Source organism: Paraburkholderia ultramafica, assembly GCF_902859915.1.
Classification (GTDB): Bacteria; Pseudomonadota; Gammaproteobacteria; order Burkholderiales; family Burkholderiaceae; genus Paraburkholderia; species Paraburkholderia ultramafica.
In genome coordinates this window covers 57,672-173,014 of the sequence record NZ_CADIKK010000014.1, presented here as the reverse complement: position 1 = coordinate 173,014, position 115,343 = coordinate 57,672, and the positions used below count along the sequence as shown (strand labels likewise).

The window sequence follows — 115,343 nt, the reverse complement described above, 5'->3', positions numbered from 1 at the left end:
TTTGCGACATCCGCCACGTCTGCCTTGATGACATATCCACCGCGCTCGGTCAGCCAATCAAGAATGTCCGCCAGATGCCACACCGATGCACTGCCCTCGTGGACCGGCGGCGGGAAGTCGATTGAGTGGCTCAGCATCAGCTTGCGCATGTTCTGCCGCGACACGCCGGCAACCTCGGCAACGTCGGTGAGGCCGACGAAATCGGGACCCGCTTCGACAAGGCGCGCGGACGGCACCGCTTGTTTGACGTCTTTGAGTGCGCTGACCAGTGCCTCGAACGCGGACGCAGCTTCGCGAGAAAAAAGCAGCGCGATGCGGCCGGGTTGCCCCACGCCCACGGTGGCGTCGTCGCACCCTGCTTCGCCCAGGCGCTCGACGATCTCGTCGGAATCGCAATCCCCCACAGCGAGCCGGTACTTCAAGGTGAACACATATTCCATACGTTTCTCCTGCCTTCATTCAGCCCTAAACTTTCGCCATTAAACAAACGTACTACTACCGACGAGCCGTACAGTTGTCGACGATGCGGCGCAAGTGCTTTGCGTGGTTGCCGGGGTTCTTCGGCGTACTCCAGATGCTCGATATGCAGAACTCTCCGCAACGACACTCCGCGTCGTTGTAAGGACAGTAAATTTTTCCCCACGCGTGACCTTTGCCACCGCTCTGAACGCGCCAGCCGTTTTTCTCGGCATAGGCCAATGCGGCCTCGATCTCTTTCTTAGAGTGGCTTCCTCGGACCATCGACACCCTCCAATTTAGCGGGTGAAAGTTTGGTTGTCAAGTGACAACCAAACTTTCACCGAATTCAATCCCATCCAGATCCATCCATATCGTTCGTTATCCAAGACAAATGGAATGACCAACGCCATAGTCGAAGATCCATACTAGCGTTACGACAGCCGCGCGACGAGACGGCCGGATGGCATAGGAAAAAGGCAGCTTTTTTCAGACGCGGGGAAAGGCACTTGCCCGATATCCCGTCCAACAATGGCAAAGCCCCTGCCGGTCATAGACCGACAGGGGCTTCTCAAAGACTTTAAACTCAATCCGATGCGCGCCACACGCGCATCCCGCCCACCAGCGTTATTCCGGCGCCGCCATCGGCCACGCGCCCGACAACACCTTCTCCAGCCAGAACGTGCCGATGATCGTCTTCACGTCGGTGATCTTGCCGGTGCGCACCCACTCGGACATCTCCGCCACGGTCGCGGTGAAGAGTTCGAGGAACTCGCCGTCGTCGAGATTGCGCTCACCCGCCGTCAGACCGCGCGCGATATAAATATCGATGAACTCGGTGGAGTAGGAAATGATCGGGTGGATCTGCGTCAGGTAAACGTACTCACGCGCCGTATAGCCGGTTTCCTCCCGCAGCTCGCGTACCGCGCAGGACAACGCGTCCTCGTTCGGATCGAGCTTGCCGGCCGGATACTCGACCATGACCTTGCCCATCGGATAGCGATACTGGCTTTCCAGCAGCACGCGGCCGTCATCGAATAAAGGAATCACCATCACGGCGCCCGGATGCTGAACGTATTCGCGGGTCGCGTGCTTGCCGTCCGGCAGGCGGACGGTGTCGCACTTGAGCGTCAGAAACGGGCCTTGATGGACCGTCTTGCTGTCGACACAGGTTTCGGCAAGTGCGGCGGCGTGATCGGGAAGTTCAGCCATATGCGGACCTCGGAACAGCTTGGTGCGCGACGGCGAGACGCCGTCAGCGACGTTTGACGAGATACTGGAAGGTAAAGCCGGGGAATGCGAACACGACGAACAACGCGAACGTGATTGCATAGAACTGCCAGCCCTGGTCGAAGCGGTTCCCTGCTCGCGCTTCAAGCAGAAAACCGAGCGCGCCGACCACGAAGTACAGCACGATCAATTCGGCGATGCGGATCCACGCGCTCTTCTTCGCCGCTTTCAACGGCACGGCGGCGAAGAGGCGCTGATTCAGGAACGGCAGGTTGGCGCCGACCAGCGCCAACAACACGATAAACCAACCCGCAGCCGACATCAGAGCAGCAGCGTGTGCTGGATAGCCTGCAGGCAGGCACGCAACAGCGGATCCGGAACGACACCGAGCACCAGCACGGCAACACCGTTGAACGCGAGCAAAGCACGCGTGCCGGTATCGGCCACGATCTGCGACTTGTCTTGCGGCTCGTCGAAGTACATCAGCTTGACGATACGCAGGTAATAGAACGCGCCGAACAGCGACGTGATCACCGCCAGCACCGTGAGCCAGGTCAAACCGGCGTTCATGGTCGCCTGCAGCACCGCGAGCTTCGCGTAGAAGCCGACTGCGGGTGGAATGCCGGCAAGCGAGAACATCATGATCATCATCACGAACGCGAACACCGGGCTGCGTTGATTCAGGCCCTTGAAGTCTTCGAGCGTGTCCGCTTCGAAATCGCGGCGCGCCAGCAGCATGATGATGCCGAAGGTGCCCAGCGTCGTGATCAGATAGACGATGCTGTAGAACATCGCCGAGCCGTACGCGTTGGCGGCGCCCGTGGTCTTCTGGTCGACCACGCCGGCCAGCAGGCCGAGCAGCACGAAGCCCATGTTCGAGATCGCCGAATACGCGAGCATACGCTTGACGTTGCGCTGCACGATACCGGTGATGTTGCCGACGATCAGCGACAACGCCGCCAGGATCACCAGCATCTGCTGCCATTCGACCGCGAGCGGCAGCAGGCCCATCACCAGGAAGCGCAGGCCCCACGCGAATGCCGCCACCTTCGGACCGCCGCCGACGATCAGCGTCATGGCCGTCGGCGCGCCCTGATACACGTCAGGCACCCACATGTGGAACGGCACCGCACCCATCTTGAACGCCACGCCAGCCACGATGAAGATCACGCCGAACAGCAGCACGCTCGGATCGTAGTGGCTCGAGCCGATCGCCTTGAACACTTCGTTCAGGTCGAGCGAGCCGGTCGCGCCGTACAGCATCGAGATGCCGTACAGCAGGAAGCCGGAAGCCAGCGCGCCGAGCACGTAGTACTTCATCGCGGCTTCGTTCGACTGTGCCTCGTCGCGACGCAAAGCGATCACGGCGTACAGCGACAGCGACATCAATTCCAGACCGAGATACAGCGTCAGGAAGTTGTTGCCGGAGATCATCACGAGCTGACCGAGCAACGAGAACATGCCCAGCAGGAAGAAGTCGCCGCGGAACAAACCGCGGTCTTCGAGGTAACGGCGCGCATAGACGATCGACACGGCGTAGCCGAGCGACACCACCGCCTTCATCAGGTTGGCGAACGGATCCACCACGTACATGTGGCCGAAGAAGTAGTGCACTTGCGGGTCGAACGCGTTCATCGCAAACCAGATGCCGGCAACCAGCGTCGAGAAGAATGCGATGAAATACGTGGTGCGGCGACCGTCCTGGCCGACGAACGTGTCGTTGAGCCACGCGATCACAACGGCGAACATCACCAGTGCGTCGGGCAACAGAGCAGTCATAGGGGCGTTTTGCATGGTCTTTAATTCCTCCGCTCGGCGTTACTGAGGCAACGGCAGCTTCGATTGCGCAACGTGGGAGAGGAGGTTTTCCACGGATACGTGCATCACATCGGTAAAGGGCTTCGGATACAGGCCCATGAAAAGCGTCAGTGCGGCGAGCACTGCCAGCATGAAAAACTCGCGACGGTTGATGTCGAGCAGGCTCTTCACGTGATCGTTGACGACTGCGCCGAAGTACACGCGCTTGTACATCCACAGCGTGTAGGCCGCGCCCAGAATCAGCGTGACTGCCGCACCGCCGGCGATCCAGAAGTTGTACTGGACGGCCGCCAGAATCACCATGAACTCGCCGACGAAACCCGAGGTGCCCGGCAAGCCGCAATTGGCCATCGCGAACAGCATCACGAACGCCGCGAACTTCGGCATTACGTTGACGACACCGCCGTAATCGGCGATCTGACGCGAGTGCATACGGTCGTACAGCACGCCGATGGTCAGGAACATCGCGCCCGACACGAAACCGTGCGAGATCATCTGGACGATCGCACCTTCCGCGCCGAGCTGACTGAAGATGAAGAAGCCAAGCGTGACGAAACCCATGTGCGCGATCGACGAATACGCGACCAGCTTCTTCATGTCGGCCTGCACCATCGCGACCAGACCGATGTAGATCACCGCGATCAGCGACAGCGCGATGACGACCGGCGCCAGAAAGTGGCTCGCGTCCGGCGTGATCGGCAGCGAGAAGCGCAGGAAACCGTACGCGCCCAGCTTCAGCATGATCGCGGCCAGCACGACCGAGCCGCCGGTCGGCGCTTCCACGTGAGCGTCAGGCAACCACGTGTGCACCGGCCACATCGGCACCTTCACGGCGAAGGCCAGGAAGAACGCTATGAATAGCAGCACCTGAGGCGTCATCGCGATCTGCGCGTGCTGCCACGTGGCGAGATCGAACGTGCCGGTCTCGATGTACAGATAGATCAACGCGACCAGCATCAGCAGCGAGCCCGCCAGCGTATAGAGGAAGAACTTGAAAGCCGCGTACACGCGGTTCGCCCCGCCCCACACGCCGATGATGATGTACATCGGGATCAGGGTCGCTTCGAAGAACACGTAGAACAGCATGCCGTCGGCCGCGCTGAACACGCCGACCATGATGCCCGACAGGATCAGGAACGCGGCGAGGTACTGCGCGACGTTCTTCGTAATCACTTCCCACGCGGAGATCACGACGATCACCGTGATCAATGCGGTCAGCACGACGAACCACATCGAGATGCCGTCGACACCGAGGTGGTACGTAATGTGGAAGCGCTCGATCCAGCTCGCCTGTTCGACGAACTGCAGATCGGCCGTGCCCGGATCAAAACTGGTGATCAGCGGAATCGTCACGAGGAAGCTGACGACCGAGCCGATCAACGCAAGCCAGCGCGCGGGAGCCGGGTTCCGGTCGGAACCGATAGCCAGGACCAGGAGACCGACGAGGATCGGTAACCAGATCGCAATACTGAGAATCGGATAAGCGTGCATTAGTGTCCCTCGCCTTATTTGCCGCCGAGCGTTACAAACAGGGTCAGGAGCCCCAACATGCCGATAATCATGGCAAACGCGTAGTGGTAGATGTAGCCGGATTGGAGGAAGCGGATCACGCCGGCAAACCAGCCGATAAAGCGTGCGCTGCCGTTGACGATGCCGTCGATCACGACGACGTCGCCTTCCTTCCAGAGACCACGGCCAATTGCCACGGCGCCCCGCGCAAACACGACTTCGTTGATCTTGTCCATGTAGTACTTGTTATCGAGCAACGTGTAGATCGGGCCGACTGCGCGCCTGATGACAGCCGGCAGATCCGGACGAACCAGGTACAGGAACCACGCGACCACCACGCCCGCGAGCGCAAGCCAGACCGGCAGACCCGACACCGAGTGCAGACCCATCGACGCCCAGCCCTGGAACTCTTCGGCCATCTCGTGCAGCGCCGGATGGTTCTCGCTGATGTAGATCACCTTGTCGAACGCCACGCCGTGCTGGAAGAAGTCGCCGAACAGCATCGGACCGACTCCGATCGCGCCGATCACCACCGACGGGATTGCCAGCAGCACCAGCGGCACCCACACCACCCACGGCGTTTCATGCGGCTCGTGAGCGTGGTCGTCGTGATGGGCATGAGCGTGATGCCCATGCGACGCGGCTTCCGCACCCATCGGCGATTCCGGATGCTTCGGCTCGCGGAAACGCTCCTTGCCATGGAACACCATGAAGTACATACGGAACGAGTACAGCGCGGTAACGAAGACGCTCGCCACCACCGCGAAGTACGCGAAACCCGCACCCGGCAGATGCGACAGCTTCACTGCGTCGATGATCGAGTCTTTCGAGTAGAAGCCCGAGAAGAACGGCGTGCCGATCAGCGCCAGCGAGCCGACCAGCGACGTGATCCACGTGATCGGCATGTACTTGCGCAGGCCGCCCATGTTGCGCATGTCCTGATCGTGGTGCATGCCGATGATCACCGAACCCGCGCCGAGGAACAGCAGCGCCTTGAAGAACGCGTGGGTCATCAAGTGGAACACGGCGACGGAGTAAGCCGACGCGCCGAGCGCGACCGTCATGTAACCGAGCTGCGACAGCGTGGAATAAGCCACCACGCGCTTGATGTCGTTCTGGACGATCCCGAGGAAGCCCATGAACAGCGCGGTAATCGCGCCGATGACCATGACGAACGACAGCGCCTTATCCGACAGTTCGAACAGCGGCGACATGCGCGTGACCATGAAGATACCGGCCGTCACCATGGTTGCCGCGTGAATCAGCGCGGAAATCGGCGTCGGGCCTTCCATCGAATCCGGCAGCCAGACGTGCAGCGGGAACTGCGCCGACTTACCCATCGCGCCGATGAACAGGCAGATGCAGGCCACCGTCAGCAGACCCCAGTCGGTACCCGGGAAGGTCAATGCCGCGAGTTCGGTGCGCTTCGCGAACACGTCGCCGTAGTTCATCGAACCGGCGAACGCGAACAGCAGGCCGATACCCAGCAGGAAGCCGAAGTCGCCGATGCGGTTCAGGATGAACGCCTTCATGTTCGCGTAGATCGCGCTCGGCCGCGTGAAGTAGAAGCCGATCAGCAGATACGACACCAGGCCCACCGCTTCCCAGCCGAAGAACAGCTGCAGGAAGTTGTTGCTCATCACGAGCATCAACATCGAGAACGTGAACAGCGAGATGTACGAGAAGAAGCGCTGGTAGCCATCGTCGTCGGCCATGTAGCCGATCGTGTAGATGTGCACCATCAGCGACACGAAGGTCACCACGCACATCATCATCGCCGTCAGCGAGTCGACCAGGAAACCGACTTCGAACTGCGTCTTGCCGATCGACATCCATTGATAAACGGCCGCATTGAAGCTTGCGCCGTCCATCACCTGGAAGAAGACGATGGCCGAGAGGATGAACGAGATCGCGACGCCGAGGATCGTGACCGAGTGCGCACCGGCTCGCCCTACCGCTTTCCCGAACAGTCCGGCAACCAGGCAACCGGCGAGCGGTGCCAACGGGATGGCCAACAGCAGGTTTTCATTGAGTATCGTGGACATAACCGCTTTTCCTGAAATTAACCTTTGAGCTGATCGAGATCCTCGACATTGATCGTGTCGAGACTACGGAACAGGGTCACCAGAATTGCGAGGCCGATCGCCGCTTCCGCCGCTGCAACCGTCAGCACGAAGAAGACGAAGACCTGGCCATGCACGTCGCCGAGGTAATGCGAGAACGCGACGAAATTGGTGTTCACCGCGAGCAGCATCAGTTCGATCGCCATCAGGATGATGATGACGTTGCGGCGGTTCAGGAAAATGCCGACGACGCTGATCGCAAACAGGATTGCGCCGAGGACAAGGTAATGGGCAAGGGTCAACATGATTTCTATCTCCTGTCCGCTCAGCTGTTTTTAGCAGAGGCCTGCTCGGCCGCTGCCGCCGCTGCGGCGGCTTCTTCTGCCGCGACGGTTGCCGCGGTTTTTTCCGACGCCATCTTCACGACGCGCACACGGTCCTGGGCACGCACCTTGACCTGCTCGCTGACGTTCTGGCGCTTGCTGTCTTTCTTGTGGCTCGTGGTCAGCGCGATCGCCGCGATGATCGCCACCAGCAGCACGAGGCCGGCAATTTCGAACGCGAAGATGTAGTCGGTGTAGATGACCTTGCCGATCAGGCGGGTGTTCGACCAGTCGCCCATGCCGTTCGCGGCCGCCGTGGTGTCGCGCAGCGCCGTGCCGGTCGCGCCGTAACCGTGCCACAGGATCAGCGCGGTTTCGATCACGATGATCGCGCCCACTACCGTGGCCATCGGCACGAAGCGTTTGAAGTCCTTGCGCAGCACGTCGAGATTGATGTCCAGCATCATCACGACGAACAGGAACAGCACCATCACCGCGCCGACATAGACCAGCACCAGCAGGATTGCGAGGAACTCGGCCTCCAGCAGCATCCAGATGGCGGCTGCGTTGAAGAACGCCAGCACCAGAAACAGTGCGCACGCCACCGGGTTGCGCGAGGTGATCACCTTCAGGCCTGAGACAACCAGGAGCAGCGCGAAGATGTAGAACAGTACGGTCGTGAATTCCATGATTACCGGTTCATCGTTAGGCCATCGTCAGGCATTGTTCTTTGGCACGTGCATCTGGCGCATCGCCAGAACAGCCACACAGGTGCGCCGTGCCGCGGCGTTCAGGCCGCGGCGCTCGGCCCGACAACAGGCCGTGTTACTGCTGCACTACTGCTGAATTTACTGCCGCATTTACCGCATTAACCGAAAAGCGCGTCAACGATACGGTGCGTCGGCTGCCTTGTTCGCAGCGATCTCCGCTTCGTAGCGATCGCCGACGGCCAGCAGCATGTCTTTCGTGAAGTACAGGTCGCCGCGCTTCTCGCCGTGATACTCGAGAATGTGCGTCTCGACGATCGAATCGACCGGGCAACTTTCTTCGCAGAAACCGCAGAAGATGCACTTGGTCAGGTCGATGTCGTAGCGCGTCGTGCGACGGGTGTTGTCCGCACGCGTTTCCGATTCGATCGTGATGGCGAGCGCCGGGCACACCGCTTCGCACAGCTTGCAGGCGATGCAGCGCTCTTCGCCGTTCTCATAGCGGCGCAGCGCATGCAGGCCGCGGAACCGCGGCGAGATCGGGGTCTTCTCTTCCGGGAACTGCACCGTCACCTTGCGCTGGAACGCATAACGTCCGGTCAGCGCGAGGCCCTTGAGCAGTTCCGTCAGGAAGAAGGTCTTGAAGAAGTTTTGGATTGCGGTCATGGGTTCATCCGCCCTTTAATTCCAGATATTCAACGGCGACATGATCCAGAAGCCGACCACCACCAGCCACACCACGCAGACCGGAATGAAGATCTTCCAGCCCAGACGCATGATCTGGTCATAGCGGTAGCGCGGGAATGTGGCGCGCGCCCAGATGAACACTGACAACAGGAAGAAAACCTTGGCGACGAGCCATACGATGCCCGGGATGAACGACAGGAAGCCGAACGGTGCGCTCCAGCCGCCAAGGAACAGTGTCGCAGCCAATGCCGAGATCACGATCATGTTGATGTACTCGGCGAGGAAGAACAGCGCGAACGCCATCCCCGAGTAATCGATCATGTGGCCCGCGACGATTTCCGACTCGCCCTCCACCACGTCGAACGGGTGGCGGTTCGTTTCGGCGATGCCCGAGATGAAGTAGACGACGAACATCGGCAGGAGCGGCAGCCAGTTCCACGACAGGAAGTTCAGGCCGTGCGACGCGAAGAAGCCATGCTCCTGCGAATTGACGATGCCCGACAGGTTCAGCGTGCCGGCCGTCATCAGCACGACGACGAGCGCGAAGCCCATCGAGATTTCGTACGAGACCATCTGCGCAGCGGCGCGCATTGCGCCGAGGAACGCGTACTTCGAGTTCGACGCCCAACCGGCCAGAATCACGCCGTACACGCCGATCGACGAAATCGCCATCGCGTACAGCAGACCCGCGTTGATGTCGCCGAGCACCGCGCCCGCCTGGAACGGAATCACCGCCCACACCGCGAAGGCCGGCACCACCACCATGATCGGCGCGATCAGGTAGATCCAGCGGCTCGCCTGGGCCGGCTGAATCACTTCTTTCAGCAACAGCTTCAGCACGTCGGCGATCGGCTGCAAGAGACCTGCCGGGCCGACGCGGTTCGGGCCGAGACGCACGTGCATCCAGCCGATCAGCTTACGCTCCCACAGAATCAGGTAAGCCACGCACAGCAGGATCACGACGGCTACCACCAGGATGCGCACCAGCGCCCACACCGTGGGCCATGCGACACCGAGAAGCTGGGTGCCGCCCGAGTTGATCGTATCGAACAAGCTCATTTACGCCTTCTCCACCAGCAGTTCACCGAACAGGCTGCCCAGCGCCGCACCGGCAGGCGTAGCCGCCGATACGCGGACGACCGTCTCCGCAAGATTTGCGTCGCGCACGGCCGGCAACTGCACCGATTGCTCGCCCTGGCGCACGCGCACCGCGTCGCCTTCCTTCAAACCCAGTTTGTCGAACAGCGCGGCCGGCAGACCGACCGAGTTCGCCGCGCGTGCCGCTGCGGTGAGGTGCAGCGAATCCGCGCGACGCACCAGCGCGTCGGCGTGATAGATCGGCACGTTGGCGATGCGCTCGAACTTGCCCTCCGCCGCCTTCGGCGCGTTGCCGCGTGCGACCGCGACGCCCGTCTGGTTCGACAGACGCGAGTTCAGTTCGCCGTCGCCAAGAGCGGCCGTGCGCACTTCTTCAGCCGTGTCGAATTCGAAGCCCGGCGCGCCCAGCAGGCTGCCCAGCACACGCAACACCTTCCACGCCGGACGCGTGTCGCCCAGCGGACGCACGACGCCGTTGAACGTCTGTACCGTACCTTCAGCATTGACGAACGTACCGGCCGTTTCCGTGAACGGCGCGATCGGCAGCAGCACGTCGGCGTATTCGGCGCCGATCTGGAACGGCGACATCACCACCACCATCTCAGCCTGCTTCAGCGCGGCCAAAGCCTGCGCCGGATTGGCCGTGTCGAATTCCGGCTCGACGTTCAGCAACACGTAACCCTTGCGCGGTTGCTCGAACACTTCGCGGGCATTCAGACCGCCCGCGCCCGGCAACGCGTTCACCAGATGCGCGCCGACCGTGTTGGCCGTTTCCGTGAGGAAGCCCAGCGTCGCGCCGGTCGCGTCCGCAATCCACTGCGCGGCGGCATGAATCACCGCGAAGTCCGGATGACGGACAGCGGCATTGCCAAGCAGCACGAGGCGCCGTTCGCCGGTGGAGAGCGACTTCGCGACCTGTTTGTTGGCGTCCGTAGGCTGCGCGCCGGCGAACGCTTCCGGCAGCGCAACTGCGTTGGCTTCCGCGATCGCGCCGGCGATACCGGCCAGCGCGTCGAGCCATGCCGACGGCGCCGCGACCACGCGTTGCGCTTGCGGAATCAGTGCGTCGTCGCCGGTGGCCTGCACGAGCGTGAGCTTCGCGCCGCCCTTCGCCGCTTGACGCAGACGCGCTGCGAACAGCGGATGATCGCGACGCAGATCCGAACCGATCACCAGTGCGGCGTCGACGTTCGACAGATCGGCGATAGCCGTACCGAGCCACGGCGCACCGTTGACGGGCGCGGAAAAATCCGCCTGACGCAGACGGAAGTCGACGTTAGGCGTGCCGACCGCCTGCGCGAACTGCTTCAGCAGGAACAGCTCTTCGACCGTGCTGTGGGCGCTGCCGAGAGCGGCCAGCGCGTTCGCGCCGTGGTCGCCCTTGATGCCCTTCAGACCCTTGACCACGTAGTCGAGCGCGGTCTGCCAGTCGGTTTCGACCCACTTGCCGCCTTGCTTGAGCATCGGCTGCGTGAGACGCTCGGGGCTGTTCAGGCCTTCGTACGAGAAGCGGTCCTTGTCCGAGATCCAGCATTCGTTGATGGATTCGTTTTCGAACGGCAGAACCCGCATCACGCGATTGTTCTTTACTTGCACCACGAGGTTCGCGCCGACCGAATCGTGCGGGCTCACCGACTTGCGGCGCGACAGTTCCCACGTGCGCGCGCTGTAACGGAACGGCTTGCTGGTCAGCGCGCCCACCGGGCACAGGTCGATCATGTTGCCCGAAAGTTCGGAGTCGACCGTCTTGCCGACGAACGACGTGATTTCCGAATGCTCGCCGCGGCCCAGCATGCCGAGTTCCATCACGCCGGCCACTTCCTGGCCGAAACGCACGCAACGCGTGCAGTGAATGCAGCGCGACATCTCTTCCATCGAGATCAGCGGGCCGACGTTCTTGTGGAACACCACGCGCTTTTCTTCGCTATAGCGCGACGCCGACTTGCCGTAGCCCACGGCCAGATCCTGCAACTGGCATTCGCCGCCCTGGTCGCAGATCGGGCAATCCAGCGGGTGGTTGATCAGCAGGAATTCCATCACGGCTTGCTGGCCCTTCACAGCCTTGTCCGACTTGGTGCGCACGATCATGCCCGCCGACACCGGCGTCGCACATGCGGGCACGGCCTTCGGCATCTTTTCGACATCGACCAGACACATCCGGCAGTTAGCCGCAATCGACAGCTTCTTGTGATAGCAGAAGTGAGGAATGTACGTGTCGACCTTATGCGCAGCCTGGATCACCATGCTGCCTTCAGGCACCTCTACTTTCTTGCCGTCTATTTCAAGTTCAACCATGATGGTCAATCTTCCTTAACCTGTTACCGCTCAATCGTTCGCCTGTTCATCGCCCGTTTCAGGCGATGAATCCCGCGGTTGACGTATTCGTCTGGTGGTTATCCAGTCAGCCAGCTCATCTCAGCCGGCCAACTCAAGCAGCCACTGTTTCCGACGCCGCTGCCGCGCCGGCATAACCGCCGGTGAGGCAATGCTTGTGGGCGACGTGATACTCGAATTCGTCCCAGTAGTGCTTGAGCATGCCGCGAACCGGCATGGCCGCGGCATCGCCGAGCGCGCAAATCGTGCGGCCCATGATGTTTTCCGCGACCGAGTTCAGCAGATCCAGATCTTCCGGACGGCCGAGCCCATGCTCGATACGATGTACGACGCGGTACAGCCAGCCCGTGCCTTCGCGGCAAGGCGTGCATTGACCACACGACTCTTCGTAATAGAAATACGACAGACGCAACAGCGAGCGCACCATGCAGCGCGTCTCGTCCATCACGATGACCGCGCCCGAACCGAGCATCGAGCCAGCCTTGGCGATCGAGTCGTAGTCCAGGTCGGTCTGCATCATCATCTCGCCCGGGATCACCGGCGCCGACGAACCGCCAGGAATCACGGCCTTGATCTTCTTGCCGCCGCGGATGCCGCCGGCGAGTTCCATCAGCGTGGCGAACGGCGTGCCAAGCGGAATTTCATAATTGCCCGGACGCTCGACGTCGCCTGAGACCGAGAAAATCTTCGTGCCGCCGTTGTTCGGCTTGCCGATCTCGAGGTAATTCTGCGGACCGATTGCGAGCAGGAACGGCACCGCCGCGAACGTCTCGGTGTTGTTGATCGTGGTCGGCTTGCCGTACACGCCAAAGCTCGCCGGGAACGGCGGCTTGAAGCGCGGCTGGCCTTTCTTGCCTTCCAGCGATTCGAGCAGCGCGGTTTCTTCACCGCAGATGTAGGCGCCGTAACCGTGGTGCGCATGCAGTTCGAACGAGAAGCCCGAACCCATGATGTTCTCGCCGAGGAACCCGGCGCGGCGAGCTTCGTCCAACGCCTGTTCAAAGCGTTTGTAGACTTCCCAGATTTCGCCGTGAATATAGTTGTAGCCGACCGTGATACCCATCGCGTACGCGCCGATGGCCATGCCTTCGATCAGCGAGTGCGGATTGAAGCGCAGGATGTCGCGGTCTTTGAACGTGCCCGGTTCGCCTTCGTCCGAATTGCAGACGAGGTACTTCTGCCCCGGGAACTGACGCGGCATGAAGCTCCACTTCAGACCGGTCGGGAAGCCTGCGCCGCCACGGCCGCGCAGACCCGACGCCTTGACGTCGGCGATCACCTGCTCGGGCGGGATCTTCTCTTCCAGAATGCGGCGCAGCTGGGCGTAACCGCCGCGCGCCACATAGTCTTCGAGATGCCAGTTGTCGCCGTTCAGGCCGGCGAGAATCAGCGGTTTGATGTGACGATCGTGTAAAGACGTCATTTCGAAAGTTCCTCGAGCAGCTGGTCGATCTTCGCGCGGCTCATGAAGCTACACATGCGATGGTTGTTCACCAGCATCACCGGCGCGTCGCCGCATGAACCCATGCACTCACCTTCTTTCAAGGTGAACTTGCCGTCGGGCGTGGTTTCGCCGAAGTCGACGCCGAGCTTCTGCTTCAGGTATTCAGCGGCGCTGTCGGAACCGCCGTCCGGGCCGAGCTGGCACGGCAGGTTCGTGCAAAGCGTGATCTTGTGCTTGCCGACCGGCGCGGTCTCGTACATCGTGTAGAAGGTAGCCACCTCCTGCACGGCGACTGCCGGCATGCCGAGATAGTCCGCGACGAACTGCATGAGTTCGGGCGACAGCCAGCCATGCTCTTCCTGAGCAGTGGCCAACGCCGACATCACGGCGGACTGTTTCTGATCGGCGGGATACTTCGCGATCGCACGATCGATTTCTTTCAGGCCTTCAGCTGAGATCATTTTCAGACACGACTCTTTCAATTCCTACCGAACGAAAACCCGTCGCTCACATCATGCTGCGACAGACCCGGCGTTCCTTTGCTTGACGCGTGCCCCGATGCAATCTGAAGACACGCGCCGATGAATACGTCCTAGCGATCCACTTCGCCGAACACGATGTCCTGCGTGCCGATGATCGTCACGGCGTCGGCGATCATGTGACCGCGCGCCATTTCGTCGAGCGCGGACAGGTGCGCATAGCCTGGTGCGCGGATCTTCAGGCGATACGGCTTGTTGGCGCCGTCCGAGATCAGGTAGATGCCGAACTCGCCCTTCGGATGTTCGACCGCGGCGTATGCCTCACCTTCGGGAACGTGGAAGCCTTCCGTGAACAGCTTGAAGTGGTGAATCAGATCTTCCATGTTCGACTTCATGCCGACGCGCGACGGCGGCGCAACCTTGTGATTGTCGGTCATCACAGGGCCTGAATTCTTGCGCAGCCACTCAATGCACTGTTTCACGATCCGCGTGGATTGGCGCATTTCTTCGACGCGAACCAGATAGCGGTCGTAGCAGTCGCCGTTCACGCCGACCGGAATATCGAAATCGATCTTGTCGTAGACTTCGTACGGCTGCTTCTTGCGCAGATCCCACTCGATGCCCGAGCCGCGCAGCATCGCACCGGTCATGCCGAGTTGCAGCGCACGTTCGGGGCTGACCACGCCGATCCCGACCAGACGCTGCTTCCAGATCCGGTTGTCGGTGAGCAGCGTTTCGTACTCGTCGACGTGCTTCGGGAAACGCGTGAAGAAGTCGTCGATGAAGTCCAGCAGCGAACCTTGACGGTTCTCGTTCATCTTCGACAATGCCTTGGCATTGCGAATCTTCGAAGCCTTGTATTGCGGCATCGCGTCCGGCAGATCGCGATAGACGCCGCCCGGACGATAGTAGGCCGCGTGCATCCGTGCGCCGGACACCGCTTCGTACACGTCCATCAGGTCTTCGCGTTCGCGGAACGCATACAGAAACACCGCCATTGCGCCGACGTCGAGCGCGTGCGCGCCGATCCACATCAGGTGGTTCAGCACGCGTGTGATTTCGTCGAACATCACGCGGATGTATTGAGCGCGCACCGGCACGTCGATGCCGAGCAGCTTCTCGATTGCCATCACGTAGCCGTGCTCGTTGACCATCATCGACACGTAGTCGAGACGGTCCATGTATGGCACGGACTGGATGAACGTTTTGGTTTCGGCGAGCTTTTCAGTCGCGCGATGCAGCAGACCGATGTGCGGATCGGCGCGCTGGATGACCTCGCCGTCGAGCTCGAGCACGAGGCGCAGCACACCGTGCGCTGCCGGATGCTGAGGGCCGAAGTTGAGCGTGTAGTTCTTGATCTCTGCCATGGCGTTCTCTTAGTGTTTCAGACCGCCATAGCGATCCTCGCGGATCACGCGCGGCGTGATTTCCCGCGGCTCGATCGTCACAGGCTGATAGACGACGCGCTTCTCTTCCGGGTCGTAACGCATTTCGACGTAGCCGGAGACAGGGAAATCTTTACGGAACGGGTGACCAATGAAGCCGTAGTCGGTCAGGATGCGGCGCAGGTCCGGGTGACCTTCGAAGACGATGCCGTACAGGTCGAATGCTTCGCGCTCGTACCAGTTGACCGAATTCCAGATTTCGACGACGGACGGCAGGATCGGCACTTCGTCGTCCGGAGCGAACACGCGCAGACGCAGACGCCAGTTGTTCTGCAGCGACAACAAATGCAGAACGGCCGCGAAACGCGGACCGTCGTAAGCGCCATCGGCGTATGTTTGATAGTCGACGCCGCACAGATCCACGCACTGCTCGAAACCGAGCGAGCGGTCGTCACGCAGACGCGTTGCCACGTTGAGGTAGTCGCCTGCCTTCACGACGATCGTCAACTCACCGATTGCCTCGGTAGTGCTCGACAGGAGGCCGCCAAAGGCCGCCTCGAGGTTCGCTTTCAGGGTCTCGAGTTTGCTTGCCATATTGTGGGGAGGCGTTGGCCTTATTGACGGGCGATGGTGTTGGTGCGGCGAATCTTGGCCTGCAACTGGATCACGCCGTACACCAGCGCTTCCGCGGTAGGCGGGCAACCCGGCACATAGACGTCGACCGGCACGATCCGGTCGCAGCCGCGCACTACCGAATACGAGTAGTGGTAATAGCCGCCGCCGTTTGCGCACGAGCCCATCGAAATCACCCAGCGCGGCTCGGCCATCTGGTCATAGACCTTGCGCAGAGCGGGCGCCATCTTGTTGCACAGCGTGCCGGCGACGATCATCACGTCCGACTGACGCGGACTCGGACGAAACACCACGCCGAAGCGGTCGAGGTCATAACGGGCGGCGCCCGCATGCATCATCTCGACTGCGCAGCACGCAAGACCGAACGTCATCGGCCACAACGAGCCGGTGCGCGTCCAGTTGATCAGTTTGTCTGCCGTGGTGGTGACAAACCCTTCCTTCAAGACCCCTTCGATACTCATTTGCTTTCCACTCCAGACGGGGCGGCAAGCCTTGGCCACCCACGCAAACCGGCGATTAATCCATCATTCCCAGTCGAGGCCGCCTTTCTTCCAGATATAGGCAAAACCCAGCAGGAATTCGAGCAGGAAAATCATCATCGCGATGAAGCCGGTCCAGCCGACGTCGCGCAGGGCCACGCCCCACGGAAACAGGAACGCGGTTTCAAGATCGAAAATGATGAAGAGAATGGCGACGAGGTAGTAGCGCACGTCGAACTTCATGCGCGCATCTTCGAATGCTTCGAAGCCGCACTCGTACGGTGCGTTTTTCTCGGTATCGGGCTTATTGGGACCAAGAATCTTGCCGATACTGACCAGCGCTACGCCTAAACCGGTGCCTACAATGAGGAACAACAAGACGGGGAAATAGGCTGCGAGGTTCAAGACTATCCTCAATCGGTTGGTTCTGAGTGCCGTCAGGAGCATAGCACTCCTGACGCGAAATCACTTCCGAAACGCACAAGCCGCAAGCCCAACGCAAGCCATGCCCTGAAAGTGCAAATGCCAGCCGAAGCGAAGCAAGCGGCTGGCATATAGATAACATTTTGGTGCCGACGGCGAGACTCGAACTCGCACAGCTTTCGCCACTACCCCCTCAAGATAGCGTGTCTACCAATTTCACCACGTCGGCACGGCATGCAATCCGGGAAAACAACTTATAAAACCCGCGAATCGCTTCAAGACTAAGATTGTAACCGGTCTAAACAGATTGTTCAACGCACAAAAGTCAGTTTGAACGAAAATTTATTTCGGCACACCCGTAGTCGGGACGGACGCAGGCGATGCCGGCAGCGCAGCCGAGCCAGCAACCGGAGCGGATGCAGCGGGAGCGGCGGAAGCGGTAGCCGGGGCAGTCACCGCCGTGCCCAGCAAGCCTGCGGAAGGCTTCGACCGATACGCGCCAAGGTAAGTGAGTGCCAGCGTCGTGACAAAAAACACTGCGGCGAGCACTGCCGTTGTACGTGACAAAAAGTTTGCCGAGCCGGTCGCGCCGAACAGGCTGCCCGATGCGCCGCTACCAAAAGCAGCGCCCATATCGGCGCCTTTGCCGTGTTGCAGCAAGACAAGGCCGATGACCCCGAGAGCCGACAACAGCTGAACGACGATAATCAATGTTTTGAAATACAGCATCACACTCACCTGAGTCTTTATTTAACCGCGCCACACACAGTGTGTTTCGCGGGATGGGGCCATCCTCGCCGAGGCGCCCTGCCTAACCGGCGACGCTCGTTGCGGCCGCTGCCTTGCAGATCGCCAGGAAATCCTGGTCCTTCAACGACGCGCCGCCAATCAGGCCGCCGTCGATATCCGGTTGACGGAACAATTCTTCCGCGTTTTCCGGCTTCACGCTGCCGCCGTACAACAGCGGCACATCCGCCACCGCCGCGCCCTTTGCCGCCAGACGCGCACGCAGGAACGCGTGGACTGCCTGCGCCTGCTCCGAACTCGCGCTCTTGCCGGTGCCGATTGCCCAGACCGGCTCGTACGCGACAACCAGGCGCGCCGCCTCTTGCACGGACAGCTTCGCCAGCACTTCATCCAGTTGCGTGCCGACCACCTGCTCGGTCGCACCGGCTTCGCGCTCTTCGAGCGTTTCACCCACGCAGACGATCGGCGTCAAGCCCGCTTCCAGCGCGCGCTGCGTTTTCACTGCAACCAGTTCAGCGCTTTCGCGATGATAGGCACGGCGCTCCGAGTGCCCGACGATCGCGAGCGTGGCGCCAAAATCCCTCACCATCGGCGCAGCCACTTCGCCGGTGTAGGCGCCATGCGTGAATGCGGATACGTCCTGCACGCCCCACACGACCCGAGTGCCTTCCAGCAACGATTGGGTCTGCGCGAGATAAGGACTCGGCACGCACACGCCGACGCGTACGTCGGCCGGCAGTTCGTCCGCGCCTTGCGCCACCGCCTGCAACAGCGTGGCATTCGCAGCGAGACGCCCGTGCATCTTCCAGTTACCGACTACCAGTTTGGCTCGTTGTTTCGACATCGTCTCGTGTTGGCTTGGCGGGCGGACTTTGTTTGCGCTTACAGTCCGCCTTTCGGATTCATTCGGCGTGCGCAAAACGTGCAATTTTACTGCGTGGGGTGGATCGGGTCAAACCGACCGTGTCAAACCGACCGTGTCAAGCGTCCTGACCCCAAGCCAGTACGATCTTGCCGACATGCGTGCTGCTTTCCATCAACGCATGCGCGTCGGCGGCCTGCGCGGCCGGGAACACGCGGTGCACGACGGGCTTGATGCGGCCGGCTTCGAGATGCGGCCACACATGCTGTTTCAGTTGCGCGGCGATCTTCGCCTTGAATTCGATCGGCCGCGGACGCAACGTCGAACCGGTCACGGTCAAGCGGCGGCGCAGCACTTCGTTCAGATTCAGCTCCGCTTTCGCGCCGCCCAGCAAGGCGATCAGCACAATGCGGCCGCCCTCGGCCAAGGCCGTGAGTTCGCGCGGCACGTAGCTGCCCGCCACCATGTCGAGGACCACGTCGACGCCACGGTCGTTGGTCAGCGACTTGATCACTTCGACGAAATCTTCCGTCTTGTAGTTGATCGCCCGCTCGGCGCCCAGCGCCTCGCACGCGCGGCACTTTTCATCCGACCCGGCGGTGGCGAACACGCGAAAACCGAGCGCGTGCGCAATCTGGATCGCCGTCACGCCGATGCCGCTCGAGCCGCCCTGCACCAGCAGCGTTTCGTTCGGCGCGCCTTCGCCCTTGCCGAGCTGCGCGCGGTCGAACACATTGCTCCACACCGTGAAGAAGGTTTCGGGCAACGACGCCGCTTCGATATCCGACAGACCCGCCGGCACCGGCAAACATTGCAGCAGCGGCGCGGTCGCGTATTCCGCGTAGCCGCCGCCGGCCAGCAACGCGCACACGCGATCGCCCATTTTCAGACCGAACGGGTTGTTCTTCTCGTCGAGCGTGCCGCCGACGATCTCGCCCGCCACCTCCAGCCCCGGCAGATCCGACGCGCCCGGCGGCGGCGCATAGCCGCCCTTGCGCTGGAACACGTCCGGACGGTTGATGCCGGAGGCCGCCACCTTGATCAGCACCTCGCCCGCTTTCGGCGGCGGCGTCGGCCGCTCCGCCAGCTTGAGGACGTCCGGCGCACCGAATTCGGTGATTTCGATCGCTTTCATCTGCGTCAACTCCAAGATTGGATTGCGTTGCCTACCCGTTGCTCACCGCGCGGGACACGAATCGTCCGACCTCCGACGAAGCACCCCACGCAAACAGAGTACCCGCTTGGCTCCGTTTGTATATGTCAGCAATGCAATCCACCCTGCACCCTGCATGAAAAACGGCCGGCGCGCATTCGCGCTGCCGGCCGTTGCTCCGCTACCGCATTACTGCGGCGTCGGTTCGCCTTGCGGCGCGCCGTTCGCGGCGTCGTTCAGCAACGCCTTGGCCGACAAACGCACGCGGCCCTTCTCGTCCGTCTGGATGACCTTCACCTTCACTTGCTGGCCGTCCTTCAGGTAGTCGTTGATGTCCTTGATACGCTCGTTGGCGATTTCGGAGATGTGCAGCAGACCGTCCTTGCCCGGCAGGATATTGACGATCGCGCCGAAATCGAGCAGCTTGAGCACGGTGCCTTCGTACACCTGGCCCACTTCGACTTCCAGCGTGATGTTCTCGATACGCTTCTTCGCTTCGGCCATCCCTTCGCTGCTCGTGCTCGCGATAGTGACAACGCCGTCGTCCGAAATATCGATCGTCGTGCCGGTTTCTTCGGTCAGCGCGCGGATCACCGAACCACCCTTGCCGATCACGTCGCGGATCTTTTCCGGATTGATCTTGATGGTGATCATGCGCGGTGCGAACTCCGACAATTGCGTGTTCGCGCCCGACACCGCCGAGGTCATCTTGCCGAGGATGTGCATACGGCCTTCCTTCGCCTGCGCGAGGGCGACCTGCATGATTTCCTTCGTGATGCCCTGGATCTTGATGTCCATCTGCAGCGCGGTCACGCCTTGCTCGGTGCCCGCCACCTTGAAGTCCATGTCGCCGAGGTGATCTTCGTCGCCGAGGATGTCGGTCAGCACGGCGAAACGGTTGCCTTCGAGAATCAGGCCCATCGCGATGCCGGCGACGTGCGCCTTCATCGGCACGCCGGCGTCCATCAGCGCGAGGCAGCCGCCGCACACCGAAGCCATCGACGACGAACCGTTCGACTCGGTGATTTCCGACACGACGCGGATCGAGTAGCCAAATTCGTCGGCATTCGGCAGGCACGCAGCCAGCGCGCGCTTGGCCAGACGGCCGTGACCGATTTCACGGCGCTTCGGCGAACCGACGCGGCCCGTTTCGCCGGTGGCGAACGGAGGCATGTTGTAGTGGAGCATGAAACGTTCGCGGTACTCGCCTTCGAGCGCGTCGATGTTCTGCTCGTCGCCCTTCGTGCCCAGCGTTGCGACCACCAGTGCCTGGGTTTCGCCACGCGTGAACAGTGCCGAACCGTGCGTACGCGGCAGCACGCCGGTACGGATTTCGATCGGGCGCACGGTGCGCGTGTCGCGGCCGTCGATACGCGGCTCGCCGTTCAGGATCTGCGTACGGACGATCTTCGCTTCGATGTCGAACAGCACGTTGCCGACGGTTGCCTTGTCCGCCGCCGCCGTGCCGCTTGCCGCTGCGTCTTCTTCGAGCCTGGCCGACGTGGCTGCGTAGACTTCCTTCAGCTTGGCCGAACGCGCCTGCTTGTCGCGGATCTGGTAAGCCGCGAGCAGCTCGGCTTGCGCGAGTTCCGTCACGCGTGCGATCAGCGGCTCGTTCTTCGCCGCCGGTTGCCAATCCCATTCCGGCTTGCCGCCTTCGCGGACCAGATCGTGGATCGCGTCGATCGCGATCTGCATCTGTTCATGGCCGAACACCACGCCGCCGAGCATCACTTCTTCGCTCAGTTGTTGCGCTTCCGATTCCACCATCAGCACCGCGCGTTCCGTACCGGCGACGATCAGGTCGAGCGCCGATTCCTTCATTTGCGGACGCGTCGGGTTCAACACATATTCGTTGTTGATGTAGGCCACGCGTGCTGCGCCGACCGGGCCGTTGAACGGCAGACCGGACACGGCGAGGGCCGCCGACGCGCCGATCAGCGCGGGGATGTCGGCGGGAATTTCCGGGTTCAGCGACAGCACGTGGATCACGACCTGGACTTCGTTGTAGAAGCCTTCCGGGAACAGCGGACGCAGCGGTCGGTCGATCAGGCGCGAAATCAGCGTTTCGCCTTCCGACGGACGGCCTTCGCGGCGGAAGAAGCCACCCGGGATCTTGCCGGCGGCATAGGTCTTTTCGAGGTAGTCGACGGTCAGCGGAAAAAAGTCCTGACCCGGCTTGGCCGTCTTGGCGCCGACCACGGTCGCCAGCACGACGGTGTCTTCGACGTCGACGATTACCGCACCGCTCGCCTGGCGAGCGATTTCGCCGGTTTCGAGGCGAACGTTATGTTGTCCCCACTTGAACTCTTTGACGATCTTATTGAACATAGTCATTGCTTTTCCTCATCGTAATGCCGCGCGGACCAGAAGCGGCGCGGCAACGCCAGAACCGGCGCCACATGGGAAGAGTAGTGTTATGCCATTCCAGAGAACCACGCCCTACGTTGAGTACGCGCGCGAACCGCTGGAATGACACAAAGCTCCGCCCCGAGGCCCGGCCGTGTTTCCTTGTGCTGCTTGCTCTACTACTTTCGTCGTTACTGCAAGTACTGCTTCTTTCCTGCACCCGCCGCATGAAACGGCACGCGACTGCGGACCACAGGCGATGCGCGTCACATGAAGCGCACCGTGCAAAAACAAAATGCCTGTATCAGTGGAACTGACACAGGCATCTTGCTGAACGACCGGCCGATTACTTACGCAGACCCAGCTTCTCGATCAGGCTGCGGTAACGGTCCGCGTCCTTACCCTTCAGGTAGTCGAGCAGCTTACGACGGCGGCTCACCATGCGCAGCAGACCGCGGCGGCTGTGGTGATCTTTCGCGTGTGCCTTGAAGTGAACGGTCAGTTCGTTGATGCGGGTCGTGAGCAGCGCGACCTGAACTTCGGGGGAGCCGGTGTCGTTGGCTGCGCGTGCGAATTGCGCAACGACTTCGGACTTCTTGCTTGTTTCAACTGCGGACATGTCGATTTCCTTGAGAACTAGACAGGCGGTCACGGAAGAAAGGCCGTGCCGTGGATTACCCCGTGTGCATGGCAGGTTGACAACCCTGCTTTACAGCCCTGACTCACAACGGGACGCGTATTGTAGCACAGCGCAATCCGGCCGCGAACCCCGCTGTGCCAGGCCGGATCGTGCCCGGCGCGCGGCCCGCCCGGCGCGCGCGGACCACGGTCAGGGCCGCCGCATCTTGCAGACGCCCGGCAGCACGGTGCGCTCGGGCGGCAACGCCAGCACCGTGCGGAATCCGTAGCCGGGGCCTTCGTTGTCGAAGTGCACGCCCGGCGTGCCGGCCTTGTCCATCTCCATCACGTAGAGGGGCTGGATCAGCTGATGGTCGTCGGCACGCATCGATGAAGCGTGAAAGCCGTTGTCGAAGCGGATCCCTTCCAGCGCGCGGGCGACGACCGTCGGATCGACGCTGCCGGCGCGGTTCATCGCCGCGGCCAGGGTTTCGATCATCAAGGACATGCGCAACACCGGATAGTCGTCCTGCGCGGCCGGGAAACGGGCCCGGAATGCGGCGTACCACGCGTCGGAAGCGGCGCCGCCCGCGTTCGGATGCCAGTCGGCGACCGCGATCACGTGGCCGACGCCGGCGTCGCCCAATGCGGCCGGCGCGCCCAGGCTGTTGCCGTAGAACGTGTAGAACTTCGTGTCCAGCCCCTGCTCCCGGGCTGCCTTCACGAGCAGCGTGAGGTCGTTGCCCCAGTTGCCCGTGATCACCGCGTCCGCGCCGCTTGCGCGGATCTTCGCGATATAGGGCGCGAAATCCTTCACGCGGCCGATCGGGTGAAACTCGTCGCCGACCACCGCGATGTCCGGGCGCTTCGCCGCCAGCGACGAGCGTGCGAGGTTGCTGACGTCATGGCCGAAGCTGTAATCCTGGTTCAGCAGATACACCTTCTTCACTGCCTTGTCGCGCTGGATCACGTCGGCGAGCGCTGCCATGCGCATGCCCGCGTGAGCGTCGAAGCGGAAGTGCCAGAAGCTGCAGTTGGCGTTGGTCAGCGCGGGGTCGTCGGCGGAATAGTTGAGGAACAGCTCGCGGTGGTTCGGTTCGCGGTTGTTCTGCTTGTCGATCGCGCCGATCAGCGCCGCGGCGACCGCCGAACTGTTGCCCTGCATGATGTAGCCGATGTGGCGGTCGGCGGCCGCGCGCAGTTGTGTGAGCGCCTCTTCGGTGCTGCCCTTGCTGTCCAGCACGACCAGCTCGAACGGATGCGCGCCGTCGGCGAGCTTCACGCCGCCATGCGCATTCACCTGCTCGACGCCAAAGCGCAGATTGCGCTCCACCGCCGCGCCCGCGTTCGCGAATGGGCCGGACATGCCTTCGATCAACGCGAGCTGGATCGGCACGCCGGTGGGTTTGCCGGCCGGCTTGACGGTCGGGTTCGCTGCGGGGGTCACCGCGGGGTTGGCCACCGTTTGCGCCGTCGCATAAGCCGCCACGGCCATCGAAATCGCTGCCAGCGCCGCTGCCGCCGCCCGTTGCCACATCGCCATCGTCATGCCCCGCCTGAATCGTCGAAGCGCGGATCATAGGACGTACCGGACGGAATAGGCAAGCCAGCACACGCGTTACCGTACTAAGCGCACGGGCTTGCGTGACGCGCAAATCTTTTGCCGCAGCGCGTGTCAAAATATTGCGTCTCGATGATAAAAACCGCTACTCAAACGCCATCGGAGGAATCCATGTTGAACCGCCACCACTCCACGGCGGCCTCGATCAGAACGCCGGCCGCCGGACGTCTGCGGCGCGCGGCGCTCGTCTGCCTGAGCGCATTAACGCTCGCCGGCTGCGTGCAGCCCTGGCAGCATTACAGCCAAGGCGCGGACGAATCGACCATCATCACGCGCCTCGGCCCGCCGCGCGAAAGCTACGACCTGCCGAACGGCGGCAAGCGGCTGATGTGGCCAACCCAGCCGATGGGCGAAACCACCACCGCCGCCGATATCGACGCGGCCGGCAAGATCGTCAACGTGCGCCAGGTGCTGCAACCCAACGAGTTCTATCGGGCCGAAATCGGCAAATGGACCAAGAGCGACGTGCTGGTCAATTTCGGCCGCCCGGTCGAAACGTCGTACTTCCCGTTGATGAAGCGCGAGGTCTGGACCTATCGCTACCTGGAAGACAACGTCTGGTACATGATGTACAGCTTCTATTTCGACGAACAGGGCATTGTGCGGCTCACGCAGAAAACGCCTGACCCGCTGCACGATCCGGATCGCCGCTCGTTGTTCTGAGCGCTTGCTCGAACGCGATACGCTGGCCTCGACGAAGCCGCCTTCCCCAGGCGGCTTTTTTTTATTTTTGGCGCATACGTGCGAATTTTATTTCGGGCACAGCGGATTTATTTTTTGATAGAAAGGCGTTCGTAAGCATAAATTCGATGCCGGCTCCTCAGGAGCAGCACGGGTACAGCCGTGATCCGGCGCCGGATGGATGCTCCCCCACTTACGGAGCCGCTATCGATGAACCGTCCCAAACGTCTGCTGGTCGCCAACGTTGCATGGGCGCATGAAACCGCCGCGCGCAACCCCGGCTTTTTCTGCGATCTGGTGCGGGGCCAGAATCCGCATGTGCTGTGGATCGGCTGCTCGGATAGCCGCGTGCCCGCTGAAACGATCACGCATTGCGAGCCCGGTGACCTGTTCGTCCATCGCAACATCGCCAACCTCTTTCATTCCGACGACGACAACTCCGTGAGCGTCCTCGAATACGCGTTGCGGGTGCTGAAGGTCGGCCACGTGATCGTGTGCGGGCACTATGGCTGCGGCGGCGTGCGCGCCGCACTGCTGCCGCCGGATCCGGGGCTGCCGCATGTGAATCGCCGGATCGCCGCGCTCTGCGCGTTGGCGACAACCCATCGCGAAGAACTGCGCGGCCACGCGAGCGTGCGTGAACGAGTCGACCGCCTCGCCGAACTGAACGTGCTCGAACAGGTACGCCGGCTACGCGCGAACCCGATCGTGCAGGAAGCCAACCCGGCACCACTCGTGCACGGCTGGATCTTCGCGCTCGACGATGGGCGCATCAAGGTCCTCACATCCGGCTACGAAGCCGACGACGCGATGACCTGCACGACCGCCGCCCATAGCGCCGCGTAGTACACCGCGCAGTACACCGCAACATGCGCCGCGTCGTTCGAACCACAGGCGAAACCGACGCTGGAACCGAAGCCGGTCCAGCTTACTTCGTGCTTCCGCCGCCACCCCTTACCGCACCGACACCATGAACCTTCGAGCTTTCTTCTCCACGTTTCAGCGCGACCTGCTTGCGGGCACGGTCGTTTTTCTGGTGGCGCTGCCACTCTGTCTGGGCATCGCCAACGCATCGGGCGTCGAACCGTTCGCCGGGCTGGTATCGGGCATCGTCGGCGGGCTGGTGGTGGCCGTGCTGAGCGGCTCGCGCCTGAGCGTCAGCGGTCCCGCAGCGGGTCTGGTGGTGATCGTCGTCGACGGGATCGCGCAACTCGGCAGCTTTCCCGCCTTCCTGCTGGCGGTGTTGCTGTCCGGCGCGATCCAGTTCGGCTTCGGCATGCTCAAAGCCGGCCGGTTCGCCGCCTATGTGCCGTCGCCGGTCATCAAGGGGATGCTCGCGGCCATCGGCGTGCTGCTGATCGTCAAGCAATGTCCCCTTGCGCTCGGGTTGGGGGGCGCGCAGGCGTCGTCCGGCGCGCAAGCCGCTGTGCAGGCGGGCGGCACGGTGGCGACGCCGCTCGGCTCGATCTCGCTGACGGCCGGTTTGATCACGTTGCTGTCGCTCGCGATCCTGCTCGGCTGGGAAACGCGCGCGCTGCGCCGCTTCGCGCTGGTGCGCCTCGTACCGGCGCCGCTCGCGGTGGTGCTGCTGGGCATCGGCGCGACGTTGCTGCTGAGCCTGCTGGCGCCGTCGCTCGCGCCGCCGGCCGAACATCGGGTCGCGCTGCCGTCGCTGGAATCGTTCGCGGCGCTGCGGGTCGCGCTCGAATGGGCCGACTTCGGGCCGCACTTCGCACAGCTCGTCAACCCCGACGTCTGGCGGGTCGCCATCACGCTCGCGATCGTCGCGAGTCTTGAAACGCTGTTGAGCCTGGAAGCCGTCGAGCAGATCGATCCCGCGCGGCGCCGCGCGCCGCCAGATCGCGAACTGAAGGCTCAGGGTGTGGGCAACCTGATCGCGGGTGCGATCGGCGGCCTGCCGATCACGTCGGTGATCGTGCGCAGCTCCGCCAACGTCCATGCGGGCGCGCACAGCCGGCTGTCGGCGATCATCCACGGTGTACTGCTGCTGGTCAGCGTGTTTGCGCTGACCAGCGTGATCAACCTGATTCCGCTCGCCTGCCTGGCGGCGATCCTGATCTTCACTGGAGTGAAGCTCGCCAAGCCGTCGTTGTTCGTCGCGATCGCGAGGCATGGGTTCGCGCCGTTCGCGCCGTTTATCGTCACGCTGCTCGGCGTGCTCGCGACCGATCTGCTGATCGGCATCGTGCTCGGCATTCTGTGCAGCGTGCTGCTCGCGCTGTACGCGAACCTGCGCAGTCCGATCGTGCTCGCGCAACATGGCGATCACTATCTGCTGTCGTTTCGAAAAGACGTGTCATTTCTCGGCAAAGTGCCGCTCAAGCACTACTTGCAGCAGATTCCCGACGGCGCGACCGTGATCGTCGACGCGACGCGCGCCGATTTCGTCGACCACGACGTGCGCGAACTGCTCGACGCATTCGTCGCCGACGCGCCGCGCCGCGAGATCGCCGTCGACGTACGGCATCAGGTTCAGGCGCAGGCTCGCGCGGCACGCGGCTGGTCGGTGCGGCGCCCGGCTGCGGAGTAGTTCGCGGGACATCCAAAACACGCGAAACGCCGTGCATATAACGTCATGGCATGCGCGCAGCCATGCCGGCGCAGCAAAACAAAAGCCCCGTGCCTTCAACGGCACGGGGCTTCTTCGACATAAGCGGTCACGCGATCAGCGCGCCGCGCTCGCGTCACTCCGAGCGTTGCGGATTCAACTTGTCGAAATTCGAATACAGCTTGTTGAGCGCCGAGATATATGCCTTCGCGGAAGCCGCGACGATATCCGGATCGGTGCCCACGCCGTTGACGACGCGCCCGCTCTTCGACAGGCGCACGGTCACTTCACCTTGCGCCTGCGTGCCGGTGGTGATTGCGTTGACCGAGTACAGCAGCAGTTCCGAGCCGCTGCCCACTTCCGTTTCGATCGCGTTGAGCGTGGCGTCGACCGGGCCGTTGCCGCGCGCTTCGCCAGTGATCTCCTTGCCTTCCACCGAGAACACGACCTTCGCGTGCGGCTGCTCGCCGGTTTCCGAATGCTGCGCCAGCGACAGGAACTTGTAGTGCTCCTTCTCCTGCGCTTCAGCGGATTCCTCGGTGACGATCGCGATGATGTCCTCGTCGAAGATTTCCGACTTGCGGTCGGCCAGTTCCTTGAAGCGCGCGAACGCGGTGTTCAGTTCGGCTTCGCTGTCGAGCGCGATGCCGAGTTCCTGCAAACGCTGCTTGAACGCATTGCGGCCCGACAACTTGCCGAGCACGATCTTGTTCGCGCTCCAGCCCACGTCTTCGGCACGCATGATTTCGTAGGTGTCGCGCGCCTTCAGCACGCCGTCCTGATGAATGCCCGACGCGTGTGCAAACGCGTTCGCGCCGACCACCGCCTTGTTCGGCTGCACGACGAAACCGGTGATCTGCGACACCAGCTTCGACGCCGGCACGATCTGCGTCGTGTCGAGACCGAGTTCGAGGCCGAAGTAATCCTTGCGGGTCTTCACCGCCATCACGATTTCTTCGAGCGACGTATTGCCCGCGCGCTCGCCGAGGCCGTTGATCGTGCACTCGACCTGACGCGCGCCGCCGATCTTCACGCCGGCGAGCGAGTTCGCCACCGCCATGCCGAGGTCGTTATGGCAATGCACCGAGAACACTGCCTTGTGCGAGTTCGGAACGCGTTCGCGCAGGGTCTTCACGAGCTGGCCGTACAGTTCCGGCACGCCATAGCCGACCGTGTCCGCGATGTTGATGGTGGTCGCGCCCTCGGCGATCACCGCTTCCAGCACGCGGCACAAAAAGTCCATGTCAGAGCGGCTGCCGTCTTCCGGCGAGAACTCGACGTCGTCCGTGAACTTGCGGGCGAAACGCACCGCCAGCTTCGCCTGCTCGAACACCTGGTCGGGCGTCATGCGCAGCTTCTTTTCCATATGCAGCGGCGACGTCGCAATGAACGTGTGGATGCGGAAATGATCGGCTGGCTTGAGCGCGTCGGCCGCGCGCTGGATGTCTTTGTCGTTCGCGCGGGCGAGCGAGCAGATCGTGCTGTCCTTGATCAGGCCCGCGATCGTGTGAATCGAATCGAAGTCGCCATTCGAGCTCGCCGCGAAGCCGGCTTCGATCACGTCCACTTTCATCCGTTCGAGCTGCTTCGCGATACGGATTTTTTCTTCCTTCGTCATCGATGCGCCGGGCGATTGCTCGCCGTCACGCAACGTGGTGTCGAATATGATCAGTTTGTCGGACATGTCGGGTCTCCTGGGGAGTCGTTCAGATGTGGGGATCGGATCTTGGAATTCAGGTGTTTGCGCCACCGCTGGCGACGCTCAACCGCAGACGAGGCAGGCGGAGGGCAAAACGATTGGCGACGCTCAGCGCGGCAGCCGCGCCAGCACTGGCGCGCCTAGCGGTGCGCCGGCTTGTTGAGGCCCATGTAGCAACTCAAAGGCGAACGTTGACGCAGTCATCCGACGACTATAGCGGCATTCCCGCCGCCACGCAATTGGCGTCAGACCTGCCTTTGAAGCGCCGCCAAACCAGCTCGCCAAAAGAAAAACGGCAGCCCTAAGGGTGCCGTTTTTTCATGTCACTACGAGGATGCGCGACCTGGGTCGTTACCTGTCGTGCGCCACCGAACGGGCCGGATTCGCCCTGCCCCGCAACGTCTGATAGCCCCAGAACACGTAGCCCGACAGACCGTACAGCACGAACAGGCCGAACAGCATCAGCGGCGGATCGGACGACACCAGCACGAACGCGACCACCACCAGCAGAATCACGCCGAACGGCACGCGATGCCGCACGTCGAGCGCCTTGCCGCTGTAGAACGGCGCATTCGACACCATCGTCACGCCGGCGTAGATGGTCAGCACGAATGCGACCCACGGCAGCCAGACCAGCTTGAGCGGCACGCGGTTGTCGGTGGCGAGCCACACGAAACCGGCGATCAGCGCCGCGGCGGCCGGGCTCGGCATGCCCTGGAAGAAGCGCTTGTCGACCACGCCGATGTTCGTGTTGAAGCGCGCGAGGCGCAACGCCGCGCCCGAACAGTAGACGAACGCCGCGAGCCAGCCCCAGCGGCCGAGGTCTTTCAGAATCCACTCGTACATCACGAGCGCGGGCGCGACGCCGAACGACACCATGTCCGACAGGCTGTCGAACTGCTCGCCGAACGCGCTTTGCGTATGCGTCATACGCGCGACGCGGCCGTCCATGCCGTCGAGCACCATCGCCACGAAGATCGCGATGGCCGCAATTTCGAAGCGCACGTTCATCGCCTGCACGACGGCGAAGAAACCGCAGAACAGCGCAGCCGTGGTGAAGGCGTTCGGCAGCAGATAAATGCCGCGCTTTCTCAGGAACTGCTGACGCTGCGCGCGCCGGCTGTCGACGGCCGCCGCCTCCGCCACCATCGGCTTGTTGCGGCGGAACGGACGCGGTAGCGGTCCGCTGTTACGGGGTCGACGCGGTTTGAATGCGGCCATTCGGAAACCTCCTGTATGCCGCTTTATAGTTCAGCGAGGATGGTGGACGACGCGGACACCTTCTCGCCGATCGACACACGCGGACGGCTGCCCACCGGCAGATACACGTCGACGCGCGAGCCGAACCGGATGAATCCATAACGCTGGCCACGGGTAAGCGGCTCACCAGCACGCACGTAGCACAGAATACGCCGCGCGATCAAACCGGCGATCTGCACCGACGTCACCGTCTGGCCGCCGGCCATTTCGATCACCACCGCATTGCGCTCGTTTTCGAGCGACGCCTTGTCCACCGCGGCATTCAGATACGCGCCGGGGAAGTATTCGACCTTGGAGATCGCGCCATCCACCGGCGAACGCTGCGAGTGGACGTTGAAGACGTTCATGAACACGCTGATCTTCAGCGCCTCACGGTTGGCGTACGGATCATGCGCGGTTTCGACTGCGACGATGCGGCCATCGGCCGGGCACAGCACGGCGTTCGCCTGGGTCGGGATCGGGCGGGCCGGATCGCGGAAGAACTGCACGATGAAGATCAGGATCAGCCAGAACAGCCATGCAATGCCGAACCCCGCGAAGGCGTGAACCAGTAATGCAACGACGGCCGCGATGGCGATGAACGGCCAGCCTTCTCGCGCGATGATCGGATGAGGGTAATTCATGGATGGCTTCTGTGTTTTTGTAAAACCGTAGGATAGCAAAAGCCGCCCAGGGTTCAGCACCCCTGGACGGCTTTTTGATTTGCCCGGCCGACGCGCGAACGCGCCGAACCGGACTTCAGCGATGAAATCGCCTGGTCAGCGCTTAGTTCTTCGACTGGTCGACCAGCTTGTTCTTCGCGATCCACGGCATCATCGCGCGCAGCTTCGAACCGACCTGTTCGATCTGGTGCTCGGCCGTCAGACGGCGGCGCGATTGCAGCGTCGGTGCGCCAGCCTTGTTTTCGATGATGAAGCTCTTTGCGTACTCGCCCGTCTGGATGTCGGTCAGCACGGCCTTCATCGCCTTCTTCGTTTCAGCCGTCACGATACGCGGACCCGTCACGTACTCGCCATATTCAGCGTTGTTCGAGATCGAGTAGTTCATGTTCGCGATGCCGCCTTCGTAGATCAGGTCGACGATCAGCTTCAGTTCGTGCAGGCACTCGAAGTACGCCATTTCCGGCGCGTAGCCCGCTTCCACCAGCGTTTCGAAGCCGGCCTTGATCAGGTCGACCGTACCGCCGCACAGCACGGCTTGTTCGCCGAACAGGTCGGTTTCCGTTTCTTCGCGGAAGTTGGTTTCGATGATGCCGGCACGGCCGCCGCCGTTCGCCGCAGCGTACGACAGCGCGATGTCACGTGCTGCGCCCGACTTGTCCTGGGCAACCGCGATCAGGTGCGGCACGCCGCCACCTTGCGAGTAGGTGCCGCGCACCGTGTGGCCCGGCGCCTTCGGCGCGATCATGATGACGTCCAGGTCGGCACGCGGAATCACTTGACCGTAGTGCACGTTGAAACCGTGCGCGAAGGCCAGTGCCGCGCCTTGCTTGGCGTTGCCGTGGACTTCCTTCGCATAGACTTCGGCGATCTGCTCGTCCGGCAGCAGCATCATGACGACGTCGGCGCCCTTGACGGCTTCCGCCACTTCCTTGACTTGCAGGCCGGCGTTCTCAGCCTTGCTCCACGATGCGCCGCCCTTGCGCAGACCGACCGTGACCTTCACGCCGCTTTCACTCAGGTTCAGCGCGTGCGCATGGCCCTGCGAGCCATAGCCGATGATGGTGACTTGCTTGCCCTTGATCAGGGAGAGGTCGGCGTCCTTGTCGTAGAAAACTTTCATGTCGGTTCCTTGGCTAAATTCGATGAATCAGTGAAATTCAAATACTGCGAATAGTGTGTTGGTATGTTGCTGGCCGGGTTCATGATGCGGCGCCCGGCCTTGTGATCGAGACGTTCAGTCGCGGCACATCAGCGCCGCGCGTCAGACCTTCAGGATGCGCTCGCCGCGGCCGATGCCCGAACTGCCCGTACGGACCGTTTCGAGAATCGCCGTGGAATCGAGCCCTTCGATGAAGGCGTCGAGCTTGTCGCTCGCCCCCGTCAGTTCGATCGTGTAGGTCTTTTCGGTGACGTCGATGATGCGGCCGCGGAAAATATCCGCCATCCGTTTCATCTCCTCACGTTCCTTGCCGACTGCCCTCACCTTGATCAACATCAGCTCGCGCTCGATGTGGGCGCCCTCGGTAAGGTCGACCACTTTCACCACCTCGATCAGGCGGTTCAGATGCTTCGTGATCTGTTCGATCACGTCGTCCGAGCCAATGGAGACGATGGTCATGCGCGACAGCGAACGGTCTTCGGTCGGAGCCACCGTCAAGGTTTCAATGTTGTAGCCGCGTGCGGAGAAGAGACCAACCACGCGTGATAACGCGCCCGGTTCGTTTTCCAGCAGGACGGAAATGATGTGTCTCATGATTCGCTTCTTCCAGATGTTTTGTCGATGTCTGTCGAGCGGTTCGGCGCCGCTTCGTCCGCCCGCGCCTTTTTTGAAGGCGCGCATGACGAAGCCGGCGGCCGGGCCCTCGTTATAGATCTTCCGAACCCATGAGCATCTCGGTGATGCCCTTGCCGGCCTGAACCATCGGCCAGACGTTTTCGGTCGGATCGGTCTGGAAATCGAGAAACACCGTGCGATCTTTCAGGCGCAGCGCTTCCTTGAGCGCCGGCTCGACGTCGGCCGTGCGTTCGATACGCATGCCGACGTGGCCGTACGCTTCGGCGAGCTTCACGAAATCCGGCAGCGCATCCATATACGAATGCGAATAGCGCTTGCTGTATTCGATCTGCTGCCACTGGCGCACCATGCCCAGATAGCGGTTGTTCAGCGAAATGATCTTCACGGGCGTGTCGTACTGCTTGCAGGTCGACAACTCCTGGATGCACATCTGGATCGAGCCTTCGCCCGTAATACAGAGCACGTCGTCGTCCGGGTGCGCCATCTTCACGCCCATCGCCGCCGGCAGACCGAAGCCCATCGTGCCGAGACCACCGGAGTTGATCCAGCGGCGCGGCTTGTTGAAGCGATAGAACTGCGCCGCCCACATCTGGTGCTGGCCGACGTCGGAACACACGAAGGCATTGCCGTCGGTCAGCTCCCACGCCTTCTCCACCACGTACTGCGGCTTGATGATGTCGCTCTTGCGGTCGAACTTCAGGCAGTCTTTCGCGCGCCAGGCTTCGATGTCCTTCCACCAGTCGGCAAGCGCCGCGGTGTCCGGGCCATGCTCGGCCGTCTGCAACTGCTCGATCAGTTCTTTCAGTACTTCCTTCACGTCGCCGACAATCGGAATGTCGACCTTGACGCGCTTGGAAATGGAAGAAGGATCGATGTCGATATGGATGATCTTGCGCGGACGCGACGAGAAGTGCGTCGGGTCGCCGATCACGCGGTCGTCGAAGCGCGCGCCGATCGCAATCAGCACGTCGCAGTGCTGCATCGCCATGTTGGCTTCGTACGTGCCGTGCATGCCGAGCATGCCGAGGAATTTCTTGTCGCTCGCGCGGTAGCCGCCCAGCCCCATCAACGTGTTGGTGACCGGGTAGCCGAGCAGATCGGCGAACTGGTTCAATTCACGCGATGCGTCCGCGAGAATGACGCCGCCGCCGGTGTAGATGTACGGGCGCCTGGCCGACAGCAGCAGTGAGACCGCCTTGCGGATCTGCCCCGAGTGGCCTTTCGTGACCGGGTTGTACGAGCGCAGCGAAATGCTCTTGATCGGCTCGTAGTTACAGGGCGCCTTCGACACGTCTTTCGGAATGTCGATCAGCACCGGGCCGGGCCGGCCGGTACGGGCAATATAGAACGCTTTCTTGACGGTGGCGGCGAGATCCCGCACGTCCTTCACGAGGAAGTTGTGCTTCACGCAGGGACGCGTGATGCCGACCGTATCGCACTCCTGGAACGCATCCTGGCCGATCGCGGCAGTCGGCACCTGGCCGCTGATCACGACCATCGGAATCGAATCCATGTACGCGGTGGCGATGCCGGTCACCGCATTGGTGACACCGGGGCCGGAGGTCACGAGACACACACCGACCTTGCCGGTGGAACGCGCATAGGCGTCGGCGGCGTGGACCGCGGCCTGTTCGTGACGCACGAGGACGTGCTGGAATTTGTCCTGCTTGTACAGCTCGTCGTAAATGTAGAGTACCGAGCCGCCGGGATAGCCCCAGATGAACTCGACGTCTTCGTCGGCCAGTGCCTTCATGAGCACGGTGGCGCCGATAGAGTCAGCTTCGTGAGGGGGGGTCGTATCCGACGTGGAGAATTCCGCGCTGGGCATATTCATTTATTCACCTTTCGAATTTTCGGCAAAAAATTGATCGGGTGCTCTCTGCCGGGCTTGTGGCTCGGGTTCAAGCGGCGCGTCCAGTTGACAGGTGAGCTTCTTGGGCCACACCTCAATTGAGACAAGTCACTTATGTTGCGAACCAGCGACGATATCCGCAGATTCGCGCGCGGTCAAGCAATTATTGCCCTGGCGCCCTGCCCCCGAATCTCGATAGTGACCGGAATCGACCTGAATCCTGTTATGCAGATGCAAGGTGCACCACGTTTCGCCCCAGGCGGCGCAAAAGTTTGTTAGCATCCGCGGGCTTTACGACATTTTTCGACCGATTACGCGCACGCTCGCTGCGCCGACCCCCAAACGGATGGCATCAGACAAGGAACTCGCCGATTTTCTGGCGGGCGTCGAAAGGCGCGCATTCAAGCAGACGGTCTACGCCGTGCGGGACGACGACGCCTCGCTCGATATCGTGCAGGACGCGATGATCAAGCTCGCCGAAAAATATGGCGACCGTCCGGCCGCCGAATTGCCGCTGCTGTTTCAGCGTATTCTGCAGAATGCGATGCACGACTATTTCCGTCGTGCCAAAGTACGCAATACCTGGGTTAGCCTGTTCTCGTCGCTCGGCAACGCGGACGACGACGAATTTGATCCGCTGGAAACCTTCGAGGCCCAGCAAGGCTCGGCCGGCGCCGAGAGCAACGAACAGAAGCTCGAACGCGAACAGGTCTTGCAGTTAATCGACGACGAGATCCAAAAGTTGCCGGCACGTCAACGGGAGGCGTTTCTCATGCGTTATTGGGAAGATATGGATGTCGCCGAGACTGCCGCCGCGATGGGCTGTTCCGAAGGTAGTGTGAAAACGCACTGCTCGCGGGCCACCCACACGCTGGCGCAAGCGCTCAAGGCTAAAGGAATCACGCTATGAGCTCCCTCGAAACTAAAGAACTCGAGTTCGCGCGCCAGGTGCGCCGCGCGCTCGACGAAAACGCCGCCAGCATTCCGCCCGCCACCGTCGATCGACTCGCCGCGGCGCGCCGTGCCGCGCTCGCCCGCAAGAAGCCCGAAACCGTGAGCGCACCGGTGTTCGTGCCCGCTCTCGCCGGCGCCGGTATGCCGGACGGTTTCCGGCAAGTCGAGATCCCGCAGCGCCGCCGTTCGCCGCTGCGCCGCTTTGCGCTCGCGTGGCCGCTCGCCGCGCTGGTCGTGAGCCTCATCGGCATTGCCTACTGGGAAGACCAGCAGCGCACCGCCGAACTCGCCGATATCGATGCCGCCATGCTTAGCGACGACCTGCCGCTCAATGCCTATCTCGACCACGGTTTCAACGCGTACCTTTCACGCGCCCACTGAGCGGGAGATTTTTCGGGTGAGTTACAAGCGCGGCCTGGCCGTTGTTTTCGGATGCACGATCGCGGCCCTGGTGTCGTTCGCAGCGACGTATCCGCGCTTTTACCCGAGCCCGTCGCCCGCTGGCGCGCCTTCGGCCGGCGGCAACGCCACAGCCAAGCCGCCCGCCCCGACGCTCGCCGTCGAATTGCCCGGCCTGCCCGGCAGCAACAGCCCGCTGGCCTGGTCGCGCCTGACTTCGGCCGAGCATCTCGCGCTCGCGCCGTTCGAAGCCCAGTGGGATTCGTTCAGCGACGAACGCAAACGCAAATGGATCAAGATCGCGTTGCGCTACCCCAAAATGTCGCCCGACGCGCAAAAGCGCCTGCATGACCGGATGAGCGAATGGGTGCGCATGACGCCCGATCAGCGGCGCGTCGCCCGCGAGAACTACCAGGTATCGAAGGAATTGCCGCGCGAGGCTCGTCAGAACGCGTGGAAGGCATATCAGCAGTTGCCCGAGGAGCAGAAGGAACGGCTTGCCGCCAGCGAGCGCAAGCGGCGCCCGAGCGTCGTCAGCGCGCCGCCCTCGGCCCGCAACGAAATCAAGGGTCTTGAGCGTATCGTCAATGCGCGTGAGCACGGCGCAAGCGGTGTAGCGGCGGCGAGCGCCGCGGCGCTGCCGGGCCCGGCAGCGCCGCCGGCCATTCCGGCTGCGGGCAGTTTCGTGCCCGCCACGCCGGTGCCGGTGTCGCCGGCCGAAGCGCCGTCGATCTTCAACGGCTCCTGAGCCCGGTCACACTGTGTCCCAGCCGCTCACGACCTCGACACTGCCCGCCGCTGCACCCGGCATCGCCCCCACCGTTCGACGCCGCCTCGCGGCGCTGCTCTACGAAGCGCTGATCCTGTTCGGCGTGGTCTTCGTCGCCGGCTATCTGTTCAGCACGCTGACGCAGCAACGCAACGGCTTGACTCACCACAATATGCTTGCCGCATGGATCGGTCTCGTGGTCGGTCTGTACTTCGTCTGGTTCTGGACTCACAGCGGCCAAACCCTGCCGATGAAAACCTGGCGCCTGCGGGTCGTCGCCGCCGACGGCTCGCCGCTTTCCACCGGCCGGGCAATCGCCCGTTACGTGCTCGCGTGGCTGTGGTTCCTGCCGCCGCTCGCGCTGCATCCGCTGCTGGGACTTCGCTTGCCGCAGACGCTGGTGATCGCCGGCATCTGGTTCCTGCTGTGGGCCGCGACCGGCCGCCTCGACCCGCAACGTCAGTTCCTGCACGACCGGCTCGCGGGTACGCGCGTGATTGGGGTTGCGCGCTGAAGAGGGCGTGCTTGTGCCGGGCGGCCGTGCCCGGCCGGCATGCCTGGCAGTCCATGAATTCGCCGTTCGTGCGGCCACCCCTGCCGCAAGGTTCACGTCGACCGCGCCCTGCGCCGTATCATCCGCGTCACAACCCCCCCGCAGTAATAAGAACTTCTCATGACTGTCATGGCACAGTCACGCGCGCCTGGCCCAATACGGGCACTGCAACTCGACGCGTGAGCCATGGACCCCAAAACGTCCGCGACTTCCCTGTTCCGCCAGACCGGCCCGAGCGTCGACACCGTCGCGTTCCGGCCGGACCCCAGCCCCGGTCATCACGGCTTGCCGTTGCCCGTGACACCACCACTCGACGCCCACGCTGTCCACCCCGAAGACGAGAACACCGACCCGCACCGCTACCGCACCATCTGGCTGTCCGACATCCATCTCGGTTCGAGCGGCTGCCAGGCGTCCTATCTGCTCGACTTCCTGCGTCATAACGAGTCGGAGTATCTGTACCTCGTCGGTGACATCATCGACGGCTGGCAGTTGAAGAAGGGCTGGTACTGGCCGCAGGCGCATAACGACGTCGTGCAGAAAGTGCTGCGCAAAGCGCGCAAGGGCACCCAGGTCATCTACGTGCCAGGCAATCACGACGAAGCCGCGCGCCAGTTCTGCGACCTCGCGTTCGGCGACATCCACGTGCGCGGCGAAGCGTTTCACACCACGCTCGCCGGCAAGCGGCTATGGATCGTGCACGGCGATCTGTTCGACGGCGTGATCCAGCACGCGAAGTGGCTCGCCTATCTCGGCGACACGCTCTACACGATGATCCTGGTCCTGAACCGCTGGTTCAACCGGATCCGCAGCAAGCTCGGCTTCCCGTACTGGTCGCTGTCGCAGTACCTGAAGCATCAGGTGAAGAACGCGGTGAACTTCATCTCGTCGTTCGAGCACGTGATGACCGACGAAGCGCGCCGCCGCGGCTGCGACGGCGTGGTCTGCGGACACATCCACAAAGCCGAGATGCGCGACATCGACGGCGTGCTGTATTGCAACGACGGCGACTGGGTCGAAAGTCTGTCGGCACTCGTCGAGACGTATGAAGGCGAACTCAAAGTGATCTACTGGACCACGCTGCGCACCCCGCAAGTCGGCGCGCAAAAGGCCCGGGCGACTGCGTAGTCCCCTTAACCGCTATTGGGCCCGAATCGAGGAACAAGCCGATGAAGATCATGATCGTCACTGACGCATGGGAACCGCAGGTCAATGGCGTCGTGCGTACGCTGAAAAACACCACCCGCGAACTCACCGCGCTCGGCCATCGCGTCGATCTGTTGACGCCGCTCGAATTCAAAACGATTCCCTGCCCGACCTATCCCGAGATCCGCCTGTCGCTGCTGCCGCGCCGCAAGCTGCGCGAGCGCATCGACACTTTCGCGCCCGACGCGTTGCACATCGCCACCGAAGGCCCGCTCGGCATGGCCGCGCGCGCCTACGCGATCCGTCACAAGCTGCCGTTCACGACCGCTTATCACACGCGCTTTCCGGAGTACGTGCAGGCGCGCTTCGGCATTCCGCTCGCCGCGACCTACAAGTTCCTGCACTGGTTTCACAAGCCGTCGCTGGCCGTGATGGCGCCCACGCCCGTGGTCAAGCACGACCTCGAAAAATTCGGCTTCACGAATGTCGTGCTGTGGACCCGCGGCGTCGACCTGGAGATCTTTCACCCGATGGACTCGAAGGTGCTCAACTCCGCGCGGCCGATCTTTCTGTACGTGGGACGCGTGGCGGTCGAGAAGAACGTCGAGGCGTTCCTGCAACTCGACCTGCCCGGCTCGAAGTGGGTCGCCGGCGAAGGCCCGGCGCTCGCCGAACTGAAGTCGCGCTATCCGCAAGCGAATTATCTGGGTGTGCTCACGCAGGCCGAACTCGCGAAGGTGTATGCGGCGGCGGATGTGTTCGTGTTCCCGAGCCGCACCGATACCTTCGGACTCGTGCTGCTCGAAGCGCTCGCGTGCGGCACGCCGGTGGCGGCGTATCCGGTCACCGGTCCGATCGACGTGCTGGGCGACGGCGGCGCGGGCGCGATGCACGAAGAGCTGCGCGAGGCCTGTCTCGAGGCGCTGAAGATCGATCGCAACCATGCGCGTGCGTGGGCGGAGCGCTTCTCGTGGGCGGCGGCATCCGCGCAATTCGCCGCGCATCTGAAACCCTTGCCGCATACGTCGTATCGCGAGGAAAGCGCCGCCGCCTGACGCGGCGCGCGCAAGCCGTCCATGCGAACCAGCCAAGCCACTGTAGGGCGCGCGTCGAACGGCGCGCCCCACGCCGTCGGTGCCGGGAGCGCCACCGAACACGAAGCCGAACACACTGCCGCCGGCATCGAGCCGTTCGACGACGTCAGCGAACCCGCGCCGCCGAATCATGCAGACGCCGCGCATGGTTTAAACGGCAGCGACGGCGCGAACCTCGCGAACGATACACAACACGAACCGCTCAGCCCCGACGATCCGCTCGCACCGCTGCCCTTCAATCCGTACAAGGGCAATCGCGGTCTCACCCGCGCATGGCACGCGATGAAAAATTCGCTTGCCGGATTCCGCGTCGCGATTCGCGAGGAAAGCGCGTTTCGCCAGGAACTCACGCTCGCCGCGATCCTGATTCCCTGCGGCCTGCTGGTGCCGGTCGATCCGGTGTCGCGCGTGCTGCTGCTCGGCTCGGTGCTGCTGGTGCTGATCGTCGAGTTGCTGAATTCAAGCGTGGAAGCGGCGATCGACCGGATTTCGCTCGAGCGTCACGAACTGTCGCGCCGCGCAAAGGATCTCGGCAGCGCGGCCGTGATGGTCGCGCTCGGCATGTGCGTGATGACGTGGGCGCTGATCGTCGGACCGCTCGTCGCGCATTGGCTCGAAGCAGTGTTATGACGCCGCGTCGCATGACGGTCGAAGGCGTTTGAAACGCGCTCAGGCGTGCTCGAGCGCATTCACGTTGCGCGCAAACGTCCCAAACAACGAAAACCCTGAGTATCCGCGTGATATAAGAACGGTCGGTTTATAATCGTCCGACAGTCTCACAAGAAAACGCTGGGCCGCCCCAAGTTTTCCGCCCCGCAGGAAGTCCCCCGCCTCGAAGGAAGCCTTGGAGGATTGGGGGGATTGCCCCCTCGTTGGGGCCTCTCGCACAGCGACAGGTTGGGGGCGCTCATATACCAACCGCATCCGGGTGGACCACGCAGCAGCGGCACGCCGCCGCGCGCCCAGCCCGGCGTAACCAGGGCCGGACGACATGGAAGCCAAACCTCCCCGCCGCACGCGCGAACGGATTCTCGAACTCTCGTTGAAGCTGTTCAACGAAATCGGCGAGCCGAACGTCACGACGACGACGATTGCCGAGGAAATGGAAATCAGTCCAGGCAATCTGTACTATCACTTCCGCAACAAAGACGACATCATCAACAGCATCTTCAGCCAGTTCGAGCAGGAGATCGAAAAGCGTCTGCGTTTCCCCGACGACCATCGCGCAACCATCGACGAAATGTGGTCGTATCTGCAATACATGGTCGATTTCACGTGGCGCTACCGTTTTCTGTATCGCGACCTGAACGACCTGCTCGCGCGCAATCGCACGCTCGAAACTCACTTCAAGCAGATCATCAGCCACAAGGTGCGCTTTGCGAGCCAGTTCTGCGAGCAGCTCGTCGCCGACGGCGAAATGGTCGTCACGCCGGAAGAGCTGCACGTGATCGCCACCAACGTCGGCGTGATCGGCACGTACTGGCTGTCGTATCAGTTCGTGATGAACCCGCGCAAATACAACGAGCAGGAAGCGATTCGCGCGGAGCTGCATCAGGTGAGCGTGCAGATCGTGTCGCTGATGGCGCCTTATCTGCGCGGCCGCTCGCGGCAGATTTTCGACGACCTCGTGTCCGGCAAGCTGCCCAAGCGCGAGTTTTACGACTACCTGCCGCCTAGGGAAGGTGCCGCGCCCCGCAACGAATCGAAGGACGTTTGAGCATGAAGTCGGTGTGTGTGTATTGCGGCTCCTCCAACGGAGCCAAACCGTTGTATGCGGACGCCGCGCGCGCTTTCGGCCGCGCGCTGGTGCAGGCCGATCTCGCGCTGATCTACGGCGGCGGCAAGGTCGGGCTGATGGGCGTGATCGCCGATACGGTGATGGCCGAAGGCGGCCGCGCGATCGGCGTGATTCCCGAGCTGCTGATCAACAAGGAAGTCGGCCATAACGGACTGACCGAGCTGCACGTGGTGCCCGACATGCACCATCGCAAGAAGATGATGGCCGACCTGTCCGACGCGTTCGTCGCGATGCCGGGCGGCGCAGGCACGCTCGAGGAGTTCTTCGAGGTCTACACATGGGCGCAGCTCGGCTATCACCAGAAACCGGTGGCACTGCTGAATATCGACGGCTTCTACGATCCGTTGATCAATCTGCTGCTGCACACGGTGGACGAGGGCTTCATGCGCCAGACCTATTTCGACGTCCTGCAGATCGATGCCGAGCCCGCCGCGCTGATCGGCAAGCTGCAACGCTATCAGCCGCCCGCCAGCGACAAGTGGGCGATCAAACGCGACGCGGTCTGACGCGACCCGGTCTGACGCGACCCGGTCTGACTCTCGCGCGCCGCGCTCAGGCGTCTGCCACACCGGCCGCGCTGCCCGCGCGGCCTTCACCCGAACGATGAGGTTGCGATGACAAAAGCCGTTCTGATCACCGGTGGCAGCCGCGGCATTGGCCGCGCAACCGCGCGTTTGCTTGGCGCGCGCGGCTGGTTCGTCGGCGTCAATTACGCGCGGAATCTGGCCGCCGCCCAGGACACCGTCGCCGAAGTCGAGCGTGCCGGCGGCCGTGCATTGCCGATCGCCGGCGATGTCGCGAACGAAGCCGACGTGATCGCGATGTTCGACGCGCTCCAGCAGAAGTTCGGCCGGCTCGATGCGCTCGTCAACAACGCCGGGATCGTCGCGCCGTCGAGCCAGCTCGCCGACATGGACCTTGCGCGCCTGAAGCGCATGTTCGACGTCAACGTGCTTGGCGCGTACCTGTGTGCGCGCGAAGCCGCCCGGCGCATGTCGAAGGATCGCGGCGGCGCGGGCGGCGTGATCGTCAACGTCTCTTCGGCGGCGGCGCGCCTTGGTTCGCCGAACGAATACATCGATTACGCCGGCTCGAAAGGCGCCGTCGACACGATGACGCTCGGCCTCGCCAGGGAACTCGGCCCGCAAGGCGTGCGCGTGAACGCGGTGCGCCCCGGCCTGATCGACACTGAGATCCACGCGAGCGGCGGCAAGCCCGAGCGCGCCGCCCAGCTCGGCGCGGCCACGCCGCTCGGCCGCCCCGGCAGCGCCGACGAAGTGGCCGAATCCATCGTCTGGTTGCTGAGCGACGCCGCGTCGTACGTGACAGGCGCGCTGCTCGACGTTTCCGGCGGACGCTAAGCCACGCTGGTCTTCAGGCGCGGCCCGCGCCCGCTCCTTTCCCCTCGTTTGCCGTCCCCCACTACGAATTCCCGTCGATTTGACGAGGAATGAGGGCGTGCGCGCATAAACCACCAACAGCTTGCGCCTTTTCTGTAATCCACCGTAATAATATGGGACTACAATCGCAGCGGATCGCGTGCAACCGCAAGCGACGCAGAACCAGAACATAAGTACGCGGCCCACGCCGCCGCGTACGGCGACCAGAGATTCCCCGATGCAAGAAAAACCGTCCGCGCCGTGGCGCGCTGGAAATGTCGCGGCGACGACATCGACTCCAGCCGGTGCCACCGACAGCGCACACGAGCCCCCGCTGTCCCACCCGCTTCATGGTCCGCTCCGCGCCGCCGCACGCATGGCCGGGCACGGCGCAGGCACGCTCGGCGGCCAGACGGCGGAAGCGGCGACCCGCACCGGACCCGCCGCCCCTGTCAGCCCCGCCGATGAAGCCAGGCGCGCCGGCAGCGGCCTGCGCCGCTGGCGCGCGCTCACTGCGGTCCGTCCGCTGCTGTGGCTGATCGCGCTGGCGATCCTGTGTGCATGGCTGCTGCCGGGCACCTTGGGCCACGATCCGTGGAAGCAGGACGAGACCTACACGTTCGGCATCATCCAGCACATGCTCGACACCGGCGACCTGATCGTGCCGACCAACGCCGGCCAACCTTTCGTCGAAAAGCCGCCGATCTACGATTGGGTCGCCGCCGGCTTTGCCTGGATGTTCGGCCGCTTTCTGCCGTTGCACGATGCGGCACGTCTCGCGAGCGCGCTGTTCGCCGGACTGACGGTCTACTACACGGCACGCATCGCCCGCCGCGCGCTCGCTGCGTCGAGCTGGTTCGACCTGCGGGTGATCGGCACGCTGGCGCTGTTCGCCGGCACGCTCGTCGTCGTCAAACACGTGCACGACATGATGACCGACGTCGCGCTGATGGCCGGCGCCGCGCTCGGTTTCTGCGGACTGTTCGAGCTGGTGCTGCTGCATCTGCGCGACGACGCGCGCGCGTCGCCTGCCGACGCACGCTCCCGGCGCCCCGCGATCCTCAGCGGCGCGGCGATGTTCGGCGCGGGCGTCGGCGTATCGCTACTGGCCAAGGGCCTGTTCGTGCCGCTCGTGTTCGGCGCGACCACCGTCGCGGTGCTGATGCTGTATCCCGCTTGCCGCAGCCGCAGCTTTGCCGGCGCGCTCGGCGTCGCCGCGCTGGTCTGCGCGCCGTTCGCGCTGATCTGGCCGATCTGCTTCTATCTGCGCTCGGAAGCGCTGTTCAAGGTCTGGCTGTGGGATAACAACGTCGGACGTTTCTTCGGTTTTTCAGTGGCCCAACTCGGCTCCGAAAACGAGAGCCGCCTGTTCGTGCTGCGCACCGTGCTGAGCGTCGGCTTTCCGGTCGTGCCGCTTGCATTGGCCGCGCTCGCGGGCGGCGCATGGCGGCGCTGGCGCGATCCGCGCGTGGCGTTGCCGGCGATTTTCGCGGGCACCGGCTTCGCCGTGCTGCAAGGCTCGGCGACGGTGCGCGAACTGTACATCCTGCCGTTCATCGCGCCGCTCGCGTTACTGGCGATGCAGGGCGTCGAAAGGCTGCCGCGGCGTCTGCATGCGAGCTGGGACATGGCGAGCCGCGTGCTGTTCGGCAGCGTGGCGGTACTCGCGTGGATCGTCTGGTCGATCATGAGCAGCCCGTCGAGCACGCATGCGTCGCTGCACCTGCTCGGCCGCTGGTTGCCGCTCGATTGGGTGCTGCCGGTCAAACCCGGGCTGATCGCGGCTGCCTTGCTGATGACGTTCGGCTGGCTGTGGCTGCTGCCGCTCTTCAAGCACGCCGGCAAATGGCGCGGCGTGCTGAGCTGGTGCGCGGGCGCGATGCTCGCGTGGGGGCTGGTGAGCACCTTGCTGCTGCCGTGGCTCGACTATGCGAAGAGCTATCGTTCGGTGTTCGAAGAGCTCGGCGCCAAAATGAATATCGAATGGAACGTTGGCGACTGCATGGCCAGCGCCGGGCTGGGCGAATCCGAAGCGCCGATGCTCGCCTACTACACCGGCATCGAGCATCAGCCGGCCGCGGACACGCGCAACACCGAGTGCACGTGGCTGATCGAACAAAGCCGCCGCGACAATGCGCGCCAACCGGCCGGCGAATGGCGGCTGTTCTGGTCGGGCGCTCGTCCGGGCGACACGGATGAGTTGTTACGGGTGTTCGTGCGCACGCCGGCGGCCGCTCCGGCTGGCCGTGGCGACTAGCGCGAAGCATCGTCGCCGGGGTCTGCGCGTGACAACGACAACCTCGCGCGCTGATGCGCGCGCGTTCCGTTCCGTGGGCGCCTAGAAGGACGAACCGGGCTCGCGCAGAAACGCGGCTTCCTCGGCGGTCGACCAGCGCCCGAGCACCGCGTTGCGATGCGGAAAGCGTCCGAAGCGCTCGATGATTTCCGCGTGCCGCACGGCGGACCGGTAGTAAGACTCGCCACCCGTCTCCGCGTCGAGCTGTTTGAACAGGCGCAGCGATTCGTGCTGGCTGGCGAGCGTTTCGTCGTGCTCGAACGGCAGATAGGCGAACGCGCGGTGATGCGCGGTGGGCAACAGGCGATCGGCGCCGGTTGCAATCATCCGCTGCGCGATGCGCAATGCCTTCTGATCGGCGGCGAACGCGCGCGGCGTGTTGCGGTGACAATTGCGCGAGAACTGATCCAGCAAGATGATGAGCGCCAATGCGCCGAGTGGGGTTGTCTGCCAGTGGTCGAGCGTGGCATCGCCGGTGGCGTCATTCGCCGCATCGATCAGCGCGCCGAAGCGTTCCCGCAGCATCGCATCGAACGCTTCGTCGCGGGAGAACCAGCTCTTGCGCTCGTCGCCGAAGTCCGGCGTGTCCGGCGCGCCGAACCAGCAGTCGAGCACCGCGCGCGCCTCCGGCGCCAGTCCAGCGTAGTCCGCCAGCATCGTGTACGGTGTCTCGCGGGGCTCGTTAGCCATTGCGGTTGCGCATCCAGTCGGCGGTCTCGAAGAACGAGCCAAGTAGACGCTCACGCAACGGCTGCGCGAGCCCGATGTCCTCCATCGCCCACGCCATACATCTGAGCCACTGGTCCCGCTCGCTCGACGCGATCGCAAACGGCAGATGCCTGGCGCGCAGGCGCGGATGGCCAAACCGGCTGATGTAGTGATCGGGGCCGCCCAGCCAGCCGCACAGGAACCAGAAAAACTTGTCGCGCGAGCCGTCGAGCGACTCCGGATGCAAAGCCCGAATCCCGGCGAAATCCGCTTCCAGATCCATCAGGTCGTAAAACCGGTCGACCAGTTCGCGCACGCGCGCTTCGCCGCCCACCAGATCGAAGGCCGTCGGCTGCGCCGCGGACACTTCGCCGTTCAAATCGCTCATAACCTGCTCACCAGCCAGAAAGAAAGATCACGCGTCCCGCAGCGATTGCAACGCGGGCCGCGCCAACACATGCCGCAAGCTCAGCCAGCCGCCGACACCGGCACAGGCGACGCCGGCGGCAATCCCCGCCGGCAGCAGCCACGCATCGAAGCTCAGATAAAACTCGAACACGCGCGTCGCCAACACCCAGCCGATGATCTGCGCGCCGAGCGCCGCCATCAAACCGGCGAGCGTCCCCACCGCGACGAACTCGGCAATCTGCACCGCGCGCACCTGGCGATGCGACGCCCCCAGCGCGCGCAGCAGCGCGGATTCTCGCATACGCTCGTCGCGCGTGCCGGCGAGCGCCGCGTACAGCACCAGCACGCCCGCCGCGAGCGTGAACGCGAACAGGAACTGCACCGCGCCGATCACCTGCTGCAACACGCGCTGAATCTGCGCGAGGATCGGACCGGTGTCGATGGCCGTGAGATTCGGATAAACGGCGATCAGGCCGTCGATCGCCGACTGCTTTTCCTGCGGCAGATGGAAGCTCGTGATGAACGTCGCCGGAAAATCCTGCAACGCGGCGGGTGGCATCAGCACGAAAAAGTTGACCTTGAACGAACCCCAGTCGAGCTTGCGCACGCTCGTCACCGGCGCGTCGATCTGCAAGCCGGTCACGTCGAAACGCAGCATGTCGCCGGGCTTCACGTCGATCAGCTTGGCGAGCCCCTGCTCGATCGAAATCTGCGGAGTCTTCGTGTCGCCGTACCAGGTGCCGGCGGAGAGCCGGTTGTCGTCGGGCAACTCGGTCGTGTACGACAGGTTGAATTCCCGGTCCACCAGACGCCTGGCGTCGTCGCCCTTGAACGAATCAGGATTGACCGGCTTGCCGTTGATCGCCGTCAGCCGCCCGCGCACCATCGGCGCGAGCACCGTGCCGGGCACGCCGTGCGCGCCCAGATATTGCGTGACGGCGTCGCGCTGGTCGGGCTGGATGTCGATGATGAATTCGTTCGGCGCATCCGGCGGCGTCGATTTGCGCCAGCCGGCCACCAGGTCGTTGCGGGTCATCGCGATCAGCAACAGACACATCAGGCCGATACCGAGCGCGGTGATCTGCAACGCGCTCGCACCGCTGCGCCGCTCGAGCGACGCCAGCGCATAGCGCCAGCCGATCCCCGCGTTCATGCGCTCGCTGCGCACGACGCGCGCCGCGCCCCACAGCGCGAGCCGCGCGATGCACGCGAACACCAGCATGCCGCCGGCGAAGCCGCCCGCGACGATCCCGCCGAGCTTCAATTCGCCCGCCGCGACGATCAGCAGCGCGGCGAACAGCACGATGCCGAGCGCGTAGGCGGCCCAGGCGGTGCGCCCCTCCTCGCCCCATTCGCGGCGCAGCACGCGCACCGGCGGCACGCGCGTGAGCGGCAGCAGCGGCGGCAGCGCGAAACCCAGCAACAGCACGAGGCCGGCCGCGATGCCTTCGAGCGCGGGCCAGACACTCGGGTAAGGCAGCGCGACGTCGATCAGACTGCCGAGCCACGTCAGCAACGCGAGATGCCCGAGATAGCCGAGCGCGACACCGAGCGCGCCACCGATCAACCCGAGGCCCACGAATTCGAGCGTGAACAGCGCGCGCAGCGCCGCCTGACTGACGCCGAGACAGCGCATCGCCGCGCAGCTGTCCAGATGACGGCGCATGTACCGGTGCGCGGCCATCGCGATCGCCACAGCCGCGAGCAATGCGGTGAGCAGCGACACCAGCGTGAGGAAATGGCTCGCGCGATCGAGCGTCTGACGCACTTGCGGCTGGCCGTCCTGCAACGATTCGAGCGCGACGCCGCGCATCTTGCCGCCGTCCACCTTGTCATGCGCGAACTGCGCGAAGCGCGCCACCGACGCGTCCGCGCCCGCCACCAGCAGCCGGTAGGTCACGCGGCTGCCGAAGGTGATGAGGCCGGTCGACTGGACTTCGTCGGCGCGCAGCATCAAACGCGGCGAGAAGTTGACGAAGGAAAAGCCGCGGTCGAGTTCGCGAGTGATCATCGCGCCGACTGTGAAGCTCCGATTGCCGACTTTGACCGTGTCGCCCACATGCAGCTTCAGTGCGTCGAGCAGCGCCTGGTCGACCCATACGGTGCCGGGTGCCGGAATCGCTTGCGCGGGATGATCCGGCGCGCCGGGCGCCGGCGCGATCCGCAACGCGCCGCGCAGCGGATAACCCGGCGACACGGCCTTGATGGCGGCAAGCCGCGAGACCGGCTGCGCGCCGGTCGAATTGATCATGCTGGGGAAGATCGCCGTGCTGGCGGTGCTCAAACCGAGCGCCTCGGCTTGCGCGGCGAATTGCGGATCGACCGGATGATCGGCGCGCACGATGAAATCGGCGGCGATCATGCGCCGCGCGTCGCGCTCGAGTCCCTGATGCAGGCGGTCGGCCAGAAAGCCGACGCTCGACAACGCCGCGACGGCCAGCACCAGCGCCAGCAGCAACATCGTCAATTCGCCCGCGCGCCAGTCGCGCGCCGTCATGCGGATAGCCTGATGCAGCAGATCCCTGCCGCCGAACCGGCGCGCCGCCGTTGCGTTAGCGCGCGCCATCGCACCCCGTACCGTATCGCTCAATCGTGCCTGCTCCTGGCAAAACGCGACACCATGTGCGTGGCCATGCCGCGAAAACCGCCCTGTACGCCGCGCCAGAGCCGCGGCAGCGCCCAGCCGGCCAAAATCAGAAAGCCTACCATCAGCACCAGAAACGCGAGCGGCACGAACAGCGCGAGCAGCATGCCGCCGAACACGAGGCCGTCTTCAGCGGTCGAGGTGACGACATTCGACACCGGTTCCGGCGACAGATTGATCAGCGCGCGCGTGCCCGCTTTCGCCAGATGCGCGGTGCCCGCCAGCGTGCCGCCCGCGAGCGCGGCGACGGTCAGCAGCGCCGGATCGGCATGGCCGAGCGCGCCGGCGGCCAGCACCGCGCCGGCCGGGATGCGGATGAACGTATGGACCGCGTCCCATAACGAATCGAACGCGGGGATTTTGTCGGCGAGGAATTCGGTGACCGTCAGCACGGCCGCTGCGCCGATCACCCACGGCGAAGATAGCGCGGACAGCGTATCGGGGAGATGGATAAAGCCGAGGCGTTCGAACACGCCGGCCAGCAGGACCGTCAGATAGAGGCGCAGACCGCTGCCCCATGAAAGGCCAGCAGCAAGCGAAAGTGATTCAAGCATGGCCGCCTCCAGGCGCGCTGTGCGTGCCGGGCGCTTCGGCGGGTCAAGACAGGAGAAGCCCCAAACCGAAGTCGTCAGACCCGCGCCAAGCCGGCCGCGCCAAATAGGCCGCGGGCAATGTCAGGTTGGATTCGGTTTCATTATAGCCACGTTAATTCGCAGAACGTCGAGCGGCGAATAATTGGCGGCGCCGATGCGGCGCGGGCCGGGGCTCACGCGGGCGGGCCGGGTGAGCCGGATAATACGGCCTCGATACGGCCTCGATGCACACTACGGCCTCGAAGCACCGCCCCAACCCACGGCATCAATGCCCTGACGACAGCTTCAGCCCGACCAGACCGATCACGATCAGCGCCGCGCTGGCGACGCGCGCGACGCTCAGCGCCTCGCCCATCATCACGATCCCGAAGATGAACGCGCCGACCGCGCCGATCCCCGTCCACACGGCGTAGGCGGTGCCGAGCGGCAACTGGCGCATCGCGAGGGCGAGCAGCGCGAAGCTGCCGAGCGCGGTCACGACCGTGAACACGGACGGCCACACGCGGGTGAACCCTTCCGAGGTCTTGAGGCCGGCCGCCCACGCGACTTCGAGCAAACCGGCAATCAACAGAAGAAACCAGGACATGAGACAGCTCCATGATGAAATGGGGCCGTCCCCGTTTGTCGTACAAGCGTCAGGTCGTCCTTACGCGCCGCAATTATATCGAAGCGACGCGCGCGCCGCTGCGGGGCCGGGTCAGACCGCGCCCGCCAGCCGGTAACCGACGCCGGTTTCCGTGATGATATGTTCCGGCTGCGCCGGATCGCGCTCCAGCTTGCCGCGCAGATGCGCCATGTAGATGCGCAAGTAGTGATGGCTCTCGACATGCGACGGCCCCCACACGTCGCGCAGCAACTGCCGGTGCGTCAGCACGCGGCCGGCGTGACGCACGAGCGTCGCGAGCAGCCGGTATTCGATCGGCGTCAGGTGGATCGCGGCGCCGTCGCGCGTCACCTGCCGCAACGCGAGATCGACCGTGACCGCGCCGAAGCGCACCTGCGGCGACTCGTTCGCGCCGCCGTGATTGCGCCGCCGCATCTGCGCGCGGATCCGCGCCAGCAGTTCGGACACGCCGAACGGCTTGGTCAGGTAGTCGTCCGCGCCGGCATCGAGCGCGGCGACTTTCTCGCTCTCCTGGGTGCGCGCCGACAGCACGATCACCGGCAGCTCGCTCCAGCCGCGCAGTTCGCGGATCACGTCGAGGCCATCGGTGTCGGGCAAGCCGAGATCGACGATCACCAGATCGGGCTTGCGCGTCGCGGCTTCGACGAGACCCTGCTTGCCGGTTTCGGCGTCGTGCACGACGATGCCCTCGCCTTCCAGTGCCGTGCGCACGAAGCGGCGAATCTGCTTTTCGTCTTCAATCAGAACGACGGTGATGCTCGGGTCACTCATGGGTCGGCTTGGCCAGCGGGTTGAGGGTTGCAGCGCCGTCGATGTCGGTATCGGTATCGGCGTGAGGATCGGCTTGCATGCCTGTCTGATGATCGTCACGCACCAGCGGATCGGCGCCTTCGTCTTCCAGCGTATCCGGTGCGTCGGGCGGCGTGTCCACCGGCAGCGTGAACCAGAAGCGCGCGCCTTCGACGCGGCCGTCCGCGGACAGCCGGTTGAGCGCACCGATTGTACCGCCGTGCGCCTCGACGATCGCGCGGCAGATCGCGAGTCCCAGGCCGATGCCCGGCTTGGCCGACTCCTTCTCGCCGCGCGTGAATTTCTCGAACACGCGCGCTTCCATGCCGGCGGGCAGACCGGGACCGTTATCGTCGACGGTGACGCGCACCAGCGGCTTGTGGTCCGCGTCGAGCCGTTGCGCGCCGATCGTCAACGGCGTATCCGCCGCGGTGTACTTGGCCGCGTTCTCGAACAGGTTCGAGAAGAGCCGCTCCATCAGCACAGCGTCCAGATGCAGCAGCGGCAGATCGGCGGCCAGCCTGACCTGCACCGGATGACTCGCCAGCACGCGTTTGCAGGTGCGCAGCGCGGCGCCCACCGTTTCTTCGAGCAGCGTCCACTGCCGGTTCAGTTGCAGACTGCCCGCCTGCAAGCGCGCCATGTCGAGCAGATTCGTGACGATGCCGGTCATGCGCAGCGCCTCTTCGTGAATCGCGTCGACGAGGTCGTCGCGGCGTTGCGCTTCGGGGTGCGCCTCGGGGTGCGCCTCGGGGTGCGCTTCGGGGTGCACTTCGGGGTGCACTTCGTTGCGCACCTTGCGCGTTTGCGCCAGCATCGACGAGAAGCCGACGATCGTCGTCAACGGCGTGCGCAGGTCGTGCGAGATCGCGGACAACAGCGAGTTGCGCAAGCGCTCCGACTCCATATTGACGAGCGCGTCGCGCGCGATATCGACGTAATGCACCCGCTCCAGCGCCAGCGCGATCTGCGCGGCGAACGCGTCGAGCATGCGTTGCTGCTCGGGCACGTCCAGCTCGCGTTCGTCGCGCATCACGGCCGCGAGCACGCCGCGCGTGCGCATCGGCGCCTTCAGCGGCAGATACAGCGCGCTGGCGGCCGGCAGCGTGTCGGTGCCGTGGCCGGCCGGCTTCTGCTGATCGTAGACCCACTGCCCGACGTCGATGTCGAGCAGTTCGCCTTCGAGCGTGATCGCCGCGTCGGGGTCCTCGATCTTCTGTTTGACCTGATCGGCGCTGTCCGGCAACAGGATCGCGACGCGCGCGCCGAACACCTCGCTCACGTGCCGGCTGCCGATCCCGACGATCTGCTCGGTGGTCAGCGCCGCCGCCAGTTCGCGCGCCATCGCGTACATCGCGCCGGTGCGTTGCTCGCGGCGCCGCGCGACGCTCGCCTCGCGGCGCAGGCTCGACGTGAGATGGCTGATCACCAGCGAGGTCAGCAGCATGCCGAAGAAGGTCAGCAGATACTGCGTATCGGCCACCGACAGCGACATGCGCGGCGGCACGAAAAAGAAATCGAACGCAGCCACGCTCAGGAACGACAACACCACGCCCGGCCCGCGCCCCAGCTTCACCGCGGTGAAGATCACGCCGAGCAGATACAGCATCACGAGATTGGTCAGATCGATACGATCGATCAACTGGCTCGACAGCAGCGTGATGCCCGTGCAGATCGCCAGCGCGATGGCATACGCGCGCGGCGGCGAGCGGCGTTCGCGCGCCGCGCTCAGCGCCTCGCGCCACGCGTTCGCGGTGGTGTTCAACAGGTGCCGATGCTCGCCGCCATCGTGTTCGGACGATGCGCGAATCAGCGTGAGATCGAGCTCGCCCGCCTGCTCGGCGATCCGCTCGCCGAGCGGCCGGCGCAGCCAGCGCTTGACGCCGCTGCGCGACGACGCGCCGGCCACCAGCTTCGACACGTTGCGGGCCTGCGCATAGCCGATCAGCGCGGCGACCGCATCGGCGCTCGCGAGCGTCGCGGTTTCGGCGCCGAGTTCGGCCGCGAGCTTCAACGCGTTCAGCGTGCGTTCGCGGCGCGCGCCGGGCAAGCGCTGCAGCGCGGGCGTTTCCACATAGACGGCGAGCCAGTCGGCCTTCAGGCTGGCGGCCAGACGCGCGGCCGCGCGCACCAGCACCGGCGCTTCCGGGCCTGGCCCCACGCACACCAGCAAACGCTCGCGCGCCTGCCAGATACGCTGGATCGAACGGTCGGCGCGATATTCCCGCATCTGCGCATCGACACGATCCGCGGTGCGGCGCAGCGCCAGCTCGCGCAGCGCGATCAGATTGCCCTTGCGAAAGAAATTGCGCACCGCGCGCTCGGCCTGCTGCGGCAAATACACCTTGCCGTCGCGCATCCGGTCGAGCAGTTCCTCGGCAGGCAGGTCGACCAGCGTGACTTCGTCGGCGCGATCGAACACGCGGTCCGGGACCGTCTCCCAGACGCGGATGCCGGTGATCTGGCCGACCACGTCGTTCAGGCTTTCGAGGTGCTGGACGTTGACCGTCGTATAGACGTCGATGCCCGCGTCGAGCAGTTCGTAGACGTCCTGCCAGCGCTTCAGGTGGCGCGCGCCCTGCACGTTCGAATGCGCGAGTTCGTCGACCAGGATCAGTTGCGGCTTGCGGGCGAGCGCGGCATCGAGATCGAACTCGCCGAGCTTGCGGCCGCGATACTCGATATGCGCGAGCGGCAGCACGTCGAGGCCTTCGAGCAGCGCGGCGGTCTCGCTGCGGCCATGCGTTTCGGCGATGCCGATCACGACGTCCGCGCCTTCATCGTGGCGGCGGCGCGCGGCCTGCAACATCGCATACGTCTTGCCCACGCCGGCCGACGCGCCGAAGAAAATTTTCAGCCTGCCGCGCTGACGTTTCTCTTCGTCGCGTTGCAGCTTGTCGAGCAGCTCATCAGGATCGGGGCGGTTCATGCTCAATGGTTGTCATAGTCGTGCGGGCGGCGGTGTGTGCATGGTGGCACGGCGGCCGCCAGCCCGCAAATGGCGGCGCGGGTCCGGAAAGGCAAAAGGCAAAGGCGGCGTCACGCGGACGCCGCCTTTGCGGACCCCTGCGCCTTTAACCGCGCTTCATTTCGTCGAGCGCCAGATTCAGTTTCAGCACGTTCACGCGCGACTCACCCAGAATGCCGAACTGGCGGCCGGTCGTATAGCGGTCGACCAGCGTCTGCACGTCGTTCGGCGCGAGCTGGCGCGCTTTCGCGACGCGCTCGACCTGATAAGCGGCCGCGGCCGGGCTGATCTCGGGATCGAGACCGCTGCCCGACGACGTCACGAGATCGACCGGCACCGGCTTCGACATATCGGTGCCGGCGGCCTTCAACGCGTCGAGGCGGCCTTTGACTTCGTCGAGCAGCGCCGGATTGGTCGGCCCGAGGTTCGAGCCGCTCGAACCCTGCGCGTTATACGGCATCGGGCTGGTCGCCGACAAACGGCCCCAGAAGTACTGCGGCGCGTCGAACTGCTGGCCGATCAGCTGCGAGCCGACCAGCTTGCCGTTCTGCTCGAGCAGGCTGCCATTCGCCTGGTCGTGGAACGCGGCCTGACCGAAGGCGGTCATCACCGCCGGGTAAGCGAGTCCCGTGACGGCGGTGAGCACCGCGAAGATCACGATCAACGGACGGAACAGATTTTTCATGATGTGTTAATTCCTCTTAAGCCGACACTTTGGCCAATGCGTTCGCCAATGCTTGTCAAACCCAGCCGAACGCGGCCAGCACCATATCGATCAGCTTGATGCCGATGAACGGCACGATGATCCCGCCCAAACCGTAAATCAGCAGATTGCGGCGCAGCAGGATCGCCGCGCCCAGCGCGCGATAACGCACGCCCTTGAGCGCCAGTGGAATCAGCAGCACGATCACCAGCGCGTTGAAAATCACCGCTGACATGATCGCCGACGCGGGCGTAGCCAGATGCATCACGTTCAGCGCGTTCAGTGCCGGATAGGTGGTGGCGAACGCGGCCGGAATGATCGCGAAGTATTTGGCGACGTCGTTGGCGATCGAGAACGTCGTCAGCGAGCCGCGCGTCATCAGCATCTGCTTGCCGATCTCGACGATCTCGATCAGCTTGGTCGGGTTCGAATCGAGGTCGACCATGTTGCCCGCCTCTTTCGCGGCCTGGGTGCCGGTGTTCATCGCCACCGCGACGTCGGCCTGCGCGAGCGCGGGGGCGTCGTTGGTGCCGTCGCCGGTCATCGCCACGAGGCGCCCTTCGGCCTGGTGCGCGCGAATCGTCGCGAGCTTCGCTTCCGGCGTCGCTTCGGCGAGGAAATCGTCGACGCCGGCTTCGGCGGCGATCGCCGCCGCAGTCAGCCGGTTGTCGCCGGTCACCATCACCGTCTTGATGCCCATCTTGCGCAGCTCGGCGAAGCGCTCCTTGATGCCGCCCTTCACCACGTCCTTCAACTCGATCACGCCAAGCACGCGCGCGCCGTGCTCGCCTTTCTCGGCGACCACCAGCGGCGTGCTGCCGCGCCGCGCGACTTCCGTCACGGCGTTGTTGACTTCGCTCGGGAAACGGCCGCCGTTGGCTTCGACGTAGTTCTTCACCGCATCGGCCGCGCCCTTGCGGATTTCACGGCCCGGCGCCCCGGAGGAAGTCCCCTCTGGGTACAGATCGACGCCGCTCATCCGCGTTTGCGCGGTGAACGCGAGGAACACCGCATGCAGCGACGCCATATCGCGTTGCCGGATGTTGAAGCGCTGCTTGGCGAGCACGACGATGCTGCGGCCTTCCGGTGTTTCGTCAGCGAGCGACGACAGCTGCGCGGCGTCCGCCAGCGCTTCTTCGGTCAAGCCCGGCGCCGGCACGAACTGCGACGCCTGACGGTTGCCGAGCGTGATCGTGCCGGTCTTGTCGAGCAGCAGCACGTCGACGTCGCCGGCGGCTTCCACCGCGCGGCCCGAGGTGGCGATCACGTTCGCCTGCATCATCCGGCTCATGCCGGCCACGCCGATTGCCGACAGCAGTCCGCCGATGGTGGTCGGAATCAGGCACACCAGCAGCGCGACCAGCGCGGTGATCGACACCACGTGCCCAGCCTTCGCGGCCTCGACCGAGAACATCGAGAACGGCAGCAGCGTCGCGGTGGCGAGCAGCATCACGATCGTCAGCGCGACCAGCAGAATCGTCAGCGCGATTTCGTTCGGCGTCTTCTGACGCTTCGCGCCTTCGACCATCGCGATCATGCGGTCGAGGAACGCTTCGCCCGGATTCGCCGTGACCCGCACGACGATCCAGTCCGACAGCACGCGTGTGCCGCCCGTCACCGACGAAAAGTCGCCGCCCGATTCGCGGATCACCGGCGCGGACTCGCCCGTGATCGCCGATTCGTCGACCGACGCCACGCCGTCGATCACTTCGCCGTCGGCCGGAATCACGTCGCCGGTTTCGACCAGCACGACGTCGCCCTTACGCAGATCGGAAGCGGTCAGAATGCGGATCGGCGACTTCGGATGCGGCTCATTGAGCTTCTTGGCCATCACGTCTTTCTTCGCGCTGCGCAGCGACGCCGCCTGAGCCTTCGAACGGCCTTCGGCGAGCGCTTCCGCGAAGTTCGCGAACAGCACCGTGAACCACAGCCACAACGTGACCGCGAGAATGAAGCCCGCAGGCGCTTCCGCCTGGCCGCCGAGCGCGGCGATCCACAGAATGGTCGTCAGTATGCTGCCGACGTACACGCAGAACATCACCGGATTGCGGAACTGCGTGCGCGGCGTGAGCTTCTTGAAGGAGTCCACGATCGCCGGGCGCAGCAGCGCCGGGTCGAACATGGACCTGGTTGCATTATGTTCAGTCATTGAATCCTCGAATATCCCGTTTGCGCTGGTTCAGTCGTTGGTCGCGTTGATCGCTCAATGCGCGCCCATCATCATCAGATGTTCGACACCAGGACCGAGCGCGAGCGCAGGCACATAAGTCAGCGCGCCGACCAGCAGCACCGTGCCGAGCAGCAGCACGACGAACAGCGGGCCGTGCGTCGGCAGCGTGCCGCCGGTCACGCCGATGCGCTTCTTCGCCGCGAGCGAGCCGGCGATCGCGAGCACCGGAATGATCGTGCCGAAGCGGCCGAACCACATCGCGATCGCGGTGAGCCAGTTGTAGAACGGCGTGCTGACCGTCAGGCCCGCAAACGCGCTGCCGTTGTTGTTGGCGGCCGAACTGAACGCGTAGAGAATTTCGGAGAAGCCGTGCGCGCCGGGGTTGAGGATGCCGGCCTTGCCCGCATCGCTCAACACTGCGATCGACGTGCCGACCAGCACCAGCAGCGGCGTGAGCAGCACGACGATCGACACCATCTTCATCTCGTACGCTTCGATCTTCTTGCCGACATATTCAGGCGTGCGGCCGATCATCAGGCCCGCGACGAACACCGCCAGCAGTGCGAAGACGAGCATCCCGTACATGCCGGAACCCACGCCGCCGAAGATCACTTCGCCAAGCTGAATCAGCAGCATCGGATAGAGACCGCCGATCGGCGTCAGCGAATCGTGCGTATTGGCGACCGCGCCGCACGAAGCCGCCGTGGTCGCGATCGTGAAGATGCCCGACTGCGCGATACCGAAGCGCGTTTCCTTGCCTTCCGCATTGCCGCCCGACTGCAACGCATTCGCCGACTGATCGACGTGCAACGCCGTGAGCGCCGGATTGCCGCTCTGCTCCGCGCCAATCTCGCCGAACACGCAGACGCCGAACGCGATCGTCATCGCCGCGAGCACGGCCACGCCCTGCTTGCGGTCGCCGATCATCCGCCCGAATACCAGCGCGAGCGCCGCCGGGATGATCAGGATCGAGAGGATCTGAACGAAGTTCGAGAACGGCGTCGGGTTCTCGTACGGATGCGCCGAGTTGCCGTTAAAGAAGCCGCCGCCGTTGGTGCCGAGCATCTTGATCGCTTCCTGCGACGCAACCGGACCCATCGCGATGGTTTGCGTCTTCACCGGCGTATCGACCGTGACCGGATTGCCCTTCGCGTCCTTCACCGGATTGCCTTGCGCATCGAGTTTCGGCGCGGCGTAGGTGGTGGTCTGCAGCGTGGGTACGTCCTGATAGGCCTTGAAGTTCTGGATCACGCCCTGGCTCATCAGCAACGCCGCGATGACCATCGACATCGGCAGCAACACGTACAGCGTCACGCGCGTGATATCGACCCAGAAGTTGCCGATGGTTTGCGCAGTGTGACGCGCGAAGCCGCGAATCAGCGCGATCACCACCACGATGCCGGTGGCTGCCGAGAAGAAGTTCTGCACGGTCAGGCCGAGCATCTGCGTCAGATAGCCGACGGTTTGTTCAGGCGTGTAGTCCTGCCAGTTGGTGTTGGTCACGAAGCTGACCGCCGTATTGAACGCGCCGTCGACCGTCATCGGGCCGAACTGCTGCGGGTTGCCCGGCAGCCAGCCTTGCACGCGCAACAGCACATAAAGGAACGACACGCCGAGCACATTGAACGCAATCGTGGCGATCGCATAGTGCTTCCAGCTCATTTCCTTCGACGGATCGACGCCCGCGATGCGGTACAGCAGACGTTCGAGCGGACCGCCGAAACGGACCACGCGCGAGCTGCCGTCCATCACCGCGCCCAGATAGCGGGCCATCGGCACCGCGGCGGCCAGCAGCACGACGATGAACAGGCCCGCCTGCAGGACATTGTTCGAGTTCATTCAATGTCCTCCGCGCGCAACAGCGCATAGACCAGATAGATAAACAGCAGCGCGGTGGCCGCTCCGGACAACCAGAGGATCCAGTTCATGAGCGCTCTCCCTGGCCTCGACGGAACTGCATCAACTTCTCGCAGCCGGCAATCAAGCCAAAGGTCAGCGCGGCAAACAGCACCAGGCCCCCGACATACAGCACATCCATTTTTAGTTCTCCACTCACGGACTTTGGATAGGTGCAACGGTATGCCGAAGTGCGTAAAGGGCTGGTCAAAGATGGGGAGGCGCGTATAAAGATCGCGTAAACGAGCAAGGCCGTTCCATCGTGTGATAGAACGGCCTTGCGTGTCGTGCGCGGTATGGCGCGGGGTTGGCCGCCGCGTCGAGGCGGCTGCGTACTGCTACCTCCCGGATCCCCGCTTACGGCAGCAGCACGGTCGAGCCCGTAGTGCGGCGGCCTTCGAGATCCGCGTGAGCCTGACCGACATCCGCCAGCGCGTAACGCTGATTGATGCTCGTCTTGACCTTGCCCGACGCGATCACGTCGAACAGTTCCGCCGACATCGCCTCGTAATCGCTGCGCTTCGCGATATACGTGAACAGCGTCGGGCGCGTGAAGAACAGCGAGCCGCGTCCGGCGAACTCCGACGAATCGATCGGCGGCAGCGGCCCCGACGCATTGCCGAAGCTCACGAACATGCCGAGCGGCGCGAGGCAATCGAGCGAGCCCGTAAACGTGTCCTTGCCGATCGAGTCGTACACCACCGGCACGCCCGCGCCGTTGGTGATCTCGCGCACGCGCTTCGTGAAGTTCTCGCGCGTATAGACGATCGCGTGGTCGCAGCCGTGCGCTTTCGCGATCTGCGCTTTTTCATCGGAGCCGACCGTGCCGATCACGGTCGCGCCGAGTGCCTTGGCCCACTGGCACACGAGCAGACCGACGCCGCCCGCCGCCGCCTGGATCAGGATCGTGTCGCCGGCCTTCACCGGGTACGTGCGGCGCAGCAGATATTGCGCGGTCAGACCTTGCAGCATCGCCGACGCGGCCTGCTCGTCGCTCAACGCGTCGGGCACCTTGACGACCTGCGAGGCCGGCAGCACGCGCTCCTGCGCATACGCGCCGGGCGGGCGCGCCACGTAGGCGACGCGGTCGCCCGCTTGCAGACCTGTGACGCCCGCGCCGACCGCGCTGACCTCGCCGGCCGCTTCCATGCCGAGGCCGCCGGGCAACGGCAGCGGATACAGGCCGGTGCGGAAATACACGTCGATATAGTTCAGCCCGACCGCCGTCTGCCGGATGCGAATCTCGCCGGTGCCGGGCTCGCCCACTTCCACATCGACCCATTTCATCACTTCAGGGCCGCCGGTCTTATCGAATCGGATTGCTTTCACCATCATCTCCTTGACGGGGGTTTTGTTCGAGCGTTGTTCAAGCGGCCGCGAGCGAGCCCTCAGACCTGCTGCGTGAGGCGCAAGGCCAGCACGTCGAGCACCATGCGCGCGGTCGAGATGTTGGTCGCGCATGGGATGTTGTGCACGTCGCACGCGCGCACCAGTGCGTTGATGTCCGGTTCGTGCGGTTGCGGCGTCATCGGGTCGCGCAGGAAGATCACCACGTCCACCCGCCCTTCCGCGAGTTGCGCGCCGATCTGCAGGTCGCCGCCATGCGGGCCGGACAGCATCCGCTCGACCGTCAGGCCGTGCGTGTCGCTGATACGCCCGCCGGTCGTGCCAGTCGCGACGATTTCGCAGCGCCTGAGCGTATCGACATATTCGCCGGCCAGTTTGACGATGTCGTCCTTCTTGTGATCGTGCGCGATCAGCGCAATGCGGGTTGTCATGACGTAAGGCTCCTGAAACCGTTGTGATTGTCGTTGTTGTGTGGTGATGCTGCCTGGCGATGCCGGAACCGCCGCTCCGGCACCCGCCCGTTCAGAACGTGCCCGGATAAGCGCCGCCGTCGATCAGCCAGTTCTGCCCGGTGATGTACCCGGCATGCACGCTGCACAGGAACGCGCACGCGCGGCCGAATTCGTCGCGATGGCCGAAGCGGCCGGCGGGGATCGCTTTCATCCGCTGCTTGCGCGCGTCGTCGATGGAAATGTTTTGCGCCTTGGCCTGCGCCTCGACCGTGACCGCGATGCGGTCGGTGTCGAACAGGCCCGGCAGCAGGTTGTTGATCGTCACGCCGGTCGGCGCCACCTTGCGCGCGAGTCCGGCGACAAAGCCGGTGAGCCCCGAACGCGCGCCGTTCGACAGGCCCAGCACGTCGATCGGCGCCTTCACCGCCGAACTCGTGATGTTGACGATGCGTCCATAGCCGCGCGCGCTCATCGAGTCGATGGTCGCGCGGATCAGTTCGATCGGCGTGAGCATGTTGCTCTCCAGCGCGCGAATCCAGTCCTCGTGCGTGAAGTTGCGGAAGTCGCCCGGCGGCGGGCCGCCCGCGTTGTTGACCAGGATGTCCGGCTGCGGACAGGCAGCGAGCGCCGCGGCGCGGCCTTCAGGCGTGGTGATGTCGCACGCCACCGTCGTCACTTCCACGCCGCTCTGCTGGCGAATCTCCGCCGCGGTCGCCTCCAGCGTTTCCGCGGTGCGCGCGACGATCGTCAGGTTGACGCCTTCGGCGGCGAGCGCCTCCGCGCAGCCGCGTCCCAAACCCTTGCTGGCCGCGCAAACCAGCGCGGTGCGTCCTGCGATTCCCATGTCCATGTATGCGTCCTCGTGGCGTTGTCCTGGCGCATCGGCGCGCCGGGCGTTGCAAAGCTTCCCCCGATTCTAGAAGAATCGGTGCCGGACTGCGCCGGCTCGCTGCAATCTCCGGTATCTTCGGGCGGCACTCTTTCGGTAAACTTGCGCCGTGGCGCATCCGCCGGTCAGCCGCTTTGCGGACCTGGCGGCGCGCCGAACCGATCCCCGAATTGATCCTTCTTGCCGCCGCGCGCGCCCCCGCCATGACCCAGGACAGCCGTTTTCCCAATCTTTTCATCCTCGATCACCCGCTGATCCAGCACAAGCTGTCGCACATGCGCGACCGGGACACCTCGACGCGCACGTTCCGCGAGCTGCTGCGCGAAATCACGCTGCTGATGGGCTACGAGATCACCCGCAACCTGCCGATGACTACGCGCCGCATCACCACGCCGCTCGTCGAGATCGACGCGCCGGTGATCGCCGGCAAGAAACTCGCGATCGTGCCGGTGCTGCGCGCCGGCATCGGCATGTCGGACGGCCTGCTGGAGCTGGTGCCGTCGGCGCGGGTGGGCCACATCGGCGTGTATCGCGCCGACGATCATCGTCCGGTCGAATATCTGGTGCGCCTGCCGGATCTGGAGGACCGCGTGTTCATCCTGTGCGATCCGATGGTCGCGACCGGCTACTCCGCCGTGCACGCGGTCGACGTCCTCAAGCGTCGCAACGTGGCCGCCGAAAACATCATGTTCCTCGCGCTGGTCGCCGCGCCGGAGGGCGTGCAGGTGTTCCAGAATGCCCATCCGGACGTCAAGCTGTTCATCGCGTCGCTCGATTCGCACCTGAACGAGCACGCGTACATCGTGCCGGGTCTCGGCGACGCCGGCGACCGGCTGTTCGGCACGAAAAACTGAGGGCGGGCTAATCGCGGGCTGAAAAAAAATGCCGGCGGCGGGCGCAAAAACGCCGCCGCCTGCCCGCGCCCGTGCACTTTCCGCGTAGTTTCCGGCTACGTCACCCTCTGCCGCATCCCGGCGGCGTGATAAAATCCGAGTCCGCTCAAGGAGCGGCTCAATCCGCGTCACCGCCTGCACCGCCACGTCGCGCATCGCGCCTTGACTCGGGCTTGCAGCGCCGGCGCCGGGTTTGCCGCACGCCAGCCGCCCCGCCCCAACCGTGCTGCCGACCTTCGGTCCCGCTAGCCGGGCCCGGCGAGGCGTGAGCAGGCTAAAGACGGTTTGATACGGGCGGTTCGCTACACGGCCGGTTCGCCGCGAGCGGCTGGTCCGCACGGGCGGCCGCCGGGCGGTCTCACACCAGACGGTTTGACATCGAGGCGCACGCAACGCAAGCGCCCGACATCGCAACGACAATTGCACTATGCGTGCGCCCCGCTGGCGCGCGCGACGGAGAAAGGTATGGCGGGTCATTCGAAATGGGCCAACATCAAGCATAAGAAAGCAGCGGCCGATGCCAAGCGCGGCAAGGTCTGGACGCGGCTCATCAAGGAAATTCAGGTCGCGGCGCGCATGGGCGGCGGCGACATCGACTCGAACCCGCGTCTGCGGCTCGCCGTCGAAAAGGCGTACGACGCCAACATGCCGAAAGACAACGTCAACCGCGCGATCCAGCGCGGCGTGGGTGGCGTGGACGGTGCGAGCTACGAAGAAATCCGCTACGAAGGCTACGGCATCGGCGGCGCGGCGGTGATCGTCGACACGATGACCGACAACCGCACCCGCACGGTCGCGGAAGTGCGTCACGCGTTCTCGAAGAACGGCGGCAACATGGGCACGGACGGTTCGGTGTCGTTCATGTTCGATCATGTCGGCCAGTTCCTGTTCGCGCCCGGCACGGCCGAAGACAAGTTGATGGAAGCCGCGCTCGAAGCCGGCGCCGACGACGTCGTCACGAATGACGACGGCAGTATCGAAGTGCTGTGCCCGCCGAACGATTTCCCGAAGGTGAAGAGCGCGCTCGAAGCCGCGGGCTTCAAGGCCGAACTGGCCGAGGTGACGATGAAGCCTCAGACGGAAGTCGAGTTCACCGGCGACGACGCCGTGAAAATGCAGAAGCTGCTCGACGCGCTGGAGAATCTGGACGACGTGCAGGAAGTCTATACAAACGCCGCGATCGCCGACGAATGAGCGTGCACCGGCCGAGCGTGGCGCGCGGGCTCGCCTTGAACCCGAACGCCGCGCCGCGCCGCCGGCTGGCCCGCGCATTGTTGCTGAGCGGGCGTTTGAACATGGGTGCGCGTCTGCGCGCTGCCACGCCGGTTCCGCCCGGATTCGCCATGGGTTCCGCCCGCCGCCTCATCGGCGCAAGGAGCCCGGCGCGAATCTCGCTGTTTTTATTGCACGGCTGAGCTTACCGCTTCAGCCGTTTATGGTTTTCAAGTCTCGGGGATTCACATGAAGTTACTCGTCGTCGGTTCCGGCGGTCGCGAACATGCACTCGCGTGGAAGCTCGCGCAATCGCCGCGGGTTCAGCTCGTCTACGTGGCGCCGGGCAACGGCGGCACCGCCCAGGACGAGCGTCTGCGCAACATCGACATCACCGAGCCGGCCGCGCTCGCCGACTTCGTCGAGCAGGAACAGATCGCCTTCACGCTGGTCGGGCCGGAAGCGCCGCTTGCGGCCGGCATCGTCAACCTGTTCCGCTCGCGCGGTCTGAAGATTTTCGGGCCGACCAAGGAAGCCGCGCAGCTCGAAAGCTCGAAAGATTTCGCGAAGGCGTTCATGAAGCGCCACGCGATCCCGACCGCCGAATATGAAACCTTCGCCGACGTCGCCGCCGCGCATGCGTATCTCGACGCCAAGGGCGCGCCGATCGTCATCAAGGCCGACGGCCTCGCCGCCGGCAAGGGCGTGGTGGTCGCGCAGACGCTGGAAGAAGCGCACGCCGCGGTCGACATGATGCTGTCGGACAACCAGCTCGGCGATGCCGGCGCGCGCGTCGTGATCGAGGAATTCCTCGCCGGCGAGGAAGCGAGCTTCATCGTGATGGTCGACGGCAAGCATGTGCTGCCGCTCGCGTCGAGCCAGGACCACAAGCGTCTGCTCGACGGCGATCAGGGCCCGAACACCGGCGGCATGGGCGCATACTCGCCCGCGCCGATCGTCACGCCGCAACTGCATGCCCGCGTGATGCGCGAAATCATCCTGCCGACCGTGCGCGGCATGGAGAAGGAAGGCATCCGCTACACCGGCTTCCTGTACGCCGGCCTGATGATCGACGCGCAAGGCAACCCGAAAACGCTCGAATTCAACTGCCGCATGGGCGACCCCGAAACCCAGCCGATCATGGCGCGTCTGAAGGGCGACTATTCGAAAGTGGTCGAGCAGGCGATTGCCGGCACGCTCGATACGGTCGAACTGGACTGGGACCGCCGCACCGCGCTGGGCGTCGTGCTCGCCGCGCACAACTATCCGGACACGCCGCGCAAGGGCGACCGCATCAACGACATCCCCGCCGAAACCGCGGATTCGGTCACGTTTCACGCCGGCACCACGCTCGCCGACGGCAAGCTGACCACCTCGGGCGGCCGCGTGCTGTGCGTGGTCGGCCTGGCGGATTCGGTGCGCAGCGCGCAATCGGTCGCGTACGAAACGATCAACCAGATCTCGTTCGACGGCATGCAGTATCGCCGCGACATCGGCTACCGTGCGTTGAACCGCAAGCACGACCGGACCGAAGGCAAGCAGTAAGCCACCACCCCGCTCGCCCGCGGGCCGCGCCAACGGCGCTACACTGCGGGTTTTCGCGCCCACGGCAACAGGTGGGACGGTCCGCGCGGCAAGCCCGTCGCCCCGCTGCGAAACACCGTACGGCCGCGCCTGCGCAGGTTTCTCCCTGACCCGGGCCCGGCCGTCGCCCTTCACCAAGAACCCGCGGCACGACCAGCGTGCCGCCCTCAGCATCTGCACTCATGACCGATTCGAGCTACGACGCACAGGCCGTGCGCAGCTGGCTGCAAGGCCTGCAAACGCATATCGCGGACACGCTCGGCGCGTTCGACGGCACGCCGTTCGCGACCGACGCCTGGCAGCGCGCGCCGGGCGAGAAGCTGCGCGGCGGCGGCTGCACGCGGATCCTCGAAGGCGGCAAGTTCTTCGAGCGGGCGGGCATCGGCTTCTCGGACGTCGCGGGCGACGCGCTGCCGGGTTCGGCGACCGCGGCGCGGCCACAGCTGGCCGGGCGTGGCTTCGAAGCGATGGGCGTGTCGCTCGTGCTGCACCCGCACAATCCGCACTGCCCGACCGTGCATATGAACGTGCGTTTGCTGATCGCGACCAAGGCCGGCGAAGAACCGGTGTTCTGGTTCGGTGGCGGCATGGACCTGACGCCGTACTACGGCTATGAGGAAGACGCGCAACACTTTCATCGCACCTGCCGCGATGCGCTGCAGCCTTATGGCGCGGACCTCTACCCGAGTTTCAAGCGCTGGTGCGACGAGTATTTCTTCCTCAGGCACCGCAACGAACCGCGCGGCATCGGCGGGATTTTCTTCGACGATTTCTCGGCGCCGGGCTTCGATCAATCGTTCGCGATGCTCAGGAGCGTCGGCGACGCGTTCCTCGACGCGTACCTGCCGATCATCGAAAAGCGCCGCAACATTCCGTACGGCGAGGCCGAGCGCGAGTTCCAGGCGTACCGGCGCGGCCGCTATGTCGAGTTCAATCTGGTCTTCGACCGTGGCACACTGTTTGGACTGCAGAGCGGCGGACGCACCGAATCGATCCTGATGTCGATGCCGCCTGTGGCGAACTGGCGCTACAACTGGCATCCCGAACCGGGCACGCCGGAAGCGCGTCTTTACAGCGATTTTCTCGTGCCGCGCGAGTGGGTGTGACGCGCGTTGCGCACGCACCGCGCGTCATGCCCACGCATGCGGCCACGACAAAGGATCTTCACCTGAAGCCGAACGCTCATCCTGTTGCCCTGCCGCGCCGGATCGGACTGCTAGGCGGCACTTTCGATCCGATCCACGACGGCCACCTCGCGCTCGCGCGGCGTTTCGCCGACGTGCTGCAACTGACCGAACTGGTGCTGCTGCCGGCCGGCCAGCCGTGGCAGAAAGCGGACGTGTCGCCGGCCGTGCATCGGCTGGCCATGACCCGCGCGGCGGCCGGCACGCTCACGCTGCCAGGGGCGACGGTGCGGGTCGCGACCGATGAAATCGATCACGACGGCCCGACTTATACGATCGACACGCTGCAACGCTGGCGTGAACGCGAAGGTGAGGACGCATCGATTGCGCTTCTGATCGGCGCGGATCAACTGGTGCATCTCGACACATGGCGCGACTGGCGGCGCCTGTTCGAGTTCGCCCACATCTGCGCGGCCACCCGGCCCGGTTTCGACCTCGCGTCGATTCCGCCGGCGGTCGCTCAAGAAATCGACGCGCGCCGTGCCCGCGCCGACGTTCTGCAAGCCACGCCCTGCGGCCACTTGCTGATCGATACGACGCTTGCGTTCAACGTTTCGGCCACCGACATTCGCGCGCATCTGCGCGAGCAGGTAAATCAGCGGCTCGCCCTCGCGGGCGGCGAACAGCAAGACCAGGCCGCGAGCCATGTCCCCACCGCGGTGTGGGACTATATTCTTCAACATCATCTGTACCACCGGTAACCCAATGGATATTCGCAAACTGCAACGCGTGATCGTCGACGCTCTCGAAGACGTCAAGGCGCAAGACATCAAGGTGTTCAACACCAGCCACCTGACCGCGCTGTTCGATCGCGTGATCGTCGCGAGCGGCACCTCGAACCGGCAAACCAAAGCGCTCGCCTCAAGCGTGCGCGAGGGCGTCAAGGAAGCCGGCGGCGACATCATCAGCACCGAGGGCGAGGACATCGGCGAATGGGTGCTGGTGGATTGCGGCGACGCGATCGTGCACATCCTGCAACCCGCGCTGCGCCAGTACTACAACCTCGAAGAAATCTGGGGTGACAAGCCGGTGCGCGTCAAGCTGTCCACGCCCGATCCGTTCGGCGGCGCGCGTTCGAGCGAACCCGACGAGGACGAGGACGACGAAGAGGCGCCGGCTGTGAAAAAGCCCGCGCGCAAGACGGCTGCACGCCGCAAGTAAGCGGGCCTTGGCCGGCACACTGTAGAAGTCCGCGATTACATCCGCAATGAAACTGCACATCCTCGCTGTCGGCCACAAGATGCCCGACTGGATCGCCACCGGCTTCGACGAATACGCGAAGCGCATGCCGCCCGAGCTGCGCATCGAACTGCGCGAGATCAAGCCCGAGCAGCGTTCGTCGGGGCGGCCGGCGGAAAGCGTGATGGCCGCGGAGCGGCAGAAGATCGAAGCCGCGTTGCCGAAGAACGCGCGCATCGTCGCGCTCGACGAACGCGGCAAGGACTGGACCACGATGCAGTTAGCCGGCGCCCTGCCCGGCTGGCAACAGGACGGCCGCGACGTGGCCTTTCTGATCGGCGGCGCCGACGGGCTCGATCCCGATCTGAAAGCGCGCGCCGATATGCTGTTGCGCGTGTCGAGTCTGACCTTGCCGCACGCGATGGTTCGCGTGCTGCTTGCCGAACAGCTTTACCGCGCGTGGACCATCACGCAAAATCACCCCTATCATCGCGTGTGAGCGGACAACGCGGCTGACCGGTCGCGGGCTTGTTGGCGCGCGTTGTCCGTCTTGATGCCGGCGACGAATGGCGCGCGCGTAGATGTGCTGCGTTGATCTGCGTTCCGACGTGCTTGATCGACGTGTTTGATCGACGTGTTTGATCGACGTGCGGGATCGACGCAACTGATCGACGCCCGACCGGCGCGTTCGTCGCACACTCATCTCACGCTCATCGCAAGTTCCAGCAATCCGCTTCATCGAGACCCCTTCATGCCCACGTCCGCCGCTTCGCTGCATCCGTTCGTCTACCTCGCTTCGCAAAGTCCCCGCCGCCAGGAGTTGTTGCAACAGCTCGGCGTGCGTTTCGAACTGCTGCTGCCGCGTCCCGATGAAGATGCCGAAGCGCTCGAAGCCGAGTTGCCCGGCGAACGCGCGCACGACTACGTGCAGCGCGTCTGCATCGCGAAGGCACACGCCGCGCGCGCGCGGCTCGTCGCCGGCGGCCATGCGGTGCGGCCGATCCTCGTTGCCGATACAACCGTCACGATCGACGACGCGATTCTCGGCAAGCCCGTCGATGCCGACGATGCCGTCGCGATGCTCGCGCGTCTCGCGGGCCGCGCTCACGAAGTGCTGACCGCGGTTGCCGTGATCGACGCCGAGGGCGCGTTGCTGCCCGCCGCGTTATCGGTGTCGAAGGTGCGTTTTGCTGCACTGCACGCAGACGCGATCCGTCGCTATGCGGCGAGCGGCGAGTCGCTCGGCAAGGCGGGCGCCTATGGTGTGCAGGGACGCGCCGCGGAGTTTATCGAGCATATCGACGGGTCCTATTCAGGTATCATGGGTTTGCCGCTTTTTGAAACCGCTGCCCTCCTGCGTGCAGCGCGCATCGACTTCTAAAATAACACCATGAATGAAGAAATCCTGATCAATGTCACGCCGCAGGAAACGCGCGTCGCGCTCGTCCAGCAAGGCGCCGTCCAGGAACTTCACGTCGAACGAACGCTGTCGCGCGGACGCGTCGGCAATGTCTATCTCGGCAAGGTCGTACGCGTGTTGCCGGGCATGCAGTCCGCCTTCATCGACATCGGTCTCGAACGCGCCGCGTTTCTGCACGTAGCCGATATCTGGCACCCGCGCATTGCCGGCGAACCGCAGCATCAGGCGCCGCATCAGCCGATCGAGAAAATCGTCTTCGAAGGTCAGACGCTGATGGTGCAGGTCGTCAAGGATCCGATCGGCACCAAGGGCGCGCGGCTGTCCACGCAAGTGAGCATTGCCGGGCGCACGCTGGTGTATCTGCCGCAGGAGCCGCATATCGGCATCTCGCAGAAGATCGAGAGCGAAGCCGAACGCGAAGCGGTGCGCGCGCGTCTGACCGCCGTGCTGCCCGCCGATGAGAAAGGCGGCTACATCGTCCGCACGATTGCCGAAGATGCGACCAGTGAAGAGTTGGCCGGCGACGTCGCGTATCTGCGCAAGACGTGGGCGACGATTATTTCGCAAGGTCAGCGCATGCCGCCGACCAGCCTGCTCTACCAGGATCTGAATCTCGCGCAACGCGTGCTGCGCGATTTCGTCAACGATGAAACGTCACGCATTCAGGTCGACTCGCGCGAGACGTATCAGATGCTCGCCGACTTCGCGGCGGAGTTCACGCCGGCGGTGTCGTCGAAGCTGCATCACTACACCGGCGAGCGGCCGCTCTTCGATCTGTACAACATCGAGGCCGAGATTCAACGCGCGTTGTCGCGCCGCGTGGATCTGAAGTCAGGCGGCTATCTCGTGATCGACCAGACCGAAGCGATGACGACCATCGACGTGAACACCGGCGGTTATGTCGGCGCACGCAACTTCGACGATACGATCTTCAAGACCAACCTCGAAGCCGCGCACACGATTGCCCGGCAATTGCGGCTGCGCAATCTGGGCGGCGTGATCATCATCGACTTCATCGATATGGAGAACCTCGAGCATCGCGACCAGGTGCTGGGCGAGTTGAAGAAGGCGTTGTCGCGCGATCGCACGCGCGTGACCGTGAATGGGTTCTCGCAGTTGGGGCTGGTGGAGATGACGCGTAAGCGCACGCGTGAGTCATTGGCGCATGTGTTGTGCGAGCCGTGTCCGGTTTGCCAGGGTAAGGGGCAGGTGAAGACGCCGCGTACGGTTTGTTATGACGTGCTGCGCGAGATTCTGCGCGAGTCGCGGCAGTTCAATCCGCGCGAGTTTCGCGTGGTGGCGTCGCAGCAGGTGATCGATCTGTTTCTTGAAGAAGAGTCGCAGCATCTGGCGATGTTGATCGATTTTATTGGCAAGCCGGTGTCGTTGCAGGTGGAGTCGAATTTGAGTCAGGAGCAGTACGATATCGTGCTGATGTAGGTCCACCGAAGGCCGACGAGTTCCAGAGAGCGCACGCAAACCACTTTAAATTCAAATACTTAAAAAAGCAGCCGTCCGGGTCGATCCGTTGTTATCCGTGCAAAGCGCGCCTAAAATGTGTAGCTAGACAGAGGTGCCCTATGGCAACCCGCGGACTCGTGGGATGTATCCCGCAGACGCCCCTGGCTACCTCACGGAAAATCACGACCGACCTCACCGAAAGTGCTTGGACGTCTACATTAAAAACGATACGAAACGAGGGATGGCAGGATAGGCTACCGCCGGTTTTAGGCGCCAACGATATAGTGAGTGAGATTGATTGAAACACGCGCCTGGCTAAAGCCGTCGGCCCTCTATCCGAATCTTCTTGTCCGTCTCGCACACGCTCTTTAATTTTATGATTCCGTGACGTCGAGCAGGATCTTGCCCGCGACGTCGCCCCGTTCCAGGGCCTCGTGCGCGGCGCTCGCCTGCTTCAGCGAAAAACGTTGCGTGATCATCGGCTTGATCGTGATACCGATCAGAGGCCATACCTGCGTGTACAGCCAGCGTGCGATGCCTGCTTTCTCGTCGTTCGGCAGAGGCCTGAGCAAGGAACCAGTCACCACTGCCTCCTTGCGCATCAGTTCACGCAACGGAAAGGACAGTTCAGCATTTCCCCCTGGCGACAGATGCACCACGCGGCCCCTGCGGGCGAGCGCCTCGACGTTCTGGCGACCGTAGGCCGCACCGGCCACGTCGAGGATGACATCCACACCTTTCCCCGCAGTGACTGCCTGCACGGCTTTCGCGAAGGCGACCGTCCGATAATTGAACGCCTTCACCGCGCCGAGCGCCTCCGCCAGCGCGCACTTTTCGTCGGTCCCGCATGTCGCATAGACTGCGTGGCCTCGTGCTGTAAGGACCTGCGTCGCCAGACTACCAACGCCGCTCGTACCGCCGTGGATCAGGACGGACTCGTCGCGAGCGAGCTTCGCCACGTTGAAGAAGTTGTGTACCGTTGTGAACAGTGCTTCAGGCAGCGAAGCGGCATCGCGCAACGAGATCGCCGGCGGAATGGGCAGTACCTGTCCGGCTTCGGCAATTGCATATTCCGCATAGCCGCCGCCATTGACGAGAGCACATACCTCGTCGCCGATCCTGACGTTTGAGACGTTCTGACCGATACGCACTACGACACCGGAGACTTCCAGTCCGGGGATAGGGCTATGTTCGTTATCGGGCCCACGGCGACGCTGATTTACGTCGTGGCGATTCACGCCGGCCGATACGACACGGATCAGAACGTCCGTCGGGCCACATTCCAGGACCGACAATTCGACTTGAACCAGAACTTCGGGGCCGCCGGCAGCGGTAATGCGGATGCCGACCTGGTGCTTCGGAATGGCTTCGAAATGGTTATCTTGCATTTTAATTAGCAATACATCCCAATAAAACACCGTTAATTGCCACGAATGGCACTCTGGAATATTCAGGTAATCAGCCGCCCAGTGGCGGGACAAATCAGGGAATCCAATTACGCAATTGCAAAGCGGAATTCCTCTGGTTTAGCAGATGGCTTCACTGACACAGGTCACGTCCGTCTTCATGCCGACATCGAATTCATCTCCCGTACTTATCGGCGGCTCCGTGCATTCCGGCATCGGGTACCTGCGCCGCGCGCGCCTGATCTAGAAGCAGCATGAACACGGCGGCAGCCCCCAGCACTCCGCCGAACACGCGATACAAGGTCGACGGTGTCCAGCCGACGGACAGCATGTAGCCCGTCCAGATTGGCACGACGACAGAGATTGCACGCCCGAAGCCGATCATCAGACCAACTGCTGTACCTCGCACGATCGCAGGATAGATGGGCGGACTGATCGCATAGAAGGCACAGACGCCGCCGCTCGCGCTGGCGCCGACCAGCATGGAAAGCGGAATGGCCAGTGCGACATCCCTGAAATACGTGGCATACAACGTATACACGACGGCGCCACCGGTCAGAACCAGTGCGGTCACAATCACTGGACGGATCCTGAGCGACAGGGCGGCGAACAGCAGCGACCCGATGACACCGCCGATCATGATGAGCATCCCAACACGCACGCCGTACGCTGGGCTTCCGCTCGCGTCCGCGACCAGCTTCGCGGTCCAGGCATTAGCGAAATAAAAGGCGGAGATGAGCCCCGCGTAGCCTAGCCAAAGACACGCGGTGCGGCGCAGCATGACGCCCCCGAAAATCATATTCACCGCGACCGGGAAAGCCGGACCGTCGCTTTTGCGGCAAGCGTAAGGAAGGGCGGTGGATGGCGGGTGGCCGAGCCAGGCAGCGATCTTGTTGTACTTCTCCAGCGCGCGCTTTGGGCGACGCTCAATCAGGTATTCGGCCGACTCCGGCAACATCGGGATTACAACGGCAGTCATCGCCAAGGTCAGCAGCGCACCGAATGCGAGCGGCCCACGCCATCCGTAGCTCGCAACGAGCGGCTCCACGATGCTTCCGGCGAGCGCAGAGCCCAGCGGCAGGCCGATCCCATATAGGCCCATGACGACGCCACGGCGCTTGTCCGAGCTGTACTCCGAGACAAGAACATTGATACTGGCGATCAAGCCGCCGATGAACAGTCCTGCAAACGCCCGGACAACGAGGAGTTCCCGGAAATTCTCGCTTCGGGCGGACAACAGCATACCGACGGTAACCAGCACGAGGCACAGCAGGATATGAGCCCGCCGCCCGATCCGGTCTGCCAACGGGGAGATGATTGCCGCGCCAATCGCCATTCCCAACACGCTCGCGCTAAGTAGATAGCCGACTTCAACGGGGCTCAGCTTCCACGCCTTCGCCAGATGCGGCATGACAAATGGCAGCACGATGATCTCGTAGCCGTCGATCATCGTGAGCAGAATGCAAATGATAAGTATCACGAACTGTTGCAATTGCATCGGCCGGTTCTTAATCGCTTCACGGATATCCATAAAGTTGTCTCCTGGTGTTTTTTTGAGGCGTTACCGCGGTGATTTGCACGTACGTGCGATCATCTCTTGTTGTAATATTTCTGCTTTGCAATCACTACTGGATGCTGGTCGACTATGAGGCATCCGTTGTTGCTTAAAGCTAGTCGCCCCATCCAGACCCATGGATGGATTTAAGCGCTGCTGTCGACATATTCGAATACGACGAACCTTCGATACGACGGGAATACGCCACCGCGCGTATCTAAGACCTGCCGCCATCGGGGGAGCGCCCGTCAGCCGACGATAAATTTCCGGCTATCGGCAACCAGGTGGAGCCGGTTGCCTGCTCGCTCAACACCGCCGGTGCGCGGTACTTCGACCGAGCCGAAGATTGCACACCGGCGAAGCACTCATTCAGTGCGGATGTGGTTCCGGAGTACACCGAGTTTGCTCACTTCCACCTCGACGACGTCGCCGTTCTTCATGAAGACCGGCGGGTTGCGCTTGGCGCCGACGCCACCCGGGGTGCCGGTCACGATCACGTCGCCCGCTTTGAGCGTAATGAAGCTGGAGCAATAAGCGATCAGCGTCGGGATCGAGAAGATCAGCATGTCCGTTGTCGCATGCTGCATGACCTGGCCGTTGAGACGCGTCTCGAGCTTCAGCGCTTCGGTCTCGCCGATTTCATCGGACGTGACGAGCGTCGGGCCGAACGCACCGGTCGCCTCGAAGTTCTTGCCCGGACCCCATTGCGACGTGTGCATCTGCCAGTCACGAACGCTGCCGTCGTTGTAGCACGCGAAGCCGGCGATATGCTCGTAGGCCTTGTCTTCTGAGATGCGGCGGCCGCCCTTGCCGAGCACAACGGCAATCTCACCTTCATAGTCGAGGCGATCCGATTCCGGCGGCAGGAGGATCGCTTGCTCATGGCCGATTTGCGATTCAGCGACCCGCATGAAGATGGTCGGGCGCTCGGTGCGTTGCCGCTTGGTTTCCTGCACGTGCTCGTCGTAGTTCAGTCCAGCACACAGGATTTTGTCCGGATCAGCGACGACCGGGCGATAGGCATCGATTTCCGACAGCCCGAAGTCAGCCTCCGACTTGACGCCCAGATCCTTGACCGCATCGATGCCAACCTGACGCAGTGCCGCGCCTAAGTCCGTCAGGTTCAGGCGCGCGCCGATGTCGACCACGCCTTGGTCGGTGACTGCGCCAAAGCTGTTCGCGTTGTTTCGGGAAAAGCTGATGAACTTCATGAGTAAATCTCCAGGTTTCGACTAATGCTTGTTAAAAGTGACGCCCGTGGCGCGATTCAACGGAGCGGGCGCACCTACGGTTGAGGATTGCCCCCATCAGGACACCGAGGCCGGCGATTTTCCTGCCTCGATAATCCGACCGAGACCATCAACGAGCGCCAGCAACTGCTGCAGGTCCGAGGCCGTACCAAAGATGTAGCGGTCCGGCCGAATCACGATCGCTGCTGCACGGAACTCCTTCAGGCAGTCCATCGCTTCGGCGTTTCCGTCATCGATCACGGAGAGCGGATACGACATCCGCTCGCGCAGCGCTTCGGCAGACGCGGTATCCAGCAGGCCCGGCTTGGCGAGGATGGCGAACGTTTGGCCGGCGATCACGTCGAGGCGCTTTCCACCTGCAAGCATCGGCTGAGGCGCCACGATGCCGCTTGCCGCCTGCGCCAAACGCAGATCGCTCTCGCCCAGGCGCGGACTCAGGCTGCGCAGCATCCGCGGCGCGACAGCCAGCGCTCGGTCGCGTTCGGCGACCTCTTCCGGATCACGCGCCTGAATGATGCGACCGAGTTCCACGGCCAGCTTGATGTACTCGCTCGCATGCGGCGCGCGCTCGTCCTGGTACGTATCGAGCAGTGTGCCGGCGGCCCCGTGGCGGCACACTGCCGTGAGCTTCCATGCGAGGTTCGCGGCATCACGAACGCCGGCACACAGGCCCTGACCGAGGAACGGCGGCGTCTGGTGCGCGGAATCGCCCACCAGAATCAGCCTGCCGCGGCGCCAGCGTTGCGCGACCAGCGCATGGAACGTGTACACCACCGCACGTTCGAGCTCGGCATCGTCGGGGGTCATCCAGCGTTCGATCAGCGACCAGACCGTTTCCGGCCGTGCCATTTCGGCAGCGTCTTCGCCGGGGTGCAGCATGATTTCGAAGCGACGACGATCGCCAATGCCGCGCACGTAAGTAGCAGGCCGTGCTGGATCACAAAACTGGACGCTGTGATCGCCCAGCACGGACCAGGGACGTTTCAACACCGCGTCAAAAACCAGCCAGCGCTCATGGAGCCCCAGATCGGTCATTTCACTGCCCATCAGTCGGCGCACCAGCGAGCGGGCGCCGTCGGCCCCCACCACATAGGCCGCCTCGATGGTCTTGAGCTTGCCGCAGCTGAGGTCCTCATATTTGACCTGGACGTGGCCGGCCGACTCTTCGATTGCGTAAACCTCACTGCGCAATTGCACCGACACGCTTCCCTGATCGGCCAGTCGCGCGCGCAGGATGCGCTCGAGGTCCGGCTGATGGAAGCGATAGCTCGAATGCCAGCCCTGCGCGCCGATTTCCTGTGGCCTCGGCCAATCCACCAGTAATTGTCCGCTAGCGTTGACAAACTTCATGCCCGGCGAAATGTGGCAAGACGCGGCGACTTCGTGCGCGACGCCAATCGCGTCAAACACGCGCATGCATTCCGCATCGAAATGAACCGCGCGAGGCAGTGCGTACGGGGCCGACTCTCGCTCCAATACCGCGACTGTTAATCCGTATCTCGCGAGCAAGTTGGCGAATGTTGCGCCCACGGGGCCCAGCCCGATGACTGCGACGTCATACATGTCTTTCGTCTCCAGTTTTATAATTATCTGATGGTGATAACGATATGCAGCACACCGTTGCATGTCAAGATTTTTTTTGGCACATTATCACAATACGATTTTTTATGGGAGACGGGTATGCGCAACGGACTGAGTTTCAGCCATGTGGGGATGTACGTCAGGGACCTGCCCGCGATGACGCGGTTCTACACGGACCTACTGAACTTCACGATCACCGACGCCGGCAAACTTGCCGGGCCGAATGGTCCGGTCGATCTGGTATTCCTAAGCCGCGACCCGACGGAGCATCACCAGATCGTGCTTGCCACAGGCCGCCCCGAACACGTGTCGTTCAACGTGATCAACCAGATTTCGCTTCGCGCCGACAGTCTCGCCACGCTGAGGGAATTATTTGGACGTCTTGCCGAAGGCGGTGCAACCGACATCCAGCCCACCACTCACGGCAACGCCGTATCGGTGTATGCGCGCGACCCCGAAGGCAATCGACTCGAGTTGTTCGTGGACACGCCGTGGTACGTCAGCCAGCCGATGAAGGTGTCGGTGGATATTTCGCTCGCCGACGACGCGCTGATGAAGGAAGTCGAAAATCATGCTCGCTCGCTGCCCGGATTTGAGCCACGAGAGGCGTGGCAGGCACGAATGGCTGAGAAGATGGGGATCGCCTGACAGACGTGTGCGGGTGGGAGCAACGCGGCCTTCGCTACAATAGCGGCTACTCCCGCCCCACTTTCGCTAAAACGCTGCGATGTCAAGCTCGTCCAAAATGCTCTCGATTCTCGATCTCTTCTCGATCGAGAAACCAGTCTGGTCACTGGAGACAATCTGCACCATGATCGGCTGCTCAACTCCGACGGCTTATCGCTATTTGCGTGAGCTGGCCGAAGCCGGATTGCTTGCCCGGCTCGGCAACGGCAGCTACACATTAGGACCCAGGGTAATGACCCTGGATTATCAATTGCGTACGGTCGATCCGTTTTTTTCGATCGGGCATTCGCTGATGCGCGAGCTATCGGAACAGACTGGCTGCGATTGCGTCATGACAAGGATGTTTGACGAGAAGATTGTTGATACCCATCGGGAGAGTTCGAGCGGGGGGCTCGATCTCGCGTACGGGAGGGGCCGCCCCCGTCCGCTATTTTTGGGCGCCGCCCCCAAAGTGATTCTGGCGACGCTACCGCGGGCGCGACTCAAGCGATTGTTTGAAAAATACCCAGCCGAGATTCGTGCCACAGGAATGGGCGATACGTTCGAGGACTTCTGGCACGGCCTGCAGCGGATACGCAAGTCGGGTTATTACATCTCGCGGGGAGAGTTGGAGGCACAAATGGCTTCGATCGGCGTACCGCTGTTTTCCAGTGACCCGCAGGCGAGTGCTGCGCTCGCTCTGGTTACATCGCTGCAACGTTTCGAATTCATGGATCATGGCAAGCTGCTAAAGCAGCTGACCGCGGCTGCGCAGCGCATTGCAACCGCCGTCGCGGAGCACTCGATAAGCGCGCAGTGACGTTGGTGCCGCGCCTTGGGCGAGCGAGAGGCAACCATTGCGAAGAGACTATATGCAAGAAGACTTTCAGCAAGCCGTCGAAGCAATCGAACGAGTCCGTTGCGAAGCAACTCTGGGGGACGACTGGACAACGCTTGCGCAGATATTCTCCAACGAGCTTGCGTTCGTTCATTCCACCGGCTATGTGCACGACAAGATCGGCTACCTCGATTTCCTCAGGACCCGGGTCAAGACTCTGCGGATCTCGCGTCCCGCGTCGCCTACCTGCAAGATCATGAGAGGCGGCGTCCTGGTTTTCGGTCCAATCGACCAGCAGATGGAGCGTCGCGCCGATGCCGGCATCGTCAATGTGAGCGGATGGACGACTCAACTATGGACGCGCAACGACAACGCGTGGAAACTGATTCACCAGCAATCGACGAGGCGTTCGGAGTAGAGGTCAAGCAAACACCTTGCAGGCGGACCTTGATACATGGCTCGACCAGTACAACAATGAACGCGAGCATCAGGGGCGATGGTGCTACGGCAAGACGCCAATGCGCACCTTCCTCGATTCACTCGAACTCGCCAGGGAGAAACTCATTCCTCATTGATCGCCTCTTCTCTATCGGTCCGACTACCTGTCAGATCGTGTTCCGGCGAATACACGTGACGCCAGCGACATGAGGAACGAGTCATTCAGGGCAGACTTGCTGCCATCATTGCACTTGCCGGGGATGCTGCCTGCCAGTCGTTCGTCTCGAGCGCGAGCGGCGACCCATTCTGAACCTTGAAAAACGACACCGCTTCACGTAGGGCTTGCGCCTGTTGAGCCAACGACTGTGCTGCCGCCGAAGCTTCCTCCACCAGCGCAGCATTTTGCTGGGTCATCTGGTCCATCTGGCTGACAGCTTGACTGACCTGACCGATACCCTTGCTCTGTTCCGCAGATGCCGACGAGATCTCACCCACGATGTCGGTGACTCGCTTTACCGCCCCAACTATTTCCGCGATCGTCAGACCCGCTTCATCGACGAGTCTTGAGCCCGAGTCGACGCGGTCAATGGAGTCTGATATCAAGCTCTTGATTTCCCTCGCGGCGGCGGCGCTGCGCTGCGCGAGCGCACGGACCTCGCCAGCGACGACAGCGAATCCACGGCCTTGTTCGCCGGCGCGGGCGGCCTCGACCGCTGCATTGAGCGCAAGAATGTTGGTCTGGAATGCAATACCTTCAATTGCGGCAATGATCTCTGACATCGTGGCCGAACTCCGAGATATGTCCTCCATTGTTTCGACCACGCGCCCGACTTCCGAGCCTCCGCGCTGCGCAACCCCGGACGCAGAGTCTGCCAGTGTCGCTGCCTGTCTCGCATTGTCTGCATTGTGACTTACCGTGACCGACAATTCTTCCATGCTCGACGCTGTTTCCTCAAGCGACGCGGCCTGCTGTTCCGTTCGACTCGATAAATCCAGAATGCCCTGTGCGATCTGTCCACTGGCGGTCGCCACCGCTTCCGCGTTTTCCCGAACGTCCAGAACGACATCCGACAGACTGTCACGCATTGCCTTTAGCGATGCAATCAGGCTAGTGGTGTCGCCAGGCCGGACCTGAACGTCAATTCCGAGGTCACCGCCGGCCATTCGCCGGCAGAGTGCCGCCGCGTATTCGGGTTCCGCGCCAAGGCTTGCCCGGATACTGCGGATCATTAATAACATGGTGACCGTCACAGCTCCGTTTATTATCCCGGCGATCAGCAGATTGCGAAGCAGCACCAGATAAAACGCTCGCTCGATATCCTCAACGTAAGCACCGGTGTACACATGCCAGTCCCAGTCGGCGACAACATCGCTAAAAACGATCTTACGAACGGGCGCATCGCTGCCGGGTTTCGGCCACAGATATTCCGTCAAATGGCTGCCACCCGGCGATGAGCTCTTGACGATCTCCGCCGCGATATGTGTGCCTTTTGCATCGACAAGATCCGCCTGGGACTTTGATTCGAGTTCTGGCTTTGGCGGCACCAGCAGAGCCGTGACCTTCGAATCGTAGACCCCAAAATAGCCACTTCCATCGGTCCCATAGCGAAGCCCGCGCAGATGCTCGAGCGCCTGATGTTTCGCTTCGTCGATCGACAGACTATTGTCGGCTGCTTTCTTCCTATAAAAAGCGATTACGCCGAGCGCGGTGTTCATCTGTTGAGACAGCACCTCCTTTCGCTGCGCGAACAGTTCGCTCCGGTTCATCCACGCGCTCGTGATGGCAAGTACGCCTGGCGCAAGCCAGAGAAGAGCCACAATGCACCACAACTTCTGATTCAGGGTCAACCGCGTCATTTATTCCGTCTCTTCGATGTGATACGTCAGTTCACTCGTACCCTACATGGGCAATAGCTCGTTCGTGCCCAACAACGTCTTCTGCCGTTGCCTCACGCAACTCGAATCTTGATACGTTCACTCACAGCGCCGGTATGCGATGTCACGATGAGGCGGCGCGCTGCTTTAAAGCGACCCAGCTTTTTCCAGCGCGAGGGATTGTACGCTTCGCATAATAAAATTGACAATACGATCTAAACCGATAGCAATGTCAGTTGTGAACAAACGACAATCATGGTGCCCACACAAACACCGCGAATGCGGACTGAGACTCACGGCATAGCAGCATCCCCGCTGAACTGTCGGCTTTTCTCCAAGGCACCTGAAGGGAGTAAGCGCTCAAGCGCTTGCTCCTGTTGACAGCGCGAGCGGGGTTGCCGTGCCATGGTCAGTAACCGGGCGGAGGCGGCGTATCGTAGGCAGGCGGCGATGGCATCACTTCGTCGTGCGTCCGGTACGCATCGACGGCGCTGCGCGGCACAGGCACGCGCTCGCCATTTGCATACATGCACTGAACGTACGCCTGGTCGTACCGGTGTTGAACGCTGGTGGTGGAGCTTTGTGCCATGCCGGCGCCGATCATGCTGCCGCCGAGCAGGCCTGCGCCTGCGCCGACCGCTGCGCCACGGCGGCCGTTGAACGCCGCACCGGCCGCCGCGCCGAGTGCGGTGCCGACGGCCGTACCACCGAGCGCGCCGGTCGCTGCGGCCTGTTGGGTGCTCACGCCGCCGGTCTGCTGGGAAGCAAATTGCTGGCACGTCGCGTCGTCGGCGCGAAATTGATCGAAGGACTTGCCGGTGCCGGGCAGGGCCATCACTGTGGGACCCATCGGCATGCCAGCACAGCCGGCGAGCGCGATGATGCCGCTCAGGCTGACCGCGGCGGCGACTAGCGCGGATACGCCCCGTTTCGTGCGCGTTGCCGGGGAGAGGGAATTCATTTTGCTCATGTCATTTCGGCCCGGTTGGCCTCACCGGCACTTCCACCCAGCCGCTCGAACACCCCTTCACGTACGGGTAATATTTTTTTGTCACCGGGCAATACCACCAGGTACCCGACGGGGGACTCGTCTGCGTTTTTTCGACGTAGACAGTGGTCGGGGCTGGCTGGACCGACTGGACGACGACTGGGGCGGGCGCAGCGTAGACGACGGCGGGGGGCGCCATCATCATGGGGGGCGGGATACCCACCAGGAAACCGACGCTCGCATGCGCTTGCGCGGTGCTATTCAGGCATACGGCCGTAGTCGCGCGCAGCGCAAGCAAAACTATCCTCGATCTCACAAACTTTCTCCTATTCGATGAAGCGGGCCTGTCCCGATCCGGCGCAAAACGGTAAGTCCATGGCGCAAAAAACCGAACGGGTTCAACCCGGCGAATTCCGTCGCTATGGAAAGCCGGACAAGGCTGCGGCTTGCCCCCCCTTGATGTCCAATCAACTTTCGCTGTAAATAGAACGATACGAGGCCAGTTGAGCCATTGCCGGTGCCCCCGAAACTGCGGAGCCCGGTTTTATGCAACCCTGCCCACTGAACGCCTGCTGTTGAGCCGCCGCGCTCGCCAGCGCCGTGTGGAGGTTCGCCGAGTAGTGTGCGTCACCGTTGGCGTGGTCGGAGCCCGCTTGCTGCAGTCGGATGACTTCTTCGTGCACTAGCTCACGCGTCAGAGAACCGTTGCCCTGAGCGGAGGTGCCCGTGGGGAGAGCGATGACTGACACGACAGTGAGAACCGGCATGAACGCTTTAGCCATGATGAAGCTTCCAATCTCGAGCGCCAAAAACAACAGACGCGGGGTTAGCGAAACAACGACCAGGCACGGTCTTGAAGCCCCGTGTGCCCGTTCCGTTGAGGTTAGTCATCTTCCTATCGCTCAATTACAATTAGCCTTCTTCAATACATTGTTTCCGTGCTTGCAACGTCAAGAGGCGTCGATCCGCGCGCAGCGGTCGCGAAACGACGCGGCTCCGCACCGAACGACGAGCTCCCGGCGCGGAGCCCTCGTGCTGCGACGTGCATTTGATGAAGGCCAGGCGATCCACGTAATTTGCGAGCGGACGGCGAATGTATAGGCGCGTTAAGAACCGATACGCTCGAATAACTCGGGGTCTACCTTGTCCGGTCAACGATTCGCGAGTCACGCAACCTCCATGTTCATGAAATGGCAACTCACAATTGCGCGCGTCGAATAACGACGCGCTGTCGCTATACTGAAACCCGCATCTGACACAGCATGTGCCCAGTTTTGCAGTGGATACAGGCTCCGTTATTTACAAAGGATTAGCCATGGCACAAAAATTCACGACCTGGAGCAGATAATCGGACACTGAAGTCATTCACGAGATCGTGCAGCACGCGTTGCGCAGCGCAGCTACGGTATCCACTGCAGGCGGCGCTATAGATGTGCTCGGCGACGCACTGCTCGACGACAGTTGTCGGCTACCCGGCACGCCTGCAAGCGAATGGAACCTGCGCCAAGGAACGCGTTTTGCTGGATTCGCCCGGCGAAAAGCAGTTAGTTCCGCGTGGGGGATAACGTAGAGGTGCGGTCACCGGCGTAACGAGATTCAGCACACCACTGATCGCGGTTCTGCCAGTCCCAGTACCACCTGAAATCATTTGGGTGGCTATCCACTCTCGCTGACTGCCGACAGGGCATGGGGATCTATCTGACCGGGACCGCGATCATCAGGTTCCTGGTTCTGGAGGACATCCCTCATACTTCGGACAACGACCGTTCGAGCGATCGACAGCGGTATTTCTGCAGCACGTAGTCGTTTCAGGATCGCAAATAGCAAATCGCTTCTGGTGTCCACGGCGATTCTTGGGCTGCCGACATAGCCAGTGACAGTCAATGTCATACCGTCAGGCGTCAACTGGCTAAAGATCACCGAAGGCGCGGGGCGATCGAGAACCGATGGGTGATCCAGGTAAGCTTGCAGAAGAACATCGCGCACCTGCTCCGGATCGACGTTCAGCGCAAACGTAAGGGCCAGTGTGACAACGCCCTGCGTTTTGTTTCCCATTGTCACGTTCCGCACATTCTGCGAAATCAGGTGTGAATTTGGAACGATCACCGTTGATCTGTCTGCGAGCTGTATTTCGGTCGCGCGTACACTGATACGCCGAATGTCGCCTTCAATGCCGGTGATACTGATCATGTCGCCTACTTTGACCGGCCGTTCAGCAAGCAATATCAGTCCGGAGATGAAGTTTTTGACGATCTCTTGCAGACCAAAGCCGATGCCCACAGACAATGCGCTGACGATCCACGCCAGGTTATGCCATTTCACGCCGAGTATCGAGAACGTTTGCAGCGCGACGAGGACATAGCCGACATTGGAGAACACCGTCAGCAGCGACGCACGCATACCCGAACTCATTTGCGTCTTGGGCAGAAACTCGGTGTCCAGCCATTTGCGCACGAGCCCAACCAGATACAGGCATACTGCACAGGTGAAGATAGCGCTGAAGATATGGGCGGGAACGATATTGAGCGCATGTAATCGCTCGCCGCCGAGCACGTAGAGAATGCTATCGATCAGATCTCCGGGCGTCGTCCCGAGACCACCCGTAAGCAGTGCGATGACTGCGGCGAGCATCAATGCGCTGCGAAGGACGGCAGACAGAACCGTTGCCACCTGCTCGAGATGGACGTCTTGCAGTCCGAATAGATGCCTGATTGTTTTGCCGCTGGCGTGGCATGGCGAAAACACGCTTTCTGAAACATCATGAGCGAGCTTTGTCAGCAGATAAGCGCCGCTCAGTACGAGGTCGAACCAGACCAGTTCGTAAGTCAGGAACCGCGCAAACGAAACATACCCACAAAGTAGTGCAATCAGAGAAGCGCCGACGGCAAGGCTGACGGCAGCGTGAATAATGCCTGCGAGGGTAGAACGTGCCTCCGGCGATTCTCCGGCAGCGGCGAGCGCAGTGCGTACCCGATTTGCCCGCAAAAGCGACATACCGATGGTCAGCGCGACCACCAACGCCACCGCGCCGCGAGTAAAGAGCGTAATTTGCAGGCTCGTGTCGATTGCCCGGTTGATTTGCTCGACGGCTCCTGAAAACAGCAGCAGTGCGGCCAGTGTCCATGGGAAAGGGCGTAGCGCGCGAGCGACGGGATCTGCGATGGCCGGCAACCGCCATGACGGATGTCGCGTGCAAAGCAATGCCCGGCCGAGAGCAACAACCAGCGCGCAGGTCACGACATGTTTGATGAGTTCGTTGGCGAAGTTCTGCAGCGTAGCAGGCAGCGCCTGCTGGCGGGTCAACGCGAAGTAGAGCAGATCGACAGCACATACGGTGGTCGCCACGGACGCGAACACGGTCGAGATCGCCATCGCGCTACGCCGTAACCGGCCTTCCGGGAGGCGGTGCAGGCAAAAGCGTTCTGATGCCCTGTCAAGAAGCCGCGTGCCAATCGTTGCGATGGCCAGGGCGAACAGCACAAGCAGCGCGGTTGCAACCCGCTGCCCCGTTCGCCATGTCGATTGAATCTGCCTCTGGATCTGCGCATTGAAGTCTCGCAGACGTTGATAGTCAGCCGTGTCGGGATGGAACGCGACCGCCCAGAACGCGGCGCTGACTATGCTGTCGGAACGAAGGGCCAGTTGATCCTTCAGATGGTTGTGCAGCAGTCGGGTGATCTGGGCGCTCAGATTGGCAAGGTTTTCCTTGATGGTTGCTGCTTGCCCGATTTCGGCGTCGAGTTGCAACTGCTCAGCAGCGAGAACGCTGCGCTGTTGGGCGACTGCAGGAGTTTCCGCGGCGGATTCGGAAGCGGGTGCGGCTCCGAGTACGTCGAGTTGTGCATGCGTTTTCGCGCGATCGGGCTCCAGCGACGTGGTTATCAGCCTGTCGACGTCTTCGGCGACGCGCCGGCTCAGTGCATCCAGTTCGAACAACTGCGCATCGCTTGTTGCAGTCGAAGCACGCTGCCGGATCTGGTCCTGCCTGTGTTGAAGTGCATCGAGCATTTGCGATGCCTCGGGGCTGGCACCCGTGGGGCGCGAAGCATCAGCAGGAGCGTCCAGGCTGAAGGGCGGCACCGTCTCCGCGTTGGAGGCAGCGGGAATCAGGCCGAGCATCGTCAGCGCGATAAGCCGAAAAATGACGGCAAGTACCTGTCGCACGGCGCAAAGGTGACGAAGAGTATGCATTTGAGAGCTCTGGCTCACGCGCGGTTCCATAGCAATACGACGGCCGCTAACGCAACGGCATCCCAAAAGCGAATCGTTCCGGTTTGGCTGAACAGTCATCGGGTACATCTCCACGGTAGTTGATGCAGTGTTCGCTGGCATTGCGGCGACTCGCCTACAGCAATCTCGCGGACTGGCCGATAAATGATAATATTATCATTTACGCTTTCTAAGTCAATATTGATTCACAAAGATTGATTCGCGCTGCACCCGCGGTCGCCGGTACGCCGTGCCGTGCGCCGCCGGTCTGATTAGCGGCCAGTTCGCAGGCGGGCAGATGGCTCCGTGCGTCAGGACACTCGTGTGCGCGACGAGGCGTTCGACTTCGAGCAGCGCCTGGCCAGGCACATCGATAGCCCCATTTGCGGTAAAGGCCACAGCAGCGCTGCGCAACGCGTACTGAACGATCTCGTGAATGACTTCCGTATTCGATGGTCCGATCTGGAACGTGAGTTGTTGCTCAATAAGTAATCCTGCGTAAATGAAGAAGTCCGTGGCAGACGGATGCAGTATAAGCAAAGCGGCCCGCGATTCGACGCGCGCAATTATTAGTTGCAACATGATCTCGCTCGCGTAACGAGCGGCGGACAGCGCTCGAGCGGGTGTGCTGCGCGTCATTGAGATGGTCCGCACTGCCCCGCCGCCGGAGACACTAAAGAAGCGCGCACCGCTTCAGCGCCGTTCGGCTGCAACCTTGCAGCGACGGCAACTATCCATTGCCTCGGGGATGCTTGTAAGCAGCTGGTAATCGACTAAACTGGTCCTCAACGAACTGGCAAGCAGCACTTGAGACCTCGCCAGACCGTTGTTCCACAAACACCGCGTCTCCTGCGTACGACGCTTGATATGGAGTCTGATCATGAAAAAGTCGAAGGCCTTCATCCCCGTTCCTGTTGTGGCATCGATCTTGTCCTTCTCTACCGCCACGTTTGCTAACAGCAATGGTCCGCTAACGCATGAGCAAGCGCTTGCGCAACCGGTTCAGCGTCAAACGGTCGGCTACCACGACCGCACGAGCGTCGATACGCGACATGCAATGGACTTTCAGGCGGTATTGGCCCGCGTGGAGGCTCAACGACAAGCGTTCAACAACTACGGCGGGGTGACAAGTTCGTCGGCTTTCGCTCCGCCAGACGACGTAGTGTCGGATAAACCCGTCGACTTCAGTACCGCAACGGCATCCTGGCGCCACGACACCACTTTGTCCGCGCGTTGATACAGCCAGCGGCTGCTAATCGCATCAAAGTCAATACAACCAACTGTAGATAACCGAAATGAAAACAACCTTACTCGCACTATTCGCATTCCTTACTAGCACGTCCGTGCTAGCGCAAAGCAATCTGCCGCAACAATTGTCGTCCCAGCAACAAGCATCCGCCGGCCAACCCTCCACGCGGCAGCTCTCACAGGGTGGGCCGCAGCTTCCGCAGCTTCCGCAGCTTCCGTCACAAGAGTCGACGCAGCTTCCGACGCAAGTGTCGACGCAAATCCCGACCCAGCTCCCGAAATAACCCCTGTGGCTGTGCAACGCCGCGCAGTGATATCGGGGAGACCGGTAATTGTCGCGGCTACTGCGTTTTAGTCATCGACGCCCACTACGCCTCACCAAACCAAACTAGTCGCTACCAAAAATGAAAAAGATTCTGATCGCCGCTGCATTCGTTTTCAGTTCCGTCGCCTTCGCAAACGACGTCCAGGTACCTAAGGTTTACCACGAGATCGCGACGGCCCCAGCCGCTCCGCGTGAAAGTGAGATCGCTTCGCTGTTCGACCGCTGGAATGCCGCGCTTGCAACTGGCGACGCCGATACCGTTACAAAGTTGTACGCGCCCAATGCCGTGCTCGAACCCACGGTATCTAACGAGGTTCGCACAACTACGGACGGTATCAGAGACTACTTTGTCAAGTTTCTGAAAATGAAGCCGCAGGGGACAATCAACGTCCGCGAGATCCGTTTGCTAGGCGACAGCGCCGCGCTGGACACGGGTGTGTACACGTTCGATCTGATCAAAAATGGAACGCATCAAAAGGTGCAGGCGCGCTATACCTACGTGTACCAAAAGGTCGATGGTAATTGGAAGATCCTCAATCACCACTCGTCGATGATGCCGCAGTAAGGACATGTGATGTGTAAGCGTTCGATAATGTAGGGACGAGTCGCTTACACTTCGGCTCGCGAAGACCGTCGACGACTACGACGCGCTACTACCCGGAAAGATGCCTGTCAATCTCCGCTGATCACCGTCGCTATCACAATCCACGCGCACTCGGAAGTGACTCCCAGAGACGTCGATGAATGACCGCATACGAACAAACCACAACTGGCGCACCTTCGCGCATTCGCATCACCGACGCATTGCGGAGCCGCTTCGTCGAACATAGCCCGGATGGCTACGTCGTGGTGCCCACGCAACCACCGCGAAGGCGGCCTTCTCACGACATGGCAGTAGCGTCTGAGGGCCACTCTGGCAAATATCTCGCCCCAGGACGTGTTTCGTTAGTTGTATCTTTTGGCACGCGTCGTCCGGAAAACGTTGTTTATATGCGGCAGTAATGCGTCGCCACCTGACGAGCAGCGGCGGAAGCTTCCATGCCCTGTTCGAAAAACTCTGCGGTATGGTCGATAAACGCCCTAACCTTCGCGGGCAACAGTGCGCGTCCAATGTATGCCAGGCGGACCTCTGCCGCCGTATCGGCGATCTCGAAGTCTTCCAGCAGGCGAACGAGCCTTCCGGCCTTTATGTCCTGCTCAACAAGGGCGACTGGAAGCAGGCCAACACCAAATCCTTCGAGTACGATATCGCGATTGAATATGGGGTTATTCGAAGCAATCTCGTAGTTGATCGGAACCGCGACGTTTTCGTGATCCATTCGAAAGGTGACAAATGGCTTGTGCATCGAAGGAGGGACAGTGACGAACACATGGTCGGCGAGGTCATCCGGATGCCGAGGCCGAGGACGCCTGCCCAGATAGGCTTCCGTTGTGACAACAACCAGTGGCAATCGCTGGAGAAGCCGCGTCACAGCCAGATCCGTCGCCAGCATGAAAGGCAGGACGATACCCAGATCGTAACCATCAGCCGTCAGATCGACGGGCCGCTCGGTCAATGTGATGTCCAGGGTGACGTTCGGATGCTCGCGTTTGAAGGACGCAATCAGCGGTGCGAGCCACGTCAACGCCGCGGTCGTGTGTGCGACCAGTCGCAGTACGCCCGTCGGCAGTCGACCGTCGCCCGCCGCGCTGGCTTCCAGGCAGTCGAGATCGTCGAGGATGCGGCAACAACCAATGTAAAAGCGCTCCGCGGCTTCCGTCAGAGAAAACTGCCGCGTAGAGCGATGAAATAGCCTTGTCCTCAGGCGCTCTTCGAGCGATGCGATCGCCCGCGAAACGACTGATGCCGAGAGACCCATCATTTCACCAGCTCGTCTGAAATTCCGGACTTCGACAATTGTGCGGAATAGGCGCAAGCTCTCGATATATTCCATCGTTTAACGTCCCGTCTGCTATCTGACAACTTGTGTAGATACTGTGTGGATATCATTCATTAGTGGACCTGTGCTGGACCGCACGCCGTATGCGTCGTTGCAGGTAGCCGCCAGGACGCTGCGGGCCGCCCCGACCAGGACTGCATATCGGCAGCAAGGCGTGCAAAATCGCCCGCCGCCGGGGAAGCAGGAAATGCGTCGACGACACAACGCGATAGCTCGACCGCTTGCGCGATACTCGGATCAGCTGAGATGCAGCCCGCATTCAGAACCGAGACAGCCAGATAATCGCGGGCGATGCCTGCGAGGCTCTCCAGCACAGCATGAGTATCCGCTTCACCATCAAGCAGATTTACAATGAGGCGGAATTCCGCGATGCCCTGTGCGAGACGCAGGCGCTTCATGCGAACGTAGGCGTCTGCTACTGCGTCGGCCGACAGGTGCATGACGACGACGACGTCGTGTGCTTGCAACGCAAGTTGCGAAAGCGCGCCGTTGCCGTCAAGTGCGGCATCAATCAGCACGATGTCCGGAGTGCTCTCGAGTGCCACGTGACCAGGGAAGTTTTCGTCGTCGGTATAACCGGCGCCCGTCGCGGCGAACTGCCGCCGCCGACTGCCAACCGCCAGCACGCGCGGCAGTGTGCCATGTATCGCGGGACCGAACACACCTGCGGCGCGAATGGCGCCGAGCATCGCGCTCGCCGATCGCTCACCAGGACGTTCGTCCACCACGAGCACGTCCATACCCTGTCTGGTCAGCGCTATCGCGAGATTGACAACGGCAGCCGTGCGGCCGCCCCCCTCCGAGCAGCCTGTGACAGCGATGACACGCGCAGCACTTTCGGCGAGCAACTGGCGCAACACGAGCGCCTGACCCAAGACGAGATCCTTCACTGATACCCCACGTATCGAGACCTGCGTACACTTCACGAGTAGCGATGGCGATCCGCCGCGCCGTCATTCGTGACGCGCCGACTCACCAATCGGACGCTTCATCCACCCATGAATTGTACGATTTTTTGTCATTCATGAGATATAGATCGTACATGATTTTAATGTCAGTTATGAGTCGAGACTACGAAAACGGGCATGAACGACGGGGCCGCCGCCCCGCTCATCGGGCCATGTCTCGGACATCGGGAATTGCAATGTGGTGCGCTGTCTGAAAATGGCAGGCGCGTAAAGCCTGGCTGCCTGCAGCGAGGCTTTACGCACCCGCGCCTTTCGGGTTCTGACGAACGAAGGCGAGCACGATATAGCGGCGCGTCGCCCAGGCGGTTGCCGCTTGAGCTTCATCGTGCCATGCCCTGGTCGCGGATCTTGTCCGCGCACGCGGTGACCATCGGACGTCCGGGAACTCAGTCGGGCACGTCCGCGCGATGTTCGTCGCGGAGTTTTTCTTCCGGCTGTCGCCACAATACGGACGAAAGAAATCCGGCAAGGACTGTCTGAATCACCTTGTCGCTCACCATCTGCGGATAGCGCATTCTGAGGAACTGCACACCATCGCACAGGCTCACCAAGCCAACCGCAAAAGCGTCAGCCTGCAAGGGCGACGGCCTTTCATTGCGCTTCGAAAACATGCGGACGTACGCGCTGACCTGGCCGAGCCTTTGGTGCTGGAAAGCATTAATGCTCTCCTGAAACCCCGTGTCTCGGCACGCGAGTAGCGTGGCCTCCAGCCAAAGTGGAAAGCATTCGTGTTCCAGAAAATGTTGGCTGTAGTACACGATGGCCCGCTCTTTCATTTCCTCGGGCGTGCCGCTCTCTTTCATGATCTCCTGAAGATTCGCCCGCGCCCTTTCGTCGTCCCGGCGCAACAACTCGATCAGCAGTTCCGGTTTGCCGCCGAAATTTGAGTAGAACGCGCCGCGCGTATAGCCAGCCGCCTCAGCAATGTCCTCCACGCTTGTTGCGGCCAAGCCCTTTTTAACGAACATCTTCCGCGCTGCCTCAAGCAGGCATTCTCGCGTCTGCTCTCTGCGCTGTGCGCGTGTCAGGCGTTCTTTTTTCATGGCATAGCGTACTGGTCAGGCCGGATCTGCAGTGCCGCCAGATAGGCGCGATTGTCAGATGACGGCTTTCGCGATGATTCAGCCGACAACGGATCTGGCCGTTTCACGGTCCTATAGTGACATTAAACTCAATAATGATTTATATGTCAATCATGGCGACAGGTACTCGACTGATGTGAGCGGGAGATCTTTTGTTAGACCGGCTCTCGGGTGCTGCTTACGACATCAAATTCATCGATGATGGTTTTGTCAAAATAGACACTTGCATCTATACTTTAGATATGATCAAACTTGGACCCATCATGCCGAACACTACGAATCGCCGGACAGCAAAGCGTCCTACCCGTGCGGCGCCAATCGCCCCGGCTGCCGTTCCCGAAGAACGCGAACCGCGCGGTGCGCGCCGCAAGCGCGAGACGCGTGTCCGCCTGCTCGACGCTGCGCTCAGGCTGATGGCCGAAAAGGGCATGGAGGGCGTGGCGATCAATGAAATCACTGAAGCCGCCGATGTCGGCTTTGGCTCCTTCTACAATCACTTCGAATCCAAGGAGGCGATTTATGCGACGCTTGTCGACAATGTGTTCGAGGAGTTCGCGGACATGCTGGATCGCCTCGCCGGTGACCTTTCCGATCCGGCCGAGGTAATCGCCGTCTCCGTGCGTCGTACAATCCTTCGTGCGCGGCACGACCCTGTATGGGGACGTTTCCTGATACGTGAAGGATTTTCAGCGCGTGCGATGAGCCGCGGGCTGGGCCAGCGGCTGCTGCGCGACATCGGTAACGGTATTGTCGCGAAGCGCTTCGTGGTCGCCGACCCATACATCGGATTTCTTGCGGTGGGCGGCACGGTTCTCTCTGCAATTGCCACCGAACTGAACTACGTCGCTCCGGGCGCACCCGCGGCAGGTGCACTCGAGGAGCTTGGCTTTAGCGGGGAGCACATCCCTGAGCGTACGGCAGCGGTGCTGCTGCAGACACTCGGGCTCAAGCGCGCGGAGGCGGAGAAAATTGCAGCGCGCCCGCTGCCGGTCCTGGAGGAGACCGTCGAACCGAATTGAGGTCGGATAATGGTGATGGCACCATCCTCGCCGTCACCGGCCCGCGATGATGCAGCAACGCGCTCCCCGTCCTGTTGGCACAGGACATCCCGCTTCCGGAGTGTACGTGTGATACCCGCATCGGTTGGCACTGCGATGCGCCGCCGAATGACCCGGTCGCCGGTTGGCCGTTTACTTCAAGCGCCCGCCAAGGCAAGGACGCAGCCAATCAGCTCCCGGTCCCGGTTGTCCAGCACTTCCCTGTGAAACATCGAAAGATCGCTAAGCGCAGCGGATACGGTCTTTATCGGCTGACGTGCCGCGGGGGAAAAGGGCCATACATGCAGCAGGTAGCGCAAGGCAGTGAGCTCGCGGCGCTCACACCAGCGATCGAAGAGCGCGATACAGAGCTCATCGACCTGCTTACGCAAGCGAGGATCGTCGCTCCCGCTGCTGTCGCCAGACCCGGCCCGGACAAGAGAAAACGTAGGCGCATACCTTCGGTTTGGAATTCGTTCCATTCTGTTCTTGCTCCATTCGGCTTAACGCTTGTTCGCAAACGGCGCATCAGGCTCTGCTGTCAGGCAGACGCCGTGTTAGCTTCATCAACAACCCGACAGCTATCCTGATCGCGCCGCAGACGTGGGCGCTATGGCGCGGCGCCGTATGCCCGGGTGGTGCCTGACTGTCAAACGGTTTCGGCGTCGAATGCAGGCCGGTTTGTCAGAGATCTTCACTTCACACAATCCCGCAAAGCGCGATCTGACGACTTTGCTCATTGCGCCTCGTCCAGAACTGGTGCATCAATTCCTCTTTCAGATCCACTCACCAGGGCCGGGCATGACAACGTCGCTTTCCGCTTCCTGCCGGTCGTCCCGGCGAGCCGGGTCGGGCGCACCGTCGATGTCCCTGTGAATCCCCGGAGCCCCTCAGCAATTTGCGCCGCGATACCTTCTATTGCCCGTCGATGGCCATCCACGATGGCATAGTAGCCCGCCGACACGGGCCGACTGACTATGCTGTGGCACGTCAACGTTTCCGGTCCGTTCAACGCTCGTACGCTCCATACGGCGTCAATTAGCGCGTGCGAACCTGGCCACGATTCGAAGCGCTGCACGTCGACGGAAACCTGGTACACGGGAACGTCCCCAGCCTCTCCCATCGCGTGCCCGCCAGGCGCGCCGGCCTGCCGGGTCACGTCAGCGAGCAGCGCATTGCGGATCTCATCAGCAAGTGGCGACGCCCAGCGATCATCCTCCAGTATCTTCACCTGTGCCGCATTCACCTGTACGACAAGCTGGCTCTTCGCCACAGCAGCAGGCACCCTCACCGTGCGCATGTCAATCAGAAAGGCCGGGCTTGTCGTACGGTTTGCAATCGTCGCTTCGCTGTTTGTGCCAAGTGTATAGAAGCGGGTTGGCTGCGAAGCACACGCTGTCAGAACGACCAGACCGATGCCTGTCACCGTCCGTACTATCGTGCGCCACGAGCGGGATTCAGTCACCATCACGGCCTGTCTCCTTTCTTGCCGAACAGCAGCGCCTGGGGATGACGTTCCACATAATCGGCGAGCGCATTGAGGGATTGCAGGGTGCGCGTCAGCTCCTGCATCGAATCCTGGATGTCCGACTGCAGGGGCGCGGCTTGCCGGAGCGTCGACTCGGCGGTGCTGAACGCCTTCTGCGCGGCAGCCAGCGTGTCGCGTGCCTGCGGCACGACCTCTGTGTCCAGGTGTCCGAACAGCGTGTTGGCGTTTTCCAGTGCGCCATTCAGGTTGGCTCCAATCTTGTCGAACGGCACCTGATTCAGTTTCCTTGCAATATCCGCGACCTGCACCTGAAGTTCATCGAGCGTGTTGGGCACGGTCGGCAGTTCAATCGGGTTTCTGCGGACGTCGACTGTCGCCCGAGGCGCTTTCGGGAACATGTCAAGCGCCACATAGAGCTGCCCGGTCAGCAGGCTTCCGGTTCGCAACTGGCCGCGCAGCCCTTCCATCACGAGGTGTTGCAGCAACTCGTGCCCACCCGGTGTGTCAGGAGCGGGCAGCGCCTCGCTGGAGCGCCGGCTCAGCCGGTCTGGATAAAGCGCCATCGATACCTTCATGCTGAAACTCTTCTCCTTTTCGTTGTACTCGATACCAATGTCGGTCACTTGCCCCAGCGCGATCCCACGAAGGTCGACGGGCGCGCCAACAGACAGTCCACGCAACGACTGGTTGAAGCGCATCACCACATTGAGCGGCTGGCCGTCAGGCTCGCGCATCGCGTCCGACTCGTCCGATGCGAGCCGGAACGTGGCCTTGTCAGCGGCCGGTTGTCCAGCGTCCTGGCCCGGCGGCGACTGGAACGCCAGGCCTCCGACGACCACGGTCGCCAGAGATTGTGTATTCAGCTTCAGTCCACTGGAATCGAGACGAAGGTCAACGCCGCTTGCATGCCACCACCGTGTATTGGTCCCGACGTACTGGTCAAATGGGGCATTGACAAACACATTGACAATGACACCGGCGCCGTGAGGATCGAGGGAAAAGCCAACCACCTGGCCCACCTGGATGCGATGGTAGAAAATGGGGGCGCCGATATCGACCGAGCCCAATGAGTCGCCTCGCAACGTGTACTGATGTCCCGGCTGGCCGGTAGTGACGATGGGCGGACTTTCGAGGCCGACAAACGCGGTTTGCCTTTCCGGCGATCGTCCGATGTCAACGCCGATGTATGCGCCGGAAAGCAACGTACCCAGCCCCGAAATGCCATTAGCGCCGACACGCGGACGAACGACCCAGAAGCGCGAGCCTCGGGTGGCGAATTTTTCAGCCTCCCTTGTCAGCTGGATGTTGACGATGACATGCCGGAGATCCTTTGACAGCGTAATGGCCTGTACGGAGCCGATTTCGACATCCCTGTATTTGACCTTCGTCTTGCCGGCCTCCATGCCCTCTGCATTGCTGAATGTGACCGTCACCGTCGGTCCCTTTTCGGTAATGGAATTGACGACCAGCACAACGCCGATCAACGCGGAGATCAGCGGGACTAGCCAGATGAGGGAAGGAATCCAGCGCTTTCGCGGCTTGAATTCAGGGCTGGGCGGATTGGGAAGAGGCATCGGTCGAAGACTTTTTCACAAAATGACGTTATTGGGTACGGCGGGTGCCACGAAAGCTGCGCTCATTCATCGTCGCGAACGACACGCCGTTCGGCATGGGTGTTGTCCCAGATCAGCCGTGGATCGAACTGATGCGACGCAAGCATGGTAAGGATCACCACCGCTCCGAAAGCGAGCGCGCCCGGACCCGCAGTGATGACGGCAAACGAGCCGAAATGCACCAGCGTGACCGTCAGTGCCACAACAAAGACGTCCAGCATCGACCATCGGCCTACGCGTTCGACCACCCGGTGCAACCTTGCGCGTTCAAGTGGCTGCCAGGTGGACCCACGGATGGCGGCCACGGTCTGCAACGTGAGAACGGCGAGTTTGAGCATCGGCACCAGGACGCTGGCAATGAAAATGATCGCAGCCAGCGGCCAGTCGCCTGATGTCCAGAAGTACGCGACACCGCTAAGGATGGTGTCGTCCTCGGAGCGGCCCAACGATGACGCGTGCATGATGGGAAGAAGATTCGCCGGAATGTAGGCAAGCGCGGCTGCAAGAAGCAGACTGCAGGTCCTCATCACGCTATCCGGACGGCGCTCGTGGAGCGCGGATTTGCATCGCAGGCAGCACTGGTGTGGCTGATGCCCGATACGCGTCTGGAGAAGGCCACACGTATGACAGGCTATCAGTCCTGCCTGTTTTGCCGTGATATGAGCCGTTGAACCGGTGTTCTGCTCGGGGGACAACTCATCCGGTGCGGCGCGCGCACAACTCTGTCGCGCCCAACGAACACCGCCCGTTCGACGAAGGCCTGTTTTGTCAACCGCCTCCCAGAGCCCGCCAAGGTCGGTTGCAGCAAGAATGCCCAGCATGACGGTCAGCGCCGCGAATGCAAACAGTCCTGTCCCTGGGATGACCTGGGCTATGCTGACCATTTTCACGATCGTGACGAGCACGCCCAGCATGAACACCTCGACCATGCCCCATGGCCGAACATGCTGCACGACGCGGACAATTCCGTTGAAGTGAGGAGGTCGCTTGCCCACGCAAAGTGGGATCAGCACATATGCACAGGCGACAAGCTCGATCAGCGGGAACAGAATGGACGAACAGAAGACCATCATCGCGACGAGCCGCATATCGCCTGTCCACAACGACCGCACGGCGCCGAACAATGTGGCCTCCGACGTCATACCGTTGGCCTGCAGCTGTACGACAGGGAAAGCCTGCGCCAGACAGAAGGTAATCAACGACGCAACGGTGACGGCGCACATGGCATCTGGCGACAGGCCAACGCCATGTATCCCTTTCAGCCTCGCACCGCATCGCGAACAACGCGCCACCAGCCCGTTCGCACGCGTAGGCCTGCGGAAAAGCCGATCGCATTCGTGGCAGGCAATCAGTTGCTGATACTCCGTACTGGGAACCGACCAGGATGAAGATCCAGTACTATTCGACGCAGGTAATACGCCGTTTCCACGTTCCTGTTCGCCGGGCACGTTTGTCATATGGATATCAAATACCTACGTGGCACGAGCCACGACTCTCGAGGGAGAGCGCCCGGATTCGCCGGCTCGCTCTCCCCCGCCCCATCGGCCCGCAATCATTGTGTTGACGTTGCCCGCGGCTGACCGCCCGGCATTTCACCCATCGCCTGGAACAGCGCAGCCGTATCACTCATGCGTTGGCTCGTTGCGCGCACGGCACCGACCTGCGCATTGAGAAATCGCTGCTCGCTGGCATGCTGCGCGGTTGAAGGCAGGGAGCCCAGCTGGCGGCGCGACGCCGTATCATCGAATGCCGCGCGCGCTGCCTGTGCCCCTGCTTCCGTCGATGCGACTGTCTGCGCGTCGTTATCCAATGCGGCCAACGAGTCCGCGACGTCCTGGAACGCCGACAGCACCGTCGACTTGTAATGCAGAACCGCCGCATCGTAAGCATCGATCGAGGCCCGGCGTTGCGCGAACAGAGCACCGCCATGGAAGATCGGCTGCGACAGGCCCGCACCGATAGCCCACAGCGCACCCGCTCCCGAGAGGACCGTCGGCCAGCTAAAGCCGCCGCGGCCCATCGAGGCCGTCAGTGACAAACTCGGATAGAGCTGCGCGGTTGCAGCCCCAACATCAGCGGCAGCGGCCTTCAAGGCGGCGTCGGCTGCCTCAATGTCGGGGCGCGAACGCAGGAGGTCCGACGGGACCGCGACGGGGACATGCTCGGGCAACGACAGGCTGTCGAAGTCAGGAACGGTCGGCACGTTATCGGGTGTGCGGCCCATCAGCACCGCCAGCGCGTGGATGGCGCGGGCGCGCTGCTGACGTAAAGCCGGCAGCGTAGCCGCCACCGAAGCAGCGTCCTGCGTCGACGCGGCCGCCTGCGCGCGCGAGACTGACCCGAGCGCGTACCGCTGCTGGTCCTCGTTTGCAGCCTCGTTGGCCACGGCGACGAGCCGCTCGGTGAGCGCGATCTGGCGATCGAGTGCCGCCACATTGATCGCCGTGCCGACGATGTTTGCGGCGAGTGCGCGCCGGGCCGCTTCCAGCTCATACGCCTGCACGTTCACGCGAGCGGCGCTCGCCGAGTTCGCGTAACGCGTCTGGCCGAAGAGGTCGAACGTGTAGTGCGCCACAAACTGCCCGGCGAAAAAGTTGTATTGCACCTGCTCTGGGCCGAGCCCGGGCACGACGGGTGAGCGCGCGCGTTCGACCTGAGCGACGCCGTCGACCGAGGGCAGCGTGGATGCGCCAACCTGCGCGCGCAGTTCCTCTTGCGCGGCCGCAAGCGTTCGCTGCGTGGCCGCAAGCGTCGGGCTGTTGCGCAAGCCTTCCTCGACGAGCGCATCCAGCGCGTCGGACCGGTAAAGCCGCCACCATTGCGGCACCGACGTGGCGCCGATATCGAACTGCTGCGCAACACCGGCCGCCGAAACAGTCTTCGAGGGCTGCGCCTGTGCGCCGTAATGCTCGGGCGAAGGCATCGCCGGCGGCTCGCCGCTGGGGCCGAACGAGCAGGCCGTCATTGCCAGTGCCGCAGCCACGGCAAGAACGGATGTCTTATATGCGAGGCTCATGCTCAAATCTCCGTATGCTCGGCGACGACCTGTTGCAGTCCGCTCTCATCGCGCCGGACCCTGAAGCATGTCGCGTACAGGGCGGGCAGGAAGAACACCGTCAGGACCGTGGCGATCGTGATGCCGCCCATCAGCGCGGTCGCCATCGGGCCAAAGAAGCCCGAGCGCAGCAGCGGTATGAGGGCGAGCACGGCGGCGGCGGCCGTCAGCATGATCGGCCTGAAACGTCTCGCCGTTGCACCGACAATCGCGTCGAAGCGCCCATGCCCGGCCGCAATGTCCTGGTCAATCTGGTCGACCAGGATCACGGAGTTGCGCATGATGATGCCGAACATGGCAATCACGCCAAGTAACGCGACAAAACCGAAGGGCTTACCGAACAGGAGCAGCGCGGCCACGACGCCAATCAGTCCGAGCGGCGCCGTCAGCACGACGATGAACGTGCGCGCGAAATTCCTGAGCTGGATCATCAGCAGCGTCAGCACGGCGATGATCATCAGCGGCATCTCCGCGTTGATCGACGTCTGCCCTTTTACGCTTTCTTCGACCGCGCCGCCCACCTCGATGCGGTAGCCAACCGGCAGCTTGGCGCGTAGCCCCGCGAGCGCATGCTCGATGTCGCGAGTCACGTCGATGGCCTGCGCGTCACCGCGGACGTCGGCCTGCACCGTGATGGTCGGTTGCCGGTCGCGCTGCCAGATCACGCCGTACTCGAGCGTGTTCTTGACATGTCCGAGCGAACCAAGCGGCACCGAGCCGTTGGGCGTGGGTATCGCGAGGCTCGTAAGCTGCGCGGGATTGATCCGCTCGCTCTTCGGCGCGCGCAGATCGACGTTGATGAGCTTGTCGCGCTCGCGGTACTGCGTAACCGTGTAGCCCGATAGTGTCATCGCGAGGAAGCTGGACACGTCCTCCGACGTAACGCCAAGCTGGCGCGCCCGGTTCTGGTCGATCTCGAACGAGATCGACCGTTCCGCCGGCTCGTCCCAGTCGAACTGCACGTTGCGCGAGCGCGAGTCGGCGCGGACCTTCCCGGCGACCGTTTCCGCGATCGAACGCACGGTCGCGATGTCGTCGCCGCTCACCCGGAACTTGACCGGGAAACCCACGGGCGGGCCATTTTCGGGCCGCGCTACGCGGGTGCGCGCGCCGGAAAAATCCTTCTCGAGTTTCGCATCGAGCCAGTGCATCAGCTCCTCGCGGTCTTCAATGCTTTTGGCCGTGATCACGAACTGCGCGAAGTTGGGCTGCTGAAGCTGCTGGTCGAGCGGCAGGTAGAAGCGCGGCGCGCCCGTGCCGACAAAGTCAACAAAGTGCTCAATCTCGGGTTTGCCGTCGAGCACCTTCTCGAGGCGCCTGGCTTCACGTAGCGTCGCCTCGAACGACGCGCCTTCCGGCAGCCGCAGGTCGACGAGTAGCTCTGGCCGTTCAGAGTTCGGGAAGAACTGCTGTGGCACGCGCGTAAAGGCCGCCATCGCGATCACAAAGATTACGGCGGTGGTGCCGAGCACAACCCAGCGGCGGTCGATACACCACGTGACCCAGCCCGACAGGCGCCGGTAGAAGCCGGTGTTATAGACGTCGTCCTCGTGATGGTGTCCGCCGCCCGCCTGGCCCTTGCGCTCAGGCAGCATGTGAAAGCCCAGCAACGGGACCAGCACGACGGCCGCGAACCACGAAACGATCAGCGAAATGGCCGACACTTCGAAGATCGAGCGTGTGTATTCGCCCGTGCTCGACTTGGCAAGCGCGATCGGCAGGAAGCCGCATACCGTGACGAGCGTACCCGTCAGCATCGGGAATGCCGTACTTGTATAGGCAAAAGCCGCCGCGCGCATGCGACTCCACCCCTGCTCGAGTTTCACCGCCATCATTTCGACGGCGATGATCGCATCATCGACGAGCAGCCCGAGCGCGAGCACGAGCGTGCCGAGCGAGACCTTGTCCAGCCCGATACCGAAGATGTGCATGCACAGTGCCGTCACGGCCAGCACGATCGGGATTGTGATCACGACGACCATGCCCGTGCGCAGGCCAAGCGAAACAAGACTCACGACCAGAACGATCGCGACCGCTTCGCCGACCGACCTCACGAACTCGTCCACCGAGCGCTTGACCGCGTGCGGCATGCTCGACACCGGAGCCAGCTTGAGACCGGCTGGCAGGGTTGCCTGCAGTTCGGCGGCTTTCGCGTCGAGCGCCTTGCCGAGGTCGATCACGTCACCGCCCTTTTGCATCGTCACGCCGATGCCGAGCACCGCCTGGCCCCCGACGCGCATCTGCGTGACGGGCGGATCATCGTAGCCACGTGTGATCTTCGCGATGTCGCCAAGCCGGAACGTGCGCTTGTTCACGGTGATCAGCATGTCCGCGAGCGCCTGCATGTCCTTGAACGCGCCGCTCGGTCGCACGAATACGCGGTCGTCCGCGGTCGTAATGGTGCCGACGGGTGCGACGGTGTTCTGTGCGTCGATGGCCTGGGCGAGCTGCTGGGGCGTGATCGAGAGCCGCGTCAACTGAGTGTTCGATATCTCGACGAAGATGTGCTGGTCCGGGTCGCCAAAGTAATCGACCTTTGCAACACCGGGTACGCGCAGCAGGACTGTGCGCAAACTGTCAGCGTAGTCGTGCAGTTGCGCCGGCGAAAAACCGTCGCCTTCAAGGGCATAGATGTTCGTATAGACGTCACCGAATTCGTCGTTGAACAACGGCCCGACCGTTCCCTTCGGCAACGTCGCCCTGATGTCGCCCACCTTCTTGCGCACCTGATACCACGTCTCGGGCACTTCCTTGACGGGCGCCGAGTCCTTCATCGCGAAGAAGATCATCGACTCACCGGGCCGCGAATAGCTCTTGATGTTGTCGATATAGGGCGCCGCCTGCAGCTGGCGGCCGATCCTGTCCGTAATCTGTTCCTGCACTTCGCGGGCGGTCGCGCCCGGCCAGTAAGTCTGGATCACCATCGTGCGGAATGTGAACGGCGGGTCCTCCGATTGCGGAAGATGCGTATAACCGATCACGCCGAAGAGCGTTGCGAGCCCGATCAAAAAGATCACCAGCTGCTGGTGGCGCAGCGCCCATGCGGACAGGTTAAAGCCACCTTCACCTGGCGTGTCGGCGTCGGAACGCGGGACGGGCGCGCTGTTGTGCGCGGATTCACTGTCGCGGGCGTTCATGACGGGAAATCCTCTGGATGCAGGGGGGGCACCACTTGCACGTGCTGGCCCGCACTCACGGCGTGTGCGCCCTGGAGCATGACGCGGTCGCCGTCGTGGAGGCCCGATCCGATCGAGACGGTGCGCTCGTCATATCGCTGGATAGTGACAGGGCGCAGTTCGAGTGTGTCGCTGCCGGCGCGCACCACCCAGACAGCGGGGTTCTCACCCTGGTGAAACAGCGCCGTCACCGGCAGCGTGAAGGCCTGCCCGACCGGCGCGTCGCCGACGGCATCGAACGCGACATTGGCCGTCATGCCGAGGCGCACGTCGGGGCTCTGGGCGGCCAACGTCAGCTTGACGCGCCAGGTGCGGCTCTCCTGATCGGCGGCAGGCGATACCTCGCGCACGCGCGCCTCAAAGGTCTTGCCGGGCAGCGCGGGCAGGCTCACGCGTGCCTTGCTGCCGACTGTCAGCGAGTTCAGCGTCCGCTCGGGCGCATCGCAGACGATATCCACGTCGCCCGTCCAGTCGAGGTGGTAGACGGCTTGCGTGGCCTGAACGTTCTGCCCGGTGTCGGCATCTTCCGATGTGATCACCCCGTCGTGATCCGCCGTAAGCGTGGCGTAGCGCAGATGATCCGTGGCGAGTGCCATCTGGGCAAGAGCGGAATCGCGCTGTGCGAGCGCGGAGGCGTAGGCATCCTGGGTTTGTTCGAGTTGCGCGGGTGCGATCAGGTTGGCGCGCGCCTGCGCCTGGTCGCGGTCGAGCTGCTGCTTCGCGTAGATGAAACGATGCTCGGCGGCATCGAGCTGCGCTCGCGCGTTAACGAGGTTATTGCGCAGATCGGTGGGGTCTAGCAACGCAACCGCCTGCCCCGCCTTGACAGTATCGCCGATGCGCACCCGCCGTTCGATGACGTTGCCTCCTACCCGGAACGAGAGAGGCGTGGAATACCGCGCCTGTACCTGAGCAGGCAACGAGGTACTGGACACGCGTCCGTCGGGATGAACGACGCGAGCGACGACGGGCTTGGGCTCCGGCGCAACGGTTTCGCGCGAGTGGCATGCCGAGAGCAGGATTGCGCCGCAAGCCGCGATCACGACGTGCGCCCGCTGCGGGGATCGCACGAACGAAGGTAAGAAGAAACGCGCATGCTTCGGCGCGACAGGACCGGAAGGTTTCACGATGTTCACAAGGCAGGTGATGATCCAGGTAAAAAAATTGCCCGATGCTGTGGACCAGCGTGCCATGAAGCACGGTTTTCCATCAGCCTGGACGCACAAACAATCACTCTTCAATACGTTAGTAATCCTACTTATATCCATTACATACCGACGACATGCCATCCCCGATAGGGACGTGCGAAATCGGCTTCCGATCCGCTTGCTTTCATGCATACGTGCCCCACGGTTCTGCTGCTGTCTGCCCCGGGATCAACGGAATGCCCTTCATACCGGGTTCTGCACGCGCTTCGTCGGCGCCGTTCGGTTCTTCGTCCTTCCCTTGTGCACGTCGCACAGGTGACATTAGACCCATGACTGATAAACTTGTCAACCATGACGTTTGAATCTAGAATCAGATCGTACAAAATAACCACGGAGCCAGCATGCCAAACGTCCCCAAACCGCTTGCGGGTCGTCGACGCGCCCCGAAAGCGTCGATTGCGCCGCGCGAGACTACCCATGGACGCTATCCGCGCGGTGCCCGACGCAAGCGCGAGACGCGCGCCCGTCTGCTGGAGGCTGCATTCGGACTCGTCGCGAAAAAGGGCATCGACAGCGTCACCATCAACGAGATCACGGAGGCAGCCGACGTCGGTTTCGGCTCGTTTTACAACCACTTCGATTCGAAGGAAGGGATCTTCACCGCGCTCGTCGAGTGGTTGTTCGAGGAATTCGCGAATACGCTCGATCGCCTCGCCAGCGGGCTGTCCGATCCGGCGGAAGTGATTGCCGTCTCAGTGCGTCACACGCTTTTACGGGCCTACCGGGAACCGGTATGGGGGCAGCTTCTGATACGCGAAGGGTTGTCACCCCGCGCGCTGAGCAGGGGTCTCGGTCAGCGACTGCTGAGAGATAGCGAGAAAGGGATTTCGGAAAGACGCTTTGCGGTCGGAGACCAGCTCATGTGCCTTGTCTCGGTGATTGGCACCGTCCTCGCGGGCATTGCGGCCGAGTTGCACTTTGCTGCCTCGTCAAAGCGGACTGTTCGTGCGCGAAAGGTGCTTCGCTCCAGAGAGGAAAAGTTTGCCGAGCGCACCGCGGCCGTTGTATTGCAGGCCTTTGGTATTAAACGCGTGGAGGCGGAGGGAATCGCCCGACGTCCACTGCCCGCAGGTCCCGACTGAAGACCGTTTGAGGAAAGTCAGCAGTTCGCCATGCGGGACGCAGGCGGAGGCGCGCTTAACAGCACACCGCACTCAGCTGTCGTTCTGCGGGGAGAGGTCATGCACGTACGCACTCTCGCGCGCAGCCTGCGCTTTCACGAGTCACAACCGGGTCTTTCGGCACCGTTGGCAACTTCGGGCGTCCGTCTTTTCCTTGCCGCTCCATTTCGGGAAGAGGCCGCCTTGCGATCTTGTTGGCCTCCGCGCGCTCAAGCCCAAGCATCTCCAGCACGGCCGCTGCCATTCGCTCGGCGAAATGCTCTCCTCGTACGCCGAACTCCTCCGGTACGTCACCACCCGGCGGCGCCAGGTGCAACTCTGCCGCGATTGCTGCAAGCAAGGTACCCTTGAGCGAAAGAAAACCGATGAACGGATCGGCGACGAAGAAGCGCTTGCCTGCGATGCCCCGCTGAGTGTCGCGCAGCAGGCGCCGCCCGAGGGTATGACTCAGCGCTCGCGCAGAAAATCCTTCGCGAATCAGAAAGTGCCCCCACAGCGGCTCACGGCTTGCCCGCCTGAGCGTATGACGCACGGCGACAGCGATCACTTCTGCCGGATCGGGCAAGTCGCAGGCGATGAGATCGAGCATATCGGCATATTCTTCGAATATGCGCTCGACGAGCGCGGCATAAATCGCTTCTTTCGATGCGAAGTGGTTATAGAACGATCCGAAACCTACGTCGGCAGCCTCTGTGATTTCGTTAATTGCAACACCTTCCATGCCGTTCCTGGCCATCAGCCGGAGAGCCGCCTCAAGCAGACGGGTTCGTGTCTCCTGCTTTTGGCGGAGTCCGCGCTGCTGCGGCTTCGCGGCCAGGCTGGTGGAAGGCTGCGCCGCGGACGTGGCGCATGTCGTGCTGTTGCGTTCGCGCGTTTGCGTCATAACGGCTCCAATATCAGTCCCCGCCATCGGGGCACAGTCAGTTTCTATAAAGCGTGCTCGCCAGATAACGGCGGCGCAGTTCCCGCAGTGCTGAAGCCAGTATGGCGCTAGCCGGCAGCGCGAGCAGCACGCCGAAGAACCCGAACAACCGGCCAAAAGCCAGCAACGCGAAGATCACCGCGAGCGGATGCAGGCCGATGCGCTCGCCAACAAGTCTGGGCGTAAGGACGAAGCTTTCGAGGATCTGGCCGATGCCATACACAAGAATCACCGCGCCGAAGCCATACCAGTTACCGAACTGCAGCAGCGCGGCGAGAAGCGCAAACGCGAGCCCGCTCGCAAACCCGATGTAGGGAATAAATACGGCCAGGGCCGTGAGGATGCCGACCGGTAGCGCCATATCCAGTCCGGCCATCATCAGTGCAATTGGGTAAAACGCGGCGAGCACTGCGATAACGAGCAGTTGCCCACGCAGGTACTGCGACATCAAGCGATCTGTTTCCCGAACGAACTCCCGCGTCCAGCCGAGCCAGCGCCGTGGCACGAAGCTTTCCATGCGCACGAATGCCTCATGCCTATCGTAAAGCAGGTAGAACAACACGAGTGGTACCAACACCACGTTGCTCACGATGTTGAGCATCACGTTGCCGCTCGTGCGCAGGTACTGCCACATAGCGAGAGCAACCCCCTGCTCACCCGCCTTGAGATGGGCCGCCAGGGCATCGCGGATACTGGCGAGATCGAGCGAGTAGCTCAATCCCATGAATGCCAGCCAGGGTTTCAGCTTTGCATCGAGCGTCGCCATCATCAAAGGAATCTGCTTTGTGAGTTCGGGCCCTTCCTTTTGGACCACCGCAAATATCAGCAAACCTAGCAGCGCGATGAGTGACGTAAACAAGGAAATCATGATGAGCGCCGCCAGTCCACGCGGCGTGCGATGACGTACCAGCCACTCCACGCCCGGCTGCAAAACGTACGCGATGATTGCACCAAGAAGAAATGGCGTAAGAACCGGGCGCAGGTACCATAGCAGGACGCCGACCGATAAAACTACGGCGCCCCAGAGCAACGATTGGCGATGGTATACATTCATAGGTGCACCCTTCGGGCGTGAGATCGTATGCGTTTGTTTTAGCCTGCCATACCGGGAGACGGCTCCCGGCTGGCTTGGGCCAATGTCGAGAAAGCCGGCATTGACAGGTCGCAGTTTGTTTGAGCGTCACTGACATGCTCCTCGTCGCCAGCGACGGATGAGGTGTCCGTGCGACCAGCGCACGCCTCTCAACGCCCCTTGAAGAAGAGGCGGGATAAGCTGTCGCCGGATTCATGCCCAGGCGCGTCGTTCGCCAGTGGCGCTGCCTCAGATCGACATTGCTACGTGAGGCGCGTTGCGGCTCCGCATATCGTCACTTTGCGGCCGCGACTTCTTCTCCCGGATCTCCGGCTTGTCAGTCTTTGCTTCCGATTGCCCATCGGATGGTCCGGTGACTTCGAACAACAAGGGCGGAGCACTCGGATATGCCGGCGCCGGAAGCAGCACCGCCCCAGGTGGTGGCGGCATCGTTGGAACGATGATCACGATGACGCGGGGTACAGGCGCGACCACCTGTACGCAACCGCTGAGCGCCGCCGTGATGGACAAAAGACACAGGCAGGTCAAAAAGTGCGGGCGTCGCTTCATTTTTGCCACCGATCCCGCGAATCACTTCGTTTGCAATGACAACTCATCTCTCAAACCTTTACAGTACCTGATGCAGCGCTCGCTGGTGCTGCCCGCTTTGCCTGGCCGCGGCGCTGCTTCTGCTTGTCGTCTGCCGGGCGTCGGCCGTCAATGGCGGGCTTGGGCAGCTGAAGCAGGATGGGGGGAGGCGGGCCGATAACCGGCGCAGGTACCAGCACAACGCCTGGTGGCTGGTCGCTGGTCGCTGGTCGCTGGTCGCTGGTCGCTGGTCGTACCGGCGATTACCCCGCTTGACACCATCGCCGGGACAGCAAAGCTTGCGAGCCAAACCAACTGACGCCTCCTTCGTCCATGCGCCGACAACAATGATGATATTATCACATATGTACGTTTAGTCAATAGTGACGATGGTGCTTACCGATTTGCGGGCGTCCAGACGGCATCTGCAAGGATGCGCGTTTCTTGAGCATGCGAAGCGTCGCACCGATAGACGTAATCACCGAACCGCCCTACATGGACGATCGCAGCGCCACGCTATCTCCGATGCGGAGCCGCTTTCCGCCGGGCGAAACCAGTGAAATAGGTTCTACAACGTAACGTCCGTCAGGCCGCAGACATGACGAATAACTGATAACTGTCATCCAGTCGTACACCTTTCCGTTGCTTGCCAAGGCCATGACTCGTTCGCGGAGGCCGCGGGGTTCACGAGGCGTCTCCCAGATGTCGCCGTAATAGCGACAGTTTTTGTCGGTCGACCGTAGCACCACGAGCCCCCCATTTACATTCGTACCCGGGACACCCTCGACGGTCGCGTTGATTAACGCATCGCTGGCCGCATATGAATTGAACACGACTGAAACCAGCAGTGCAGCGAACAACTTCTTCATTTTGCGATACCTCACTGTAGAATGACCGTTTTACGGCGCAACTGACCCCTGGGCTATTGCTAGCCCGTCAGGCCGCACCGACATATTTGCGTGCCCTATGAGCACGCTTGGGTCCAGTCTGATACCTGGCAACGCATGTAGCCTCCACAGTTGTAACTGACGGCTCGTCCAGGCATGCTGCCGGCCTTCAGAGATCAACTTCAATGAACGGGCGCAAACTTGTGAACACGCTTGCCAACGGCACGGAGTCGCCAGCAGGGAACGTCGGAACTCAACAGCAACTGCTGACGCAAAGCGGGCAAACGTTCATTCGCTCACCTGTGCGTGTGAGACTTAGTGTGCCCGTTCGCTCCTGAGCGCGACCAGACGCTCAAGCTCGAGCAGTGCGTCGCCAAGAACGTCGATTGCAGTGTTAACCGTGGAGGCTGTAGCAGCATCGCGTAACGCATGCTGCACTATCTCGTGAACAACTCCATTTTTCGGTTTCCGGAACTGAAGCGTGAAATGCTTTTCCATTAGTATTCCTATACAGATAGAGGGCCTTCGCTCCACTATCGGACTGAGTGGGCAGACACCCGGCAAGGTCGACAGACTGGTCATACAGGCAATCGGCGAGCGCGAAAGCGCCCTCATCTCGATCCGCCCGCAGAAAAAGGTACCAGTACTAGCATGACGCACGCGCGACTGTTGAACTTGCGTCAGCCTGCGTGGCAACTCGGCGCCTGCTGCGTAACATGTGGGGCAGTATACCCGCGCCGGGTAGCCAATCGCCCCGCACAATTAATAGTTGCAAATTGGTCAATACCTTATTCGGTACGGCAGCTTGCCCCCGCGCCCGAACATTCTGACACCGCGCGATGTATCGATTTGCGAGACTGCCACGTCACTTGTTGAATATCTCGACCGGCACGACGTAACCCTGCTTCTACCGCTCCCAGTGCCCTGATCGCTCAAGCCAGTTGAGTGCGCCCAGTGCGAAGCACGCCGCCCAATGCCTCCATCTGAAAATGCCCCACCATCGTCTTTGACTCGGCCACCCCGAAGGTAGGCACCGCGCCGTCACGCACTGACAAGGGAGTTCCCAGGGATACTTCCAGTGCGTTGATTCGCCTGGCTGCGTGAGTGGCTCGCGTGATCCGAATTGATGAGGTGTGGCTGGCAGTCGACGACTGAACCAGGGGCAGTTCGTCTGGCCTCACGCCGGTAGCGAACCGAAGCACCGCGCGCTCACGCAGGAGCAACTCGCCGGCCTGGTGGTGGGGCTGCCGTGGCAGTGCATCGGAGCGGACGGGGTGATCCGCATCGTATGAGGTCGGCAAGGACGTAAACGGCTGCGCTTCCACGGTGCCAGGGGTTCTGGCAGACTCATCTGCATGGACCTGCCCGCCGACCTCAACGCCCTCAGCCCGGAACAGTTGCGCGCGCTCGCCGCGCAGCTGATGGCCCAGGTCGAGGACAGGGACCGCGAAATTCAGGAGAAGACACGGGAGGTCGACGAGAGGGAACGGGAGTTGCATTACCGGCAGACCCGTATCGACCAGCTGACCCACGAGATCTCGTGATGGTCACCTGATTGGCCACAGCGTGACGAGCGACATTGGTCAGCGCCTCCTGGACGACGCGAAACAGCACGATGGCGCGATCCTCGCCCAGCACGAGATTCTCTTCCTGAACGCGAAGGTGACAAACCGTACGGTGACTGCGGTTGAATCGGCAGAGAGCCGCTCAAGCGCTGCGACAATGCCCGCGTCTAGAATCGCGCCGTCAATGGAATCAAGATCGGCGGACGATCCAAGGAGCACAATTCTCCGAACGGTTGCCGCAGTCCTCCCTGAGTATGGGGGCTCTCGTACGGTTGTATGCTTCGAGGGCAATCCGGCGTGCCGGATCCAGTAGGCCAAACTGCTGGGCCTGATCGTCAGGTACGACGCGGTCAGCCGGCATGACCCGTCGGCGGCCCGCAGTACGCTTGTCAAGCACGTTCACCCGCTGAACGCGGCGCCCTTGGGGGCGCGCGCTCAGCCTGCCTGTTCACGGACTGACGGGCCTGAAGCAGAGCCAGCACGGCGCCGAAGACAAGCGCACCAGCCACGCAGTAGATGCCGGCGTTCGTGCTGTGCGTCACGTCCTTCATCCAGCCGATGATCGATGCGCTGACGAAACCGGCGAGGTTGCCGATCGAATTGATCATGCCGATGGCCGCGGCAGCCGAGCCACCGGCGAGGATCGCGCTCGGATAAGTCCAGAACACAGGCATTGTGGCAAGCATGCCGGCCGTGCCGACGGTCAGCGCGAACATCGCGAGCGGAATATTGCCGGTCAGCTGCGTGCTGGCGAACAGGCCCGCGCCGGCGAGCATGGCGGGCACAGCGAAGTGCCAGCGCCGCTCGCCTGAGCGGTCCGCGCTGCGGGCCACGAGGAACATGCTCACGACAGCGCACGCATACGGAATGGCGGTCAGCATGCCCACGTCGAGCGCGGTGCGCACGCCGGTCGCCTTGACGAGCGTCGGCAGGTAGAAGCTGATTCCATAGAGACCCATCATGCAGCAAAAGTAGATGGCTGCCATCGTCCAGATACGGGCGTCGCGGAATATTCCGGCGAGCGAACCGTGAGTCTTGCCCGCGTCGTCCCGCTCGATGTTGGCCTCCAGCGCGCGCTTTTCTTCGTCCGTCAGCCAGTTCGCCGAGCGGATGCCATTCGGCAGATAGCGCAGCGTAACGACGCCCAGCACCGCCGAAGGAATCGCCTCGAGCAGAAAGAGCCATTGCCAGTTCGACCAGCCGCCCACGCCCTGGAACACGGCCATGATCCAGCCGGACAAGGGGCCGCCCACCACGCCGGCAATGGGAATGCCCATCATGAAGAGCGCGTTCATGCGCCCGCGCCGCCCGGCAGGAAACCAGTAGGTCAGATAGAGCACGATGCCCGGGAAAAAGCCCGCCTCCGCCACGCCGAGCAGGAATCGCATGACGTAGAACGACGTCGGCGTTTTCACGAAAAGCGACGTCGCCGAGATGACTGCCCAGGTGATCATTATCCGCGCGATCCAGATCCGTGCGCCCACACGATGCATGATGATGTTGCTCGGAACCTCGAAAAGGAAATAGCCGATGAAGAAGATGCCCGCGCCGAGGCCGTACACCGTCTCGCTAAAGGCCAGGTCGCTGAGCATCTGCAGCTTGGCGAAGCCGACGTTCACGCGGTCGAGGTACGCCGCGACGTAGCACAGGAACAGGAACGGCAAGAGCCGCCAGGTGGCTTTCGAATAAGCGCGGGTTTCCACCACGGTACGGTCGAGAGGGGCGTCGTTGGGTTTGGCGATGATATCCATGTCTCCAGTCTCTATTTTCTGATGCGATAGGGATGCCGCGGGGCACGGCGTGCGCCGCGCGGCGAAGTGAGAATGCTCGGGTCGAACTCCTGTAAAAGAACGGCTGGTGGCAGTGGCGTACCGTCCCGCGCGCGCTGGTCGTGTGCGCCGTTCAGGCGATCGCTTCGTCTACGATTTCGATCCAGTGGCGCACCGGCGTGCGTCCGCTTGCGCCCAGATGAGTCTGGCAGCCGATGTTGGCCGTGGCGATCACGTCGGGCTTGCCGCTTTCGAGCGCGTCGAGTTTTTTGTCGCGAAGCGTGCGGGCAAGGTCGGGTTGCGTGAACGAATAGGTTCCCGCCGATCCACAGCACAGGTGCGCGTCGGGGACAGGCGCGAGGTCGAAGCCAACCCGGCCGAGTACCGCCTCCACCAGGCCGCCAAGTTTTTGCGCATGCTGCAAGGTGCAAGGGCAATGGAAGGCGACGCGCTTGTCGGCGTTGATCTGCAACTGTTCGAGCGGCGTGTCGGTGAGGACTTCGCCCAGATCGCGCGTGACTTCGCTGATGCGGCGGGCCTTGTCAGCATAGGCCGGGTCGTCGCGCAGCAGGTGGCCGTACTCCTTGACGAACGCACCGCAACCGCTCGCCGTCTGGATGATCGCCTCCGCCCCCGCGCGTACCTTTGGCCACCATGCGTCGATATTGCGGCGTGCTAGCGCAAGCCCCGCTTCCTGGGCGTTCAAGTGATAGTCGGTCGCGCCGCAGCAGCCGACCTCCGGCGCAGGCTCGATGCTGATGCCGAACCGATCCAGCACGCGCGCGGCGGCCGCGTTCGTATTCGGCGAGAGCGAACGTTGCGCGCAGCCTTCGAGCATCAGCATGCGACGAACATGGCGCACAACGGGCCGTTCGCGGGCGACGGGCGCGCGGCGAGGAATCTTCTCGCCGAGTGCATCGGGAAGAACAGGCCGCATCAATTGCGCGACCTTGAGCAATACATTGAACGTCCTCGCGCGCGGGACTACGTTGCGCAGACCAGCACGCAGCGCGCGGTCGGCCACGGGCCGTTCGACCCGGCGCTCCAGCATCTCTCGGCCGATGTCGAGCAGCGCGTGATAGGTCACACCCGACGGACACGTCGTCTCGCAGTTGCGGCACGTCAGGCACCGGTCGAGATGCAGTTGCGTCCTGCCGGTGACCGGTTCGCCTTCGAGCATCTGCTTGATCAGATAGATGCGTCCTCGAGGGCCGTCGAGCTCGTTGCCCAGGAGTTGATACGTCGGGCACGTGGCGTTGCAGAAGCCGCAGTGTACGCACGACCGGAGGATGTCTTCCGCCTCTTTCGCGCGCGTGAGCGCTTTTGCTTCGTCGCTGAGATTTGTTTGCATGGTCGTGATCGCTTCAGTAATCGGCGTACATGCGCCCGGGATTGAAGATGCGGTGCGGATCGAGGCGTTGCTTCAGCTGCCGGTGAAAGCGCATCAGCGGTGCGGCGAACGGATGAAACGGTTCGATACCCGGCCTCGGCGTGAAGCAGGTCGCATGGCCGCCCGCCGCGCTTGCGATCTGGCGAATCGCCGCGGCGGGCGCGTCGCTCTTGAGCCATCGCTGGGCGCCGCCCCAGTCGAGCAGCGTGGCGCCCGGCAACGCGACGAGCGGCGTATTGTTCGGCAGCGACAGACGCCAGAGCGGGCGGGGATCGTCGAAGAAGGCGAGACGCTGCTCGCACAGCGACTCCCAGAACCGCGGGTCGAGATCCTCGCCGCCGATGCGATCGAGCGCCGCGCGCACCGAGCCCGTGCCGCCTTCGAGACGCAGATGCAGCTTGCCGTCGAGGTGGCACGCGCCGCTCACCGGCAGCGCCGCCTTGCGCCATGCCGACAGCTCGCGCATCGCGTCGCCAGCTTCGATCTCGACCGTGAGGCTGCGTGCTTCGCGCGGCCTGGGCAGTACCTTCAGCGAGACTTCCGTGATGAGCCCGAGGCAGCCGAAGCTGCCGCCGATCAGACGCGACACGTCGTAACCCGCCACGTTCTTCATGACCTGTCCGCCGAAGCGCAGATGCTTCGCCTCGCCCGTGATGATCCGGCAGCCGAGGATGAAGTCGCGCACCGAACCGGCCCACGGCCTGCGCGGACCGGACAGGCCACACGCGACGACACCGCCTACAGTAGCGCCGCCGCCGAACGTCGATGGCTCGCAGGGGAGCATCTGGCCGGCCTGGTCGAGGATCGCGTTCATTTCCGCGAGCGGCGTGCCGGCGCGCGCAGTGATGACGAGCTCGCTCGGGTCATAGCTCACGATTCCGCGATGCGAGCGCGTATCGAGTTCTTCGCCGGTAACGGGCCGTCCGAGCAACGCCTTGCTGCCGCCGCCGCGAATGGAGAGCGGCTTTCTTTCGGCGAGTGCGCTGCGAACGTGCTCGACGAGCCGCGCGCTGTCGTCGATGGAAATGAGGTCGCGTCGCATCAGAAGCGCTCCAGTTCGGGAAAGGGCAACGCGCCGTGATGCACATGCATCGAGCCGAACTCGGCGCAGCGATGCAGCGTCGGCACGTTCTTGCCGGGATTGAGGAGCCCCTCGGGATCGAAGGCGGCCTTGACCGCGTGGAAGAACGTCAGTTCGTCGCGGTTGAACTGCGCGCACATCTGGTTGATCTTCTCGCGTCCGACGCCGTGTTCCCCCGTGATGCTGCCGCCCACCGCGACGCACAGCTCGAGGATGCGCGCGCCGATCGCTTCGGCGCGGTCCATTTCGCCGGGTGCGTTGGCATCGAAGAGGATCAGCGGATGCATGTTGCCGTCGCCGGCGTGGAACACGTTCGCGACGCGCAACCCGTATTGCGCCGACAACTCCGCGATGCCCCGCAGCACGCGCGACAGCTCGCGGCGCGGAATCGTGCCGTCCATGCAATAGTAGTCGGGCGAGATGCGGCCAACGGCCGGAAACGCGTTCTTGCGACCCGCCCAGAAGCGCTGGCGTTCGGCTTCGTTCTTTGCGAGGCGGATATCGGTCGCGCCTGCCGCCCGCAGCAGCATCTCGACGCGCTCGCAGTCTTCCTGAACGTCCGATTCCGCGCCGTCGACTTCGCACAGCAACAACGCTTCGGCATCGACTGGATAGCCTGCGCGAATGAAGTCCTCCGCCGCGCGGATTGCGAGGTTGTCCATCATTTCGAGACCGCCCGGGATCACGCCCGCGCCGATGATCTGCGCTACTGCATCGCCGGCCTTTTCGATGTCGTCGAAACTCGCGAGCAGCACCTTTGCACTCTGCGGCCTGGTCAGCAATTTCACGGTAACTTCAACCACGACGCCGAGCATCCCCTCCGAACCGGTGAAGAGCGCGAGCAGATCGAAGCCGGGCGAGTCGAGCGCTTCGGAGCCGAGCGTGAGCCGCTCTCCGTCGATCGTCACGATCTCGACCTTCAGGATGTTGTGGACCGTCAGCCCGTACTTGAGGCAATGTACGCCGCCCGCGTTCTCGGCGACATTGCCGCCGATCGAGCACGCGATCTGCGATGACGGATCGGGCGCGTAGTAAAGCCCATGAGGTGTGGCTGCCTGCGAAATCGCGAGATTGCGCACGCCCGGCTGCACGCGGGCGGTGCCGGCTTCGGCATCGATTTCGAGGATGCGGTTGAAGCGCGCCATCACGAGGAGGATGCCTTTTTCCAGCGGCAAGGCGCCCCCGGAAAGCCCGGTGCCCGCGCCTCGTGCGACCACGGGTACACCGTGCGCCGACGCGTACTTCAACAGCGTCTGAACCTCGCCGATGGTGCCGGGCAGGGCGACGAGCATCGGCGTGATGCGGTAGGCGGACAAGCCGTCACATTCGAACGGCCGGAGGTCTTCCTTTTCATGCAGAAGCTGCAGATCGGGAAGAAGTGTCTGCAGCTCGCGCACGATCACGGCTTTGTCGTGATCGCGAAGCGGGCCGTCGAGCCTCTCGTCGTAGGTGTAGGTCATGCGATGTCTCCTGTGGGTCCGCGGCTTCTTGCGAGCTTCGGATTGGCTGCATGTTTTCCCGATTGTTGCGGGTCGGGGCGGTCATGTCGAAATATTTCATGGTGGTAATACCAGTTTTTTGAGGGTGTCTTTCTTGCCGGGATCGCTTAAGTCATGTGTTTCAAATGGTCCAGGACAAACACTTACCCGCTACCGTGCTAGCATACAAAAGTGGTCATACCAGTGCTGAACACCGTGGAAGAGACAGAACAGGAAGGCAGGCGGCAACTCGCGGACGTGGTCGTCGAGCGCATCGAGCGGCTGATTGTCGACGGCGTGCTGAAACAGGGGCAGACGCTGCCGTCAGAGCGTCGCCTGACGGAAAAGCTTGGCGTGTCGCGAACGGCGCTGCGGGAGGGGCTGAAGATCCTGCGCGCGCGGGGACTGATCGACACAGCACAAGGGAAGGGTTCGTTCGTCGCAAAGCTGACCGCCGAGCCGGCGCAAACGCCGCTGATGCATCTGCTCGGATCGCAACCGCGCACGCTGTATGACTTGCTCGAAGTGCGCGAGATGCTCGAAGCCGAATCGGCTCGGCTTGCGGCGCTGCGCGGCACGCCCGCCGACTACATCATGATCACACGCCGCTACGACGAGATGGTGGCCGGCCATAAGGAAGAGACGGATGCATCAACGCATGCGCGCCTCGATCATGCGTTCCACCTCGCGATCTGCGAGGCGTCGCACAACCCGGTGCTCGTGCATACGCTCGCTACGCTAAACGATCTGATGCTGAGTTCGGTGTTCGCATCGGTGAACAACCTGTATCACCGCGAGCCGCAGAAGCGGCTTATCGACCGGCAGCACGCGCGCCTCTATAACGCGGTAACGGGCAAGCTGCCGGAGCAGGCGCGCCGGGCGGCGAGCCAGCATATCAGGAGCGTGCGCGAGAGCTTCAAGGAAATCGAACAGGAAGAGCAGCGGCTCGTGCGGTCCACGTTGCGTCTCGAGGGGTGGACTTGAAGTACATCAGCCGATGAATTGCCGTCCGACACTGGCCCGGCCGAAACTCATCCCCGTACTGTCGACGATGATGCTCACGTCCTCGCCGTC

General features: G+C 62.7%; 107 protein-coding genes, 1 tRNA gene and 2 pseudogenes (2 of these 110 cut by a window edge). 36 read left to right on the top strand and 74 right to left on the bottom strand.

Annotated elements, in window-relative coordinates:
* The 25 genes from HV744_RS16860 to HV744_RS16745 form a co-directional block, all read right to left on the bottom strand.
* Window positions 1-440 carry the 5' portion of a helix-turn-helix transcriptional regulator gene (locus HV744_RS16860; protein WP_175150607.1) on the bottom strand. The gene continues 85 nt to the left of window position 1, outside the view, so the window shows 440 of its 525 coding nt (coding positions 1-440); the start codon lies at window positions 438-440; the stop codon falls past the left edge of the window.
* A gap of 55 nt (window positions 441-495) precedes the next feature.
* Window positions 496-741 (bottom strand): hypothetical protein, encoded by a 246-nt coding sequence (locus tag HV744_RS37325; RefSeq protein ID WP_246279065.1) that lies wholly within the window; start codon window positions 739-741, stop codon window positions 496-498.
* A 342-nt stretch (window positions 742-1,083) separates the two neighbouring features.
* A complete protein-coding gene (locus tag HV744_RS16855) occupies window positions 1,084-1,668 on the bottom strand; it encodes an NUDIX domain-containing protein (RefSeq protein WP_175150606.1) in 585 nt (194 codons plus the stop codon).
* Window positions 1,669-1,711: 43 nt separating this feature from the next.
* On the bottom strand, window positions 1,712-2,008 hold the full coding sequence (locus HV744_RS16850; RefSeq protein ID WP_027776670.1) for a DUF2818 family protein: 297 nt from the start codon (window positions 2,006-2,008) through the stop codon (window positions 1,712-1,714).
* Window positions 2,008-3,480 carry an NADH-quinone oxidoreductase subunit NuoN gene (gene nuoN, locus HV744_RS16845; protein ID WP_175150605.1) on the bottom strand — a complete coding sequence of 491 codons (1,473 nt, stop codon included), beginning with the start codon at window positions 3,478-3,480 and terminating at the stop codon, window positions 2,008-2,010. Before nuoN ends, HV744_RS16850 begins: the two co-directional genes overlap by 1 nt.
* 24 nt (window positions 3,481-3,504) lie before the next feature.
* The gene (locus HV744_RS16840) at window positions 3,505-4,995 is read right to left on the bottom strand and encodes an NADH-quinone oxidoreductase subunit M (RefSeq protein ID WP_175150604.1); all 1,491 of its coding nucleotides are present in this window, start codon (window positions 4,993-4,995) and stop codon (window positions 3,505-3,507) included.
* A gap of 14 nt (window positions 4,996-5,009) precedes the next feature.
* A complete protein-coding gene (gene nuoL / locus HV744_RS16835) occupies window positions 5,010-7,058 on the bottom strand; it encodes an NADH-quinone oxidoreductase subunit L (protein ID WP_175150603.1) in 2,049 nt (682 codons plus the stop codon).
* Between the two features lie 17 nt (window positions 7,059-7,075).
* Window positions 7,076-7,381, bottom strand: a complete 306-nt coding sequence (nuoK, locus tag HV744_RS16830; protein ID WP_175150602.1) for an NADH-quinone oxidoreductase subunit NuoK — start codon at window positions 7,379-7,381, stop codon at window positions 7,076-7,078.
* A 20-nt stretch (window positions 7,382-7,401) separates the two neighbouring features.
* On the bottom strand, window positions 7,402-8,088 hold the full coding sequence (locus tag HV744_RS16825; protein WP_175150601.1) for an NADH-quinone oxidoreductase subunit J: 687 nt from the start codon (window positions 8,086-8,088) through the stop codon (window positions 7,402-7,404).
* A 195-nt stretch (window positions 8,089-8,283) separates the two neighbouring features.
* Window positions 8,284-8,772, bottom strand: a complete 489-nt coding sequence (gene nuoI / locus HV744_RS16820) for an NADH-quinone oxidoreductase subunit NuoI (protein WP_175150600.1) — start codon at window positions 8,770-8,772, stop codon at window positions 8,284-8,286.
* Between the two features lie 15 nt (window positions 8,773-8,787).
* Window positions 8,788-9,852: an NADH-quinone oxidoreductase subunit NuoH gene (gene nuoH / locus HV744_RS16815; RefSeq protein WP_175150599.1), complete on the bottom strand. Its 1,065-nt coding sequence runs from the start codon at window positions 9,850-9,852 to the stop codon at window positions 8,788-8,790.
* On the bottom strand, window positions 9,853-12,186 hold the full coding sequence (gene nuoG / locus HV744_RS16810) for an NADH-quinone oxidoreductase subunit NuoG (protein ID WP_175150598.1): 2,334 nt from the start codon (window positions 12,184-12,186) through the stop codon (window positions 9,853-9,855).
* A gap of 133 nt (window positions 12,187-12,319) precedes the next feature.
* A complete protein-coding gene (nuoF, locus tag HV744_RS16805; RefSeq protein ID WP_175150597.1) occupies window positions 12,320-13,648 on the bottom strand; it encodes an NADH-quinone oxidoreductase subunit NuoF in 1,329 nt (442 codons plus the stop codon).
* Window positions 13,645-14,130 carry an NADH-quinone oxidoreductase subunit NuoE gene (gene nuoE, locus HV744_RS16800; protein WP_175150596.1) on the bottom strand — a complete coding sequence of 162 codons (486 nt, stop codon included), beginning with the start codon at window positions 14,128-14,130 and terminating at the stop codon, window positions 13,645-13,647. Before nuoE ends, nuoF begins: the two co-directional genes overlap by 4 nt.
* 131 nt (window positions 14,131-14,261) lie before the next feature.
* Complete coding sequence (locus HV744_RS16795; RefSeq protein WP_175150595.1) at window positions 14,262-15,515, bottom strand: NADH-quinone oxidoreductase subunit D; 1,254 nt, start codon at window positions 15,513-15,515, stop codon at window positions 14,262-14,264.
* Between the two features lie 9 nt (window positions 15,516-15,524).
* On the bottom strand, window positions 15,525-16,127 hold the full coding sequence (locus HV744_RS16790) for an NADH-quinone oxidoreductase subunit C (protein ID WP_175150594.1): 603 nt from the start codon (window positions 16,125-16,127) through the stop codon (window positions 15,525-15,527).
* A gap of 20 nt (window positions 16,128-16,147) precedes the next feature.
* Entirely contained in the window at window positions 16,148-16,627 is a 480-nt protein-coding gene (locus tag HV744_RS16785; protein WP_006052903.1) for a NuoB/complex I 20 kDa subunit family protein, read from the bottom strand.
* Between the two features lie 63 nt (window positions 16,628-16,690).
* On the bottom strand, window positions 16,691-17,050 hold the full coding sequence (locus HV744_RS16780) for an NADH-quinone oxidoreductase subunit A (RefSeq protein ID WP_175150638.1): 360 nt from the start codon (window positions 17,048-17,050) through the stop codon (window positions 16,691-16,693).
* Window positions 17,051-17,212: 162 nt separating this feature from the next.
* A tRNA-Leu gene (locus tag HV744_RS16775) sits at window positions 17,213-17,297 on the bottom strand.
* Window positions 17,298-17,410: 113 nt separating this feature from the next.
* On the bottom strand, window positions 17,411-17,797 hold the full coding sequence (gene secG, locus HV744_RS16770; protein ID WP_175150593.1) for a preprotein translocase subunit SecG: 387 nt from the start codon (window positions 17,795-17,797) through the stop codon (window positions 17,411-17,413).
* A gap of 82 nt (window positions 17,798-17,879) precedes the next feature.
* Complete coding sequence (gene tpiA / locus HV744_RS16765) at window positions 17,880-18,659, bottom strand: triose-phosphate isomerase (protein ID WP_175150592.1); 780 nt, start codon at window positions 18,657-18,659, stop codon at window positions 17,880-17,882.
* Between the two features lie 136 nt (window positions 18,660-18,795).
* Entirely contained in the window at window positions 18,796-19,812 is a 1,017-nt protein-coding gene (locus HV744_RS16760; protein ID WP_175150591.1) for an NAD(P)H-quinone oxidoreductase, read from the bottom strand.
* Between the two features lie 207 nt (window positions 19,813-20,019).
* A complete protein-coding gene (pnp, locus tag HV744_RS16755; RefSeq protein ID WP_175150590.1) occupies window positions 20,020-22,167 on the bottom strand; it encodes a polyribonucleotide nucleotidyltransferase in 2,148 nt (715 codons plus the stop codon).
* Between the two features lie 358 nt (window positions 22,168-22,525).
* Window positions 22,526-22,798 carry a 30S ribosomal protein S15 gene (rpsO, locus tag HV744_RS16750; RefSeq protein ID WP_149673734.1) on the bottom strand — a complete coding sequence of 91 codons (273 nt, stop codon included), beginning with the start codon at window positions 22,796-22,798 and terminating at the stop codon, window positions 22,526-22,528.
* Window positions 22,799-23,008: 210 nt separating this feature from the next.
* Window positions 23,009-24,340 carry a branched-chain amino acid ABC transporter substrate-binding protein gene (locus tag HV744_RS16745; protein WP_425497745.1) on the bottom strand — a complete coding sequence of 444 codons (1,332 nt, stop codon included), beginning with the start codon at window positions 24,338-24,340 and terminating at the stop codon, window positions 23,009-23,011.
* 189 nt (window positions 24,341-24,529) lie between these two features.
* On the opposite strand from HV744_RS16745, the gene HV744_RS16740 reads away from it, so the two are divergent.
* The 3 genes from HV744_RS16740 to HV744_RS16730 all read left to right on the top strand — a co-directional run bounded on the left by HV744_RS16740 (window position 24,530) and on the right by HV744_RS16730 (window position 27,650).
* Complete coding sequence (locus HV744_RS16740; protein WP_175150588.1) at window positions 24,530-25,081, top strand: hypothetical protein; 552 nt, start codon at window positions 24,530-24,532, stop codon at window positions 25,079-25,081.
* A gap of 228 nt (window positions 25,082-25,309) precedes the next feature.
* On the top strand, window positions 25,310-25,945 hold the full coding sequence (locus HV744_RS16735) for a carbonic anhydrase (protein WP_175150587.1): 636 nt from the start codon (window positions 25,310-25,312) through the stop codon (window positions 25,943-25,945).
* Between the two features lie 124 nt (window positions 25,946-26,069).
* Window positions 26,070-27,650 carry a SulP family inorganic anion transporter gene (locus HV744_RS16730; protein ID WP_175150586.1) on the top strand — a complete coding sequence of 527 codons (1,581 nt, stop codon included), beginning with the start codon at window positions 26,070-26,072 and terminating at the stop codon, window positions 27,648-27,650.
* 154 nt (window positions 27,651-27,804) lie between these two features.
* Here the strand turns inward: HV744_RS16730 and HV744_RS16725 are convergent, their stop codons facing one another.
* The 6 genes from HV744_RS16725 to HV744_RS16700 all read right to left on the bottom strand — a co-directional run bounded on the left by HV744_RS16725 (window position 27,805) and on the right by HV744_RS16700 (window position 34,918).
* Window positions 27,805-29,352: a 2-isopropylmalate synthase gene (locus HV744_RS16725; protein ID WP_175150585.1), complete on the bottom strand. Its 1,548-nt coding sequence runs from the start codon at window positions 29,350-29,352 to the stop codon at window positions 27,805-27,807.
* 366 nt (window positions 29,353-29,718) lie between these two features.
* On the bottom strand, window positions 29,719-30,588 hold the full coding sequence (gene pssA / locus HV744_RS16720; RefSeq protein ID WP_175150584.1) for a CDP-diacylglycerol--serine O-phosphatidyltransferase: 870 nt from the start codon (window positions 30,586-30,588) through the stop codon (window positions 29,719-29,721).
* Window positions 30,589-30,611: 23 nt separating this feature from the next.
* Entirely contained in the window at window positions 30,612-31,250 is a 639-nt protein-coding gene (locus HV744_RS16715) for a phosphatidylserine decarboxylase (RefSeq protein WP_175150583.1), read from the bottom strand.
* Between the two features lie 142 nt (window positions 31,251-31,392).
* Window positions 31,393-32,409: a ketol-acid reductoisomerase gene (gene ilvC / locus HV744_RS16710; protein ID WP_175150582.1), complete on the bottom strand. Its 1,017-nt coding sequence runs from the start codon at window positions 32,407-32,409 to the stop codon at window positions 31,393-31,395.
* Between the two features lie 141 nt (window positions 32,410-32,550).
* Window positions 32,551-33,042 (bottom strand): acetolactate synthase small subunit, encoded by a 492-nt coding sequence (ilvN, locus tag HV744_RS16705; protein WP_175150581.1) that lies wholly within the window; start codon window positions 33,040-33,042, stop codon window positions 32,551-32,553.
* A gap of 112 nt (window positions 33,043-33,154) precedes the next feature.
* Complete coding sequence (locus HV744_RS16700) at window positions 33,155-34,918, bottom strand: acetolactate synthase 3 catalytic subunit (RefSeq protein WP_175150580.1); 1,764 nt, start codon at window positions 34,916-34,918, stop codon at window positions 33,155-33,157.
* Window positions 34,919-35,282: 364 nt separating this feature from the next.
* On the opposite strand from HV744_RS16700, the gene HV744_RS16695 reads away from it, so the two are divergent.
* The 11 genes from HV744_RS16695 (at window position 35,283) to HV744_RS16645 (ending at window position 45,285) form a co-directional block, all read left to right on the top strand.
* On the top strand, window positions 35,283-35,846 hold the full coding sequence (locus tag HV744_RS16695; protein WP_011487480.1) for an RNA polymerase sigma factor: 564 nt from the start codon (window positions 35,283-35,285) through the stop codon (window positions 35,844-35,846).
* Complete coding sequence (locus HV744_RS16690; protein WP_175150579.1) at window positions 35,843-36,271, top strand: DUF3619 family protein; 429 nt, start codon at window positions 35,843-35,845, stop codon at window positions 36,269-36,271. Before HV744_RS16695 ends, HV744_RS16690 begins: the two co-directional genes overlap by 4 nt.
* Before the next feature lie 16 nt (window positions 36,272-36,287).
* A complete protein-coding gene (locus HV744_RS16685; RefSeq protein WP_175150578.1) occupies window positions 36,288-37,037 on the top strand; it encodes a DUF3106 domain-containing protein in 750 nt (249 codons plus the stop codon).
* A gap of 13 nt (window positions 37,038-37,050) precedes the next feature.
* Window positions 37,051-37,572, top strand: a complete 522-nt coding sequence (locus HV744_RS16680; protein ID WP_175150577.1) for an RDD family protein — start codon at window positions 37,051-37,053, stop codon at window positions 37,570-37,572.
* Window positions 37,573-37,797: 225 nt separating this feature from the next.
* Window positions 37,798-38,739, top strand: a complete 942-nt coding sequence (locus HV744_RS16675; RefSeq protein ID WP_175150576.1) for a UDP-2,3-diacylglucosamine diphosphatase — start codon at window positions 37,798-37,800, stop codon at window positions 38,737-38,739.
* Window positions 38,740-38,780: 41 nt separating this feature from the next.
* Window positions 38,781-39,812 carry a glycosyltransferase family 4 protein gene (locus HV744_RS16670; protein ID WP_175150575.1) on the top strand — a complete coding sequence of 344 codons (1,032 nt, stop codon included), beginning with the start codon at window positions 38,781-38,783 and terminating at the stop codon, window positions 39,810-39,812.
* A 21-nt stretch (window positions 39,813-39,833) separates the two neighbouring features.
* On the top strand, window positions 39,834-40,481 hold the full coding sequence (locus HV744_RS16665; RefSeq protein ID WP_175150574.1) for a diacylglycerol kinase: 648 nt from the start codon (window positions 39,834-39,836) through the stop codon (window positions 40,479-40,481).
* 361 nt (window positions 40,482-40,842) lie between these two features.
* Window positions 40,843-41,568 (top strand): TetR/AcrR family transcriptional regulator, encoded by a 726-nt coding sequence (locus tag HV744_RS16660; protein ID WP_175150573.1) that lies wholly within the window; start codon window positions 40,843-40,845, stop codon window positions 41,566-41,568.
* Window positions 41,569-41,570: 2 nt separating this feature from the next.
* Complete coding sequence (locus tag HV744_RS16655) at window positions 41,571-42,155, top strand: LOG family protein (RefSeq protein ID WP_175150572.1); 585 nt, start codon at window positions 41,571-41,573, stop codon at window positions 42,153-42,155.
* A 108-nt stretch (window positions 42,156-42,263) separates the two neighbouring features.
* Window positions 42,264-43,010 (top strand): SDR family oxidoreductase, encoded by a 747-nt coding sequence (locus tag HV744_RS16650; RefSeq protein ID WP_175150571.1) that lies wholly within the window; start codon window positions 42,264-42,266, stop codon window positions 43,008-43,010.
* Window positions 43,011-43,266: 256 nt separating this feature from the next.
* On the top strand, window positions 43,267-45,285 hold the full coding sequence (locus HV744_RS16645) for an ArnT family glycosyltransferase (protein WP_175150570.1): 2,019 nt from the start codon (window positions 43,267-43,269) through the stop codon (window positions 45,283-45,285).
* 81 nt (window positions 45,286-45,366) lie between these two features.
* On the opposite strand, the gene HV744_RS16640 is transcribed toward HV744_RS16645, so the two are convergent.
* The 15 genes from HV744_RS16640 to HV744_RS16570 all read right to left on the bottom strand — a co-directional run bounded on the left by HV744_RS16640 (window position 45,367) and on the right by HV744_RS16570 (window position 61,477).
* The gene (locus tag HV744_RS16640; protein ID WP_175150569.1) at window positions 45,367-46,014 is read right to left on the bottom strand and encodes a DUF924 family protein; all 648 of its coding nucleotides are present in this window, start codon (window positions 46,012-46,014) and stop codon (window positions 45,367-45,369) included.
* On the bottom strand, window positions 46,007-46,420 hold the full coding sequence (locus HV744_RS16635; protein ID WP_175150568.1) for a group II truncated hemoglobin: 414 nt from the start codon (window positions 46,418-46,420) through the stop codon (window positions 46,007-46,009). The genes HV744_RS16640 and HV744_RS16635 overlap by 8 nt, the downstream gene beginning before the upstream one ends.
* Before the next feature lie 27 nt (window positions 46,421-46,447).
* Window positions 46,448-49,006 (bottom strand): ABC transporter permease, encoded by a 2,559-nt coding sequence (locus tag HV744_RS16630; protein ID WP_175150637.1) that lies wholly within the window; start codon window positions 49,004-49,006, stop codon window positions 46,448-46,450.
* Between the two features lie 20 nt (window positions 49,007-49,026).
* A complete protein-coding gene (locus tag HV744_RS16625; protein ID WP_175150567.1) occupies window positions 49,027-49,638 on the bottom strand; it encodes a DUF4126 domain-containing protein in 612 nt (203 codons plus the stop codon).
* Window positions 49,639-49,942: 304 nt separating this feature from the next.
* Window positions 49,943-50,263, bottom strand: a complete 321-nt coding sequence (gene sugE, locus HV744_RS16620; protein ID WP_175150566.1) for a quaternary ammonium compound efflux SMR transporter SugE — start codon at window positions 50,261-50,263, stop codon at window positions 49,943-49,945.
* 111 nt (window positions 50,264-50,374) lie between these two features.
* On the bottom strand, window positions 50,375-51,073 hold the full coding sequence (gene kdpE / locus HV744_RS16615) for a two-component system response regulator KdpE (RefSeq protein ID WP_175150565.1): 699 nt from the start codon (window positions 51,071-51,073) through the stop codon (window positions 50,375-50,377).
* The gene (locus tag HV744_RS16610; protein WP_175150564.1) at window positions 51,066-54,020 is read right to left on the bottom strand and encodes a DUF4118 domain-containing protein; all 2,955 of its coding nucleotides are present in this window, start codon (window positions 54,018-54,020) and stop codon (window positions 51,066-51,068) included. Before HV744_RS16610 ends, kdpE begins: the two co-directional genes overlap by 8 nt.
* Before the next feature lie 145 nt (window positions 54,021-54,165).
* Entirely contained in the window at window positions 54,166-54,744 is a 579-nt protein-coding gene (kdpC, locus tag HV744_RS16605; RefSeq protein ID WP_175150563.1) for a potassium-transporting ATPase subunit KdpC, read from the bottom strand.
* Window positions 54,745-54,799: 55 nt separating this feature from the next.
* Window positions 54,800-56,911, bottom strand: a complete 2,112-nt coding sequence (gene kdpB / locus HV744_RS16600) for a potassium-transporting ATPase subunit KdpB (protein ID WP_175150562.1) — start codon at window positions 56,909-56,911, stop codon at window positions 54,800-54,802.
* A gap of 54 nt (window positions 56,912-56,965) precedes the next feature.
* Window positions 56,966-58,771, bottom strand: a complete 1,806-nt coding sequence (gene kdpA / locus HV744_RS16595; protein ID WP_175150561.1) for a potassium-transporting ATPase subunit KdpA — start codon at window positions 58,769-58,771, stop codon at window positions 56,966-56,968.
* Window positions 58,768-58,860 carry a K(+)-transporting ATPase subunit F gene (kdpF, locus tag HV744_RS16590; RefSeq protein WP_042327527.1) on the bottom strand — a complete coding sequence of 31 codons (93 nt, stop codon included), beginning with the start codon at window positions 58,858-58,860 and terminating at the stop codon, window positions 58,768-58,770. The genes kdpA and kdpF overlap by 4 nt, the downstream gene beginning before the upstream one ends.
* Complete coding sequence (locus HV744_RS16585) at window positions 58,857-58,970, bottom strand: potassium ABC transporter ATPase (RefSeq protein ID WP_175150560.1); 114 nt, start codon at window positions 58,968-58,970, stop codon at window positions 58,857-58,859. Before HV744_RS16585 ends, kdpF begins: the two co-directional genes overlap by 4 nt.
* Before the next feature lie 215 nt (window positions 58,971-59,185).
* Complete coding sequence (locus tag HV744_RS16580) at window positions 59,186-60,160, bottom strand: quinone oxidoreductase family protein (RefSeq protein WP_175150636.1); 975 nt, start codon at window positions 60,158-60,160, stop codon at window positions 59,186-59,188.
* 56 nt (window positions 60,161-60,216) lie between these two features.
* Window positions 60,217-60,606, bottom strand: coding sequence for a methylglyoxal synthase (locus tag HV744_RS16575; RefSeq protein ID WP_175150559.1), 390 nt, complete (start codon window positions 60,604-60,606; stop codon window positions 60,217-60,219).
* Window positions 60,607-60,697: 91 nt separating this feature from the next.
* Window positions 60,698-61,477, bottom strand: a complete 780-nt coding sequence (locus HV744_RS16570; RefSeq protein WP_175150558.1) for an SDR family oxidoreductase — start codon at window positions 61,475-61,477, stop codon at window positions 60,698-60,700.
* Between the two features lie 242 nt (window positions 61,478-61,719).
* On the opposite strand from HV744_RS16570, the gene upp reads away from it, so the two are divergent.
* The 10 genes from upp (at window position 61,720) to rng (ending at window position 70,428) form a co-directional block, all read left to right on the top strand.
* Window positions 61,720-62,370 (top strand): uracil phosphoribosyltransferase, encoded by a 651-nt coding sequence (gene upp, locus HV744_RS16565; protein ID WP_175150557.1) that lies wholly within the window; start codon window positions 61,720-61,722, stop codon window positions 62,368-62,370.
* A 504-nt stretch (window positions 62,371-62,874) separates the two neighbouring features.
* A complete protein-coding gene (locus HV744_RS16560) occupies window positions 62,875-63,603 on the top strand; it encodes a YebC/PmpR family DNA-binding transcriptional regulator (protein ID WP_090688115.1) in 729 nt (242 codons plus the stop codon).
* Complete coding sequence (locus HV744_RS16555; RefSeq protein WP_175150556.1) at window positions 63,600-63,824, top strand: hypothetical protein; 225 nt, start codon at window positions 63,600-63,602, stop codon at window positions 63,822-63,824. Before HV744_RS16560 ends, HV744_RS16555 begins: the two co-directional genes overlap by 4 nt.
* A 46-nt stretch (window positions 63,825-63,870) precedes the next feature.
* A complete protein-coding gene (gene purD / locus HV744_RS16550; protein ID WP_175150555.1) occupies window positions 63,871-65,166 on the top strand; it encodes a phosphoribosylamine--glycine ligase in 1,296 nt (431 codons plus the stop codon).
* A gap of 221 nt (window positions 65,167-65,387) precedes the next feature.
* Window positions 65,388-66,311 (top strand): oxygen-dependent coproporphyrinogen oxidase, encoded by a 924-nt coding sequence (gene hemF / locus HV744_RS16545; RefSeq protein WP_175150554.1) that lies wholly within the window; start codon window positions 65,388-65,390, stop codon window positions 66,309-66,311.
* A gap of 26 nt (window positions 66,312-66,337) precedes the next feature.
* Entirely contained in the window at window positions 66,338-67,090 is a 753-nt protein-coding gene (locus HV744_RS16540) for a nicotinate-nucleotide adenylyltransferase (RefSeq protein WP_175150553.1), read from the top strand.
* A 4-nt stretch (window positions 67,091-67,094) separates the two neighbouring features.
* On the top strand, window positions 67,095-67,550 hold the full coding sequence (gene rsfS, locus HV744_RS16535) for a ribosome silencing factor (RefSeq protein WP_175150552.1): 456 nt from the start codon (window positions 67,095-67,097) through the stop codon (window positions 67,548-67,550).
* A 46-nt stretch (window positions 67,551-67,596) separates the two neighbouring features.
* The gene (gene rlmH, locus HV744_RS16530; RefSeq protein WP_093639533.1) at window positions 67,597-68,067 is read left to right on the top strand and encodes a 23S rRNA (pseudouridine(1915)-N(3))-methyltransferase RlmH; all 471 of its coding nucleotides are present in this window, start codon (window positions 67,597-67,599) and stop codon (window positions 68,065-68,067) included.
* Between the two features lie 252 nt (window positions 68,068-68,319).
* Entirely contained in the window at window positions 68,320-68,949 is a 630-nt protein-coding gene (locus HV744_RS16525) for a Maf family protein (protein WP_175150551.1), read from the top strand.
* Between the two features lie 9 nt (window positions 68,950-68,958).
* On the top strand, window positions 68,959-70,428 hold the full coding sequence (gene rng / locus HV744_RS16520) for a ribonuclease G (protein WP_175150550.1): 1,470 nt from the start codon (window positions 68,959-68,961) through the stop codon (window positions 70,426-70,428).
* 395 nt (window positions 70,429-70,823) lie between these two features.
* Here the strand turns inward: rng and HV744_RS16515 are convergent, their stop codons facing one another.
* The 4 genes from HV744_RS16515 to mhpA all read right to left on the bottom strand — a co-directional run bounded on the left by HV744_RS16515 (window position 70,824) and on the right by mhpA (window position 76,223).
* Window positions 70,824-71,930, bottom strand: coding sequence for an NAD(P)H-quinone oxidoreductase (locus tag HV744_RS16515; protein WP_175150549.1), 1,107 nt, complete (start codon window positions 71,928-71,930; stop codon window positions 70,824-70,826).
* Window positions 71,931-72,030: 100 nt separating this feature from the next.
* Window positions 72,031-73,386 (bottom strand): MFS transporter, encoded by a 1,356-nt coding sequence (locus HV744_RS16510; RefSeq protein ID WP_175150548.1) that lies wholly within the window; start codon window positions 73,384-73,386, stop codon window positions 72,031-72,033.
* Window positions 73,387-73,775: 389 nt separating this feature from the next.
* A complete protein-coding gene (locus tag HV744_RS16505; protein ID WP_175150547.1) occupies window positions 73,776-74,621 on the bottom strand; it encodes a fumarylacetoacetate hydrolase family protein in 846 nt (281 codons plus the stop codon).
* Window positions 74,622-74,717: 96 nt separating this feature from the next.
* Window positions 74,718-76,223 (bottom strand): bifunctional 3-(3-hydroxy-phenyl)propionate/3-hydroxycinnamic acid hydroxylase MhpA, encoded by a 1,506-nt coding sequence (gene mhpA / locus HV744_RS16500; RefSeq protein ID WP_175150546.1) that lies wholly within the window; start codon window positions 76,221-76,223, stop codon window positions 74,718-74,720.
* A 117-nt stretch (window positions 76,224-76,340) separates the two neighbouring features.
* On the opposite strand from mhpA, the gene HV744_RS16495 reads away from it, so the two are divergent.
* From HV744_RS16495 to HV744_RS37320, 4 genes and pseudogenes are all read left to right on the top strand, one after another.
* Window positions 76,341-76,889, top strand: a complete 549-nt coding sequence (locus HV744_RS16495) for a VOC family protein (RefSeq protein ID WP_175150635.1) — start codon at window positions 76,341-76,343, stop codon at window positions 76,887-76,889.
* Window positions 76,890-76,986: 97 nt separating this feature from the next.
* Window positions 76,987-77,727 carry an IclR family transcriptional regulator gene (locus HV744_RS16490; protein ID WP_175150545.1) on the top strand — a complete coding sequence of 247 codons (741 nt, stop codon included), beginning with the start codon at window positions 76,987-76,989 and terminating at the stop codon, window positions 77,725-77,727.
* A 52-nt stretch (window positions 77,728-77,779) separates the two neighbouring features.
* Window positions 77,780-78,163, top strand: a complete 384-nt coding sequence (locus tag HV744_RS16485; RefSeq protein ID WP_175150544.1) for a nuclear transport factor 2 family protein — start codon at window positions 77,780-77,782, stop codon at window positions 78,161-78,163.
* A 16-nt stretch (window positions 78,164-78,179) separates the two neighbouring features.
* Window positions 78,180-78,320, top strand: a pseudogene (locus HV744_RS37320) (IS481 family transposase); the annotation flags it as partial.
* A gap of 85 nt (window positions 78,321-78,405) precedes the next feature.
* Here HV744_RS37320 and HV744_RS38015 read toward each other — a convergent pair.
* The 5 genes from HV744_RS38015 to HV744_RS37305 all read right to left on the bottom strand — a co-directional run bounded on the left by HV744_RS38015 (window position 78,406) and on the right by HV744_RS37305 (window position 85,894).
* Window positions 78,406-79,950: a methyl-accepting chemotaxis protein gene (locus tag HV744_RS38015; RefSeq protein ID WP_281363651.1), complete on the bottom strand. Its 1,545-nt coding sequence runs from the start codon at window positions 79,948-79,950 to the stop codon at window positions 78,406-78,408.
* Window positions 79,951-80,467: 517 nt separating this feature from the next.
* Window positions 80,468-81,028, bottom strand: coding sequence for a hypothetical protein (locus HV744_RS16475; protein ID WP_246279064.1), 561 nt, complete (start codon window positions 81,026-81,028; stop codon window positions 80,468-80,470).
* A gap of 485 nt (window positions 81,029-81,513) precedes the next feature.
* Complete coding sequence (locus tag HV744_RS16470) at window positions 81,514-81,828, bottom strand: DUF4148 domain-containing protein (protein ID WP_175150541.1); 315 nt, start codon at window positions 81,826-81,828, stop codon at window positions 81,514-81,516.
* An 874-nt stretch (window positions 81,829-82,702) separates the two neighbouring features.
* Window positions 82,703-85,237 (bottom strand): DUF3772 domain-containing protein, encoded by a 2,535-nt coding sequence (locus HV744_RS16465; protein ID WP_425497744.1) that lies wholly within the window; start codon window positions 85,235-85,237, stop codon window positions 82,703-82,705.
* 213 nt (window positions 85,238-85,450) lie between these two features.
* Entirely contained in the window at window positions 85,451-85,894 is a 444-nt protein-coding gene (locus HV744_RS37305; protein WP_246279063.1) for a hypothetical protein, read from the bottom strand.
* Between the two features lie 241 nt (window positions 85,895-86,135).
* Between HV744_RS37305 and HV744_RS16455 the strand changes: the two genes are divergently transcribed.
* Complete coding sequence (locus tag HV744_RS16455) at window positions 86,136-86,492, top strand: hypothetical protein (protein WP_175150540.1); 357 nt, start codon at window positions 86,136-86,138, stop codon at window positions 86,490-86,492.
* Between the two features lie 415 nt (window positions 86,493-86,907).
* Entirely contained in the window at window positions 86,908-87,393 is a 486-nt protein-coding gene (locus tag HV744_RS16450) for an SgcJ/EcaC family oxidoreductase (protein ID WP_175150539.1), read from the top strand.
* Between the two features lie 421 nt (window positions 87,394-87,814).
* On the opposite strand, the gene HV744_RS16445 is transcribed toward HV744_RS16450, so the two are convergent.
* The 3 genes from HV744_RS16445 to HV744_RS16435 all read right to left on the bottom strand — a co-directional run bounded on the left by HV744_RS16445 (window position 87,815) and on the right by HV744_RS16435 (window position 90,779).
* Window positions 87,815-88,762: a LysR family transcriptional regulator gene (locus HV744_RS16445; RefSeq protein ID WP_175150538.1), complete on the bottom strand. Its 948-nt coding sequence runs from the start codon at window positions 88,760-88,762 to the stop codon at window positions 87,815-87,817.
* 59 nt (window positions 88,763-88,821) lie between these two features.
* Window positions 88,822-89,658 (bottom strand): P-loop NTPase family protein, encoded by an 837-nt coding sequence (locus tag HV744_RS16440; RefSeq protein ID WP_175150537.1) that lies wholly within the window; start codon window positions 89,656-89,658, stop codon window positions 88,822-88,824.
* Window positions 89,659-90,122: 464 nt separating this feature from the next.
* Window positions 90,123-90,779 (bottom strand): TetR/AcrR family transcriptional regulator, encoded by a 657-nt coding sequence (locus HV744_RS16435; RefSeq protein ID WP_175150536.1) that lies wholly within the window; start codon window positions 90,777-90,779, stop codon window positions 90,123-90,125.
* Window positions 90,780-91,081: 302 nt separating this feature from the next.
* Between HV744_RS16435 and HV744_RS16430 the strand changes: the two genes are divergently transcribed.
* The gene (locus tag HV744_RS16430; RefSeq protein WP_175150633.1) at window positions 91,082-91,837 is read left to right on the top strand and encodes a TetR/AcrR family transcriptional regulator; all 756 of its coding nucleotides are present in this window, start codon (window positions 91,082-91,084) and stop codon (window positions 91,835-91,837) included.
* Between the two features lie 176 nt (window positions 91,838-92,013).
* On the opposite strand, the gene HV744_RS16425 is transcribed toward HV744_RS16430, so the two are convergent.
* The 7 genes from HV744_RS16425 to HV744_RS16395 all read right to left on the bottom strand — a co-directional run bounded on the left by HV744_RS16425 (window position 92,014) and on the right by HV744_RS16395 (window position 102,324).
* Window positions 92,014-92,247, bottom strand: coding sequence for a hypothetical protein (locus HV744_RS16425; protein WP_246279062.1), 234 nt, complete (start codon window positions 92,245-92,247; stop codon window positions 92,014-92,016).
* 344 nt (window positions 92,248-92,591) lie between these two features.
* On the bottom strand, window positions 92,592-93,323 hold the full coding sequence (locus tag HV744_RS16420; protein WP_246279069.1) for a PqiC family protein: 732 nt from the start codon (window positions 93,321-93,323) through the stop codon (window positions 92,592-92,594).
* Window positions 93,323-94,918: a PqiB family protein gene (locus HV744_RS16415; RefSeq protein WP_175150533.1), complete on the bottom strand. Its 1,596-nt coding sequence runs from the start codon at window positions 94,916-94,918 to the stop codon at window positions 93,323-93,325. Before HV744_RS16415 ends, HV744_RS16420 begins: the two co-directional genes overlap by 1 nt.
* Window positions 94,919-94,980: 62 nt before the next feature.
* Window positions 94,981-96,309 carry a paraquat-inducible protein A gene (locus HV744_RS16410; RefSeq protein ID WP_246279068.1) on the bottom strand — a complete coding sequence of 443 codons (1,329 nt, stop codon included), beginning with the start codon at window positions 96,307-96,309 and terminating at the stop codon, window positions 94,981-94,983.
* A gap of 200 nt (window positions 96,310-96,509) precedes the next feature.
* On the bottom strand, window positions 96,510-97,973 hold the full coding sequence (locus HV744_RS16405; protein WP_175150531.1) for an efflux transporter outer membrane subunit: 1,464 nt from the start codon (window positions 97,971-97,973) through the stop codon (window positions 96,510-96,512).
* Window positions 97,974-97,975: 2 nt separating this feature from the next.
* Entirely contained in the window at window positions 97,976-101,149 is a 3,174-nt protein-coding gene (locus tag HV744_RS16400; RefSeq protein ID WP_175150530.1) for an efflux RND transporter permease subunit, read from the bottom strand.
* Entirely contained in the window at window positions 101,146-102,324 is a 1,179-nt protein-coding gene (locus HV744_RS16395; protein ID WP_246279067.1) for an efflux RND transporter periplasmic adaptor subunit, read from the bottom strand. Before HV744_RS16395 ends, HV744_RS16400 begins: the two co-directional genes overlap by 4 nt.
* Before the next feature lie 413 nt (window positions 102,325-102,737).
* Here HV744_RS16395 and HV744_RS16390 point away from each other — a divergent pair, with 413 nt between their 5' ends.
* Window positions 102,738-103,478: a TetR/AcrR family transcriptional regulator gene (locus tag HV744_RS16390; protein ID WP_175150529.1), complete on the top strand. Its 741-nt coding sequence runs from the start codon at window positions 102,738-102,740 to the stop codon at window positions 103,476-103,478.
* Between the two features lie 97 nt (window positions 103,479-103,575).
* Here the strand turns inward: HV744_RS16390 and HV744_RS16385 are convergent, their stop codons facing one another.
* Together HV744_RS16385 and HV744_RS16380 are read right to left on the bottom strand one after the other, a co-directional pair.
* Window positions 103,576-104,400: a TetR/AcrR family transcriptional regulator gene (locus HV744_RS16385; RefSeq protein ID WP_175150528.1), complete on the bottom strand. Its 825-nt coding sequence runs from the start codon at window positions 104,398-104,400 to the stop codon at window positions 103,576-103,578.
* 37 nt (window positions 104,401-104,437) lie between these two features.
* Window positions 104,438-105,493: an AI-2E family transporter gene (locus HV744_RS16380; RefSeq protein WP_175150527.1), complete on the bottom strand. Its 1,056-nt coding sequence runs from the start codon at window positions 105,491-105,493 to the stop codon at window positions 104,438-104,440.
* A 391-nt stretch (window positions 105,494-105,884) separates the two neighbouring features.
* Between HV744_RS16380 and HV744_RS16375 the strand changes: the two genes are divergently transcribed.
* Entirely contained in the window at window positions 105,885-106,280 is a 396-nt protein-coding gene (locus tag HV744_RS16375) for a hypothetical protein (RefSeq protein WP_175150526.1), read from the top strand.
* Between the two features lie 310 nt (window positions 106,281-106,590).
* On the opposite strand, the gene HV744_RS16370 is transcribed toward HV744_RS16375, so the two are convergent.
* Together HV744_RS16370 and HV744_RS16365 are read right to left on the bottom strand one after the other, a co-directional pair.
* On the bottom strand, window positions 106,591-106,968 hold the full coding sequence (locus HV744_RS16370; protein WP_246279061.1) for a hypothetical protein: 378 nt from the start codon (window positions 106,966-106,968) through the stop codon (window positions 106,591-106,593).
* 333 nt (window positions 106,969-107,301) lie between these two features.
* The gene (locus tag HV744_RS16365; RefSeq protein WP_175150525.1) at window positions 107,302-107,484 is read right to left on the bottom strand and encodes a hypothetical protein; all 183 of its coding nucleotides are present in this window, start codon (window positions 107,482-107,484) and stop codon (window positions 107,302-107,304) included.
* Between the two features lie 635 nt (window positions 107,485-108,119).
* Between HV744_RS16365 and HV744_RS16360 the strand changes: the two genes are divergently transcribed.
* Together HV744_RS16360 and HV744_RS16355 are read left to right on the top strand one after the other, a co-directional pair.
* Window positions 108,120-108,278, top strand: a complete 159-nt coding sequence (locus HV744_RS16360; RefSeq protein ID WP_175150524.1) for an IS66 family insertion sequence element accessory protein TnpB — start codon at window positions 108,120-108,122, stop codon at window positions 108,276-108,278.
* Between the two features lie 63 nt (window positions 108,279-108,341).
* A pseudogene (locus HV744_RS16355) lies at window positions 108,342-108,527 on the top strand (IS66 family transposase); the annotation flags it as partial.
* 413 nt (window positions 108,528-108,940) lie between these two features.
* Here the strand turns inward: HV744_RS16355 and HV744_RS16350 are convergent.
* From HV744_RS16350 to glcD, 4 genes are all read right to left on the bottom strand, one after another.
* Window positions 108,941-110,302 (bottom strand): MFS transporter, encoded by a 1,362-nt coding sequence (locus tag HV744_RS16350; protein WP_175150523.1) that lies wholly within the window; start codon window positions 110,300-110,302, stop codon window positions 108,941-108,943.
* A 151-nt stretch (window positions 110,303-110,453) separates the two neighbouring features.
* Complete coding sequence (gene glcF, locus HV744_RS16345) at window positions 110,454-111,671, bottom strand: glycolate oxidase subunit GlcF (protein ID WP_175150522.1); 1,218 nt, start codon at window positions 111,669-111,671, stop codon at window positions 110,454-110,456.
* Between the two features lie 13 nt (window positions 111,672-111,684).
* Window positions 111,685-112,752 carry a glycolate oxidase subunit GlcE gene (glcE, locus tag HV744_RS16340; RefSeq protein WP_175150521.1) on the bottom strand — a complete coding sequence of 356 codons (1,068 nt, stop codon included), beginning with the start codon at window positions 112,750-112,752 and terminating at the stop codon, window positions 111,685-111,687.
* Entirely contained in the window at window positions 112,752-114,251 is a 1,500-nt protein-coding gene (gene glcD, locus HV744_RS16335; RefSeq protein WP_175150520.1) for a glycolate oxidase subunit GlcD, read from the bottom strand. The genes glcE and glcD overlap by 1 nt, the downstream gene beginning before the upstream one ends.
* Window positions 114,252-114,485: 234 nt before the next feature.
* Between glcD and glcC the strand changes: the two genes are divergently transcribed.
* On the top strand, window positions 114,486-115,253 hold the full coding sequence (glcC, locus tag HV744_RS16330) for a transcriptional regulator GlcC (protein ID WP_175150630.1): 768 nt from the start codon (window positions 114,486-114,488) through the stop codon (window positions 115,251-115,253).
* Between the two features lie 74 nt (window positions 115,254-115,327).
* On the opposite strand, the gene HV744_RS16325 is transcribed toward glcC, so the two are convergent.
* A protein-coding gene (locus HV744_RS16325; protein ID WP_175150519.1) for a transposase crosses the window boundary here: on the bottom strand, window positions 115,328-115,343 show its 3' portion. The gene runs 395 nt beyond the window's last position; only the last 16 of its 411 coding nucleotides appear in the window; its start codon lies beyond the right edge, outside the window; it ends in the stop codon at window positions 115,328-115,330.

Bases quoted from the DNA above. Each gene is read 5' to 3' on its own strand.
- pnp (WP_175150590.1), bottom strand. From the start codon at position 22,167: ATGACTATGTTCAATAAGATCGTCAAAGAGTTCAAGTGGGGACAACAT.
- HV744_RS16495 (WP_175150635.1), top strand. From the start codon at position 76,341: ATGCGCAACGGACTGAGTTTCAGCCATGTGGGGATGTACGTCAGGGAC.
- HV744_RS37305 (WP_246279063.1), bottom strand. From the start codon at position 85,894: ATGACGCGCAGCACACCCGCTCGAGCGCTGTCCGCCGCTCGTTACGCG.
- HV744_RS16730 (WP_175150586.1), top strand. From the start codon at position 26,070: ATGAACCTTCGAGCTTTCTTCTCCACGTTTCAGCGCGACCTGCTTGCG.
- kdpF (WP_042327527.1), bottom strand. From the start codon at position 58,860: ATGAACTGGATCCTCTGGTTGTCCGGAGCGGCCACCGCGCTGCTGTTT.
- HV744_RS16630 (WP_175150637.1), bottom strand. From the start codon at position 49,006: ATGGCGCGCGCTAACGCAACGGCGGCGCGCCGGTTCGGCGGCAGGGAT.
- nuoK (WP_175150602.1), bottom strand. From the start codon at position 7,381: ATGTTGACCCTTGCCCATTACCTTGTCCTCGGCGCAATCCTGTTTGCG.
- HV744_RS16640 (WP_175150569.1), bottom strand. From the start codon at position 46,014: ATGGCTAACGAGCCCCGCGAGACACCGTACACGATGCTGGCGGACTAC.
- HV744_RS16350 (WP_175150523.1), bottom strand. From the start codon at position 110,302: ATGGATATCATCGCCAAACCCAACGACGCCCCTCTCGACCGTACCGTG.
- HV744_RS16470 (WP_175150541.1), bottom strand. From the start codon at position 81,828: ATGGCTAAAGCGTTCATGCCGGTTCTCACTGTCGTGTCAGTCATCGCT.
- HV744_RS16365 (WP_175150525.1), bottom strand. From the start codon at position 107,484: ATGGAAAAGCATTTCACGCTTCAGTTCCGGAAACCGAAAAATGGAGTT.
- HV744_RS16420 (WP_246279069.1), bottom strand. From the start codon at position 93,323: ATGGTGACTGAATCCCGCTCGTGGCGCACGATAGTACGGACGGTGACA.
- HV744_RS16490 (WP_175150545.1), top strand. From the start codon at position 76,987: ATGCTCTCGATTCTCGATCTCTTCTCGATCGAGAAACCAGTCTGGTCA.
- sugE (WP_175150566.1), bottom strand. From the start codon at position 50,263: ATGTCCTGGTTTCTTCTGTTGATTGCCGGTTTGCTCGAAGTCGCGTGG.
- HV744_RS38015 (WP_281363651.1), bottom strand. From the start codon at position 79,950: ATGAACCGGAGCGAACTGTTCGCGCAGCGAAAGGAGGTGCTGTCTCAA.
- HV744_RS16655 (WP_175150572.1), top strand. From the start codon at position 41,571: ATGAAGTCGGTGTGTGTGTATTGCGGCTCCTCCAACGGAGCCAAACCG.
- nuoI (WP_175150600.1), bottom strand. From the start codon at position 8,772: ATGACCGCAATCCAAAACTTCTTCAAGACCTTCTTCCTGACGGAACTG.
- nuoL (WP_175150603.1), bottom strand. From the start codon at position 7,058: ATGTCCACGATACTCAATGAAAACCTGCTGTTGGCCATCCCGTTGGCA.
- nuoH (WP_175150599.1), bottom strand. From the start codon at position 9,852: ATGAGCTTGTTCGATACGATCAACTCGGGCGGCACCCAGCTTCTCGGT.
- HV744_RS16825 (WP_175150601.1), bottom strand. From the start codon at position 8,088: ATGGAATTCACGACCGTACTGTTCTACATCTTCGCGCTGCTCCTGGTT.
- HV744_RS16695 (WP_011487480.1), top strand. From the start codon at position 35,283: ATGGCATCAGACAAGGAACTCGCCGATTTTCTGGCGGGCGTCGAAAGG.
- glcD (WP_175150520.1), bottom strand. From the start codon at position 114,251: ATGACCTACACCTACGACGAGAGGCTCGACGGCCCGCTTCGCGATCAC.
- HV744_RS16660 (WP_175150573.1), top strand. From the start codon at position 40,843: ATGGAAGCCAAACCTCCCCGCCGCACGCGCGAACGGATTCTCGAACTC.
- HV744_RS16380 (WP_175150527.1), bottom strand. From the start codon at position 105,493: ATGAATGTATACCATCGCCAATCGTTGCTCTGGGGCGCCGTAGTTTTA.
- HV744_RS16675 (WP_175150576.1), top strand. From the start codon at position 37,798: ATGGACCCCAAAACGTCCGCGACTTCCCTGTTCCGCCAGACCGGCCCG.
- nuoF (WP_175150597.1), bottom strand. From the start codon at position 13,648: ATGACGTCTTTACACGATCGTCACATCAAACCGCTGATTCTCGCCGGC.
- HV744_RS16435 (WP_175150536.1), bottom strand. From the start codon at position 90,779: ATGAAAAAAGAACGCCTGACACGCGCACAGCGCAGAGAGCAGACGCGA.
- HV744_RS16370 (WP_246279061.1), bottom strand. From the start codon at position 106,968: ATGAAGAAGTTGTTCGCTGCACTGCTGGTTTCAGTCGTGTTCAATTCA.
- HV744_RS16575 (WP_175150559.1), bottom strand. From the start codon at position 60,606: ATGACAACCCGCATTGCGCTGATCGCGCACGATCACAAGAAGGACGAC.
- glcF (WP_175150522.1), bottom strand. From the start codon at position 111,671: ATGCAAACAAATCTCAGCGACGAAGCAAAAGCGCTCACGCGCGCGAAA.
- HV744_RS16745 (WP_425497745.1), bottom strand. From the start codon at position 24,340: ATGGCGATGTGGCAACGGGCGGCGGCAGCGGCGCTGGCAGCGATTTCG.
- glcE (WP_175150521.1), bottom strand. From the start codon at position 112,752: ATGCGACGCGACCTCATTTCCATCGACGACAGCGCGCGGCTCGTCGAG.
- HV744_RS16635 (WP_175150568.1), bottom strand. From the start codon at position 46,420: ATGAGCGATTTGAACGGCGAAGTGTCCGCGGCGCAGCCGACGGCCTTC.
- HV744_RS16430 (WP_175150633.1), top strand. From the start codon at position 91,082: ATGCCGAACACTACGAATCGCCGGACAGCAAAGCGTCCTACCCGTGCG.
- rlmH (WP_093639533.1), top strand. From the start codon at position 67,597: ATGAAACTGCACATCCTCGCTGTCGGCCACAAGATGCCCGACTGGATC.
- nuoE (WP_175150596.1), bottom strand. From the start codon at position 14,130: ATGATCTCAGCTGAAGGCCTGAAAGAAATCGATCGTGCGATCGCGAAG.
- HV744_RS16790 (WP_175150594.1), bottom strand. From the start codon at position 16,127: ATGGCAAGCAAACTCGAGACCCTGAAAGCGAACCTCGAGGCGGCCTTT.
- HV744_RS16405 (WP_175150531.1), bottom strand. From the start codon at position 97,973: ATGAGCCTCGCATATAAGACATCCGTTCTTGCCGTGGCTGCGGCACTG.
- HV744_RS16510 (WP_175150548.1), bottom strand. From the start codon at position 73,386: ATGGATATCCGTGAAGCGATTAAGAACCGGCCGATGCAATTGCAACAG.
- HV744_RS16555 (WP_175150556.1), top strand. From the start codon at position 63,600: ATGAGCGTGCACCGGCCGAGCGTGGCGCGCGGGCTCGCCTTGAACCCG.
- HV744_RS16840 (WP_175150604.1), bottom strand. From the start codon at position 4,995: ATGCACGCTTATCCGATTCTCAGTATTGCGATCTGGTTACCGATCCTC.
- HV744_RS16650 (WP_175150571.1), top strand. From the start codon at position 42,264: ATGACAAAAGCCGTTCTGATCACCGGTGGCAGCCGCGGCATTGGCCGC.
- HV744_RS16580 (WP_175150636.1), bottom strand. From the start codon at position 60,160: ATGGTGAAAGCAATCCGATTCGATAAGACCGGCGGCCCTGAAGTGATG.
- rng (WP_175150550.1), top strand. From the start codon at position 68,959: ATGAATGAAGAAATCCTGATCAATGTCACGCCGCAGGAAACGCGCGTC.
- HV744_RS16525 (WP_175150551.1), top strand. From the start codon at position 68,320: ATGCCCACGTCCGCCGCTTCGCTGCATCCGTTCGTCTACCTCGCTTCG.
- HV744_RS37325 (WP_246279065.1), bottom strand. From the start codon at position 741: ATGGTCCGAGGAAGCCACTCTAAGAAAGAGATCGAGGCCGCATTGGCC.
- mhpA (WP_175150546.1), bottom strand. From the start codon at position 76,223: ATGTATGACGTCGCAGTCATCGGGCTGGGCCCCGTGGGCGCAACATTC.
- kdpE (WP_175150565.1), bottom strand. From the start codon at position 51,073: ATGAGTGACCCGAGCATCACCGTCGTTCTGATTGAAGACGAAAAGCAG.
- nuoN (WP_175150605.1), bottom strand. From the start codon at position 3,480: ATGCAAAACGCCCCTATGACTGCTCTGTTGCCCGACGCACTGGTGATG.
- HV744_RS16610 (WP_175150564.1), bottom strand. From the start codon at position 54,020: ATGAACCGCCCCGATCCTGATGAGCTGCTCGACAAGCTGCAACGCGAC.
- rsfS (WP_175150552.1), top strand. From the start codon at position 67,095: ATGGATATTCGCAAACTGCAACGCGTGATCGTCGACGCTCTCGAAGAC.
- rpsO (WP_149673734.1), bottom strand. From the start codon at position 22,798: ATGTCCGCAGTTGAAACAAGCAAGAAGTCCGAAGTCGTTGCGCAATTC.
- secG (WP_175150593.1), bottom strand. From the start codon at position 17,797: ATGCTGTATTTCAAAACATTGATTATCGTCGTTCAGCTGTTGTCGGCT.
- HV744_RS16415 (WP_175150533.1), bottom strand. From the start codon at position 94,918: ATGCCTCTTCCCAATCCGCCCAGCCCTGAATTCAAGCCGCGAAAGCGC.
- HV744_RS16795 (WP_175150595.1), bottom strand. From the start codon at position 15,515: ATGGCAGAGATCAAGAACTACACGCTCAACTTCGGCCCTCAGCATCCG.
- HV744_RS16450 (WP_175150539.1), top strand. From the start codon at position 86,908: ATGAAAAAGATTCTGATCGCCGCTGCATTCGTTTTCAGTTCCGTCGCC.
- kdpA (WP_175150561.1), bottom strand. From the start codon at position 58,771: ATGAACTCGAACAATGTCCTGCAGGCGGGCCTGTTCATCGTCGTGCTG.
- HV744_RS16715 (WP_175150583.1), bottom strand. From the start codon at position 31,250: ATGAATTACCCTCATCCGATCATCGCGCGAGAAGGCTGGCCGTTCATC.
- HV744_RS16505 (WP_175150547.1), bottom strand. From the start codon at position 74,621: ATGAAGTTCATCAGCTTTTCCCGAAACAACGCGAACAGCTTTGGCGCA.
- HV744_RS16465 (WP_425497744.1), bottom strand. From the start codon at position 85,237: ATGCATACTCTTCGTCACCTTTGCGCCGTGCGACAGGTACTTGCCGTC.
- HV744_RS16645 (WP_175150570.1), top strand. From the start codon at position 43,267: ATGCAAGAAAAACCGTCCGCGCCGTGGCGCGCTGGAAATGTCGCGGCG.
- HV744_RS16560 (WP_090688115.1), top strand. From the start codon at position 62,875: ATGGCGGGTCATTCGAAATGGGCCAACATCAAGCATAAGAAAGCAGCG.
- HV744_RS16455 (WP_175150540.1), top strand. From the start codon at position 86,136: ATGAAAAAGTCGAAGGCCTTCATCCCCGTTCCTGTTGTGGCATCGATC.
- HV744_RS16390 (WP_175150529.1), top strand. From the start codon at position 102,738: ATGCCAAACGTCCCCAAACCGCTTGCGGGTCGTCGACGCGCCCCGAAA.
- purD (WP_175150555.1), top strand. From the start codon at position 63,871: ATGAAGTTACTCGTCGTCGGTTCCGGCGGTCGCGAACATGCACTCGCG.
- HV744_RS16625 (WP_175150567.1), bottom strand. From the start codon at position 49,638: ATGCTTGAATCACTTTCGCTTGCTGCTGGCCTTTCATGGGGCAGCGGT.
- HV744_RS16570 (WP_175150558.1), bottom strand. From the start codon at position 61,477: ATGGACATGGGAATCGCAGGACGCACCGCGCTGGTTTGCGCGGCCAGC.
- HV744_RS16585 (WP_175150560.1), bottom strand. From the start codon at position 58,970: ATGGATGTGCTGTATGTCGGGGGCCTGGTGCTGTTTGCCGCGCTGACC.
- HV744_RS16850 (WP_027776670.1), bottom strand. From the start codon at position 2,008: ATGTCGGCTGCGGGTTGGTTTATCGTGTTGTTGGCGCTGGTCGGCGCC.
- HV744_RS16760 (WP_175150591.1), bottom strand. From the start codon at position 19,812: ATGAAAGCGATCGAAATCACCGAATTCGGTGCGCCGGACGTCCTCAAG.
- HV744_RS16725 (WP_175150585.1), bottom strand. From the start codon at position 29,352: ATGTCCGACAAACTGATCATATTCGACACCACGTTGCGTGACGGCGAG.
- kdpB (WP_175150562.1), bottom strand. From the start codon at position 56,911: ATGACTGAACATAATGCAACCAGGTCCATGTTCGACCCGGCGCTGCTG.
- HV744_RS16665 (WP_175150574.1), top strand. From the start codon at position 39,834: ATGCGAACCAGCCAAGCCACTGTAGGGCGCGCGTCGAACGGCGCGCCC.
- HV744_RS16785 (WP_006052903.1), bottom strand. From the start codon at position 16,627: ATGAGTATCGAAGGGGTCTTGAAGGAAGGGTTTGTCACCACCACGGCA.
- HV744_RS16475 (WP_246279064.1), bottom strand. From the start codon at position 81,028: ATGAGCAAAATGAATTCCCTCTCCCCGGCAACGCGCACGAAACGGGGC.
- ilvN (WP_175150581.1), bottom strand. From the start codon at position 33,042: ATGAGACACATCATTTCCGTCCTGCTGGAAAACGAACCGGGCGCGTTA.
- upp (WP_175150557.1), top strand. From the start codon at position 61,720: ATGACCCAGGACAGCCGTTTTCCCAATCTTTTCATCCTCGATCACCCG.
- HV744_RS16690 (WP_175150579.1), top strand. From the start codon at position 35,843: ATGAGCTCCCTCGAAACTAAAGAACTCGAGTTCGCGCGCCAGGTGCGC.
- tpiA (WP_175150592.1), bottom strand. From the start codon at position 18,659: ATGTCGAAACAACGAGCCAAACTGGTAGTCGGTAACTGGAAGATGCAC.
- ilvC (WP_175150582.1), bottom strand. From the start codon at position 32,409: ATGAAAGTTTTCTACGACAAGGACGCCGACCTCTCCCTGATCAAGGGC.
- HV744_RS16740 (WP_175150588.1), top strand. From the start codon at position 24,530: ATGTTGAACCGCCACCACTCCACGGCGGCCTCGATCAGAACGCCGGCC.
- HV744_RS16700 (WP_175150580.1), bottom strand. From the start codon at position 34,918: ATGAATATGCCCAGCGCGGAATTCTCCACGTCGGATACGACCCCCCCT.
- nuoG (WP_175150598.1), bottom strand. From the start codon at position 12,186: ATGGTTGAACTTGAAATAGACGGCAAGAAAGTAGAGGTGCCTGAAGGC.
- HV744_RS16385 (WP_175150528.1), bottom strand. From the start codon at position 104,400: ATGACGCAAACGCGCGAACGCAACAGCACGACATGCGCCACGTCCGCG.
- hemF (WP_175150554.1), top strand. From the start codon at position 65,388: ATGACCGATTCGAGCTACGACGCACAGGCCGTGCGCAGCTGGCTGCAA.
- HV744_RS16735 (WP_175150587.1), top strand. From the start codon at position 25,310: ATGAACCGTCCCAAACGTCTGCTGGTCGCCAACGTTGCATGGGCGCAT.
- HV744_RS16670 (WP_175150575.1), top strand. From the start codon at position 38,781: ATGAAGATCATGATCGTCACTGACGCATGGGAACCGCAGGTCAATGGC.
- HV744_RS16855 (WP_175150606.1), bottom strand. From the start codon at position 1,668: ATGGCTGAACTTCCCGATCACGCCGCCGCACTTGCCGAAACCTGTGTC.
- pssA (WP_175150584.1), bottom strand. From the start codon at position 30,588: ATGGCCGCATTCAAACCGCGTCGACCCCGTAACAGCGGACCGCTACCG.
- HV744_RS16485 (WP_175150544.1), top strand. From the start codon at position 77,780: ATGCAAGAAGACTTTCAGCAAGCCGTCGAAGCAATCGAACGAGTCCGT.
- HV744_RS16445 (WP_175150538.1), bottom strand. From the start codon at position 88,762: ATGGAATATATCGAGAGCTTGCGCCTATTCCGCACAATTGTCGAAGTC.
- HV744_RS16400 (WP_175150530.1), bottom strand. From the start codon at position 101,149: ATGAACGCCCGCGACAGTGAATCCGCGCACAACAGCGCGCCCGTCCCG.
- kdpC (WP_175150563.1), bottom strand. From the start codon at position 54,744: ATGAAAAATCTGTTCCGTCCGTTGATCGTGATCTTCGCGGTGCTCACC.
- HV744_RS16540 (WP_175150553.1), top strand. From the start codon at position 66,338: ATGCCCACGCATGCGGCCACGACAAAGGATCTTCACCTGAAGCCGAAC.